The organism is Cupriavidus sp. SHE (assembly GCF_000812445.1).
In the GTDB taxonomy this organism is placed as follows: Bacteria; Pseudomonadota; Gammaproteobacteria; order Burkholderiales; family Burkholderiaceae; genus Cupriavidus; species Cupriavidus metallidurans.
The window spans coordinates 1-106,854 of record NZ_JWMB01000002.1; the positions used below are offsets into that span (position 1 = coordinate 1).

General features: G+C 64.4%; 94 protein-coding genes and 2 pseudogenes. 46 read left to right on the plus strand and 50 right to left on the minus strand.

The window, feature by feature from the left end; translation table 11 throughout:
* Nucleotides 1–488 (plus strand): helix-turn-helix transcriptional regulator (locus tag RN01_RS00450; RefSeq protein ID WP_039016590.1); only part of this gene is annotated, 488 nt, incomplete at its 5' end.
* A 42-nt stretch (nt 489–530) separates the two neighbouring features.
* On the opposite strand, the gene RN01_RS00455 is transcribed toward RN01_RS00450, so the two are convergent.
* The 4 genes from RN01_RS00455 to RN01_RS00470 form a co-directional block, all read right to left on the minus strand.
* A complete protein-coding gene (locus RN01_RS00455) occupies nt 531–2,069 on the minus strand; it encodes a SpoVR family protein (RefSeq protein ID WP_017514447.1) in 1,539 nt (512 codons plus the stop codon).
* Nucleotides 2,070–2,106: 37 nt separating this feature from the next.
* The gene (locus tag RN01_RS00460; protein WP_017514448.1) at nt 2,107–3,378 is read right to left on the minus strand and encodes a YeaH/YhbH family protein; all 1,272 of its coding nucleotides are present in this window, start codon (nt 3,376–3,378) and stop codon (nt 2,107–2,109) included.
* 96 nt (nt 3,379–3,474) lie between these two features.
* The gene (locus tag RN01_RS00465) at nt 3,475–5,397 is read right to left on the minus strand and encodes a PrkA family serine protein kinase (protein WP_008647020.1); all 1,923 of its coding nucleotides are present in this window, start codon (nt 5,395–5,397) and stop codon (nt 3,475–3,477) included.
* A gap of 869 nt (nt 5,398–6,266) precedes the next feature.
* Nucleotides 6,267–7,181 (minus strand): SDR family NAD(P)-dependent oxidoreductase, encoded by a 915-nt coding sequence (locus RN01_RS00470; RefSeq protein ID WP_024568962.1) that lies wholly within the window; start codon nt 7,179–7,181, stop codon nt 6,267–6,269.
* Nucleotides 7,182–7,317: 136 nt separating this feature from the next.
* Here RN01_RS00470 and RN01_RS00475 point away from each other — a divergent pair, with 136 nt between their 5' ends.
* The gene (locus RN01_RS00475) at nt 7,318–8,220 is read left to right on the plus strand and encodes a LysR family transcriptional regulator (RefSeq protein WP_008647015.1); all 903 of its coding nucleotides are present in this window, start codon (nt 7,318–7,320) and stop codon (nt 8,218–8,220) included.
* A gap of 78 nt (nt 8,221–8,298) precedes the next feature.
* Here the strand turns inward: RN01_RS00475 and RN01_RS00480 are convergent, their stop codons facing one another.
* On the minus strand, nt 8,299–9,324 hold the full coding sequence (locus RN01_RS00480; RefSeq protein WP_017511606.1) for a tripartite tricarboxylate transporter substrate-binding protein: 1,026 nt from the start codon (nt 9,322–9,324) through the stop codon (nt 8,299–8,301).
* Between the two features lie 282 nt (nt 9,325–9,606).
* Between RN01_RS00480 and RN01_RS00485 the strand changes: the two genes are divergently transcribed.
* Genes RN01_RS00485 through RN01_RS00495 form a run of 3 tightly spaced genes read left to right on the plus strand, consistent with a single transcriptional unit; the run spans nt 9,607 to nt 13,051 of the window.
* Nucleotides 9,607–10,776, plus strand: coding sequence for an acyl-CoA dehydrogenase family protein (locus RN01_RS00485; protein WP_011518414.1), 1,170 nt, complete (start codon nt 9,607–9,609; stop codon nt 10,774–10,776).
* 8 nt (nt 10,777–10,784) lie between these two features.
* A complete protein-coding gene (locus RN01_RS00490) occupies nt 10,785–12,164 on the plus strand; it encodes an MmgE/PrpD family protein (RefSeq protein ID WP_039016591.1) in 1,380 nt (459 codons plus the stop codon).
* Between the two features lie 26 nt (nt 12,165–12,190).
* Entirely contained in the window at nt 12,191–13,051 is an 861-nt protein-coding gene (locus RN01_RS00495) for a MaoC family dehydratase N-terminal domain-containing protein (protein ID WP_017511604.1), read from the plus strand.
* Between the two features lie 66 nt (nt 13,052–13,117).
* Here the strand turns inward: RN01_RS00495 and RN01_RS00500 are convergent, their stop codons facing one another.
* From RN01_RS00500 to RN01_RS00515, 4 genes are all read right to left on the minus strand, one after another.
* On the minus strand, nt 13,118–14,659 hold the full coding sequence (locus RN01_RS00500) for an acetolactate synthase large subunit (RefSeq protein WP_017511603.1): 1,542 nt from the start codon (nt 14,657–14,659) through the stop codon (nt 13,118–13,120).
* 45 nt (nt 14,660–14,704) lie between these two features.
* Nucleotides 14,705–15,454 carry a GntR family transcriptional regulator gene (locus RN01_RS00505; protein ID WP_011518410.1) on the minus strand — a complete coding sequence of 250 codons (750 nt, stop codon included), beginning with the start codon at nt 15,452–15,454 and terminating at the stop codon, nt 14,705–14,707.
* 110 nt (nt 15,455–15,564) lie between these two features.
* Nucleotides 15,565–16,590 carry a VirK/YbjX family protein gene (locus tag RN01_RS00510; protein WP_029699503.1) on the minus strand — a complete coding sequence of 342 codons (1,026 nt, stop codon included), beginning with the start codon at nt 16,588–16,590 and terminating at the stop codon, nt 15,565–15,567.
* Nucleotides 16,591–16,890: 300 nt separating this feature from the next.
* Nucleotides 16,891–17,844 carry a LysR family transcriptional regulator gene (locus tag RN01_RS00515; RefSeq protein WP_024568963.1) on the minus strand — a complete coding sequence of 318 codons (954 nt, stop codon included), beginning with the start codon at nt 17,842–17,844 and terminating at the stop codon, nt 16,891–16,893.
* Between the two features lie 137 nt (nt 17,845–17,981).
* Between RN01_RS00515 and RN01_RS00520 the strand changes: the two genes are divergently transcribed.
* Together RN01_RS00520 and RN01_RS00525 are read left to right on the plus strand one after the other, a co-directional pair.
* The gene (locus RN01_RS00520; protein WP_017511600.1) at nt 17,982–18,716 is read left to right on the plus strand and encodes an SDR family NAD(P)-dependent oxidoreductase; all 735 of its coding nucleotides are present in this window, start codon (nt 17,982–17,984) and stop codon (nt 18,714–18,716) included.
* Nucleotides 18,717–18,809: 93 nt separating this feature from the next.
* Nucleotides 18,810–19,298: a RidA family protein gene (locus RN01_RS00525; RefSeq protein ID WP_017511599.1), complete on the plus strand. Its 489-nt coding sequence runs from the start codon at nt 18,810–18,812 to the stop codon at nt 19,296–19,298.
* A 52-nt stretch (nt 19,299–19,350) separates the two neighbouring features.
* Here the strand turns inward: RN01_RS00525 and RN01_RS00530 are convergent, their stop codons facing one another.
* Complete coding sequence (locus RN01_RS00530; RefSeq protein ID WP_017511598.1) at nt 19,351–20,121, minus strand: substrate-binding domain-containing protein; 771 nt, start codon at nt 20,119–20,121, stop codon at nt 19,351–19,353.
* Nucleotides 20,122–20,302: 181 nt separating this feature from the next.
* Nucleotides 20,303–21,025 (minus strand): GntR family transcriptional regulator, encoded by a 723-nt coding sequence (locus RN01_RS00535; RefSeq protein ID WP_017511597.1) that lies wholly within the window; start codon nt 21,023–21,025, stop codon nt 20,303–20,305.
* 187 nt (nt 21,026–21,212) lie between these two features.
* Between RN01_RS00535 and RN01_RS00540 the strand changes: the two genes are divergently transcribed.
* The 4 genes from RN01_RS00540 (at nt 21,213) to RN01_RS00555 (ending at nt 25,528) form a co-directional block, all read left to right on the plus strand.
* Nucleotides 21,213–22,514, plus strand: coding sequence for an MFS transporter (locus tag RN01_RS00540; RefSeq protein ID WP_017511596.1), 1,302 nt, complete (start codon nt 21,213–21,215; stop codon nt 22,512–22,514).
* Between the two features lie 97 nt (nt 22,515–22,611).
* On the plus strand, nt 22,612–23,340 hold the full coding sequence (locus RN01_RS00545) for an aspartate/glutamate racemase family protein (protein WP_017511595.1): 729 nt from the start codon (nt 22,612–22,614) through the stop codon (nt 23,338–23,340).
* A 25-nt stretch (nt 23,341–23,365) separates the two neighbouring features.
* Nucleotides 23,366–24,784, plus strand: a complete 1,419-nt coding sequence (gene hydA, locus RN01_RS00550; protein WP_024568965.1) for a dihydropyrimidinase — start codon at nt 23,366–23,368, stop codon at nt 24,782–24,784.
* 6 nt (nt 24,785–24,790) lie between these two features.
* The gene (locus RN01_RS00555; protein ID WP_024568966.1) at nt 24,791–25,528 is read left to right on the plus strand and encodes an aspartate/glutamate racemase family protein; all 738 of its coding nucleotides are present in this window, start codon (nt 24,791–24,793) and stop codon (nt 25,526–25,528) included.
* A 71-nt stretch (nt 25,529–25,599) separates the two neighbouring features.
* Here RN01_RS00555 and RN01_RS00560 read toward each other — a convergent pair whose 3' ends face one another.
* The 6 genes from RN01_RS00560 to RN01_RS00585 form a co-directional block, all read right to left on the minus strand.
* Complete coding sequence (locus RN01_RS00560; protein ID WP_024568967.1) at nt 25,600–26,040, minus strand: MarR family winged helix-turn-helix transcriptional regulator; 441 nt, start codon at nt 26,038–26,040, stop codon at nt 25,600–25,602.
* A 212-nt stretch (nt 26,041–26,252) separates the two neighbouring features.
* The gene (locus RN01_RS00565; protein WP_017512591.1) at nt 26,253–27,008 is read right to left on the minus strand and encodes a DUF4410 domain-containing protein; all 756 of its coding nucleotides are present in this window, start codon (nt 27,006–27,008) and stop codon (nt 26,253–26,255) included.
* A 123-nt stretch (nt 27,009–27,131) separates the two neighbouring features.
* Nucleotides 27,132–28,445 (minus strand): ATP-binding protein, encoded by a 1,314-nt coding sequence (locus tag RN01_RS00570; protein ID WP_017512592.1) that lies wholly within the window; start codon nt 28,443–28,445, stop codon nt 27,132–27,134.
* Entirely contained in the window at nt 28,445–29,158 is a 714-nt protein-coding gene (locus tag RN01_RS00575) for a response regulator (RefSeq protein WP_024568968.1), read from the minus strand. The genes RN01_RS00570 and RN01_RS00575 overlap by 1 nt, the downstream gene beginning before the upstream one ends.
* A gap of 18 nt (nt 29,159–29,176) precedes the next feature.
* Entirely contained in the window at nt 29,177–29,479 is a 303-nt protein-coding gene (locus RN01_RS00580; protein WP_111733786.1) for a hypothetical protein, read from the minus strand.
* 70 nt (nt 29,480–29,549) lie between these two features.
* Nucleotides 29,550–30,413 carry a hypothetical protein gene (locus tag RN01_RS00585; protein WP_017512594.1) on the minus strand — a complete coding sequence of 288 codons (864 nt, stop codon included), beginning with the start codon at nt 30,411–30,413 and terminating at the stop codon, nt 29,550–29,552.
* A gap of 251 nt (nt 30,414–30,664) precedes the next feature.
* Here RN01_RS00585 and RN01_RS00590 point away from each other — a divergent pair, with 251 nt between their 5' ends.
* Nucleotides 30,665–31,588, plus strand: a complete 924-nt coding sequence (locus tag RN01_RS00590; protein ID WP_017512595.1) for a sterol desaturase family protein — start codon at nt 30,665–30,667, stop codon at nt 31,586–31,588.
* A 105-nt stretch (nt 31,589–31,693) separates the two neighbouring features.
* Nucleotides 31,694–32,482 (plus strand): annotated as a pseudogene (locus tag RN01_RS00595) (YoaK family protein); the annotation flags it as partial.
* A gap of 42 nt (nt 32,483–32,524) precedes the next feature.
* Here RN01_RS00595 and RN01_RS00600 read toward each other — a convergent pair.
* Together RN01_RS00600 and RN01_RS00605 are read right to left on the minus strand one after the other, a co-directional pair.
* The gene (locus RN01_RS00600) at nt 32,525–35,446 is read right to left on the minus strand and encodes an HD domain-containing phosphohydrolase (protein WP_024568969.1); all 2,922 of its coding nucleotides are present in this window, start codon (nt 35,444–35,446) and stop codon (nt 32,525–32,527) included.
* Between the two features lie 38 nt (nt 35,447–35,484).
* Nucleotides 35,485–36,408, minus strand: a complete 924-nt coding sequence (locus tag RN01_RS00605) for a LysR family transcriptional regulator (RefSeq protein ID WP_017512849.1) — start codon at nt 36,406–36,408, stop codon at nt 35,485–35,487.
* A gap of 112 nt (nt 36,409–36,520) precedes the next feature.
* On the opposite strand from RN01_RS00605, the gene RN01_RS00610 reads away from it, so the two are divergent.
* From RN01_RS00610 to RN01_RS00625, 4 genes are all read left to right on the plus strand, one after another.
* Nucleotides 36,521–37,285 carry an SDR family oxidoreductase gene (locus RN01_RS00610; protein WP_017512848.1) on the plus strand — a complete coding sequence of 255 codons (765 nt, stop codon included), beginning with the start codon at nt 36,521–36,523 and terminating at the stop codon, nt 37,283–37,285.
* A gap of 143 nt (nt 37,286–37,428) precedes the next feature.
* Nucleotides 37,429–37,947, plus strand: a complete 519-nt coding sequence (locus tag RN01_RS00615; RefSeq protein ID WP_017512847.1) for a MarR family winged helix-turn-helix transcriptional regulator — start codon at nt 37,429–37,431, stop codon at nt 37,945–37,947.
* A 264-nt stretch (nt 37,948–38,211) separates the two neighbouring features.
* Nucleotides 38,212–39,198 carry a YeiH family protein gene (locus RN01_RS00620; protein ID WP_024568970.1) on the plus strand — a complete coding sequence of 329 codons (987 nt, stop codon included), beginning with the start codon at nt 38,212–38,214 and terminating at the stop codon, nt 39,196–39,198.
* Between the two features lie 139 nt (nt 39,199–39,337).
* A complete protein-coding gene (locus RN01_RS00625) occupies nt 39,338–39,760 on the plus strand; it encodes a hypothetical protein (protein WP_017512845.1) in 423 nt (140 codons plus the stop codon).
* Between the two features lie 97 nt (nt 39,761–39,857).
* Here RN01_RS00625 and RN01_RS00630 read toward each other — a convergent pair whose 3' ends face one another.
* Nucleotides 39,858–40,727, minus strand: coding sequence for a LysR family transcriptional regulator (locus RN01_RS00630; RefSeq protein ID WP_017512844.1), 870 nt, complete (start codon nt 40,725–40,727; stop codon nt 39,858–39,860).
* A gap of 173 nt (nt 40,728–40,900) precedes the next feature.
* Here RN01_RS00630 and RN01_RS00635 point away from each other — a divergent pair, with 173 nt between their 5' ends.
* Entirely contained in the window at nt 40,901–41,986 is a 1,086-nt protein-coding gene (locus RN01_RS00635; RefSeq protein WP_024568972.1) for an alkene reductase, read from the plus strand.
* Between the two features lie 88 nt (nt 41,987–42,074).
* On the opposite strand, the gene RN01_RS00640 is transcribed toward RN01_RS00635, so the two are convergent.
* Entirely contained in the window at nt 42,075–43,496 is a 1,422-nt protein-coding gene (locus tag RN01_RS00640) for a cytochrome P450 (protein WP_017512842.1), read from the minus strand.
* An 86-nt stretch (nt 43,497–43,582) separates the two neighbouring features.
* On the opposite strand from RN01_RS00640, the gene RN01_RS00645 reads away from it, so the two are divergent.
* From RN01_RS00645 to RN01_RS00660, 4 genes are all read left to right on the plus strand, one after another.
* Nucleotides 43,583–44,521, plus strand: a complete 939-nt coding sequence (locus tag RN01_RS00645) for an AraC family transcriptional regulator (protein WP_024568974.1) — start codon at nt 43,583–43,585, stop codon at nt 44,519–44,521.
* A 99-nt stretch (nt 44,522–44,620) separates the two neighbouring features.
* Nucleotides 44,621–45,628, plus strand: a complete 1,008-nt coding sequence (locus RN01_RS00650; RefSeq protein WP_017514275.1) for a chromate resistance protein ChrB domain-containing protein — start codon at nt 44,621–44,623, stop codon at nt 45,626–45,628.
* Nucleotides 45,629–45,647: 19 nt separating this feature from the next.
* The gene (locus tag RN01_RS00655) at nt 45,648–46,820 is read left to right on the plus strand and encodes a chromate transporter (protein ID WP_017514276.1); all 1,173 of its coding nucleotides are present in this window, start codon (nt 45,648–45,650) and stop codon (nt 46,818–46,820) included.
* A gap of 13 nt (nt 46,821–46,833) precedes the next feature.
* Entirely contained in the window at nt 46,834–47,292 is a 459-nt protein-coding gene (locus tag RN01_RS00660) for a chromate resistance protein ChrB domain-containing protein (protein WP_017514277.1), read from the plus strand.
* A gap of 142 nt (nt 47,293–47,434) precedes the next feature.
* Here the strand turns inward: RN01_RS00660 and RN01_RS00665 are convergent, their stop codons facing one another.
* Entirely contained in the window at nt 47,435–48,331 is an 897-nt protein-coding gene (locus RN01_RS00665) for a LysR family transcriptional regulator ArgP (RefSeq protein WP_017514278.1), read from the minus strand.
* Nucleotides 48,332–48,405: 74 nt separating this feature from the next.
* Between RN01_RS00665 and RN01_RS00670 the strand changes: the two genes are divergently transcribed.
* The 5 genes from RN01_RS00670 (at nt 48,406) to RN01_RS00690 (ending at nt 54,546) form a co-directional block, all read left to right on the plus strand.
* Nucleotides 48,406–49,056, plus strand: a complete 651-nt coding sequence (locus RN01_RS00670; RefSeq protein WP_017514279.1) for a LysE/ArgO family amino acid transporter — start codon at nt 48,406–48,408, stop codon at nt 49,054–49,056.
* A 188-nt stretch (nt 49,057–49,244) separates the two neighbouring features.
* Nucleotides 49,245–50,909, plus strand: a complete 1,665-nt coding sequence (locus tag RN01_RS00675; RefSeq protein ID WP_024568975.1) for a rhomboid family intramembrane serine protease — start codon at nt 49,245–49,247, stop codon at nt 50,907–50,909.
* 108 nt (nt 50,910–51,017) lie between these two features.
* Nucleotides 51,018–52,091, plus strand: coding sequence for a selenide, water dikinase SelD (selD, locus tag RN01_RS00680; RefSeq protein ID WP_017513697.1), 1,074 nt, complete (start codon nt 51,018–51,020; stop codon nt 52,089–52,091).
* Nucleotides 52,088–53,149 (plus strand): tRNA 2-selenouridine(34) synthase MnmH, encoded by a 1,062-nt coding sequence (gene mnmH / locus RN01_RS00685; protein WP_017513696.1) that lies wholly within the window; start codon nt 52,088–52,090, stop codon nt 53,147–53,149. Before selD ends, mnmH begins: the two co-directional genes overlap by 4 nt.
* 131 nt (nt 53,150–53,280) lie before the next feature.
* Nucleotides 53,281–54,546, plus strand: coding sequence for an acyl-CoA dehydrogenase family protein (locus RN01_RS00690; RefSeq protein WP_017513695.1), 1,266 nt, complete (start codon nt 53,281–53,283; stop codon nt 54,544–54,546).
* A gap of 58 nt (nt 54,547–54,604) precedes the next feature.
* Here RN01_RS00690 and RN01_RS00695 read toward each other — a convergent pair whose 3' ends face one another.
* From RN01_RS00695 to RN01_RS00710, 4 genes and pseudogenes are all read right to left on the minus strand, one after another.
* Nucleotides 54,605–55,249, minus strand: coding sequence for a methionine ABC transporter permease MetI (locus RN01_RS00695; protein WP_017513694.1), 645 nt, complete (start codon nt 55,247–55,249; stop codon nt 54,605–54,607).
* A 37-nt stretch (nt 55,250–55,286) separates the two neighbouring features.
* Nucleotides 55,287–56,066, minus strand: a pseudogene (locus RN01_RS00700) (methionine ABC transporter ATP-binding protein); the annotation flags it as partial.
* A gap of 15 nt (nt 56,067–56,081) precedes the next feature.
* A complete protein-coding gene (locus RN01_RS00705) occupies nt 56,082–56,903 on the minus strand; it encodes a MetQ/NlpA family ABC transporter substrate-binding protein (RefSeq protein ID WP_017513692.1) in 822 nt (273 codons plus the stop codon).
* 119 nt (nt 56,904–57,022) lie between these two features.
* Nucleotides 57,023–58,363, minus strand: coding sequence for an LLM class flavin-dependent oxidoreductase (locus tag RN01_RS00710; RefSeq protein WP_024568977.1), 1,341 nt, complete (start codon nt 58,361–58,363; stop codon nt 57,023–57,025).
* Nucleotides 58,364–58,577: 214 nt separating this feature from the next.
* Between RN01_RS00710 and RN01_RS00715 the strand changes: the two genes are divergently transcribed.
* From RN01_RS00715 to RN01_RS00735, 5 genes are all read left to right on the plus strand, one after another.
* Nucleotides 58,578–59,105, plus strand: a complete 528-nt coding sequence (locus RN01_RS00715; RefSeq protein WP_024568978.1) for a GbsR/MarR family transcriptional regulator — start codon at nt 58,578–58,580, stop codon at nt 59,103–59,105.
* A gap of 73 nt (nt 59,106–59,178) precedes the next feature.
* Complete coding sequence (locus tag RN01_RS00720; protein WP_017513623.1) at nt 59,179–60,501, plus strand: SDR family oxidoreductase; 1,323 nt, start codon at nt 59,179–59,181, stop codon at nt 60,499–60,501.
* On the plus strand, nt 60,474–60,941 hold the full coding sequence (locus RN01_RS00725; protein ID WP_111733777.1) for a DUF2269 domain-containing protein: 468 nt from the start codon (nt 60,474–60,476) through the stop codon (nt 60,939–60,941). The genes RN01_RS00720 and RN01_RS00725 overlap by 28 nt, the downstream gene beginning before the upstream one ends.
* 48 nt (nt 60,942–60,989) lie before the next feature.
* On the plus strand, nt 60,990–61,871 hold the full coding sequence (locus RN01_RS00730; RefSeq protein WP_024568979.1) for a thiol-disulfide oxidoreductase DCC family protein: 882 nt from the start codon (nt 60,990–60,992) through the stop codon (nt 61,869–61,871).
* Complete coding sequence (locus RN01_RS00735; protein ID WP_017513620.1) at nt 61,868–63,319, plus strand: TIGR01777 family oxidoreductase; 1,452 nt, start codon at nt 61,868–61,870, stop codon at nt 63,317–63,319. Before RN01_RS00730 ends, RN01_RS00735 begins: the two co-directional genes overlap by 4 nt.
* A 26-nt stretch (nt 63,320–63,345) precedes the next feature.
* On the opposite strand, the gene RN01_RS00740 is transcribed toward RN01_RS00735, so the two are convergent.
* On the minus strand, nt 63,346–63,831 hold the full coding sequence (locus RN01_RS00740) for a VOC family protein (protein ID WP_017513619.1): 486 nt from the start codon (nt 63,829–63,831) through the stop codon (nt 63,346–63,348).
* Nucleotides 63,832–64,036: 205 nt separating this feature from the next.
* Between RN01_RS00740 and RN01_RS00745 the strand changes: the two genes are divergently transcribed.
* Complete coding sequence (locus RN01_RS00745; RefSeq protein ID WP_017513618.1) at nt 64,037–64,276, plus strand: DUF2789 domain-containing protein; 240 nt, start codon at nt 64,037–64,039, stop codon at nt 64,274–64,276.
* Nucleotides 64,277–64,346: 70 nt separating this feature from the next.
* The gene (locus RN01_RS00750; RefSeq protein ID WP_024568980.1) at nt 64,347–65,165 is read left to right on the plus strand and encodes a class I SAM-dependent methyltransferase; all 819 of its coding nucleotides are present in this window, start codon (nt 64,347–64,349) and stop codon (nt 65,163–65,165) included.
* Nucleotides 65,166–65,191: 26 nt separating this feature from the next.
* Here the strand turns inward: RN01_RS00750 and RN01_RS00755 are convergent, their stop codons facing one another.
* Nucleotides 65,192–66,052: a sigma-70 family RNA polymerase sigma factor gene (locus tag RN01_RS00755; RefSeq protein WP_029699506.1), complete on the minus strand. Its 861-nt coding sequence runs from the start codon at nt 66,050–66,052 to the stop codon at nt 65,192–65,194.
* Complete coding sequence (locus RN01_RS00760) at nt 66,052–66,522, minus strand: carboxymuconolactone decarboxylase family protein (RefSeq protein ID WP_017516021.1); 471 nt, start codon at nt 66,520–66,522, stop codon at nt 66,052–66,054. Before RN01_RS00760 ends, RN01_RS00755 begins: the two co-directional genes overlap by 1 nt.
* A gap of 147 nt (nt 66,523–66,669) precedes the next feature.
* Between RN01_RS00760 and RN01_RS00765 the strand changes: the two genes are divergently transcribed.
* Nucleotides 66,670–67,200: an AAA family ATPase gene (locus RN01_RS00765; protein ID WP_024568982.1), complete on the plus strand. Its 531-nt coding sequence runs from the start codon at nt 66,670–66,672 to the stop codon at nt 67,198–67,200.
* Nucleotides 67,201–67,221: 21 nt separating this feature from the next.
* On the opposite strand, the gene RN01_RS00770 is transcribed toward RN01_RS00765, so the two are convergent.
* From RN01_RS00770 to RN01_RS00800, 7 genes are all read right to left on the minus strand, one after another.
* Nucleotides 67,222–69,036 carry a tannase/feruloyl esterase family alpha/beta hydrolase gene (locus RN01_RS00770; protein WP_024568983.1) on the minus strand — a complete coding sequence of 605 codons (1,815 nt, stop codon included), beginning with the start codon at nt 69,034–69,036 and terminating at the stop codon, nt 67,222–67,224.
* Nucleotides 69,037–69,332: 296 nt separating this feature from the next.
* Nucleotides 69,333–70,349 (minus strand): diguanylate cyclase, encoded by a 1,017-nt coding sequence (locus RN01_RS00775; protein WP_017511497.1) that lies wholly within the window; start codon nt 70,347–70,349, stop codon nt 69,333–69,335.
* A 217-nt stretch (nt 70,350–70,566) separates the two neighbouring features.
* On the minus strand, nt 70,567–73,692 hold the full coding sequence (locus RN01_RS00780; protein WP_024568984.1) for an efflux RND transporter permease subunit: 3,126 nt from the start codon (nt 73,690–73,692) through the stop codon (nt 70,567–70,569).
* A gap of 13 nt (nt 73,693–73,705) precedes the next feature.
* Nucleotides 73,706–74,905: an efflux RND transporter periplasmic adaptor subunit gene (locus RN01_RS00785; RefSeq protein ID WP_051068949.1), complete on the minus strand. Its 1,200-nt coding sequence runs from the start codon at nt 74,903–74,905 to the stop codon at nt 73,706–73,708.
* A 1-nt stretch (nt 74,906) separates the two neighbouring features.
* Nucleotides 74,907–76,244: a TolC family protein gene (locus RN01_RS00790; protein WP_051068950.1), complete on the minus strand. Its 1,338-nt coding sequence runs from the start codon at nt 76,242–76,244 to the stop codon at nt 74,907–74,909.
* A 330-nt stretch (nt 76,245–76,574) separates the two neighbouring features.
* On the minus strand, nt 76,575–77,405 hold the full coding sequence (locus RN01_RS00795) for a CoA ester lyase (protein ID WP_024568986.1): 831 nt from the start codon (nt 77,403–77,405) through the stop codon (nt 76,575–76,577).
* Between the two features lie 12 nt (nt 77,406–77,417).
* Nucleotides 77,418–78,590 carry a CaiB/BaiF CoA-transferase family protein gene (locus tag RN01_RS00800; RefSeq protein ID WP_017511501.1) on the minus strand — a complete coding sequence of 391 codons (1,173 nt, stop codon included), beginning with the start codon at nt 78,588–78,590 and terminating at the stop codon, nt 77,418–77,420.
* Nucleotides 78,591–78,733: 143 nt separating this feature from the next.
* Here RN01_RS00800 and RN01_RS00805 point away from each other — a divergent pair, with 143 nt between their 5' ends.
* The 3 genes from RN01_RS00805 to RN01_RS00815 all read left to right on the plus strand — a co-directional run bounded on the left by RN01_RS00805 (nt 78,734) and on the right by RN01_RS00815 (nt 81,739).
* Complete coding sequence (locus RN01_RS00805; protein ID WP_017511502.1) at nt 78,734–79,672, plus strand: LysR substrate-binding domain-containing protein; 939 nt, start codon at nt 78,734–78,736, stop codon at nt 79,670–79,672.
* Nucleotides 79,673–79,856: 184 nt separating this feature from the next.
* Nucleotides 79,857–80,825: a tripartite tricarboxylate transporter substrate binding protein gene (locus RN01_RS00810; RefSeq protein ID WP_017511503.1), complete on the plus strand. Its 969-nt coding sequence runs from the start codon at nt 79,857–79,859 to the stop codon at nt 80,823–80,825.
* A gap of 149 nt (nt 80,826–80,974) precedes the next feature.
* A complete protein-coding gene (locus RN01_RS00815; protein WP_017511504.1) occupies nt 80,975–81,739 on the plus strand; it encodes a sulfite exporter TauE/SafE family protein in 765 nt (254 codons plus the stop codon).
* A 123-nt stretch (nt 81,740–81,862) separates the two neighbouring features.
* Here RN01_RS00815 and RN01_RS00820 read toward each other — a convergent pair whose 3' ends face one another.
* From RN01_RS00820 to RN01_RS00840, 5 genes are all read right to left on the minus strand, one after another.
* Nucleotides 81,863–82,549, minus strand: coding sequence for an RES family NAD+ phosphorylase (locus tag RN01_RS00820; protein WP_223277409.1), 687 nt, complete (start codon nt 82,547–82,549; stop codon nt 81,863–81,865).
* 20 nt (nt 82,550–82,569) lie between these two features.
* Entirely contained in the window at nt 82,570–83,127 is a 558-nt protein-coding gene (locus RN01_RS00825; RefSeq protein WP_017511506.1) for a hypothetical protein, read from the minus strand.
* 171 nt (nt 83,128–83,298) lie between these two features.
* Nucleotides 83,299–83,889: an HD family hydrolase gene (locus RN01_RS00830; protein ID WP_017511507.1), complete on the minus strand. Its 591-nt coding sequence runs from the start codon at nt 83,887–83,889 to the stop codon at nt 83,299–83,301.
* A gap of 80 nt (nt 83,890–83,969) precedes the next feature.
* The gene (locus RN01_RS00835; RefSeq protein WP_017511508.1) at nt 83,970–84,584 is read right to left on the minus strand and encodes a DUF938 domain-containing protein; all 615 of its coding nucleotides are present in this window, start codon (nt 84,582–84,584) and stop codon (nt 83,970–83,972) included.
* 81 nt (nt 84,585–84,665) lie between these two features.
* Nucleotides 84,666–86,654, minus strand: a complete 1,989-nt coding sequence (locus RN01_RS00840; protein WP_024568987.1) for a PhoX family phosphatase — start codon at nt 86,652–86,654, stop codon at nt 84,666–84,668.
* Between the two features lie 198 nt (nt 86,655–86,852).
* Between RN01_RS00840 and RN01_RS00845 the strand changes: the two genes are divergently transcribed.
* Together RN01_RS00845 and RN01_RS00850 are read left to right on the plus strand one after the other, a co-directional pair.
* Nucleotides 86,853–87,464 carry a YigZ family protein gene (locus tag RN01_RS00845; protein ID WP_008651505.1) on the plus strand — a complete coding sequence of 204 codons (612 nt, stop codon included), beginning with the start codon at nt 86,853–86,855 and terminating at the stop codon, nt 87,462–87,464.
* Entirely contained in the window at nt 87,461–87,769 is a 309-nt protein-coding gene (locus tag RN01_RS00850) for a 2Fe-2S iron-sulfur cluster-binding protein (protein ID WP_017515311.1), read from the plus strand. The genes RN01_RS00845 and RN01_RS00850 overlap by 4 nt, the downstream gene beginning before the upstream one ends.
* A gap of 281 nt (nt 87,770–88,050) precedes the next feature.
* Here the strand turns inward: RN01_RS00850 and RN01_RS00855 are convergent, their stop codons facing one another.
* From RN01_RS00855 to RN01_RS00875, 5 genes are all read right to left on the minus strand, one after another.
* Nucleotides 88,051–90,531, minus strand: a complete 2,481-nt coding sequence (locus tag RN01_RS00855; protein WP_024568988.1) for a hypothetical protein — start codon at nt 90,529–90,531, stop codon at nt 88,051–88,053.
* Between the two features lie 9 nt (nt 90,532–90,540).
* Nucleotides 90,541–91,350 (minus strand): hypothetical protein, encoded by an 810-nt coding sequence (locus RN01_RS00860; protein ID WP_017514266.1) that lies wholly within the window; start codon nt 91,348–91,350, stop codon nt 90,541–90,543.
* A gap of 13 nt (nt 91,351–91,363) precedes the next feature.
* On the minus strand, nt 91,364–92,890 hold the full coding sequence (locus tag RN01_RS00865; RefSeq protein ID WP_017514265.1) for a hypothetical protein: 1,527 nt from the start codon (nt 92,888–92,890) through the stop codon (nt 91,364–91,366).
* A gap of 33 nt (nt 92,891–92,923) precedes the next feature.
* Nucleotides 92,924–94,198, minus strand: coding sequence for a hypothetical protein (locus RN01_RS00870; RefSeq protein WP_024568989.1), 1,275 nt, complete (start codon nt 94,196–94,198; stop codon nt 92,924–92,926).
* A gap of 1,471 nt (nt 94,199–95,669) precedes the next feature.
* Nucleotides 95,670–97,691, minus strand: a complete 2,022-nt coding sequence (locus tag RN01_RS00875) for a phage integrase family protein (protein ID WP_223277408.1) — start codon at nt 97,689–97,691, stop codon at nt 95,670–95,672.
* Nucleotides 97,692–98,281: 590 nt separating this feature from the next.
* Between RN01_RS00875 and RN01_RS33685 the strand changes: the two genes are divergently transcribed.
* The 6 genes from RN01_RS33685 (at nt 98,282) to RN01_RS00900 (ending at nt 103,622) form a co-directional block, all read left to right on the plus strand.
* Nucleotides 98,282–98,434, plus strand: a complete 153-nt coding sequence (locus tag RN01_RS33685; RefSeq protein WP_156149767.1) for a hypothetical protein — start codon at nt 98,282–98,284, stop codon at nt 98,432–98,434.
* 364 nt (nt 98,435–98,798) lie between these two features.
* Nucleotides 98,799–98,942, plus strand: coding sequence for a hypothetical protein (locus tag RN01_RS33690; RefSeq protein WP_156149768.1), 144 nt, complete (start codon nt 98,799–98,801; stop codon nt 98,940–98,942).
* A gap of 351 nt (nt 98,943–99,293) precedes the next feature.
* Nucleotides 99,294–99,752 carry a hypothetical protein gene (locus tag RN01_RS00880; RefSeq protein WP_017514340.1) on the plus strand — a complete coding sequence of 153 codons (459 nt, stop codon included), beginning with the start codon at nt 99,294–99,296 and terminating at the stop codon, nt 99,750–99,752.
* 797 nt (nt 99,753–100,549) lie between these two features.
* Entirely contained in the window at nt 100,550–101,410 is an 861-nt protein-coding gene (locus RN01_RS00890) for an SDR family oxidoreductase (protein WP_017514342.1), read from the plus strand.
* 65 nt (nt 101,411–101,475) lie between these two features.
* Nucleotides 101,476–102,198, plus strand: a complete 723-nt coding sequence (locus RN01_RS00895; protein WP_017514343.1) for an SDR family oxidoreductase — start codon at nt 101,476–101,478, stop codon at nt 102,196–102,198.
* Between the two features lie 32 nt (nt 102,199–102,230).
* Nucleotides 102,231–103,622 (plus strand): MFS transporter, encoded by a 1,392-nt coding sequence (locus tag RN01_RS00900; RefSeq protein ID WP_024568991.1) that lies wholly within the window; start codon nt 102,231–102,233, stop codon nt 103,620–103,622.
* 38 nt (nt 103,623–103,660) lie between these two features.
* Here the strand turns inward: RN01_RS00900 and RN01_RS00905 are convergent, their stop codons facing one another.
* Genes RN01_RS00905 through RN01_RS00920 form a run of 4 tightly spaced genes read right to left on the minus strand, consistent with a single transcriptional unit; the run spans nt 103,661 to nt 106,563 of the window.
* Entirely contained in the window at nt 103,661–104,545 is an 885-nt protein-coding gene (locus RN01_RS00905; protein WP_024568992.1) for a fumarylacetoacetate hydrolase family protein, read from the minus strand.
* A 3-nt stretch (nt 104,546–104,548) separates the two neighbouring features.
* On the minus strand, nt 104,549–105,517 hold the full coding sequence (locus RN01_RS00910) for a VOC family protein (RefSeq protein ID WP_017513396.1): 969 nt from the start codon (nt 105,515–105,517) through the stop codon (nt 104,549–104,551).
* A gap of 54 nt (nt 105,518–105,571) precedes the next feature.
* Nucleotides 105,572–106,333: an SDR family NAD(P)-dependent oxidoreductase gene (locus RN01_RS00915; RefSeq protein ID WP_017513395.1), complete on the minus strand. Its 762-nt coding sequence runs from the start codon at nt 106,331–106,333 to the stop codon at nt 105,572–105,574.
* The gene (locus tag RN01_RS00920) at nt 106,333–106,563 is read right to left on the minus strand and encodes a ferredoxin (RefSeq protein WP_017513394.1); all 231 of its coding nucleotides are present in this window, start codon (nt 106,561–106,563) and stop codon (nt 106,333–106,335) included. The genes RN01_RS00915 and RN01_RS00920 overlap by 1 nt, the downstream gene beginning before the upstream one ends.
* Nucleotides 106,564–106,854 lie beyond the last annotated feature (291 nt).

A 106,854-nucleotide genomic window follows, 5' to 3' on the forward strand; every position in this document is an offset into this window, starting at 1 on the left:
CGATGCAATCAGTGCTGGCGGGGCTGCTTGATTCCGCGGTGCATGGCGGGCGCAATGGCACCGCCGCTGGCTCTTGGATGCACATCACCTCGGGCGGGCAACCGGTGCCCATCATCGTCATGCCGCTGGTATCGCGCCAACCGGTGGAAGGCCCGTGGCAACTGCCGATGGCGATGATGTTGCTGGGCAACTCTGAGTCCCGATCCGTGCTCGACGCGGGCGTGCTGACCTCGTTGTTCGGTCTGTCGCGCAAGGAAAGCATCATCGCCATTCGCCTGGCCGCGGGCGAAACGCTCACGGAGATCGCCGAACGCGAGTTCCTTTCGCCGCACACCGTGCGGGTGCATATCCGGGATACGCTGCGCAAGACCGGCACGCATCGCCAGTCCGAACTGGTGCGATTGCTGCACCTGCTGCCGGGTGTCGATCTGGAACGCGCAGGAGTGTCCTCGACGGCCCGGCCGCGCGATACGCGCCGGAGGCGCTAAGCCTCCGGGCGCATTCGTCTTTCATCCGGGCGTTTTCGTCGTTCAGGCAGCGCGACGCTGGGGTTGATGGCGGCGTTCAGGCTTGCACTCGTACTTGAGTTCGCGCCGTCCATCCTCGTAGGCCACTTCGAGCCTCACCGTGAAGCCCCATAGCCGCGTCACGTGTCGCACCACCTCGTCGAAATTCTGCGCCAGCGGCCTGCGGTCGTTCTGCAGGTGACGCAGCGTGAGCGAGCGATCTCCACCGATATCCACATTCGTCACCTGGATGTTCGGCTCCATGTTCGACAGGTCGTACTGATTGGCCAGCAGATGGCGAATCTCGCGATAGCCTTCGTCGTCGTGGATGGCCGTCACGCGCAACTTCCCTTCGCGGTCGTCGTCAAGCACCGAGAACAGCTTGAGTTCGCGGATCACGCGCGGCGACAGGAACTGCAGCAGGAAGCTCTCGTCCTTGAAGTTACGCATGGCGAAGTCAAGCGTCTGGCGCCAGTCGCTGCCCGCGATCTCGGGCGCCCAGCGCCGGTCTTCCTCGGTCGGGTTCTCGCACATCCGACGAATATCCTGGAACATCAGGAAACCGAGGGTGTACGGGTTCAGGCCGCTGTAATACTGGCTGTGGTACGGCGGCTGATAGATGACGTTGGTATGCGCCTGCAACAGCTCGAGCATGAACGCGTCATTGACGAGCTTTTCCTCATAGAGCTGATGGATGATGGTGTAGTGCCAGAACGTGGCCCAGCCTTCGTTCATGACCTTGGTCTGGCGCTGAGGATAGAAATACTGCGCGATCTTGCGCACGATGCGCACGATTTCACGCTGCCACGGCTGTAGCTTTGGCGCGTTCTTCTCGATGAAGTAAAGCAGGTTCTCCTGCGGCTCCGGCGGGAAGGTCACCTCCAGCTCGAGTGCCTCTTCTTCCTGCCGCAGCGCGTGCGGACGATGCTTGGGCAGCGTGCGCCACAAGTCGTTGACCTGCATTTGCAGGTAGCTCTCGCGTTCGGCCTGACGGGCCTGCTCCTCGGTGATCGACAGCTTTTTGGGCCGCTTGTAGCGGTCCACGCCGTAGTTCTGCAGCGCGTGGCAGGAATCCAGCAGCAACTCCACTTCCTGCTCGCCATAACGCTGCTCGCATTCCGCCACGTAGTTCTTGGCGAACAGCAGGTAGTCGATGATGGCGTCCGCGTTGGTCCAGGTGCGGAACAGGTAGTTGCCCTTGAAGAACGAATTATGGCCATAGCAGGCGTGCGCGATGGTCAGCGCCTGCATCGGCATCGTGTTCTCCTCCATCAGGTACGCGATGCATGGATTGGAGTTGATCACGATTTCGTAGGCCAGCCCCATGTACCCGCGCTGGTATCCGCGTTCCGAGGCCAGGAAGTGCTTGCCGTACGACCAATGGTTGTAGCCGACCGGCAGACCTGACGACGCATAGGCATCCAGCATCTGCTCGGCGGTGATGATTTCGATCTGGTTCGGGTAAGTGTCGAGGCCGAAATCTCCGGCAATGCGGGCGATCTCGCGGTCGTAGCGCTGGATGAGCTCGAAAGTCCACTCCGAGCCCGTCGATAGATAGGCCATAGGCTTCCCCAGTATTCCCGGCGACGTTACCGGTCAGCTACCTGCCGGGCCACGCGGCCCGCTTCTGAAAGAGGTCGTGCAACACGGGATAGATCTCGTCAGCACCGATGATCCGCTGCATCGCGAAGTGCTCGAACTCGCCCTTCACCGTGAGGTACTCCTCCCAGAGATTCTGCGGTTCTTCCGAAGCCACCTCCACGTAGGCGTAATACTGCACAAGCGGCAGGATCGACTCGCGCAACAGGCGCCCGCAAAGCTCCGAATCGCCGGCCCAGTTGTCACCATCGGACGCCTGGGCGCAGTAGATGTTCCATTGGCTCGGCGGATAGCGATCGTGAATCACCTCGACCATCAGCTTGAGCGCGCTCGAAACCACGGTACCACCGGACTCGCGCGAATGGAAGAAGTCCTCCTCGTCGACTTCCTTGGCCACCGTGTGATGGCGGATGAACACCACGTCGATGCGCTCGTAGTTCCGCTTCAGGAACAGGTAGAGCAGCATGAAGAAGCGCTTGGCCAGATCCTTGCGGCTTTCATCCATCGAACCCGACACGTCCATCAGACAGAACATCACCGCCTGCGCCTGCGGACGCTTCTTGAGCACGCGATTGTTGTAGCGTAGATCCAGCTTCTCGATGAACGGCACCCGATCCACCTGGGCGCGCAGATGGCGCATCTTCTCCATCAGCGCCTCCGCCTTCTCGGAGTACGGATCCTTCTCGACTTCGTCGTTGTATTCGAGCTCGAGTTCGCGCAGGCGCTTGAGATAGGGGCTCGACAAGGCAATGCGCCGCCCGAGCGAACTGCGCATCGTGCGCAGGATCGAAAGATTCGATGGTGTGCCGTCGATCGAGAAGCCGGCGCGCACCTTGCGCACTTCGGCGATCTTGGCGAGGTGACGCTTGGCCAGGTCTGGCAGCGCCATGTCCTCGAAGAAGAAGTTCAGAAAATCCTCGCGCGACAGCGTGAAGACGAAGTCGTCCTCGCCCTCGCCACTATCGCTGGCGCGAGACCCGCCGCCGCCACCACCCTGTTGCTGGCGGTCGAAGCTGTCGCCCCTGACGAACTTCTTGTTGCCCGGGTGAATCCACTCGCGCCGGCCGCCCTGGCCGTGATGAAAAATCGGCTCGGAGATGTCCTTGACCGGAATGGACACCTGCCCGCTCTGTTCGATGTCCATGATCTTCCGACCGGACACCGCCTTCGCCACCGCTTGCCTGATCTGCTCGCGGTAGCGTTTGATGAAGCGTTGCTGATTGACGGCGCTCTTGTTGCCGCCGTTCTCCCGCCGATCGATGACCGTAGCCATAAGCCGCTCGCCCGTCTTGTTGAGACGCCAAACCAGAGCGTCAGGATCGGGAGCCGCCCAGGTGTCTCGGCGGCTCCGGGGACCGCGTCCGGTGGACTACGACGACTTCCTGACGCGCAGATACCACTCCACCAAAAGTCGAACCTGCTTGGGTGTGTATCCTTTCTCGACCATGCGGTTGATGAAATTTTCGTGCTTGTCCTGATCTTCCCGCGACGATTTCGCATTGAACGAGATCACCGGCAGCAGATCCTCGGTCGTGGAGAACATGCGCTTTTCGATCACCATCCGCAGCTTTTCGTAGCTGGTCCAGACTGGGTTCTTGCCACCATTGTTGGCACGCGCCCGCAGCACGAAGTTGACGATCTCGTTACGGAAGTCCTTCGGGTTCGAGATACCCGCCGGTTTTTCCACCTTCTCGAGTTCGTCGTTCAGCGCGTTGCGATCCAGGATCTCACCGGTATTGGGGTCGCGATACTCCTGGTCCTGTATCCACAGATCGGCGAACACCACGTAGCGATCGAAGATGTTCTGCCCGTACTCGGAATACGACTCCAGGTAAGCGGTCTGGATCTCCTTGCCGATGAACTCCACGTACGGCGTGGTCAGATACTCCTTGATATACGACATCAACTTGGCTTCCTGCTCCGGCGGGAACTGCTCGCGCTCGATCTGCTGTTCGAGCACATAGAGCAGATGCACCGGATTGGCGGCCACTTCGGTGTTGTCGAAGTTGAACACCTTGGAAAGCACCTTGAACGCGAAACGCGTGGATAACCCGTTCATGCCTTCGTCGATGCCGGCATAGTCGCGATACTCCTGGTACGACTTGGCCTTCGGATCCACGTCCTTGAGGCTTTCGCCGTCGTAGACGCGCATCTTCGAGAAGATGTTCGAGTTCTCCGGCTCCTTGATCCGCGTGAGCACCGCGAACTGCGCCATCATCTTCAGCGTGTTCGGCGAGCACGGCGCGGCCGAGAGTGAACTGCTGCGCAGCAGCTTGTCGTAGATCTTTACCTCGTCGGAGACACGCAGGCAGTACGGCACCTTGACGATATAGATCCGGTCCAGGAAGGCCTCGTTGTTCTTGTCGGCCTTGAAGGTGGTCCATTCCGCTTCGTTCGAGTGCGCGAGGATGACGCCATCGAACGGAATCGCGCCGAAGCCCTCGGTACCCTTGTAGTTGCCTTCCTGCGTGGCGGTCAGCAACGGGTGCAGCACCTTGATCGGCGCCTTGAACATTTCCACGAACTCGAGCAGACCGCGGTTGGCCAGGCAAAGGCCACCGGAATACGAGTAGGCATCCGGGTCATCCTGCGGAAAATCCTCGAGCTTGCGGATATCGACCTTGCCCACCAGCGACGAGATGTCCTGGTTGTTTTCATCGCCCGGCTCGGTCTTGGAAATCGCGATCTGCGCCAGCACCGACGGGCGCAGTTTCACCACCCGGAACTTGGTGATGTCGCCATTGAATTCGTTTAGTCGTTTGACAGCCCACGGCGACGGAATGGTATTCAGGTAGCGGACCGGAATGCCATAGTCTTCCTCCATGATCTTGCCGTCCTCATCGGCCGAAAACAGCCCGAGCGGCGATTCATGGATCGGTGAGCCCTTGAGCGCGTAGATGGGGATCTCCTCCATCAGCGCCTTGAGTTTCTCGGCGAGAGACGACTTGCCGCCTCCGGGTGGCCCGAGCAGATACAGGATCTGCTTGCGCTCTTCCAGCCCCTGCGCTGCGTGCTTGAAGAACGAGACGATCTGTTCGATCGTGTCCTCCATGCCATAGAAGTCGCGGAACGCCGGGTAGACCCGTATGACCTTGTTGAAGAAAAGCCGGGACAGACGCGGATCGTGGTGGGTGTCCACCAGCTCGGGCTGTCCGATTGCGGAGAGCATTCGCTCGGCAGCGGTCGCGTAGGCAGTAGGATCCTTCTTGCAGATCTCCAGGTATTCCTGGATGCTGTATTCCTCTTCCTTGCGTGCCTCGAAGCGTGTGGCGTAGTGGCCAAAAATGTCCATACCTCACTCCCGTCTGAGAAACACTCCGAGGCGAAGGCAGTGCTGCTCCCCCCGAAAGACTTCGCGGCAATCTTGCCTTCCACCACCCCGGCATGGCGGAGCTGCCATGTTGCGAAATCTTTACTTCATCATAGTCAAATAACGGCGAACGTGGACCGTGAGTTGACGATAGATATCGTCTGTCCGGTGATGGCGTTGCACGTCATCGTCATGCTCACTATTACCGGACACCTCGTCGTCCTATTCCGCAGCGACGGGCCATTGACCATGCTTGTGACACACCTTACACCTTTCCCGCACTATGTGCACGACGCGGTGTGTAACTCGCCCACCCAATATCGTTACGACCAATACCTTCGCGCAACGCGTTCGGCATCGACACAACAACGCCTTCGCACGCCTTCGCGCAACGCGCCCATCGCGCGCGTCAGACACATCGCGAGCAATGATTGCGTGCACAGCAAGGTCATGTCCACGCGGCCAGCAGGGTCACGATCATCGCCGCCTCACAACGCGTTGACGACTATCGCTGCGACATACCGTCGCGTCTTTCGTTCAACGTTTTCCGCATTAGCACTTTCGAATGACGAGTGCTAACCGGCGCCGGCAAGAGACGTGTCGACATATCGACGTATCGCGCGTATGCACCTGTTCAGTGTTTTCGCTATCACCAGCAGCAGTCGTCACGCACTTCCCAAGTGCGCGCGCCCTGACGCCGGTACTAACGATGAAGGAGTGAGCAGAATGCGTGCCACATCGGGCACGCATGTATGGACGCGTCGCGCTGCAATGCAGCATCAACGGAAAGCGGAAGGCGGGCCGGCCTCTGGATCAGCCTGAATTCGATCCAGGCCGGCCTAGGGACTCGGTCAGATCGGGTCCCAGTTGATGACGTCGGGCGAGCGGTCGAGCTTGAAGAAGCTGCCACGCATTGCGGGCATGGCGATCTCCGCGACGGTCTCCGGCGTCCAGCCTTCGCCGGTATGGACCGAGCGCACCGGGCGCGACTGGCTCATCAGCATGATCTCGTTGGCACGCACCGCGAAGATCTGGGCATTCACGTCCTTGGCCGCGTCGCTGGCCAGGAACACGGCCACCGGCGCGATCTTGCCAGCTTCCATCTTCTGCAGGCGGGCCACGCGCTCCTTCTCCGCAGGCGTCTCGGCCGGGATCGAGCTGGTCATGCGGCTCCAGGCGAACGGCGCGATGCAGTTCGAGCGCACATTGAAACGGGCCATGTCCAGCGCGATCGATTTGGACAGCGCGGCGATGCCCAGCTTGGCCGCGGAGTAGTTAGCCTGACCCAGGTTGCCGATCAGCCCCGACGTCGACGTCATGTTGACGTAGGCGCCGCTCTCCTGATCCTTGAAATAGTTGGCCGCCGCACGGCTGACGAAGAAGGTGCCGTGCAGGTGCACGTCGATCACCGAGCGCCATTCTTCCTCGTTCATCTTGAAGAACATGCGATCGCGCAGGTTGCCGGCGTTGTTGACCACGGCGTCGATGCGACCGAAGGTGTCGAGCGCGCATTGCACGATGGCGTTGCCGCCAGCCCAGGTCGAAACGGAATCGGTATTGGCCACGGCCTGGCCGCCGGCCGCGCGGATTTCCTCGACCACGCGCTGCGCGGGGCCGGCATCGCCGCCTTCGCCGCTCATCGACACGCCCAGGTCATTGACCACCACACGAGCGCCAGCCGCCGCCATGCCCAGGGCAATGCCTCGTCCGATGCCGCCACCGGCGCCCGTTACCACCACTACCTTGCCTTCCATCATTCCGCTCATCGTATCCTCCATTGGCTTGCTGTCTGCACGGACAGGGAAGCCTGCCCGTTTTATTGCAGAGCTGGATACGATAAATTGGCGGCCGAAACTTTGGAATTCATGAATCACAAAAGTGGGCTTCGTGCCCGCCGAAGCCATGCACTACGACCTGACCGATTTGCGGCTGTTTCTGAACGTGGGAGAAACAGAGAACATCACACGCGCGGCCGAGCGCAGCTTTCTCTCGCTGCCCGCGGCCAGCGCCCGCATCAAGCAGCTTGAAGAGGCGTTCCAGACCCAGTTGCTGATCCGCCAGGTGAAAGGCGTGCGCCTCACTCCGGCTGGCGACGCCCTGCTGCGCCACGCGCGCGAGGTGTTCCGGGAGCTCGAATGCCTGCATTCGGACCTGCGCCCCTATGCCAAGGGCGTCAAGGGCCGCGTGCGCCTCCTGGCCAACACCACGGCCACCAACTCGTTCCTGGCCCACGCGCTATCGCGCTTCCTGTCGGAGAACCCGGACGTCGACATCGAGCTGGAGGAACATCTCTCGGCCGACATCGTCTCGGCCATCGGCAACGGGGCGGCAGACCTCGGCATCGTGGCGGGAGAAGTCGCCACCGCCGACCTGGACACGATGCAGCTTTGCAGCGACGAGTTGATCGTTATCGCCCCTGTCAACCATCCGCTGCCAGCCTTCAAGACACTGCGGTTCGCCGAGCTGCTCGATAGTTGCCGCTTTGTGGGGCTGAATCAGTCGTCGGCGATCCAGTCCTTCCTGGACCGCATCGCCAGCGGCATGGGCAAACGAATCAGCCTGCGCATCCAGGTGGGCAGCTTCGACGCGGTGTGTCGCATGGTGGAAGCCGGCGCCGGCATCGCTATCGTGCCGAACAGTTGCGCGCGGCGCTACGCCAGCCGCAAGGTACTGCGTTTCATCCGGCTGGAAGACGACTGGGCGCGACGCGAGTTGCAACTCGTGCGCCGGCCGGGACGGGAACTGCCCCAGTTCGCGGAAACGCTGATCCAGTATCTGGTGGATGCGGCCCGGGAGCCAGTGTAGGTGTTTCCCCCTCTCCCGCCATGCGGGCGAGGGGACAAAACAATTGGCGCTACCCGCCTCAGTCCGCCTCAATCCGCCTCAGTCAGCCTTCACGCCAGCCGCCTTGATGATCGGCGACCACTTGTCGATCTCCGAGGCCAGCCACGTGCGCAGCCCTTCCGGCGTCTGCTTGTCCTCGGGCACGATCACCGCGCCCAGATCCTGCATACGCGCCGCAACGGCCGGGTCCTTCAGCGCCGCGCGCAACGCGCCGTTGAGCTTGTTGATCACGGCAGGCGGCGTGCCCTTGGGCGCGTAGATCCCGTGCCAGACCTTGACCTCGAAGCCCTTCAGGCCGCCTTCGCGCAGCGTCGGCGCGTTCGGTAGCGAGGGAATGCGCTCAGCCGTGGTCACGCCGTACAGCTTGACCTTATCAGCCTTGATATGGGTAAGCGTCTGCGTGGTCTGGTCGCACAGCACATCCACCTGACCGCCCAGCAGCGCAGTCATCGCCGGCGCGGTGCCCTGGTATGGGATCGTCTGCACATCCACGCCGATCGCCTTCTGGAACAGCATCCCGCACAGCTGCGACACCGCGCCAAGGCCCGCATTGGCCAGGTTCACCTTGTTCTGGTTCTTCTGGATGTAGGTCACCAACTCGGGCAAGTTGTTGGGCGGCAGGTCGTGGCGTCCCAGCAGCGTCATCGGCACATCCGCCACCTGGCCCACGAAACTGAAGTCGGTCAGCGGCTTGTACGGCAGCTTCGAGTAGAGCGCTGGCGCGGTGGCCATGCCGTTATGGTGAATCAGAATCGTGTAGCCGTCCGGCGCGGCCTTGGCCACGTACGCGGCGGACACCGTGCCGCCGGCGCCCAGACGGTTCTCCACCACCACGCTCTGGCCCAGCGTCTTGGACATCGCCGCCGCCACCGAGCGCGCCACGACGTCAGTCGGGCCACCCGCCGCGAATGGCACGACCATCACGATGGGCTTTGACGGGTAGGCATCGTTCGCGCGGCCCTGGCCGGGAACAGCCACCGCCACGGCTGCTAGCGCGAGTGCCGCCCACGTCATGCCTCGCCACTTGCTGGTACCGATGGCTGGCAACTGCGGGAATGAGGTCATACGCTGTCTCCTGAATGCGCGCGTCATACGCGTCTAGTTTCTGGGGTTCGAGTAGCGCGCAGCGTGAATCCACTGACCCGGCGGCACAATTCGGCATTGCCGAAGGGGGGGCGAGGGCATGAAAAAGTCGCGGGATAACCCGCATCCGCGCCAGTCCGCGCCCCCCGTCACACCCCTGGGACATCCCTAAGCCGGAACCGAAGTCGCGCTTCCGCAAATGCGAATGTCACTGCTCCGACCGGTCGGGAATAATGCGCCTACTCGATACTGACGGACATTGCCATGCATGCTGCACAGGACCAAGACCTGATTTACCCGGAAATCCGCGAGGCCGTACGTGACCTCTGCAAGCAATTCGATTCGGCCTATTGGCAACGCATCGAGGAACACAGCGCATTTCCGGAGGAGTTCGTCCAGGCGCTGACCCACGCCGGCTGGCTGTCCGCGCTGATTCCCGAGGCATACGGTGGCTCCGGCCTGCCGCTGACCGCAGCCTCCGTGATCATGGAGGAGATCAACCGCAACGGCGGCAACTCGGGGGCGTGCCACGGTCAGATGTACGTGATGGGCTGCCTGCTGCGCCACGGCTCAGAGGCGCAGAAGCAGCGCTGGCTGCCCGGCATCGCCTCGGGCGAGTTGCGCATGCAGTCGATGGCCGTGACCGAACCGACCACCGGCACCGATACCACCAAGCTCAAGACCACGGCCGTGCGGCGCGGCGACAAGTACGTGATCAACGGCCAGAAGGTCTGGATCTCGCGCGTCCAGCATTCCGACCTGATGCTGCTGCTGGCACGCACCACGCCGCTGGACCAGGTGAAGAAGAAGTCCGAAGGTCTGTCGGTGTTCGTCGTCGACCTGCGCGAAGCGATTGGCAACGGCCTGACGGTCCAGCCGATTCGCAACATGGTCAACCACGAAACCAATGAGCTGTTCTTCGATAACCTCGAAATCCCGGCCGAAAACCTGATTGGCGAGGAAGGCAAGGGACTCAAGTACATCCTCGACGGCCTGAACGCCGAACGTATCCTGATCGCTGCCGAGTGCATCGGCGATGGCTACTGGTTCGTCGAACGCGCCAGCAGCTACGCCCGCGAGCGGATCGTGTTCGATCGCCCGATCGGCCAGAACCAGGGCGTGCAGTTCCCGATCGCGCGTTCGTTCGTCAATGTGGAAGCCGCCAGCCTGATGCGTTACAAGGCCGCCCAGTTGTTCGACGCAGGCAAGCCCTGCGGCAAGGAAGCCAACATGGCGAAGCTGCTGGCCGCCGATGCTTCATGGGAAGCGGCCAACGTCTGCCTGCAGACGCACGGTGGATTCGGCTTTGCCGCCGAGTACGACATCGAACGCAAGTTCCGTGAAACGCGCCTGTACCAGGTGGCGCCGATCTCGACCAACCTGATCCTGTCGTTCGTCGCCGAACACGTTCTCGAACTGCCCCGCTCGTTCTGATACCTGCCATGCCCGACATCGATACCCGCTATCCGACCCGCCAGCTCTGCGAGTTTCTCGCGCGGTTCACGCTCGCCGATGTGCCGTCGCCCGTCGTCGAACGCACCAAGGATCTGTTCCTCGACTGGATCGCATCGGCCATCGCCGGCAAGGACGCACCCGCTGTGCGGCGCATCCAGGAGTTCGCCGTCGCGATGGGCCCGGCCACCGGCCAGGCCGAGGTCTTCGTCGACCGCCGTCGCACATCGCCCTATTTCGCCGCGCTGATCAACGGCGCCTCGTCACACGTGGTCGAGCAGGATGACGTCCACAACGGCTCGGTGCTCCACCCCGCCGCGGTGGTGTTCCCGGCCGTAGTTGCCGCCGCGCAGGCGGAAGGCAAAACCGGCGCGGAAGTGCTGCTGGCCTCGATCGCCGGCTACGAAGCAGGCATCCGCATCGGCGAGTTCATGGGCCGCTCGCACTATCGCGTGTTCCACACCACCGGCACCGTCGGCACGCTGGCCGCTGCTGCGGCAGTAGCCAAGCTGTACGGACTCGATGCCGAAGGTATCAACCAGGCTCTGGGTTCCGCCGGCACGCAGGCCGCCGGCCTGTGGGAATTCCTGCGCGACGCCGCGGATTCGAAGCAACTGCACACGGCCAAGGCCGCCGCCGATGGCCTGCAGTCTGCCTGGCTGGCACGCGCGGGCTTCACCGGCGCGCGCCAGATCCTGGAAGGCGCGCAGGGCATGGCAGCGGGGATGTCCAGCGACGCCAATCCGGCGGCGCTGACCGATGGCCTCGGTACGCGCTGGGCCACGGCGGAAACGTCGTTCAAGTTCTTCGCCTCGTGCCGCCACACGCATCCGGCCGCGGACGCGCTGAAGGCGTTGATGCTGCGCGAAGGACTGCAAGCCGACCAGATCGCCGCCGTCACGGCGCACGTCCATCAGGGCGCGATCGACGTGCTTGGCCCGGTGGTCAACCCGGCAACGATCCATCAGGCCAAGTTCTCGATGGGCACGGTGCTCGGCCTGGTCGCCGTGCACGCCCATGCGGGCCTGGGCGAGTTCGAGCAGCATTCGCTGAAGGATGCGCAGGTCTCGGCGTTCCGCGACAAGGTCACGATGGAACTCGACGAGGAAATCAACGCCGCCTATCCGCGCCAGTGGATCGGCCGCGTGACGGTGCGCACCACCGACGGCCGTACGCTCCAGGCGCGTGTCGACGTGCCCAAGGGTGACCCCGACAACACGCTGTCGCGTCCCGAACTCGAGGCAAAGGCCATCCAGCTTGGCGCGTTCCGCCACGGCGCGACCGAAGCCGAGATGCGCGCGATCATCGCGCGCGTCTGGCAGCTCGACCGCGAAGCCAACGTCAACGACTGGCTGCCCGCCGCCCGCTGATTACCACGAGAGCCTGCGAGATCGACATGACCACCCCTACCCTCGAACAACTGCGCGAGTGGATCGGCCGCTCCGAATCCCGCACCGAAACACTCGCCGCGGAACCGGTGCAAGGGCTGGCGGCCACCTTCGACCTCGATGGTGACGCGCTCGTCAGCCAGCCGCTGCCACCGCTGTGGCACTGGCTCTATTTCCTGCCGCGCGCGCCGCAGCGCGAAATCGGCGTGGACGGACATCCCGCGCTTGGCGGCTTCCTCCCCCCGGTACCGTTGCCGCGCCGCATGTGGGCCGGTAGCGAAGTGACGTTCAAACGCGGCCTGCGCGTGGGCGAAACCGTGACGAAGACATCGACCATCACCGATGTCCAGCACAAGTCTGGCCGCACCGGCGAACTCTGGTTCGTGACCGTCGATCACGAACTCAGCGTCAACGGCGAAACCGCGCTGAACGAGCGTCATGACATCGTCTATCGCGCCATGCCCGAGCGCGGCCAGCCGCAACCGCCGCGTCCGCGACTGGCGCACACCGCCCAGTTCGGCCGGTCACTGAAGGCCGATCCGGTGCTGCTGTTCCGCTATTCGGCGCTCACGTTCAACGGCCACCGCATTCACTACGATCTCGACTACGTGCGTGACGTGGAGGGCTACCCGGGCCTGATCGTGCATGGACCGATGCAGGCGATGCTGATGCTTGAACTGCTGCGGCACGAGCGCCCCGACGCGCACGTGAAGCGCTTCGGCTTCCGCGGGCTTGCGCCGCTGTTCCATCTGGATACGGTCACCGTCGGTGGCATGGACGATGCGGAGACACCCGGGAAGGTGATTCTGTGGACCGGCGACGATGCCGACGGCCAGGCAATGGCTGGCTGGGCGGAAGTGGAAGGTTGAAGGAAGGTTCGCGCCCCTCTCCCGCCAAGCGGGTGAGGGGCGCAGTCAATCTGAGAGGAATTCCCCTCAGATCACCAGCTCGATCAGGAACGGGCCCTTGCGCTGGTTGGCCATGCGGAACAAGTCGGCGAACGTCTCCATGTTCTCCGCACGCGCAGCTTCCACGCCCATACCGTTCGCCATCTTGACCCAGTCCAGATCCGGATTGCCGAGGTCGAGCATATCCAGCGCGGTCTTGCCAGGATTGGCACCCACACCAGCCAGCTCGCCCAGCAGGATCGCGTACTTGCGATTGGCCAGCAGCACGATGGTCACGTCAAGCTTTTCACGCGCCATGGTCCACAGCGACTGCAGCGTGTACATGCCCGATCCATCGGCCTGCAACGCCACCACGCGGCGGTCCGGTGCCGCGATTGCAGCGCCCGTGGCCAGCGGCAGGCCCGCGCCAATGGCGCCGCCGGTCAGTTGCAGCCAGTCGTGTGGCGCGGCGTGGACCGTGCCGGGATAGAACGCGCGGCCGAAGCTCACACTCTCTTCCACCACGACGGCCTGGTCGGGCAACAGCGCGGTCAGCGTCTGCGCCACCGCCTCGGATGTCACCACACCCTTTGCCGGCTCCGCAGTGATATGGGCCGAGGCCGGCAGCGGAGCATTACGCGCACCCAGTTCGTCCGACAGGCGGGCCAATGCCTCGCCCAGATCTTCTTCGGGCCGGGCCAGCACGTGGATGACAGCATCCTCGGGGTACGGACGCGGCGACTTGCCCGGATAGGCGAAGAACGTCACCGGTGCGGGCGCGCCGACCAGGATCACATTGCGGATACCCGCCAGCTTCTGGCGTGCCACGTCACCGGAGTACGGAATACGGTCGACGGCCAGATGGCCGCGTCCACGCGTCACGCGCGAATTCGACATCGGCGTGATCAGCCGCGCATCGGTGGCGGCGGCGATCCGGTGCGCATCGGCCAGGGCGCCGGCGCGCAAGGCGTTGCCCGCCAGCACGATCAGCGTGGGCTGGCCGCTGCGCAGCACGCGCGCGGCGTTCTGCACGGCATCGGGCGACACCTTCGGCACGGCCAGCGCCGGCAGCGGCGCGGCCACCTTGCCGCCCGCATCCCAGCAAACATCCGACGGCAAGATCAGGCTTGCCACGCCACCCGGCGCGGAAGTCGCGGCCTGCACCGCCGCGGCGGCATCGGCACCAACCGACGCCGCATGGGTAGCGGTACGCGTCCAGACCGAAACCGGGCGCGCCCAACCTTCGGTATCGGCGGTCAGCGGCGCGTCGAGCGGGCGGTGATACGTGGCCTGATCGCCGATGATATTGATGACCGGCGTCTGCGCGCGGCGCGCGTTGTGCAGGTTGGCCAGGCCGTTGGCCAGCCCCGGGCCGCAGTGCAGCAGCGTGGCGGCCGGCTTGTCGGCCATGCGCGCGTAGCCATCGGCCGCGCCAGTGACCACGCCTTCGAACAGGCCCAGCACGCATTTCATGCCGGGAATCCGGTCCAGCGCCGCCACGAAATGCATTTCGCTGGTGCCGGGGTTGGCAAAGCAGGTATCGACGCCGCAAGCCAGCAGCGTCTTCACCAGGCTTTCCGCGCCGTTCATCGTGTCTTGAGTCTCCATTGCAGGTTCCGTATTTGGTGGGTGTTGTCAGGAATGGGGGGCGAGCAGATCGAAATCCAGGCAGACATACTCGGTCGGGAATTCGATCCGCGCGTAATAGACGATCACGTCGTCGACGCAGGCAAAACGCCGCAGTTCGGCCACGGGGGCGCCCACGGCCAGTTCGAGCGCGCTGGCGGATTCGGCACCGGCCGGAACGATCGACAGCCGCTGCCGCGCGGCATTGACCTTGAGGCCGGGAAATCGGTCGAGCACCGGCACCGACGCGCCGTGGCGGAAGGCCTCGGGGTCGCGCGCGAAGACATCGGCGGCGATATAGACCTCGCCCACGGCGAACGGTCTTCCATCGGTGCGATGAGCGCGGTGCAGGAAATGGTAGGCATCGGCGCGACGGCCGTCGCAGGGCATGCCCAGGTCATCAGGCAGCGGCACATCGGCGGTGGATTCGACGATGGCCTCCGTGGACAGCTTGTCGCCCACGGCCACGGCCTGGTTCCAGTTGATCGGCAACGCCATTCGCCGGCATTCACGGCCGCCGGCCTTGACGAACGTCCCCCGGCCACGCGAGCGCTCGACCAGCCCTTCCTCGTCCAGACGGGAAAGGGCGTTGTGCATGGTCATGCGCGCCACGCCGTACTGACGGCAGAGCGCTTCGAGGGAAGGAATCTGTTCACCCGGCCGCCACGCGCCGCTTTCGATCTGTCGTCGAAAGATCGTGGCCAGCTGTAGATAGACGGGTTCGCGGCTGCGAGAGAGGAGGTCGTTGGCGTCCGGCATACGAAACGCGCCGGCATTCAGCCGGCGCGCCAAGTCGATATCGGACTCTATTAAAAGTCTAGGTAACTAGACTACTAGGGTTTACCACGATCACACTTCTCGATACGCGATCAGGCAGCGACAGCTGCGGCAACAGGAAGTTGGGGATCGTTGCCGGCGGGGACCGCGTCGGCACGCAGCCAGTCCGCCACCGTCGCGCGCACCGCTTCGGCAAATGCCTGCTTGCGGCGCCAGGCCGACCGCTTCTTGGAAGGAATCTCCGCAATATCGCGTTGTGGCTGGCAGATCGGCACATCGACGTTGCCATCCGCAAGCGACGTGCCGTGGTACTCCGCCCAGAAGCCTTCGTAGTCAGCCAGGATTTCACGCGGCGTGTTGCGCTGCCTACTAACGTGATTGGCACGGGACACCCCCACCACACGCCGGGCGCCAACGTGTGCGGCGAACGCCAGCAACGCCTCCATCACGACATCCTTGGGCCGCAGGCCTTCGCTGGCCTTGGTGGCAAGGCGAATCCATTCACGGCTCTGCTCGCCCATCGGCCCCTGCAGGCCGCCGACATAGATTTCCGGACCGTGGTCGCCACGCCTGAGATAGAAGCTCAGCTGCGTCAGGCAAACCCCGGTCTCGATATCGGTCCAGTAGAAAGCCAGCTCGCCTTCCTTGGGATTCGGGCCGGAATCGGCCAGGCGAAGCTCGTAGCGCCCATCCTCGGACATCCACCGGAGTCCGCCGGACAGATAGATTCGATCGCAGACGCAAACGGGCAGTGCGGCTTCGGCCAGCACGTAGTGGTCCACCACCAACCTCGCCCGGTCACCAAAGCCCAGACCCAGCGCGCCAAGCGGCCGGAATGGCTTCTCCAGCATTAACGGCCGCGCCACCACCACCCGCTGCAGCAGCGGCGAGGCAGCTGCGGCGCGCAGCCACGACCGTGCCGAACCGGCCCGGACGGCCGACAGCGCAATCAGCTTGGCACGCCGCGTCAACCACTTGCGGCTGCCCGCCGGATAACAGAATGCGGATATCGACGCCACTGAGGCGAGATATCGCAAGTAGTACGCCGGATAAAGGTCAACAAGCCCCCCCGCACGGGCGTGGACGAGCCCCTGCAAGTACGACACTGGTTCATGCACGACTGACTGCTCCCCTTGTATGGCACACACCGCCCTGGCTCGGGCCTGGCGTGCGCGGATTCAACCCTGGCCCCAAGCGATACGCGCGCTGAGGCTTGCGAGCCGGCCCGTCTCATTGAAATGTGATGTGGGGAACGCAGGCCTGGCTCCGTAATATTTCGTAACGCCTTGAAATATTATCGGTTGACGCCGTTACAAGATAGAGACGATTTCCCTAAGAAAGGAGGGTGACAAGGTTCGGCCGACGCTTTCTTCACGGCCACTTGCGAAACAACCGCCGCCCGGCCATTCGCTCATTCGCTAGCCCCGGGCAGGCTTCCCCGCCCCCCGCGCGCTTGCCAGGGCCGCGGCATGCACCATCAGAAAATCCACGAAGACCCGGACCCGCGACGGCAGCAGGCGCCCGTGCGGGTACATCAGACTGACTGGCCGCGACCGGCCAGCAAATGGCTGCAGGACCTCGACCAGCGTGCCGTCGGCCAAGTCCCGTTCGACAATAAAGCGGTAGGTTTGGAACAGACCGGCGCCGGACCTGGCCAGGGTGACGCCGGCAAGCACGTCCTCGGCGCACAGATAGTGGCTTTCCGTAGCCAGCACCTCCCGTTCACGGCCGCCATCCATAAACAGCCACGCAATCGGCCGGCCACTGCTGGGCAGATCGAACTGAATGCACTCGTGCTGCTGCAAATCCTCCAGGGCCTGCGGCCGTCCGGCCCGCTTCAGATACCCAGGGCTCGCCACCACCACCAGTTCCGCATCCTCCAGATGGCGCGAGACCATCGTCGAATCCGGCTGCGCGCGGAACCGGATCGCCACATCGAAGTTCTCCTCGTGGAAATCGATATTGCGGTTGCCGATCTGGACCTCGAACCTGAGGAGAGGAAACCGCTCGCGCAAGGCGGGCAGCAAGGGCAGCAGCCGGTAGTGCCCGTAGGTCGTCGGCGCGCTGATACGCAAGGTGCCCGAAGGCTGGACCTGCTCGCCCGTGACCTTGCGCTCGGCCTCGATCAACTGGTTGAGCGCGCCACGACATTGCTCGAAGTAGCTCCTGCCGCCCTCGGTCAGCCGGATGCTGCGCGTGGACCGCACAAAGAGGCGCACGCCCAGGCGCTTCTCCAGCCGCGAGATCGAGCGGCTTACGGCCGCCGGCGTGACCCCGGCGGTGTTGGCAGCGGCGGTGAAGCTACCCGCTTCGGCCGCGAGGCAAAACAGCTCGATGCTGCCGAGCAGGACGTCGTCGAAGTGCCTGTGCATATTTATTACCTCATGTAACAGAACAAGTGTACACAACCCCGTTTTTTGCTTTCTGATGCCGGAATAGAGTGTGTTCAACCGGAGGCGGCAGTGCAAACGCTACGCCGGCCCCGTCACCCATCTCTCTGGAGAACATCATGAGCAACACGCATCCCACCGTCATCATCACTGGCGCCACCAGCGGCATCGGCCTGGGTCTGGCCGAGGCCTTTCTGAAGGAGGGGTACAACGTGGTCGGCACCGGCCGCTCGCAGGAACGCCTGCAAGCCACGGCCGTGCAGTTGGACGCCAGCGAACGCTTCGTTGGCGTGGCTGGCGACGTCGCGCTCCCGGACACCGCGCGCGAAGTCTTCGCACAGGCCATTGCGCGCTTCGGTCATGTCGACGTGCTGGTCAACAACGCCGGCATCTTCTCCGCCAAGCCTTTCGTGCAGTTCACGCCCGAGGAAATCGAGCTACAGATCGCGACAAACCTGAAGGGCACGCTGTATCCCTCCCAGGAAGCCGCGCGGCATATGAGCGAGCGCCGGCAAGGCAAGATCATCAACATCACCGCATCGATCGCGCTGCAGCCGCACGCCGGCGTGCCGGCTCTGCTGGCGGTGGCACTCAAGGGCGGCCTCAATCAGGCCACCCGGGCCCTGGCGCTGGAACTGGCGCCGTTCGGCGTCACCGTGAATGCAGTCGCGCCCGGCGTGACGGACACCCCGATGCACGCGGCGGAAACTCACGACGCGCTGGGTAGCCTGCATCCACTGGGCCGCATTGCCCGCATCGACGAGATCAACGCCGCCGTGCTCTACCTCGCCAAGGCGGACTTCGTATCCGGCACCGTGCTGGCAGTAGACGGCGGCTACAGCGCCGGCCGCTGAATGGTCTTGTGCCGCCGTCGCCGCGCCCCTTGCGAGCAACGGCGGCCCCTGCCCCAACCGTCACCGTCCCGTGATCATCACCGGAGCCACCTCGTGATCCATGCCAACTCGTTCGATACCTTCGTGCAGCAACGGCTCGCGGCGCGCGGCCTGATGCTGCCCGATCCGCCCCGGCCCTTGGGCAACTACACCGCCGTCAGCCAGGCAGGCGACCTGCTCTTTGTTTCCGGACAATTGCCGCTGGCCGACGGCAAGGTCGTCTGGCAGGGGCAGGTCGGCAGGGACCTGACCCTGGAAGAAGGCCAGCGCGCCGCCGTGCTGGCCGCGCTCAACGTACTGGCCCAGATCCGCGCGTACCTGGGTGGCTTCGACCGACTGGATCACATCGTGCGGGTGGAAGGCCATATCGCCAGCGCGGAAGGCTGGCTGCAGCAGCCGGCGGTCATTGATGGCGCCTCCGATCTGCTCGTGGATGTGCTGGGCGCAAGGGCTGGCCATGCGCGGACGATCTCCTCGCATTTCCAGCAGCCCGGCAATGCGGCGGTCATCCTCGTGGTGATCGCCCAGATCCGCGCCCAATGAAAAAGGGCCGGCAAACGCCGGCCCCGGGGCAGTACTGCAGTCTCCGAAAAACCTAGTGGGGGACGGAATCGAGGCCCGTCTCCTTCACAATCGTCTGGGCGGCCGGCGCAGCCATGTAGTCGAGCAATGCCTTTGCCAGCGCGGGGTGTGCAGCGTTGACAGGAATCCCGCCGGCGAAACGCGTGATCGACTGCACGTCCTCCGGGATCCGTCCGGCGAAACTCACACCAGACACCGGCAACAGCTCGCTCACCTGCTGGAAACCGATTTCGTACTCGCCATTGGCGACGACCGAGGCCACCGGGGTCTTCTCGATCTTCTTCGCCTTGGCGCCCAGTACCTCCGGCTCACCGAGCCGCTTGAACAGTTCACGCTGAACGTAAACGCCGCTGGCGCTATCGGAATAGGCAATCGACTTCGCCTGCATCAGCGCGCGACGCAGCGCGTCCACGGTACGGATATCGGGCACCACCTCGCCCTGCCGCACCACCATGCCGATGCGCGAATCAGCCAGTTCGACGCGCGACTTCGGATCGACCACGCCCTTCTTGATCAGATCGTCTAGCGCGTAGCCGACCATGATCACCACGTCGGCCTGCTCGCCGCGCGCCAGCCGGTTCGGAATGGCTTCCGGTGATTGCCCCATCGACGGCCCAAGCGTCGTCTCCAGCGTGTTGCCGCTCTCCCCGGCGAATTGCGGACCCAGGATCTTGTAGGCCGCCGTGAATCCGCCCGATGTCATCACGCGGATGTCCTCTGCCTGAGCGGTCGAGGCGAACAGCGTCGCAACCGCGGCGCACGCGCCGACCCATGTCCTGATCATGTTTTATGTCTCCAGTGTCGTCGCGGTTGGGGAAAGTCGCGCTGGCGTGGACTATAGGTATCGTCAGGCGGCGCAGCCAGCCACAATCCGTGAAGCCGTCTTCAGTATTCCTGAAGAGCGATGCGGATCCATCGGAAAAACGGCAGGTCCCTCAGGTTTGGAGAGAAATCGTCAACGCCTGTCAGCGCCGCCCGCCACCCGCCGCGCGCGCCGCGGGCTCGGCCAGCGTTTGCTCGACCACGCGCAACACCTCCTTCGCCGTGTTCTCCGAATGCCGTCGCAGCACGTCGGCCAGGCGCGGACGCCCCGGCTCGCGCAGCGCCGCGATGATCTCCTCGTGCTCGGTATGCGATTCCTGCCAGCGCAGCATGTCCGCGTTGGCCGCGCCACGGGCGCGGTGGACCTTGCTCATCAGCATCGCATAGATGCCGGCCAGCACGGTGTTGCCCGCACCGTCGATGATGAGCTGGTGGATTTCCTGGTTGATGCGGAAGTAGTCAGTGCGGCGTCCGGCGTCGTGCGCGTCGATCATGGCCTGATGCCGGCGTTCGATCTTGGTCACGGCTGCATCGCTGAGCCGCCGCGCCGCCAGTTCCCCGGCATGTGCCTCCAGCCCATGCAACGTCTCGAATGTGGCGCGCAGTTCGTCGAGATCGAGCGGCGCCACGCGATAGCCGATGTACTGGCGATGCAGGACCAGCCCCTCGGCCACCAGCACCTTCAGCGCTTCGCGCAACGGCGTCTTCGACACATCGAAGGCCTCGCAGAAGGCCTTCTCGTCGATCCGCACGCCCGGTGGCAGCTCGCCTTCCTGAATCATCGTGCGCAACCGCGCCGCGATCTCGGCGGACATGCCCAGCGTGCGGAGCCGGGCGGTTTTGGGAAGCGCTTGTGTCACAGACATCACCAGGTTGGGGAATTTGCACCATCAAGAGGCTACCACACACCTAATCTGTGCATTCGTCATCTATATAAATCAACGACTTACAGATGTTGTAATTACAGATTACGTATCCTATACTGCGTCCAGTTGCGCGACACACTAAACCAAACGCCTCATCGAAGGCACCAAGGACAAGGAGACACCCGTCATGCAATCCACAAGCCCCGCCGCGGCCTCGCTCGCGGTTCCCCGCAGCAGCGTGCGATGGAAGATCTTCCTGATGATGCTGCTCCTCGTGGCAATCAACTACATCGACCGCGCATCGCTGTCGGTGGCCATGCCGCTGATCGCGAAGGAATTCGACCTGAGTCCCGCCATGCAGGGGCTGATCCTGAGTTCGTTCTTCTGGACCTATGCCGTCATGCAGGTGCCGGGCGGCATGCTGGCCGACAAGTACAAGCCGCGCATCGTGATCGCTACGGCCACCGTGTTCTGGGGCGCGTTCCAGGCGCTGGCGGCGGTCTGCACCAATGCCACCTCGCTGCTGCTGACGCGGCTGGGGCTCGGCGCTGCGGAAGCGCCGATCTACCCGGCCGGCGGCAAGCTCAATGCCATCTGGATGACGAAGAACGAACGCGGTCGTGGCGCCACGCTGCTCGACGGCGGCGCGCCGCTGGGCGCGGCACTTGGCTCGCTCATCATTGCCGGGCTGATCAGCGAACTGGGCTCGTGGCGCCTGTCGTTCGTGGTGGCCGGCGTTGGCACGGTGCTGGCCGGCTTCGTGGCATGGTGGTACATCCGCAACTCGCCGCGCGAACACCTGGGCGTGAATGAACAGGAAGCCCGCCATATCGAGGACGCGCTTGCCCTGGAGCACAGCGAGGAGCCGACCAACCTGAGCGGCCGTTCGCTGGACTTCTTCAAGTACCGCTCGGTCTGGTGCATGGCCATCAGCTGGATGTGCTTCAACGCCGTGTTCTACGGCCTGCTGACCTGGATGCCCACCTACCTGAGCAAGGCCCGCGGCTTCGACCTGAAGCAGATGGGCGGTGCGAGCTTCATCATCTTCTTCGCCGGATTCGTCGGCGAGCTGCTCGGCGGCTGGATCGCCGACAAGTGGAAGGAAGCCGGCGGACGCCCGAACGTGGTGATGCGCACACTGTTCGGCATCGCCGCGGTGGTGGCTACGGTGTCGATCTTCTCGGTCGCCTACGTCACCGACCCCGTAGCGGTCGTGGTGCTGCTGTCCTCCACCCTGTTCTTCCTGCGCTGGTGCGGCCTGTTCTGGTCCGTGCCGTCGATGCTGGGCACCCGCAACAAGGTAGGTTTCCTCGGCGGCGTGATGAACCTGGGCGGCAACATCGCCGGCATCAGCGTGCCGATCATCGTCGGCCTGATCGTCCAGGCCACCGGCTCGTACTTCCTGGCACTGATGTTCTTTGCCGCCTGCGGCATCGGCCTGCTGCTGGCGTCGACCAACATCGACTACGAAAAGAAAATTCCGGTCTGACGGTACCGCCGCAGCGCTGGAACCCCAAATTCCCACACGCACACAGAGGCGCCGCCTTGCGGACGGCGCCCGTTTGAACTCCTGAGTAATACCCATCATGACCAGACAGATTCGCCTCGGCATGCTCACGCCGTCCTCCAACACCGCGCTCGAACCCATCACCAGCGCGATGGTCAGCGGCCTGCCCAATGTCAGCGCGCATTTCTCGCGCTTCACCGTGACCGAGATTTCGCTGCGCGATCAGGCGCTCGGCCAGTTCGATCTGGAGAAGATCCTTGCTGCCGCTCGCCTGCTGGCCGATGCCCGCGTGGACGTCATCGCGTGGAACGGCACGTCGTCGGGCTGGCTCGGCTTCGACAAGGATGAAGCGCTGTGCCGCCAGATCACCGAGGCCACGGGCATCCCCGCCACCACCTCCGTGCTGGCCCTGAACGAAATCCTGGAAAAGACCGGCGCACGCCGCTTCGGCCTGGCCACGCCGTACCTGCAGGATGTGCAGGAGCGCATCGTCGCCAACTACCAGCGCAGCGGTTTCGACTGTTCGGCGGAGCGCCACCTGGGATTGCATGTGAACTACAGCTTCGCCGAAGTGGACGAGGACACCGTCCGCAAGATGGTGCGCGAGCTGGCCGCCGAAAAGCCACAGGCCATCACCACGTTCTGCACCAACCTGCGTGCCGCGCATCTGGTGGAAGCGCTCGAGGCCGAGACCGGCATCCCGGTCTACGACACGATCGCCACCGTGGTGTGGAAGTCGCTGCGTCTGGCCGGTGTTGATACCCGCGCGCTGCAGGGCTGGGGCCGCCTGTTCCGCGAAGTCGAATGACCGGCAACCCCTCGGAGTGACGACCATGCCCGCAGACAACAATCTCGACCTAGTGATCCGCAATGCCGACGTGGTCACCGCCTCCGACCGCTACCGTTGCGACATTGGCGTGCGCGGCGGCCGCATCGTGGCACTTGGCCACGACCTGCCGCCGGCTGCCAGCGAAGTCGACGCCACCGGCCTGCTGGCCTTGCCCGGCGGCGTGGACGGCCACTGCCACCTGGACCAACCGATGCCCGACGGCATGCGCATGGCCGATGACTTCTTCACCGGCACGCGCGCGGCTGCGTGCGGCGGCACGACCACCGTGATCCCGTTCGCCGCGCAGGAGAAAGGCGCGTCGCTCAAGGCGGCCGTGGACGACTATCACCGCCGCGCCGATGGCCGCGCCGTGATCGACTACGCGTTCCACCTGATCGTGGCGGACCCCACCCCCGCCGTGCTGGAGGACGAACTGCCGTCACTGATCCGCCAGGGCTATAGCTCCTTCAAGGTCTACATGACCTATGACGACCTCAAGCTGTCGGACCGCGAGATGCTGTCCGTGCTCGACGTGGCGCGGCAAAACAATGCGCTGGTGATGGTGCACGCCGAGAATGCCGACTGCATCTCGTGGCTGACCGACAAGCTCGTGGGACAAGGCCGCATCGCGCCGCGCTTCCACGCGCTGGCGCGCCCCGATGCCGTCGAACGCGAGGCCACGCATCGCGCCATCACGTTCGCGGAACTGGTGGACGTGCCGATCCTGATCGTGCACGTCTCCGGCAAGGAAGCCATCGAGCAGATCCGCTGGGCGCAGGGTCGTGGCATGAAGATACTGGCGGAGACCTGCCCGCAGTACCTGTACCTGACCGCCGAGGACATGGGCATGGGCGGCGACGACGGCTACGAAGGCGCGAAGTGCGTTTGCAGCCCGCCGCCACGCGACCCGGAGAACCAGGCCGCCGTCTGGCGCGCGCTGACCAATGGTGTGTTCAGCGTGTTCTCGTCGGACCATGCGCCGTTCAACTACGACGATCCGGAAGGCAAGAAGCTGGGTGGCACGGCACAGCCGTTCGACCACATCCCCAATGGCGTGCCGGGAATCGAAACCCGCCTGCCGTTGCTGTTCGACGGCGTGGCGCGCGGCAAGCTCTCGCTGCACCAGTTCGTGGAACTCACGTCGTACCGCCCCGCCAAGATCTACGGACTCTACCCGCGCAAGGGCACGATTGCTGTCGGCGCCGATGCGGACATCGTGCTCTGGGACCCCACGCGCAAGGTGCGCATCGCCAACGCCAACCTGCACCACGCGGTGGACTACACGCCGTATGAAGGCATCGAGGTCACCGGCTGGCCGATGACTACCTTCTCGCGCGGCGAACTGATCGTGCGCAATGGCGAGTACCTGGAGCCTGCGGCCGGCCGCGGCAAGTTCCTCGAAGCTGGACAACCCGAGATCTGATTCGCCATGAACCTGCTCATCGTCAACCCGAATATCAGTGAGTCGGTCACCGACCTGATTCACGCCGAAGCCCAGCGCACTGCGTCGCCGGACACCCGCATCACGATGGCAACCGCCCCGTTCGGCGTGGCCTATATCGAAACGCGCTTTGAAGCACTGGTGGGTGGCTATGCCACCGCCTGCGCCGCCGCCGAGCACGCGGGCCAGTTCGACGGTCTGATCGTGGCCGCGTTTGGCGACCCCGGCCTGGCCGGTCTGAAGGAGTTGTTCGACGTGCCCGTGGTAGGCATGACGGAAGCCGCGCTGACCAGCGCCTGCCTGTTGGGGCAGCGTTTCTCCATCATCGCGATTTCACACCGCATTCAGGCGTGGTATCGCGAATGCGTGGCGGCCAATGGCCTGGGCGACCGGCTGGCCAGCATCCGCTCATTGCAGGAACCGCTGCGCGATATTGGCAGCGTGCAGGAAGACCACTCGGCACGTCTGGAAGAACTCGCGCTGCAAGCTGTGCGCGAGGACGGCGCTGACGTGATCATCGTGGCCGGCGCGCCGCTGGCCGGACTGGCCCGCTCGCTCAAGGGCCGTATTCCGGTACCGGTGGTGGACGGCGTCAGCAGCGCCGTGCGGCATTGCGAATCGCTGGTGGCGCTGCAAGCCGGCAGCGCGCGAGAGGGCAGCTTTGCGCGCCCACCGCGCAAACCCAACGCGGGGCTGCCGCCTGCGTTGACGCGCCTGCTCGATTAAGCCGCCGCTCGCGGGAAGGGGGAAGGGGGAAGCGGCACCCGCCGCTCACCCCAGCGAATCGCTGGTCCGGCCTAGTCGGAATCGGTGAATTTGCGCAGCAGCCGCAGGAACTCGCAGAACTCCTCCGTGGAGAAATCGCGCAGCCGGTGGTTGAGCACTTCGGGCGCGATCTCGGGAATGCGGGCCGCCACTTCCCTGCCCTTGTCCGTCAGGAGCAGATGAATCACCCGCCGGTCCTCGATGCTGCGCTGGCGCTGTAGCAGTCCCCGGCTCTCGAGCTTGTCGAGCATCCGCGTCATCAGGCCGGTATCGATCCCAAGCACCTTGCTGATCTCGAACGGCGTGGTGGCCACGCCGCGCGTCAGCGACAGCAGGATACCCATCTGCTGGCCCGTGATGTCGAGTGGCCGCAGTGCGGCATCCATCTCCATCAACAGGATGTTGCGTGCCCGGTTGAGATGGAATCCGATGCTTTGCGTGAGGTGGAAGTTTTCGGAGGAGTAGTGTTTCACGGCTTCGCGGCACCTTGACCCGTTCGTGAAACGCCAATGTATCTGATGCGCCAGGTCGAGAAAAGCCTTTTGGCGGGTACCGGCCTCATCCATTGCCTGGAAGCAGAAATCGGGCAGAGCTGGCGGGATTGCCCTGGCAGCCCTGTCTTCCCCTGTCTCTCAAGAGTCACCGCACTATCCGGCGAGCCTGCGCCCGGCAGGCCCACCGACGCTCAAACGGTCTTCGACAGCTTCTCCACCACGCCAGCCACCTGCTTCGCGACAGCGTCGCCCACGCGCCTGGCCTCCGCCGAGATGCTGTCGCGCATCATCTCCGTCGCCCCATGCACACCCGCACCAGTCGCGGCGGCGGTCGTCAGCGCGCCAGCGGCGGCTCCGATGCCTGCGGTCTCCGCAATTCCGGGCATATGGCCACTGTTGGCGCTGGTCTGGAACAACTCGACCGGCACCGGCGTGCCGTGCGCGGGTTGATAGAACACCTGCACCGACGCCGACACATCGCTCTTGCCCGCGCCAAGGCCGATCAGCATCCGGCGACGCGACTTGCCTTCGTCGATCTTGTCAAAGCGGCCCTCGACGATCAGCGCGTTGGCATCAGTCGGCACCGGGCCGTCGATACGCTCGGCATGCAAGCCCTTGGCCCGCAGATCGCTCACGATTTCGTCGGCTACCGCATTGCGTGCATCGAGCGCGGTCTGGTCCTGCGAGAGCGCGCCGGCATTGCCAGTCGCCATGGCCTTGACACGGTGCATCACGTTGTCATCGACACGTACCTGGTTCGCGTTCACGTCGAAGCCGCGCACGTAGATCACATCGGCCGACACGTGGGCCAGCGTGGCCGGCACGGATGCGTCGGAAATCATCGTGGTCGCGGAAGCGCAACCGGCCATCAGCATCGAGGTAGCCGCGAAAGCGGCGAGGGTCAGGCGGCTGGCGTTACGCTGGATGGATTGAAATACGGTCTGCATGTCGAAGTCCTGCTAGTGGGTCTGCTAATGGATCTATTTGGGGGCGGCGTGGTTTCGGCGCCGGCAGACCCAGTATCGGATGCGGCCATGCAACAGGCCAGGCAAGAACTATTTCATTCAATGTCATACGGGCAACGACACCACCACTTCCAGTCCACCGCCCTCGCGCGGACGGAACGCGAGTGATCCGCCGTGCAGTCGCGCGATTCGCTCGACAATGGCCAGCCCGAGCCCCGTGCCGCCCGAGTGCCCGCGCGCATTGTCGCCGCGGCTGAACGGCGCGCGCAGTTGTTCGAGCTCGGCCACGCTGATACCAATGCCACGATCGCAAACGGCAACATGTGCGGCGCCGCCTTCCTTCCATGTGCGCACCATCAGTCCCGTACGGCCATAGTTGATGGCGTTCTGCATCAGGTTCATCAACAGGCGCAACATGCTCGTCGGGCGATACGACACCGGCGGCAGATCGCCGAGATCGAGTTCGAATTCATGGCCGAGCCCGGCGAAGTCGGACGCAAGCTGGCGCACCAGCGCATTGAGGTCACCCGGCTGCGGCGCCTCGCGTTCGCCACTGCCCGCATAGTCCATGAACTGCTGGAGGATCGTGTCAATGCGATCGAGGTAGCCTTCGACCGATCCCACGAATGCATCATCCGTCCCGCGCGGCAATGCCATCGCCATCGCCAGACGCAACTTGGTCAGCGGCGTGCGGATGTCGTGCGAAATACCGGCCAGCATCAGCGCGCGCGTCTTTTCGGTCTGCTGCAGGGCTTCGGTCATGCGATTGAACGCACTGCTGACCTGCGATATCTCGGTCGGCCCATCGGTGGGCAGCGGCGCGGGCGTCTCTCCGGCGCTGACGTGCAACGCCGCGCGCGCCAGGTCCTGTAATGGCCGGTTGATATGCCGCTGGATCAGGTATCCGGTCAGCGCCGCCAGCAGCCCGAGCGCCGCGGAAAGCGCAATGGCGGCCGTGATGCCGCTGGCCTGCGCATCGGCGTTCATCGGCAAGGCCACCCACGTTGGCACCCCGGCTGCGCGAATGCGGATCCAGAGCCGCTCGTTGTCGCCCGCATCCTGCCATTGCACCGGCATATCGGGCGGCAGGGCCTTGTGCAGCTCGTCCATAAACACGTCGCGCTGCCAGGTGCGGAACGGATGAAGCACCCGCGCATCCATCACATCGTCCACTGCCGGCGCGTCCGTCTGACCGCCCAGACGCGCCACGGCCACTCTGGCTTCTTCGGGCGGCATGGCCGCCATCACGCCATCGAGCATCGACACATAGTGCGCGAACACCGTCGCGGCGCGCTCCACGCGCGGGCGTTGCGCGAAGTGCAGCAGCACCGCCAGCGAACACACCTGCGTGAACGCCACCAGCGCCACCAGCAGCGCGATGTTGCGAGCCAGCAGCGAGCGCGGCAGTCCGATCCGCATCACGCGTCCACGCCGGCTACCAGCATGTATCCCACGCCCCAAACCGTCTTGATGAAGCGCGGTTTGGACGGATCTTCCTCGACGATCTGGCGCAGCCTCAGAATCTGCACGTCGATGCTGCGATCGAGCGCATCATGATCGCGTCCGCGCGCGCGGGCCAACAGGTTCTCGCGACTGACCGGCCGGTTTGGCGACGCGCCCAGCGCCTGGAGCAGCAGCATCTGGGCAGAGTGCACTTCCACCGGCACCCCCGCACGCGTCAGCGTCTGCTTGCCGACATCGAAGCGGAACTCGCCAAAGCTCAGCATCTGGGAAGCCACGGTGGGATCGCCGGCGGCGATCTTCTGGCGGCGCAGCAACGCACGGATGCGGGCCACCAGTTCGTCGGGCAGGAACGGCTTGGCCAGATAGTCGTCCGCGCCGGTATCGAGCCCGATCACGCGATCGGCTGGATCGCCCTTGGCGGTCAGCATCAGGATGGGCATCGTCTGGCCCTCGGCGCGGAGCCTGCGGCAGACCGAGAGGCCATCCTCGGGCTCCATCATCAGATCGAGCACGAGCAGGTCGTACGGTTCGCGCTGCAGGTAGCGATTGAGCTGTTTGCCGTCCGCCACCGCGCGCACGTGAAAGCCATGCCCGGTCAGGAAGCGCTGCAGCATATTGCGCAACTCCGCCTCATCATCGAGCACGATTATCCGGTTCACCTGCTCCATGCCGCGTCTCCCATGCGTTCAGCGAGCCGACATCCGTTGGGCCATGAAAATCTCGATCTGCCGCAGCGTCACATAGCCGGCGCGCTGCTTGTCGATCTCGTCGAAATGCTTCGCCACCATCGGCATACCGGCAGCCGCCTGCGCGCGGGTCAGTTTGCCGTCATGCGTGGTGTTCGCGTTCGCGAAGCGGGCCTGCAATTGCTGCGCCGCCGCTTCGGCGTGCTCGATACGGTCGCCGCCCGCGGCACCGCCCATCGCCATCAACCGGCTCTGCGCATGCGCGCCTGCCGAAACAATACACAAGATAAGTACTGCCATCATCTTCTTCACGATCTACTCCGTGGATGCAAAAGTTGGGAAATCAATCTGGACCGGTGCGCACCGGTGCACGTCAGGCCCAGTGCGCGGGCACGTAGACGCGGCCGACCCAATGGGCCGGTACCCAGACAGCCACACGCGGCGGCGCCACATAGACTGGCAGCGGTGCCTTGGCCATGACCACGACGGCCGGAGGCGGCGGCGCGACATAGACGGGCGCGGCGGGCGGCGGGGGAGGCGGCGCCACCGGCACCGTTGCCACGACTGCCACCGGAGGCGGCGGCACATACGCCACTGGCGCGGCGCCGACCACGACCGTGCCACCGGTCGACACCACGCTGCCATGCACGACCGTCGCGCCACCGCCGGTGGTCACCACGCCGGACGACACGCGCGTGGCGCTGCCGGCGTGGGTGACGGTGCCGCCATAGCTGCCACTTACCGTTCCGGAGCGATCGCAGGTGCCGCCTGCACAGGCCGTCGATGCCGCGTGGTTGTAGGTGTTGCCATTGCCGGCCGTCACGGTGCCGGACGAGCTGTATTGGCCCGGCGCCTCGCGGGTGACGCTGCCGCTGGTGGTGGCGCTACGGCCGTTGGCGCCAGTCATGTCGCCGCTGTGCGAGCAGGTACCGCTCGCGCAACTGGTGCTGCCATCGTGCTGCACCGAACGGCCGTTCGGTCCCACCGCCGTGCCGGCGTTCGAGAACTGGCCGGGCGCGGTGCGGGTAACCGTGCCGGTGTTGGTGGCCAGGCCACCGTAGGGGCCAACCACGCCACCGGCGTGCGAGCAGCTTCCACCACCGCACGATCCGAAGTGGGCGCCGTTATAGGTGCCGCGTGGCGTATAGGCCGTACCGTGGCCGGTCCAGGCGGATGCGGACGTGCTGGCCAGCAGGAGCAGTACGCCGGTGGCGGCGATCCGGGTGCGTGAAATCATCTTGAAGTCCTTTCGATTCGGTGCGCTGCAACACGACCTGGCGTGTCGACGGGCCGAACTATAGGACGACGATCCACGGGCGTCGCCCCGGAAATCATGTCGGGAAATGTCAAGGCCAGCCGCGTGACATTGGGCGAAATAATTCCCTAATGGATTCCCGGATCGCCCGCCGCTAGAGTTGCCTCACCGACGCGGCACAACCGCGCCCCGCACTGAATCCACCGAACACACAGATTTCACCGAGGTTCACCATGGTCATCACTGGCAAGTTTGCGATGTACGTCACCGCGTTCGTCGTCACCGTCTCGCTGATCGAGGCATTCGTCCTGTGGCGCAAGCGTCGCGACGGCGTCAAACCGTTCTCCTGGAACGAGGTCTGGCTGTCTTTGGCCGACCTGGCCGGACGCAAGCTGTCGGTGCTGCTGCCGCTCTCGCTGGCCGCGCCGATTTTCTCGTTCGCCTGGGATCACCGCCTGTTCACGGTCACGCTGAACAGCGCGCTGGCTGTCTTCCTGCTCTTCGTCGGCCAGGAGTTCTGCTACTACTGGTACCACCGTGCCGCGCACCGCATCCGCTTCTTCTGGGCCACGCACGCCGTGCATCACTCCCCCAACCAGCTCACGCTGACGTCCGCATACCGGCTGGGCTGGACCGGCAAGCTCACCGGCAGCGCCGTGTTCTTCGCGCCGCTGGTCCTGCTCGGCGTGCGTCCCGAAGTGGTGCTGGCCACGCTTTCGCTCAACCTGCTCTACCAGTTCTGGCTGCATAACGACTGGATGCCCAAGCTCGGCTGGCTCGAATACGTGTTCAACACGCCGTCGGCCCACCGCGTCCATCACGCGTCGAACATCGACTACCTCGATGCCAACTTCGGTGGCGTGCTGATCATCTTCGACCGTATGTTCGGCACCTATGTGGAAGAGCGCGCCGACGAACCATGCCGCTATGGACTGGTCCATCCGTCCACCACGCACAACCCGATCGTCAACCAGTTCGAGCACTGGGTCAGCCTGGGCCGGGACATGGCCTCCGCCTCGAAGCTCTGGCACGCCGCCGCGTACCTGATCATGCCGCCGGGCTGGGCGCCCGATGGCAAGGGCACCACCACCGAGATCCTGCGCCGCCAGCAAGAGGAACTGCGGCAGGCCGGATGGCAGCGGCCGGGCGTTGCCTAGGTGCTTAAAACGCCGGGCCAGAGCACGGAATCCCTCGGAGGGCTCGCGGCCCGGTGAGCAGTGGTCGTATGATGAATGCCTTCGCCATACCCTGCCCTTACGACCATGCCGATCGGGTTCCTGCGCAGTCTGACCGCCCGTCACCGTAACCCGGTCTCCAATCGCCGCCTGGCGCGCGTATTGTGTTTCGTGGCCGGCGCGGCCAACGCGGGCGGTTTTCTTGCAGTGCAGCAATACACGTCCCACATGTCCGGCATCGTCTCCGCCATTGCGGACGACCTGGTGCTGCAGCGATACGGGCTGGTGGTGCACGGCATCGGCGCACTGGCGTCGTTCCTGGCCGGGGCGGGCACCACGGCGATCCTGGTCAACTGGGCGAGAAGAGCCCGCCTGCGCAGCGAATACGCGATTCCGTTACTGGTCGAAGCCACCCTGCTGCTCTGCTTCGGGCTGCTGGGCAGCCATCTCAACGACATGGACTGGCTGTTCGTGCCGGCCACCGTGATGCTGCTTTGCTTCATGATGGGCCTGCAGAACGCCCTGATCACCAAACTCTCCAACGCCGAGATCCGTACCACGCACGTGACCGGCATGGTGACTGACATCGGCATCGAACTGGGCAAGCTGTTCTACTGGAACGCCGCGGTGCGCCCCAACAGCCGGCCGGTCATGGCCGATCGCCACAAGCTGCGTCTGCTCACGGTGCTGGTCGGCATGTTCCTGGTGGGTGGCATCGTCGGCGCGCAGGCGTTCAGCACGCTCGGCTACGCCGCCACGCTGCCGCTGGCCGCGCTGCTGCTCATCGTGGCCATCATCCCGGTTGCCGACGATCTGCTGACACGATTGCTGCTGCGCGTCCACCGCGCCGATTCCGCGCGCCGCGCGCGGCGATGGGGCGCGCGGGGCAGGTAACGCCATGGGCTGGCGGTGCCCCGATCAGGCGGCATCGACGTAGTCTTCCGTATCCACCTCGTCGATCTGCGCGGGGTCCAGATAGCGCTGCGCGTACTCGCGATAGACGCCGGACGTCAGGAACAGGTCGAACAGCTCGCCATCGATGTGCTGCTGCGCTTTGAGCCGGGCCATGATGCTGATCGACTCCGAGAGCGTCTTGGCCTTCTTGTAGGGCCGATCCGCGGCGGTCAGCGCCTCGAAGATATCGGCAATCGCCATCATCCTGGCCAGCGGGCTCATCTGATTGCGCGTCAGCCCGCGTGGATAGCCGGTACCGTCCATCTTTTCGTGATGCCCGCCGGCAATCTCCGGCACATTGCGTAGATGCTTCGGGAACGGCAGGCGTGACAGCATGATCTGCGTCTGCACGATGTGGTCTTCCACCTTGTAGCGTTCTTCCTCGCTCAGCGTGCCGCGCCCGATCGTCAGATTATGTATTTCGCCGTGGTCGTAGAGATAGCGCGGCACCTTGCGCTTGAAGCCCCACGGATTGTCCGGCGGCATGACATCGCGCGCCCCGCGCTCGATGCGATGATCGTCGCGATCGGCCAGCAGTCGCTCCTGCGTCGGCAATGCGCGGGCGGGCGAACGGCACTTGCGCGCGAACTCCTCGTGCGAGACGCCGAGCCGATCGTCTAGCGTCCGCGTCCAGGTGCGGGCGGCGATCTGCCGCAGTCGGTCCTTGTCTTCCTGCGACATGGCCTCGCCGCCCTGATTGCATGCGGCGACGAAAGCAAAGTCGTTGTCGAGCCGCACGATCTCCGCATCGCGCCGCGCCTGCGCGATCGGCAACGGCTCTCCCGCGGCAATGGATTGCAGGCACTGAATCTCGGCATCGCGCTTGAGTACCTCGAAGCGCATGCGTACTTCGTGAATCCGGTCGTACAGCGTTTCCAGCTTGGTCGCCTTGTCGATCACGAATTCGGGCGTCGTCACCTTGCCGCAGTCGTGCAGCCAGGCGGCCACGTGCAGTTCCTCCCACTGCTGTTCGCTGAGCTGGAAGGACTGATAGGGGCCCTGGGTGACCTCGCACGCCGCCCGGGCCAGCATCTTGGTCAGCTCCGGCACGCGCGCGCAGTGACCACCGGTATGCGGGCTCTTGGCGTCGATCGCATCCGCCAGCAGCCGGATGAATGCATCGAACAGGTCGCGCTGGGCAGCGCTCAGTTCACGGACTTCCAGCGCGCCAGCGGACAGGCCGGCGATCGTATCGACGAAGGCAAGCTGCGCCGTCTGAAGCGGGGTGTCGCGCATCACCAGCACGACGCCCGGGCATTCGTGTCGATGATTGATCAGCGGAATTGCGGCCACGAAACAAGGCATGCCCGAAGCCAGCGGGCCAAGCTTTGCCTGAGCCGCCTCGGCAGCCGCCACGTAGCCCGTTTGCGACACACCATCACGCACCGCCGCCCCGATCAACGACAGCGCCTCCGGCAACGGCGCGGCCCCGATCTCCTGAACGATGTCACGCCCCTGCGCATCGAACGCGGCGGCGGGACGGGCGGTGTCGCCATCGATCAGATACAGCACGCCCGCCTGCCCCGCTGCGGCGTCCTGCATCTTGTGCAACAGCAGGGGCAGCAGCTTCTCGAGCTGTGATTCGGCGGTGACGGCCCGCATGATGATGAGCAACTGCTGGATGGTGTTGCGCATCTTGTCCATCGTTTCGCCCAGCCGATTGACCTCGCGCACCGGCGACCAGAAACGGAACGGCTGGTCGAAATCGAAGCGGCGGATGGCCTCGGCCTCATCGGTCAACTGACACAGCGGGCGGGCCACCGCGCGCGCGACCAGCCACATCAGCGGCAAGGACAGCAGGACGACCAGTGCGGTGGCAAATATTCCGACGCTCGCCTGCCGGGTCGCGTCCCTCAGCAATTCATCCTGCGGCGTGGCCATCACCAGGTAAAGCGTGCCAACGCCGCCGCTCATACGGCCGATACTGGTGTACCAGCCCTTGCCATCCAGCGTCGTCAGTTCGTTGCGGACGGCGGCCTCGCTGCCGCTCGCCACCTTTGCCGCAAGGCTGGACAGCACCGGCAGCCCGTAATCTTCCGGCTTGCCCAGCAGGCCCGTGCGCATGGCGTCTGGCGCCGACATCCATTCCGGGGGACTCCGGTCGATGGCGACCAGTTGCCCCTGCGCATTCAGGACGGCCAGTACCGATCCGGGTGTGGTTCTGTCTCGCGCGAGCGCCTGCCCCAGCGTGTCGAGCCGGAAGTCGCCACCGGCAACGGCACTACCGGCGCGCGTTGGCACGGCAATCGTCTCCCCGGCCTGGTAGTCGGAAAAGAACATGTACGGTTCGGTCCGAACCAGCTTGCCCGCCGCGATGGCCTCCATATACCAGGGGCGTTTCCTTGGGTCGTATCGCTTCACGAAATCTGGCGTCGGGCGCCTGGCAAGCTCGTTCAGGTCCGTGTCGAGGAAAATCAGTTGGCCAAATGCTGCCCCTGCGTCATGGTCGATGCTCTGGATCACGTAGGCCGAGCGTGCGGGCGCCTGGTATGGCCCGCGCTCGGCGTCATCGCGCACGCGGCGTACGTAGAAGAAACTGCCATCGGCATAGCCCAGGAACAGGGACTGCAGAACCGGCGATGTGCCAAGCGCATCGCGGACCAGCGCAACACGTGCCATGCGCTGCGCGAGGGTGGTGGCCTCGCCCAGTGAGCTGTGGCTGACGAGGGTGACCGCGGCCTGGGTCGGCAGCACCATGTCCTCGACTTTCTCCAGCATCTCGCGACTGATGCGCTCGTTGGCATCGGCCATCGCATGTTCCAGCGCCGACTTCGTCATCAGGTAGTTGACGCCGCAAGCCACCGCGCCAACCAGCAGCACCAGAACGGCGAACGGCGCCCAGATGTAAGCGTGGAGCGGAAAACCTCTTCGTGTTGCCGGTGGCATACAGCCCTCCGAGGGTGAGGTGCTACACGGGGTTTCGCTCAGCGCCCGTCGAATCGGTGCGCGAGCGCTTTCTTCTGGAGCGATTCCGCAATGAAGTCGATGAATACCCGCGTTTTCGGCGGCAGTAGCTTGCGGTTCGGATAGTAGAGCACGATCGGCCCATTGTCGGCATACCACCCTGGCAGGAGGCGCACCAGCGCACCGCTCTCGAGCCAGGGCGCGGCATGTGGCATCGGCAGCAGCGCAATGCCGAGGCCGCTCATGGCGGCATGGGCCATTGCCTCGGGGTCGTCGAGAATCACGCGCGTGCGCATCTCCGCCAGCGCCTGCTCGCCTATCTGATTACGCAGATTCCAATGCCGCAGACGTCCCGTCGAGGCCGACCGGCGCACGATGCCGTCGAAGCCGGCCAGATCCGACGGGTGGCGGGGCATCTCCCGGTCTTTCATGTACGCCGGCGACGCTGCCACCACCACGTAGGTCCGCGCCAGTTCCCGCGCCACCACCCCTTCTGTCAGTTCGATACCGCCGCCGATGGCCGCGTCGAAACCACCGGCAATCAGATCGACGGTGCGGTTCTCGAAATGCCAGTCCGGCACGATGCCCGGATAACGCGCCAGGAATTCGCCAAGTAACGGCACCAGGTACTCGCGGCCGAACGCCACGCCCATGCTTACGCGCAGCACCCCGGCGGGCTTGCCGTCCTCCTGCGCGGCGCTGGCAAACGCGTCGCGCAACGTCGAGAACGGATCGGATACCTGCTGCAGGAACTGCTCGCCGCCCATCGTCAGCGTCAGCCGGCGCGTGCTGCGCTGAAACAGCCGAAGCCCGAGATGGTTCTCCAGCCGCGCCACGTTCTTGCTGATTGCGGCCGGCGTCAGCCCGAGGCGACGCGCGGCAGCCGAAAAGCTGCCGGTTTCGGCACTCTGGATAAATGACTCGAGCAGGTTCAGCGCTTCCATGCGCCGAAGCTTATACCAATGGTTGAAAAAGTTGATACGGAATCATGACTACCGGTTGCAGATCGCCAAAACCATACTGCTTTCACCGTCCCAACCACACAGGAACACGATCATGAACTCCACCCCCACCTCTGCCTCCACCGCCCTCTCGAACAAGGTGGCTTTCGTCACCGGCGGATCGCGCGGCATCGGCGCCGCGGTAGTGCGCCGCCTGGCACGCGAAGGCGCCGCCGTGGCCTTCACCTACCAGAGCTCCGGCGCGGTTGCGCAAGCGTTGGCCGAATCGATCCAGGCCGCAGGCGGCCGTGCGCGTGCCTATCACGCCGACGCGGCCGATGCCGCGGCGGTCACGCGTGCGATCGACGCGGCCGCCGCCGACTTCGGCAAGATCGACATCCTCGTGAACAACGCCGGCGTGCTCTTCCTCGGTCCGGTCGACACGTTCCCGCTGGAAGACTTCGACAAGACGCTGGCCGTGAATGTACGCGCGGTATTTGTCGCCGCGAAGGCAGCGCTGGCGCACATGGGCCAGGGCGGCCGCATCATTAACATCGGCAGCACCAATGCGGATCGTATGCCGTTCCCGGGCGGCGCCGCCTACGCGATGAGCAAGTCCGCCCTGAAGGGGCTGGTGCAAGGCATGGCACGCGACCTGGGACCGAAGGGCATCACGGTCAATAACGTGCAGCCTGGCCCGGTCAACACCGACATGAACCCCGAGGACAGCGAATTCGCAGCATCGCTGCACGGCCTGATGGCGCTGCAACGTCATGCCCACCCCGACGAGATCGCCAGCATGGTGGCGTATCTGGCCGGCCCTGAGGCTGGATTCGTGACGGGTGCCAGCCTCAACGTGGATGGCGGATTCGCGGCTTGATTCCGCGCAGAAACGCCGCGTCTTGATGCGCGGCGCGCATAACGCTTATGAGGTGGGCGGCAACCCTGCATGTGAGACAATCGCGATCGGCTTCCAGCCGCGCTTTGCGGCGATTTTCCAGCACGTCTCCACAGCTCCCCGTCATGTCCAGCACAACCCGTTCCGCCTCCGTCGACACCGGAACCACCGACCCGTGGTCGAACCTCGACGAAGCCGGCACCGATCTCAACGTCAACGACTTCCTGACGACGATGCTGAGCCAGCTTGTCACGGCGCTGCGCAGCAACGTGACGGAGCCGTACGCGTCCCGCTTCGAGCTGACCGTGCCGGAGTGGCGCATTCTGGCGCTGCTGGCGCACGGCGAGACGATGTCATTCGCGGAACTGGTCAGGCAGTCCACCTCGGACAAGGCGCTGGTCAGCCGGACACTGCGGCTGCTGGAGGATCGCGGGCTGGTGACGCTTGAGTCGGAAGGCGGAACGCGCCGGCGCCTGACATGCCGGATTTCGCCAGAGGGGGCCACCCTCCATGCGCAGGTCATTCCGCTGGCGCGTCGCGGGCAGGCATCGGTCATCCGGATGTTGACGCCAGAGGAAAGGCGCGGACTTTACTCAGGGTTGCGCAAGCTGCACGGGCTCTGCACCACCCCGAACAAGCCGTAGGAAGACTGGGGGAAGACTTGGGCCACGCCAGACGGGCCCGAGCCGATAGAACGGACCGATAGAACGAACCGATAAAACCAAACCGCCGCCACGAGCACCTCGTCGCGGCGGTTTGGTTTTGTGGGGGATCGTCGGTTGCCGCGGCAGGCCCGACAGCCGTCCTTATCGACATTTTCGATAGATACAACCCGAAAATACCGTTGGCGCCCATATGCACTGAGGAAATATCGTTATGCAAAATTCATCTAAGAAGGTGTTTGCAGCATGGCGTCCCGACTCCTCTCCGCAAGGTCCACGCTCCCCGGGCTACTCCTCGTTCTCGCCCTGACCGTGCCCGCCACGCTGCTTGGCAAAGCTGTGCCGCTGCTGGGGGGTGCCGTATTCGGCATGTTGCTTGGCCTGCTCTGCCGAGCCTTCCTCAAGCCATCCGAGTCGTGCAAGCCCGGCATCCAGTTCGCTTCCAAGCAGTTGCTGCAGTATTCGATCGTCGGCCTGGGGTTCAGCCTGCCACTGCATGAGGTCGTCCATACCGGATTGACGTCCCTGCCTATCTCGCTCGTCACACTGACGGTTGCCTTCACCGTGGCCCTCGTGGCCGGGCACCTGCTGCGCATCCCTGAGAAGCTCAAGGTCCTGATCGGTGCCGGCACGGCCATTTGCGGCGGCTCGGCAATCGCCGCGATCACGCCCGTGCTGCAACCGGACGACCACGACATGACCTATGCGTTGTCCACGATCTTCATGTTCAACGTCGTGGCCGTGGTGATCTTCCCGATCCTGGGCAAGATGCTCGGCATGTCCGATGCGGGCTTCGGCCTGTGGGCTGGCACGGCGATCAACGACACCTCGTCGGTGGTGGCAGCCGGCTATGCCTGGAGTTCGGCCGCCGGCGAGTACGCGACGATCGTCAAGCTGACACGCGCGATGATGATCGTGCCCGTCACGCTGGTCATCGCCATGCTCTTCCAGCGCGGCCAGCCCGGCGGCTCGATGCGTCGCGTGATCCCCTGGTTCATCGTGCTCTTCGTGCTGGCTTCCGCAATCAACGAATTCCTCCCGGCTGGCGTGACGCACGTCATCCAGCAACTGGCCCCGTTCCTCGTCATCGGCGCACTGACCGGCGTGGGCCTGAGCACCGACTTCGACCGCCTGAAGCGCGCCGGTGCCCGCCCGCTGCTGCTGGGCCTGATCGTGTGGGTCAGCGTGGCGCTGAGCAGCCTGGTCATGCAGCACATGACCGGGATGCTGTGAGCCCAAGGCCACAGCGGCCAGCGTCGTTGTAATCCGCCGATACACCCGCAATACGCTGAAACGGGAAAGAACTAACAGATTGCGTGCTCATGTGGGGAAATGCTCCCCACAATCATCAACCGGAGCCGAGACACGCAACATGAATCATCCCGCCCCCAACAAGCCGCGCCACACCTTCCGCCGCCAGCCGCGTATTGCCACCTGGCTGGCGGCTGCCGCCGTGCTGGCCCTGCCAGGCGTCGCCTTCAGCCAGCAAACGGCCTCGCCCGCGGATGGCGGTGATAACGACGCGGCCATGCGCAATATCCAGAGTAACTTCGCGCGCATGACGCCGGCGCCACGCACGATCGACACCATCAATCAGGAATTGAAGCAGACCGCGACAAAATCCCATGGCGGCGGTGGCGGCGGCTTAGGTCAGCGCGGTGGCGGCAGGCATGGGCGGCAGGCGCAGCAGCAGGACAAATCTGACTCGGGGAACGGAAACACGTCAGGCACGGCGGGTAATGGCACCGCGCCCTCTGAATCGACCGGCTTGTCCAGCGGGCCCTCGGCCCAGTAGCAGTCTCGCGCCCCGGAACGCCACGCGGTCCACTGGCTCGCGTCAGGCGCGCCTTCGTCGGCGTTGGCACAAGGCGTGGCATTGGAAGCCTTCTCAATTACTCGAATCGTTCACGCAGGAATTCTATGAATCGCTGCGTCTTGGCCGGGAGCAGGCGCGTCTCGGTCATGGCGTAGACCGGTACCGGCGTTCCCTGCCATTCGGGCATCAGCCGGCGTAGCTGTCCGGTAGCGAGATCATCCGCCACAATTGCTTCGGCCATCAGCACGATGCCCATATCGAGCGCGGCCAGGCGGCGCGCCATCCCGACGCTGTTCAACGTAAAGCGGCTGCTCACCGGGATCGTGGTGGTGACTTCGCCGCGATGCAGTGTCCACGCACCTCCCCGCTGGATGCCCAGACATTCGTGATGATTCAGATCGGCGGGAGCGCGCGGCTCTCCCACACGTTCGATATATCCAGGCGAGGCATAGAGATAGGTCCGGAACGACGCCAGCTGACGCGCGATCAGTTGCGAGACTTCGGGCTCGCCCGCGCGGATGGCGACATCGAACGGCTCGCTCACCAGATCCACACGCCGGGGCGTGAGATCGAAGTCGAAGCTCAGTCCCGGGTAGCGGCCAGCAAACTCGGCAATCAGCGGCGCCAAATAGGTCACCGCGAAATCAACTGGAAATGACGCGCGGAGCACGCCCACAGGCTCCGCCAGCATGGTCCCGAGCTGTTCATGAGCCAGCCTGGCATCGCCCACGATGCGCTTGCATCGCTCGAAGTAGATCCGGCCGGCCTCCGTCAGCTCGATCTTGCGCGTCGTGCGGTGCAGCAGGCGCAACCCGATCGCCTTTTCCAAGGCGCTGATCCGGCGGGACAGCGTCGAACTCGGCATATCCAGAACGTCCGCGGCGGCGCGAAATCCCTTCGCCTTGACGACCTCCACGAACAAGGCCATGTCATTCAGTAGCTCCACGCCGATTGCTCCATCAGTGGATCAATGCATTGCAAATTAGCAGATTTATCTCGATCAGGAAGCAACCGATGATGGCGCCATGGAAGCCTGATCCGCGCGACGGCGCGCGGCAGCGCCTGACTGGCATGGCGAACCGATGCCGGCAACCTGCACTTTCAAAAGAGGTCATGCACATGAGCGCACTGTTCACCCCGGTCCGCGTCGGCCGATACACCCTGAAGAATCGTCTGGTCATGGCACCGATGACCCGTAGCCGCGCCAGCCTAGATGGCACGCCGGGCGAGCTGGCGGCCGAGTACTACGCGCAGCGCGCGAGTGTCGGTCTGATCGTGACCGAAGGGACCCAGCCTTCGGACGACGGGCAGGGGTACCTCGCCACGCCCGGTATCTACACCGAAGCCCATGTCGATGGATGGAAGAACGTCACCGCCGCCGTGCACGAGCGTGGCGGTCGGATCTTCATCCAGCTCATGCATGCGGGACGCATGTCCCACCCGGACAACACGCCGCATCACCGGCAGGGTGTGGCGCCATCCGCCATTGCCCCCGGTGTGCCGATGTTCACGCTGAAGGGTATGCAGGACATTCCGGCACCGCGCGCGCTGACCACTGATGAGGTGCGCCAGACCGTGGACGACTTCCGCTTCGCCGCCCGGCAAGCGATCGCCGCGGGCGCGGACGGCGTCGAGATCCACGGGGCCAATGGTTATCTGGTCCAGCAGTTCTTCGCGCCCAATGCCAATACCCGCACCGACAAATACGGCGGCTCGGTCGACAACCGCGCCCGCTTCGCCATTGAGGTGGCCACCGCAATCGCCGGGGAAATCGGCGCAGACCGGACGGCCATCCGACTGTCGCCGGGCACGCCGCTGTGGGGCATCGACGAAGGCGCCGAAGGTCCGGCGCTCTATCGCCACCTGGTAACAGAACTGGACAAGCTCGGCCTGGCGTACCTGCACGTCAGCCTCCAGGGCAACGAGCCACAGTTGGCCGACATCCGCGAACGCTGGCGCAGCACGCTGATCCTGAACCGGCCGGGCCGCACCCGTGAAGCTGTGGGTGCCGACGTGGCATCCGGGCTTGCCGATCTGGAAGCCTATGGACAAATGGTGCTGGCCAACCCGGACTTCGTCACCCGCCTGAAGCTCGGCGCGCCGATGAACGATGCCATTCCCAATGCGTTCTTTGGTGGCGACGGGCGTGGGTATATCGACTACCCGGCCCTGGCCCTGGCCCTGACCGATACCGTGACGTCCTGAGGCACTGGCACTTGCCGCCGCGCCGTCGCCGAGACTGGCGAGGCGGCAATCCCGGTCAACTCGCTATCAACTCGCTATCAACTCGCTATCAAATCGGCGTCACGGCAAGCCAAAGCGGCTGATCCGGCCGTAACGTCACGTTCAACAGCGGCCGCGGATGTGCTGCGCCTTCCGGCACCGACAGCTTGTACCGCTGCAGCAGCATCGCGGCGATGACCGTCATCTCGGCAGTTGCCAGGTGCTGCCCCTGGCAAACCCGCGGGCCAGTGCCAAATGGCATGTAGGCGCCGCGCGGGGCCTGCGGCGAACTTGTCGAGAAGCGATCGGGCTGAAAGCGCTCCGGCACCGGGAACAAGCGCGGATCGTGGTGCATCAACTGCAAGGGCAGCATGAACAGCGTGCGCGCCGGTAGGCGCCACGGGCCCAAGGTGATGGGGCGGACTGCGCGACGGCTGATGAGCAACGGGGCCACCGGGTAGAGACGCATCGACTCCGTGATCGTCTGCACCACCTGACGCAGCGCCTGGCGACTATCCGCCGTCGGCGCCTGGCCGCGCAGGACATGCGTGACCTCGGCGCGTGCGGCGTCCTGCGCGGACGGGTTCGATGCCATGCACCAGGCCCACCAAGTCAGCGTCGCCGCGGTGGTCTCGTGTCCGGCGAGAAACGTCGTCATGCATTCGTCGCGCACCGCTTGTAGCGGCCATGCCGTCGCGTCATCCCGATGCAGGCACAGCAGGCGCGAAAGCAGGTCGTCCGGCCAGGTATCCGTGCGCATCCGCAGACGCGCCCGCAGATGTCGCTCGATCAGGCCCCGCAACGTGTGGAGTGCCTGCCGACTTGCGCGCTTCCATGGCACCCAGTCGGGCAGGCTCGCCGGCCAGTAAAAATCGGCGTTGGCCGCCTCGCTGATCGCGCGCACGGCGCATTCCGCAATGCGCGCGTCCTCACCGATCTCATCCGAGAACATCATCCGGACGATCACATCCATGGTCAGCGACGTCAGCGCGCTTTCCACGGGCCAGTCCGCCACTCGCGTGGGCCATGTGGCGAGCCCCTTGTCGACGACCTCCACGATGCCCGGAACGAAACCATGCACGGCCTTCGGCATGAAGCCCGGCTGCAACGCCTGCCGCTTGCGCGACCATGCGTCACCCTCTGCGGTCAGCACGCTATGTCCATGCACGCGGGAGAACACGCGCGTGCCACGTTCCCAGCGGATCAACGAGTCGTGATGGGTCACCAGAAGTTCGCGGACGAGCTGCGGGTCGGTGACGACGACCGCATGTTCCGGCCACATCCGCAGATGCACGACGTCGCCATACGTCTGCTGCCATTCGCCGAGCGTGCCGAGCAGATCGCGCGACATTCTCCGCAGCAGGTGCCAGCCAGTCAGGCCGGCCGCAGGCCCGGGCGGCCAGGTACCGAATGGATGCAGCGGTGGCGAGCCGGGCGGCGTCGGTGACTTGGCCGTCTGGAACGGGCATTGGGCTTGGGATTCGGTGGTCATGTGCAGATTCCACACGCTCCCACGCGGACTGTCTTGAATCGAAACGACATCGACAGCCACGCCGCGCCTGCCTATACTCGCCGCTCATGTCCTCCGGGCCCCTTTCGACGCCGATCCAATGCCCAGACCCGGCCGCGCGTGCACCACTTGCATCGCACGGCGGGCGGACCCCTCATGCGCGGCTCTATCCGGCCCCGCCATCGCTGCACGGCGCCATTGCAGCGATCGTGTGCCGGGACACGCGCGGCTTTCCGCTGACCGACGCGCAGCGCCTGACCCACGTTCCCGCATCGCCGCTCGTTTGCCTGTCCTGGTTTCCCGATCTGGGCACCGGTCTGGTGGAACGGTCATCAAACGGCCCCCTGTGGCGTCCCATCGGGGCCACGGTTACCGTTTCCGGCAGCCAGTCGTCACCACTCACGAGCTGGGCGCCGACCACCGGACGCGGTGGCATGGTGTGCTTTACCGCGGATGTGGCCAAGGCATTGTTCGATCTGGATCTGACAGCAATTCACGACCGCTTTCGATGCGCGCGCGAAGTGCTTGGCGATGGCTGGCGGCCACTCATCGAATCCCTGAGCGATGCCGAGAGCGACGCGGAAACACTGGCGGCGCTCGAGCAACATCTCGCTCCGCGATGGCATGCGCTTCGGCATCGGTCGTCCCCACTCGCGTCTCTGCGCCAGACCGGGCGGCGCTGGGTGGAAAGCCTGGCCTGGCAGGCCCGCGAATGGCAGCGGACAAGCAGCCCGCGTCAGGTGGAACGTCGCATCAAGGCCTATAGCGGCCGGTCCTTGCGCGAGTGGCAAGCGATCGTCCGAACCGAGGGCGCATTCTTCACGGCCCGCGATCGTTACGAAGCCGGCCAACCCTTCGACTGGCCCGGGCTGGCGTTGGAGGAAGGCTTCGCGGACCAGGCCCATCTGGTCCGCACGACGAAACGCATTACCGGCTTTTCTCCAACCGAGTTCACGCAGCGCTTCGTCGAGGATGAGTCGTTCTGGCTGTACCGGTTGTGGGTCTGAACGGACCGCACATAAAAAGTACGCGTAGCGACACTCGAACCGGGGGGCTGGCGACGCTCACCCGCCTGCTGTAGAGGTCTCTACAGCGTTGCAACGGTCATGACGGCTACCTATGCTGCCTTCATGACACCCGCCCTCAATGCACCCAACTCCACACCCAACGCCTGGCTTCTGCTGATAGTCAGCCTTCCCACGTCCAGCGCGACGGCACGCATGCGCATCTGGCGCGCCGTCAGGACGCTGGGGTGCGCCGCATTGCGCGACGGCGCCTATCTGTTGCCGGCACACGCCGAGCAGGCCATGCAGTTGCGCATCCTCGCCGACGACGCCTTGCAGGAAGAAGGCCAGGCCTGGCTGCTTCGCGTTCAGGCTGGCGATGCGGCTGAAGACAGCGCCTACCGGGCGCTGTTCGATCGCACGCCCGACTACACCCGCTGGCTCGCCGAGTTGTCCGAGGCGCGCAAGACGCTGCCCGATCTCGTCGCTGCGGAACGGAGTCGCTTGCAGCGTCGTCACGCCCGTGCTTACGACACCATCCGCAAGATCGACTTCTTTCCGAATGAAGCAACCGTTCGCGCGGACGCGCAATGGCGCGACTTTGCCGCGGCGATCGAAGCCACGCAGTCTCCCGGCGAACCTCACGCCGCAGCCGGTGGCATTCCGCGCCGAGATCCGTCCCAGTATCAAGGCCGGCTGTGGGCGACGCGCCGGAATCTGTGGGTCGATCGCGTCGCCAGTGCCTGGCTGATCCGGCGCTTCATCGATCCGCACGCGGGGTTCCTCTGGCTCGCCAATCCGGCCGACTGCCCGGCCGATGCACTGGGATTCGACTTCGACGGCGCGACCTTTACCCACGTTGGCACGCGCGTGTCGTTCGAAGTGCTGCTGGCCAGCTTCGGGCTCGACGACAACCCCGGACTGGTCCGGCTCGGCGCAATGGTCCATGCGTTGGACGTAGGTGGATCGACCGTCCCCGAGGCCAGCGGCTTCGAAGCCATCCTGGCTGGCGCGCGCAAGAGACTGGCCGATGACGATGCGCTGTTGACGGAGGTCGGCACGGTGCTCGATTCCCTCCATGCCCATTTCTCCGGCAACCGGAAACCATAAGATTCCGCAGGTGCCCCAGATGAACGCTCCCCACGACCGCCCCGCCTATACGCTGCGGCAACTGGTGATGTATTTCGTGCGGCTCGGCACGCTTGGATTTGGCGGCCCTGTCGCACTGGCCGGCCATATGCGGCGCGATCTCGTGGAGGCCCGCCAGTGGATCACGGACGGTGACTACAAAGAGGGGCTGGCGCTCGCGCAACTGGCGCCGGGACCATTGGCGGCGCAGCTGGCGATCTACCTCGGCTACGTGCACTACCGCATCCTGGGCGCCACACTGGTCGGCATCGCCTTCGTGCTGCCGTCGTTCCTGATGGTGGTAGCACTCGGCTGGGCCTACGTCCGCTTTGGCGGGCTGACGTGGATGCAATCCGTGTTCTACGGCGTGGGCGCTGCTGTCATCGGCATCATCGCGATCAGCGCATACAAGCTCACAACCCGAAGCGTCGGCAAGGACAAGCTGCTCTGGGCCATCTACCTGTTGCTGTGTGCCGTGACGGTGATCACCGAGTCGGAGGTCGCGTGGTTGTTCCTCGCGTCGGGCGTGCTCGTCTGGCTCTGGCGCGCGCCGCCAAAGTGGCTGGGGCATGGCCGGGCCAATGCGATCGCCGCGATCCCGGCGCCTGCCGCCAGCGCCCTGCTGGGCACGATCGACTGGCCGCTGTTGTCGCAGATTGGCCTGTTTTTCGCCAAGGCCGGCGCGTTCGTATTCGGCTCGGGGCTCGCCATCGTCCCGTTCCTCTATGGCGGCGTGGTCACCGAGTACCACTGGCTCAACGAGAAGCAGTTCGTCGATGCGGTGGCCGTGGCCATGATCACGCCGGGCCCGGTCGTCATCACCGTCGGCTTCATCGGCTATCTGGTAGCGGGCCTGCCCGGCGCCTGCATGGCGGCGGCAGGCACCTTTCTGCCGTGCTACCTCTTCACCATCCTGCCTGCGCCTTACTTCAAGAAGTACGGCAAGTTGCCTGCGATCCTCGCATTTGTGGACGGCGTCACGGCCGCCGCCGTGGGCGCGATATCCGGCGCAGTCATCGTGCTGGCCAGGCGCTCGATCGTCGATGTACCGACGGTGCTGCTGGCAGTCGTCACCGTCGCGCTGCTCCTCAGGTTCAGGAAGCTGCCGGAACCAGCCATCGTGGCGGGTGCGGCGGCCCTTGGCCTGCTGATCTACCCGTTACTTCATCACTGACAAGGAGACCGCTATGCAATGGATCACGCGCGAGCACCCCAAGATCGACCGGATCGCTTGTCCCTGGCTGATTGCCCGCTTTATCGACGAGACGCCGGAGTTTCTCTATGTGCCACCCGGCGATGTCACGCGCATCGCCAATGAATCGGGCGCCATCCCGTACGACATTCCCGGCGTGGAACTCACACACGTCGGCGAGCGCTGCAGCTTCGATGCGTTCCTGGACAAGTACCACCTTGGCGATGACGCGGCCTTGCAGCAACTGGCCGGCATCGTACGTGGCGCGGACACGTCGCGGCTGGACCTCACGCCGCAATCCAGCGGGCTCTACGCCATCTCGCTGGGACTGTCGCGCATGTTCAATGACGACCTCGAGATGCTCGAACACGGCATGGTGATGTACGACGCGCTCTACGCCTGGTGCGGCCACTGCCAGACAGAGACGCACAATTGGCCCCCGAAGGTGGGTTGAAGGCACGACCGACCGAGGCTGCCAGATCTTTTTCCACGGACAAGCCCCCGCTTGCTTCACCACGTCGATATCCCCGGCTTCCAGGTCTTGTCGAAGAACGGCTGCCGCGTGCCGTGCGGAAACCCGCCGCTCCCAGCCAAGATCAGGGCGGCAGTAACGCAACCCGCGCGGCAGCCAGCACCTCGCGGCTCAACCCGTCGAGCAAGCCTGACGCCGCGCGTGCGTATTGCCAGTGAAGGGGGACATCGAGCGGCGCCCCTGGCACCAGTTCGACCAGCGTGCCATTCGCCAGATACGGCGCGACGAGCGCCTGTGGATGCAGGCCCCAACCCATGCCGGCCAAGGCCGCCGTTACAAACGCCTGCGACGACGGCAACGTATGTCGGGGCAGTTCCACATGCCGATGGCACAAGCGCCGCGCCCACCGCACCTGCAACTCGTCCTTGGTGTTGAACACGAGGCTGGGCGCCTCGGCCAGGGTGCCTGCGCCAACGCCATCGGCAAAGTAGCGTTGCATGAACGCCGGACTGGCCGCCGCCAGATAGCGCATGGCGCCGAGCGGACGGCTGTTGCATCCTGCCGCAGGGCGACCGGTGCCCGTCACGGCGGCCAGCACTGCGCCGCTGCGTAGCCACTCGGTGGTGTGGTCCTGATCGTCCACGGCCACTTCCATCAATACGGGATGCGCCGCGGCGAACGTGGCAATGGCGGGTGCTGCCCAGGTGGCCAGGCTATCGGCATTCACCGCCACGGGCAACGCTACCCGTGTCACGCCCTCGGGCGCCAGCGCCGGCAGCGCCCCCTGAAGTTCCTGCTCAAGCAAACGCACCCGGTCCACGTGCTGGCACAACCGCCGTCCGGTCTCGGTCGCCCGACAAGGCTGGTCACGCACCACCAGCGCGCAGCCCACGCGCTCTTCCAGCAAGCGGATGCGCTGTGAAATCGCCGATGGCGTCACGTTGAGCGCGCGAGCCGCACGCTCGAAGCTGCCCTCGCGAATCACAGCAGCCAGTGCGGAAAGCGCGGCGTAGTCCAGCATCGATTTAGCTCAATTTAATTAGATGAAGAAAAGATAGTTTGTCTTCATCCTGAAAGACAGGCAAGCTCCCTCGGATGATCACCGCCCTCCCCGCCCCATCTCCCGCTTTTTCCGTTTCGCTGCAAGGCATGGCCTTGAGCTTCGGACTGATCGTCGCCATCGGCGCGCAGAATGCCTTCGTCCTGCGCCAAGGGTTGCGACGCGAGCACGTGGGCAGCGTGGTGCTGTTCTGCGCATTGGCGGACGCCTTGTTAATCACGGCAGGCGTGATGGGCATGGCCCAGGCCCTTGGCGAAAGCCCCGGCCTTGCCCGCGCGTTAGCGGCAGCCGGCGCCATCTTCCTGGCGATATATGGGTGGCGGGCCCTGCGGCGCGCCCGGGAATCGCACCAGCTAAGCACCCGCACCAGCGGCCAAGGCCTCGGCCGAAGCGCCGCCCTGGCTCAGGCGGCAGCCTTCACGCTGCTCAACCCGCACGTCTATCTGGATACGGTGCTGCTGGTAGGCAGCATCGGCGCCCAGCAACCGGCGGCACTACGCGGATGGTTCGTGGCAGGCGCAAGCGCCGCAAGCGTGCTCTGGTTCGGACTGCTGGGATTCGGCGCCCGCTGGCTGGCGCCGTGGTTCGCCCGCCCCAAAGCCTGGCAGGCGCTGGATGCCCTGGTTGGGATAACGATGCTGGCGTTGTCGTTGATGCTGGTGTGGCGCGTGGTTGGCAGTTTCTGACTTTGAAGCCAATGTAAGGCTGGCTGCCCAACAGGGGGCTACCCCACACAACACAACGCAACCCCGCCAACGGGGGAGCTTGCGCCGCACAGGCAGTGCCTCTATCGTCGCATCACGCGCGCCGTGGCTCCGTCACCGGGAATGCCACTCGAGATGACGCGAAACTTGAATCCGTTTCGGGAAGAACGATGGAGCAATCGCAACGCTGGCGGCAAAGGGCCACCCATGCCCGCCCGATAGGCGCCTTCTACGTGCGCCAGTTTGGCGCCGCGCTGTTCATGCGGCTGATCTTGTGGGCGATCTTTGGTGGCCTGGCTGCGCTGCTGCTGGTCAGCATGCGCGGAAACACCGGCTCCGTTTTGATGAGCCTAGTGTTGCTAGGCATCCTGATCCTCTTTGAATGGGGATGGGGACGCCACGCACCGCTCGGCAAACCATTGCTGACCATCGATGCCAACGGCATCGGTTCCACGGCATTCCCGCGCAAGCGCCGCCATCTGCGCTGGCGAGACATCGCTGGTGCGGCGATACGCGACGTGCGGGGCGCCGGCGAGACCCTTGTCATCGAAACGGTCGAAACGAAGCCCGGCGGCCGCCGGAAGGCGCGTCGCGCCTTTCAGGTGCGACTGGCCATGCTGCGCAAGCCGGATCAGCAACTCGTTCAGGCACTGGTGGCGCACCACATGCGCGTGGCCGGCATCGCGCCGTCCGCCGACGTTGTTGCCGAGCGGGCCTTCGTGGCGCAAATGCAGGCGCTGCCCCGCACTTGGGGCCTGTACAGCGTGATCGCGGTGAACGTGCTCATCTGGCTCATCATGCTTTCGCGTGGCGCCGCGCTGGATGGCGCCGCGCCGCCGATGCTCATGGCCTGGGGCGGCAACCTTGGCGCGCTGACGCAGGACGGTCAGTGGTGGCGGCTGCTGACGGCCACCTTCCTTCACGGCAGCCTCAAGCATCTGGCCGCCAATATGGTGGTGCTCTACTTGCTCGGCACGCATGTGGAACGATTCTTTGGCACGCGCAGCTTCCTGCTGATCTACGTTGGCGCCGGCTTGCTCGGCAGCGCGTTGAGCCTTTATTTCGCGGCCCAGACATCGGTGTCCGTCGGCGCCTCGGGAGCGGTGTTCGGCATCGGCGGCGCGCTGCTTGTCGCGACACTGCTGCATCGCCGCGAACTGCCGCAGAACATTCGCAATCGACTCGTCAGCGATGCCGTGATCATGATCGGCTACTCGCTCGCACAGGGCTTCCTGTCGACGCGTGTGGATAACGCCGCGCATGTGGGTGGCTTGATCGGCGGCGTGCTGCTGGCGTTGTGCCTGCCCGTCCGGCTGTCTCCGGAGACTTACCGAAAAAAACTGCGGCGTGGCACGCTGATGGCCACCATGACGGCCATTGTTGCGGTGGTCGGTGTGGCCGCGTTCGCGCCGCCCGCACCGCTGACCCTGCGAGCCCAGTTGGCCGGTTCCCGACAATTCGAAGTGGCCGCCGATCGCTTCATGACCGCGCTTCGGGCGACGCAAGACGATGTCGAGGCCATGAAGGCCGGCAGGATGCCCGAGCGCGAGGTCGACGCGCGCACCCGAACCATCCACGCGCCCGCCTTCGAGCAGGCGCTGTCCGGTCTGGTGCGCGTCTCGCTGCCGCCCGGCGATTCGCGCGCGCCCTTGCTGCAGGACATGACCCTGCTGGCGGATGCCATGCACGAGTACCTGCGCATGGATTCCGTCTGGGACGCCAGCGCCAACAGATACGTCCCCGCCGATGCCACGCGCGGCGACGCATTGAATGCCGATATTGAGCGGCTGACGCAACGGATCAACACGCGCCTGGCGGAGAAGCACAAGAAATAGGCATTCACTAGGCAGTCATTGGGCAGTCATCGCACGACGCCGGGCGGGCCGGACTCGTACTGTAAAGTACGGCCTATCTCCGATCCGCCTGGGCCCACGCCACTCCCTATGAACACCAACACCCCCAAAGTGGAGGCCACGCCTCCGCTGCGTCTCACCAGTTTTTCCCACGGGGGCGGTTGCGGCTGCAAGATCGCGCCCGGCGTCCTGTCCCAGATCCTGCGCTCCAGCGCAGCGTTGCCGGTCCCCAAGGAACTGCTGGTCGGGATCGAAACGTCCGACGATGCCGCGGTCTATCAGCTCAACGAAACGCAGGCGCTGATCGCCACCACCGATTTTTTCATGCCGATCGTCGACGATCCGTTCGACTTCGGCCGCATTGCCGCCACCAACGCCATCAGCGACATCTATGCGATGGGCGGACGTCCGATCATGGCGCTCGCACTGGTCGCGATGCCGGTCAACCAGTTGCCGCTCGAAGTGATCGGCCGGGTGATGGAGGGCGGTCAAAGCGTTTGCCAGGCGGCTGGCATCCCCATTGCCGGTGGCCATACGATCGACTCGGTCGAACCCATCTATGGCCTGGTGGTGATGGGGCTGGCGCATCCGAAGAAGATCCGACGCAACCGCGACGCACGCGCCGGTGACGTGCTGGTGCTCGGCAAGCCGCTCGGCGTAGGCGTGATGTCCGCCGCGCTGAAGAAGGAAAAGCTCGATGATGCCGGATACGCGCGGCTGATCGACACCACCACAAAGTTGAATACGCCCGGCATCACCCTGGCCGAACTCGACGATGTCCATGCGATCACCGATGTCACCGGCTTCGGCATCGCGGGCCATACGCTGGAGCTTGCGCGCGGCGCCGGCTTGCGCGCGGTGCTGGAATGGCCTCGCATTCCCTTGCTGCCGAATGTGATGTCACTGGCGGAACAGGGCTTCATCACCGGTGCATCGCGCCGCAACTGGGAAGGCTATGGCAGCGAAGTCGAACTCGCCGCAGGCCTGCCCGAGCTTGCCCAACCGCTGGTCACCGACCCTCAGACCAGTGGCGGCCTGCTGATCAGTTGCGCGCCAGACGCTGTGGACAAGGTACTGGCCGTCTTCCGCGAGCAGGGCTTCACGGAAGCCACCGTGGTGGGCCGCATGGAAGCCGGTGAACCCGGGCTGACGGTCACCCCATGAAACCTGTCGTAAGAGTCGAAGACCGCCACGCGTTCGACACGATCATCGACGCCCGCTCACCGGCGGAGTTCGAGATCGACCATATTCCCGGCGCCATCAACTGCCCGGTTCTCGATAACGAGGAGCGCCGCATCGTCGGCACGCTGTACAAGCAGGTCGGCGCATTCGAGGCACGGCGTGTCGGCGGTGCGATGGTGGCAGCCAACCTCGCCCGCCATTTGCGCGAGCAGTTCGCCGATCGTCCGTCTGGCTGGCGGCCGCTGGTGTATTGCTGGCGCGGCGGGCTGCGCAGCGGCTCGATGACGACGTGGATGCGCATGGTGGGCTGGGATGCCCAGCAGCTTGCCGGCGGCTACAAGGCCTGGCGCCGTCACGTTATCGATGTGCTCGACACGCAGGCCGCGCGCCTTCCGCTGGTCGTGATCTGCGGCGCCACAGGCAGCGGCAAGACGCGCGTGCTCCATGCGCTGGCCGCGCAAGGCGAACAGGTGCTCGATCTCGAAGGGCTGGCCCGGCACAAGGGATCGCTGCTCGGCGCATTGCCGGACATCGCCCAGCCTTCGCAGACCGCATTCGAGACCGCGCTGGCGGATGTGATCGAGCGCGTCGATCTGGCCCGGCCGCTTTATGTGGAAGGTGAAAGCGCGCGCATTGGCAAGCTCAATCTGCCAGTGGCGCTGGTTGCCCACATGCGCGACAGCGCCTGCGTGGAGATCGACGCATCGCCAGAGACACGACTCGTGTTCCTGCTGCATGACTATGCATATCTTGGCGATCGGCCCGCCTGGCTTGCCGATCAGCTTGGGCGGCTGAAGGAACTGCACGGCAAGACCACGATCGCCGCGTGGCAGGAGATGGCGACCACAGGAAACCTGCGCCAACTGTTCGGCGAACTGGCGACCGAGCACTACGACCCTTCCTACGCGCGCTCGCAACGTAAGCATTTCCACAAATGGGAGGCACGGCGCGTGGTGCACGCGGACAGCCTCTCCGCGCAGGGCATCGAGTCGTTGGCCACGTCGATCGCGCAAACGGTCGCGGAGCAGCAACCCGCCTGAGTCCGGTCGCTACGCGTCTCATACGGACGGGTAGCGTCGACATGCGGAATTCGCGCTTAGTGACGCGGGCGGGATTGGTTACTCTGAACGGCCCAGAGCAACCCTCGCCGATAGGCGCAGAAGCCCGTACCGTGACTACAGAAGCTGCACTTCAAATCGTCGCACCTGCAGGTGCGACAAAATCAAACCACCCGCATCCCGCGCCGGCCGGCAACGCATTACCGCCGGCCGCGGATGTCGCCATCCTGCGTCAGCGCGCGCAAGCGCTACTACCCCGGATTGCCGAAGGCGCGGCAAGCCGCGAGCTCCAGCGCGATCTGCCCTACGCTTTCGCGCGAGAGGTCGCCAACGCCGGCCTGCTGACGTTCCGCATTCCCAAGGTCTACGGCGGGCCGGGTGGCACGTTGCGCGATGCCATCCGCTTCGTGATCGAACTCGCGGCCGTGGACTCCAATCTCGCACAGGCGCTGCGTCCCAACTTCGGCCTGGTGGAAGGTCTGCTGGCCGCGCACGACAACGAAGCCGATCGCAAGCGCTGGTTCGGCCGTCTACTGGCCGGGCATATCATCGGCAACGGCGGCGTGGAGCGCGGCGGCAAGCAGGGCGCCATTCAGGCCACCATCGTGCGCCATGGCGACCACTATCTCGTCAATGGCACCAAGTACTACAGCACCGGTGGGCTCTATGCGGACTGGGTCAGCTCGATCGCGCTGGACGAAGCCGGCAAGGAAACGCACTTCACCGTGCCGCGCGAACGCGCGGGCATGGAACTGGTGGACGACTTCGATACGATCGGTCAGCGGCTGACGGCCAGCGGTACCACGCGCTTCACGAACATGCGCGTGGAGACAGACGAGGTACGCGGCAGCTTTCTGCCGCGTGATCGCCGCAACCCGGTTTCGCCGGTATTCCAGCTATTCCTTGCCGCCACCGAGGCGGGCATCGCACGCAATGCGCTCAACGATGCGGTCTGGTTCGCGCGCAACAAGGCCCGTCCGATCAAGCACAGTTCGGCCGAGCGCTCGGTGGATGACCCCTACGTGCAAGAGACCATTGGCCAGATCTCTGCCGAGGTCTTTGCCGCCGAAGCCGCGACGCTACGTGCGGCCGATACCATCGACGCCGCCTGGGCCGACAACCTGAGCAATGCATCGCTGACGCAGGCATCGATCGACGTTGCCCAGGCGCAGGTCTTCACCGTTGCAGCCGCGCTCAAGGCTTCGGAGCTGGCCCTTGATGTTGGCGGGGCTTCCTCGTGCGACCGCCAGTACAACCTGGACCGTCACTGGCGCAACGCCAGGACCGTGGCGAATCACAATCCCCGCCAATGGAAGGCAGCGGCGGTGGGCGCCTGGCTGCTCAAAGATGAGCCGCCGCCCACGACCGGCCTGTTCTGATCTTCTCCGATCGCGAATGGAAGTCGCCACGTTTTCACGTGGGGACTTCCATTACCCGCTACCTGCGATGGTCGAACTGACGGGCCAGCCGCTCTCCGCTGAACTGCACCAGCGTGACCAGCGCCACCAGGATCACGATCACATTGAACATCACCGCTGTTTCATACCGTTCGTAGCCATAGCGGATGGCAAGGTCGCCCAGCCCGCCCGCACCGACTGCGCCCGCCATCGCGGATGCGCCGATCATCGCGATCACGGTCACCGTGGCACCGCCGATCAGTGCGGGTAGCGCCTCGGGCAGCAACACGTGGCGCACGATATGCCAGCGGCGGCACCCCATGGCCCGCGCGGCCTCGACCAGCCCGGAATCGGTCTCGTTGAGGGCCACTTGTGAAACGCGGGCGAAGAACGGAATCAGGTGGGCGCTCAATGGCACCACGGCGGCCCAGATGCCCATCGTGGTACCGACGATCATCCGCGTGACCGGAAGCATCGCCACCAGCAGGATGATGAACGGCACGGACCGGAACATGTTCACCAGCACCGACAGCGTGCGATGCACGCGTGGTCGTGGCGCCAGGCCCGCAGGCGCGGTGACCGTCAGAACGAGCGCCAGCGCGAGGCCGGTGACGAACACCACCGCGCACGCACTGGTCGTCATGATCAGGGTCTCGCCCAGCGCCTTCAGGTACTTCTCAGCCATTGGCAACACGATCGACAATCTCCGGAGAATGAGCCTGCGCTTGCAGGCGTTTGCGCAGCGGACGCAGCAGCGCGATAGTGGCGTCGGCCTTCGGTTCGTTGAAGACGCGCCAGACCGGGCCATGCTCCATCACATGGCCGTGATCGAGTACCAGCACGCGATCGCACGCTTCGTCGATCACCGCCATATCGTGCGTGATCAGCACAATGGTCAGTCCGAACTGCCCGTTGATGTCGCGCAGCAGCGCCAGGATCTGTTCCGTGGTTTCGGGGTCCAGCGCCGACGTGGCCTCGTCGCACAGCAGGATCTCCGGCCGGTGCACCAGCGCGCGGGCAATGCCAACGCGTTGCTTCTGTCCACCGGAGAGCATCGCCGGGTAGGCATTCGCCTTCTCCGCCAGCCCTACCAGCGCCAGCAACTCGTTGACGCGCGACGCTGTCTCCGCTCGTCCCACCCCCGCTACACGCAGCGGCAACGCGACATTCTCGAAGACGGTCTTGGCCGACATCAGATTGAAATGCTGGAAGATCATGCCGATGCGCCGGCGCAACGCGACCAGTCCATTCTCGTCTAGAGTGCCGATATCGACGCCGTCGACGCGAACATGTCCCTCGTCGGGGCGCTCAAGCATATTTATCGTGCGCAGCAGCGTCGACTTGCCCGCGCCGCTGCGCCCAATGATGCCAAAGCGCTCGCCACGCCCGATCGAGAATGACACGTCGGCCAGCGCGGGCGTCGCCGCGCCGGGATAGGTCTTGCCAACCTGCTCGAACACGATATGGGAATCGCGCGCGTGCAGCTGGGATACGGTGTGCATTGCCAGTCTCCCTCGTCAGAATGCCGGGATGATCGATCCCTGATACTTGGTCAGGATGAACTTGCGCACGGCGTCGGACTGATATGACTTCACGAGCGTTGCGACCCACGGCGCGTTCCTGTCCTTCTCGCGCACCGCGATCACATTGACGTAGGGATTGTTCTCCCGCTTTTCGACGGCAATGCCGTCGCGCGAGGAAATCAGCCCGGCCTGGTACGCGAACGTGTTGATGATGGCTGCGGCATCGAGATCCGGCAGCGCGCGCGGCAGCACCACCGACGCGCTTTCAACGAGATCGAGCTTGCGCGGGTTGGCTGTGATGTCCGCCAGCGATGCCGTGCCCGTGGACGGATCGAAACCGTCCTTGAGCTTGATGAGACCGTGATCACGCAGGATGACCAGCGCGCGGGTCTGATTGCTTGGGTCGTTCGGAATGCCGATGCGCGCGCCGTTCGGCAGCGCTTCCAGCGACTTGACCTTGCGCGAGTAGAAGGCGATCGGCGAGATCAGCGTGGTGCCGACGTTGACGATCTTGTAGCCGCGCTGGCGAATCTGGTCACGCAGGAACGGGATGTGCTGGAACGAGTTGGCATCGAGGTCACCATTGTTCAGCGCCTCGTTCGGGCTGGCGGTGCCCGTGATGATCACGGGCTCCACCTTCAGGCCGTTCTTCGCGGCCTCGCGCGTGACAACTTCCCAGATTTCTTCATCGACTCCGCCGCGCACGCCCACCTTGAGGGGCTTGCCCGTCGTTTGGGCGTGGACGGTGCCGATGGAGAATGCGGACAGCGCGATGGCCAGGGCTGCCAGGGAAGCAAGTGCGGAGCGTCGTTTCATGGAGCAAGGTGCGGAAGTATTGGGAAGCACCAGTCTATGAAGGCCGCTGCCGCGGGTCCAAGAAGGAATACGAGGTAGCAAATGCAAAGTACGGCGACGATGTACCGTGGGCCGTGCCGCTACGCCGCGGCCTGCTCGCGCGTGCGTCCAGCGGGTCGTGCCAGCCCCATGTGGTCTCGCAGGGTGCGTCCCGTGTATTCCGTACGGAACAGCCCGCGCCGTTGAAGAATCGGCACCACACCGTCGACGAAATCCTCGACGCCACCGGGCAGCACGTCGGGCATCAGGTTGAACCCGTCGGCGGCCCCATGACGGAACCAGTGCTCGATATCGTCAGCGATCTGCTCCGGCGTGCCGACGATGACGCGGTGACCACCGCCACCCGCCAGCTCGCGTATCAGCGCACGCACGGTCAAACCCTCGCGCTGGGCCAGCGCGAGGGTGGCGCGGAAGAATGTGTGATTGCCGTTTGCAGGCAATTGCAGATCGTCCGGCAATGGCGCATCAAGCGATAGACGATCCACCGCAATGCCCAGCGTGCCCGCCAGCCGGTTCAGGCTGTAGTCCCACGGGATCAGGTCGATCAGATCATCGCGCCGGCGGCGTGCCTGGGCCTCGGTAGCGCCGATGATCGTGGTCAGCCCCGGCAGGATCTTGACCGCGCCGGGCCCACGCCCCAGTGCCTCGGCACGCTGATTGATGTCTCGACGGTAGGCCAGCGATTCCTCGAACGACTGCGAGGCGGAGAACACCGCCTCGGCATGGCGCGCGGCCAGTTCGCGCCCGTCCGACGATCCGCCGGCCTGGAACAGCACCGGATACCCTTGCGGCGTGCGCGGCAGGTTCAGCGGCCCATGGACGTTGAAGTACTGGCCGTGGTGCGCGATGGGCTGCAGCTTGTCCGTATCGACGAAGCGCCCCGTCGCCCGGTCACCAACGAAAGCGTCGTCCTCCCAGCTATCCCAGAGCGCCTTGACGACGTTCGTGAACTCGTCCGCGCGACCATAGCGCTGCGCATGATCCGGCGGCGCAGCGCGGCCAAAGTTGCGGGCGGAACCGGCATCGGCCGTGGTCACCACATTCCAGCCCGCGCGCCCACCGCTGACATGGTCAAGCGTGGCAAAGCGGCGGGCGATGTTGTAGGGCTCGTTGTAGCTCGTGGATGCGGTCGCCACCAGCCCGATATGCGTCGTGGCCGCCGCAACGCAGGCCAGCAGCACGGTCGGCTCCAGCGCGGTGATTGGGCGAAAGTTGATCTGGTCCGCGATGGACGCGTTATCGGCCAGAAAGATCGCATCGAACTTGCCGGCCTCGGCCACCTGGGCAAGACGGATGTAGTGCTGGACATCGACGAATGCGCGCGGATCGCTTTCCGGTAGGCGCCACGCGGACGGCACAAAGCCGGCGTGCAGCGCGTTGAGATTCAGGTGGAGTTGGCGGGGTGCCTCGGGAGTGGTCATGGTTGCGGTCTGCTGACGGGCATTCCGGCGCCTCGCGCCAGCCCGGTGGGTGGATACCTTGGCGTGACAGCATAGGGATGCGTGCCGGAGGAAGGAACGAACGAAAGCCAATATCGTTATGCCCTCCCGCCCGGAACATCCCTGCGGCATCTTCCCGCCTCACCCTCGCTATTTCTCTCTTGACAGAAATAACTGAACGAATAGAATGCAACGCATGGAACTGAAACCGATCGCCGAACGCTTCGTGCTGCACTGGGGGGAAATGGGCTCGCGCTGGGGCGTCAATCGCACCGTCGCGCAGGTTCACGCCCTGCTCTATCTGGCCGCGCGCCCCATGGACGCCGAGGAAATCACGGATACCCTGGGCGTGGCCCGCTCCAACGTGAGCAACAGCCTCAAGGAGCTGCAGTCCTGGCACCTCGTCAAGGTGGTGCATATCAAGGGCGAGCGTCGCGACTACTTCGAGACGTCGACCGACATCTGGGAACTGTTCAAGCTCATCGTGGCCGGCCGCCGGCAGCGTGAGATCGATCCGACGGCCGTTGCGCTGCGGGAATGCCTCGACAACCCGGCAATCGGCGAAGAAGACGCCGGAACGCGCGAGCGTATCGAGGAAACCCTGAAGTTCATCGAAACCATGAGCACGCTGGCCGATGAAATGCTGCGGCTGAAACCGGAGACGCTGATGAAGACACTGGGCTTGACGGCGAAAATCAGCAACGCGGTACGCAAACGTAGCTAAGGCTCCCACGCGAAACGGGCATCGACCCGTTTCTTTTTTATCCGATTATTTCTGTCTTTACTGAAATAACTGTATGAACAGCGAAGAGAAGGGAACGACGGGGATGACGGATCACAGGCGGCTCAGGGTCCTGGTGTGCGGCGCATCGGGCCTGATCGGCGCCGTGCTGTGCAAGCGTCTGGAAGCGCAGGGGCATGAGGTGATTCGCGGTGTGCGCAGGCCGGCGTCGGCTCGTGACGTCGCCATGGATTTCGGGACCGATACCACCATTGAGCAATGGCTTCCGCGCGTGCAAGGCATGCACGTCGTCATCAATGCCGTCGGCATCATCGTCGAAACCGGCACGAATCGCTTCGAAGCCGTCCATCACCTGGCGCCGGCGGCGTTGTTCCGCGCCTGCGCGAAGGCCGGAGTAGGCCGCGTCATCCAGATCTCGGCGCTTGGCGCGGACAGTGGCGACACGCCCTACTTTCGCAGCAAGCGCGCGGCAGACGACGTGCTGCGTGCTTTGCCCGTGCAGTGGCAGATCCTCTATCCATCGCTCGTGTATGCCCAGGACGGCGACTCCGCCGCGATGTTTCGTACCCTGGCGAGTCTTCCGGTGATACCGGTACCCGAACTTGGCGATGCCAGGTTTCAACCGGTTCATATCGACGATCTCGTGGATACCGTCGTCACTGTCATCGCTCCGGCTATTCCCCCGGGCCAGTGCGTTGAGGTCGTCGGCGCAAGCCGCATGTCATATCGGGCGATGCTGGACACCTATCGCCAAGGAATGCAGCTGCCAGCGCCGAGGTGGGCGACCATTCCCGCTCCGTGCATGACGATGGCCGCGTATGTGGCGCGTTGCGTGCCGGGGTCGAAGCTGACCCCCGACACGTGGCGAATGCTCCGGCGCGGGTGTCATGGCGATGCCGCGCCGCTGACGCGCCTGCTCGGGCATCGGCCACGCGCCATTGGCACTTTCATCGCACCCGGTGAAGCCGAATGCCTGCGCCATCGCGCCGTTGGCGCATGGCGTATGCCAATGCTGCGGATCGTGATGGCCCTTGTCTGGCTGGCCACGGCACTCGTCACGCTGTTCGCCTACCCGCTTGCCGACAGCCTGGCACTGCTCGGCGCAGTCGGATTGCATGGCACGCCCGCCATCGTGACGCTATACGCCGCGGTCTTCGTAGATACGGCGATGGCCGTCGGATGCCTGCGCTATCCGTCACGCCGGCTATGGGCGCTTCAGGCTGCGCTTGTCGCAGGCTACTCGTTGATCATTGCCGTCGCATTGCCGCAGTTCCTCTGGCATCCGTTCGGGCCGGTGCTCAAGAACCTGCCGATTCTCGCCATTCTCTTCATCCTCTACGCGGAGCAGGAATCATGGAATACCTCGCCATCAAGGTGATTCACATCGTCTCGTCCGTCGTGCTGGTCGGCACGGGTTTTGGGACGGCCTTCTACCTGTTTTTCGCCAACCGCTCGGGCTCAACCGAAGCCATCGCCGTGGTCTCGCGTCTCGTGGTGCGGGCGGACTGGTGGTTCACCACGCCTGCGGTCATCGTCCAGCCCTTGTCCGGCGCCTACATGCTCCATCTGGCCGGATATCCGCTGAACTCGCTATGGATCGTGGCATCCGCCGCGCTCTATCTGTTCGCGGGCGCCTGCTGGCTTCCGGTGGTGTGGTACCAGATCCGCATGTCCCAGACGGCAATGGCCGCGCACGAACGTGGCACGCCACTGCCGGCGTCCTATTGGTGCGATGCGCGCCGCTGGGAATACCTCGGCTATCCGGCATTCACCGCGATGGTGGCCGTGTTCGCGCTGATGGTGTTCAAGCCGATGTGAGCGGTTGAAATGAGCGGATGCGTTGAACGACAAATGGAGGGCGACCAGATGAACGCGCTGGTTCTTTACTTCGATGGCAAATGCCCGTTCTGCACCGCCGAGATGCGGCGCCTGAGCGAATGGGACACACAACACCGGCTGGCTTTTGTCGACATCGCGCAAGAGGGTTTCGATTGCGCGCCGCTGAACGTGGATCTCGCCGCACTGAACCGCGAGCTGCATGGCCGCACGTCCGATGGCCGCCTGCTCGTCGGCATCGACTGCATGATCGCGGCCTACACGCTGGCTGGGCATGGCTGGCTGGTGTTGCCGTTGCGGGTACCTGGGCTGCGTCGTGTACTCGCGAGCCTGTACCGCGCATTTGCAGGCAATCGCTACACGCTTTCACGCTGGCTGGGCTACGGCACCGCAACGGCCTGTGACGGCGATACCTGTGGCACTGACAATCCGTTCATCCACGACAAAGGACCAACCGATGCGGCTGAGGACCGTCCCTCTCGGCGAGATACCCGCCAATTGGCGGTTCGCTGGATGTACGCGGCTGCCATCGCGCATCTGCTTGTCGGCGCCGCCATGCCGTGGGCGGCAGACGCAACGCTCTTTGATACGTACCACCGCATCGTCGAGCAATCGTTCTGGTCGGGCGCGGCGCCCGCGCAGGCCAGAGCGCAGCAGGTCTGGTGGATCGCGCTGTTTGGCGCCACCCTGCAATGCTCGGCGATATGGATGCTGGCGCTGGTGCATCTGGGCAACCGAACGCGACACCGGATGGCATGGGGGTGGTTGCTGGTCGGCCTGCTGGTCTGGGCGCCGCAAGACTTGTTGATCTCGCTGCAAGCGCACGTCTGGCCGCATGTGGTGGTCGACGCGGTAGCACTGCTCTCGATGCTTCCACCATTACTCTATTTGTGGCGAAAGGACGCAGCATGAACACCACCTTGCCGGCCCTGGACTGGGCCATCAATCTCCTGATCGTGCAGGCGCTGATGGGCGCCTTCGACACGCTCTACCACCACGAGCTGACACAAGGCCTGCCACACAGCCCCCGCGCGCGGCGAGAGCTGTCCATCCACGCCATCCGCGCCGTGCTGTACGGCGTGCTGTTTGCGTCGATGGCTAATCTCAAGTTCTTTGGCATCTGGACATTCGCCATCGCCGGCCTCGTGGTGGTGGAAATATGGCTGACGCTCTGGGATTTCGTCGTGGAGGATCGAAGCCGCAAGCTTCCGGCCACCGAGCGCGTGCTTCACACGCTGCTGGCCATCAATGGCGGCGCGCTGTTTGGCTTGTACGCGGTTCAGCTTGTCGAGTGGTTCCAGGCACCCACGAGACTGGCAATCGCCAGCTTCGGCTGGCGCGGCTGGCTGTTAAGCCTCGCCGCCGCAGGGGTGACGGTGTCTGGCATTCGCGATGGACTCGCCGCGAGACGCATGAGTCGTCGCGGCGCAGCCATCAATCCCTTCGCCGGGCAATCACACCTGAGCGTTCTGGTGACGGGCGGCACCGGATTCATCGGTGAGGCGCTCGTCACCCAACTGCTCGATGCCGGCCATACCGTCACGCTACTGGCACGCGACCCGCTGCGCGCGGCATATCAGTTCGCCGGCCGCGCCCGCAGCGTGACGACCCTCGATTCATTGCACGCACAGGAACGGTTTGACGCGGTAATCAATCTGGCCGGCGCACCAGTACTGGGGCCGCGCTGGAGCCAGCGGCGGCGGGCGCAGTTGCTGGCCAGCCGCGTCGGTGTCACGCAAGCGCTGACACGCTGGGCCAGTCATGCCACGCACAAGCCTGCCATCTGGATCCAGGCCTCCGCCATCGGCTTCTACGGCGCACGCGATGCCGATCAACTGCTGGACGAGCACAGCGCGCCCGGGGGCGGCTTTATGTCCGAGCTATGCCAGCGATGGGAAGAATCCGCCGAGCCACTGCGTGACTACGGCCTCCGCATGGTCGTGCTACGGCTCGGCGTGGTTTTCGGACCCGGTGGCGCCCTCCTACCCATGATGCTGCCTCACTACTTCGGCCTGGGTGGGCGACTGGGAGACGGCAGGCAGGTGATGAGCTGGATTCATCGCGAGGATCTGCTGCGTATCCTCGCGCGGGCGTTGTCGGACCCGGGCATGAGCGGCGTCTACAACGCGACGGCGCCGGGCTGCCTGACACAAGCAGAGTTCGCTCATACCGTCGGCAAGGTGCTTCGCCGGCCTGTGTGGTTCCATCTGCCCGCGGCGCCACTCCGGTGGGCAGCGGGCGAGATGAGTGAATTGCTACTTGCAGGTCAGCGGGTGATCCCGGCGCGGCTGCAACGGGAGGGCTTCGCGTTTCGCTTTCCTGCCGCCGAATCGGCACTGCGCGATCTGACCGGGGATTGAGCTTCGCCCCGGCACTAGCTCCGGAATTAGCTTCGGCCCGCCCGTGCCGCCTCGATCGCGGCGATATCGATCTTGCCCATGGTCATCATGGCATCGAATGCCCGTTTGGCCGCCGCGCGATCGGAGTCCGTGATTGCAGCCAGGAGCGCGCGCGGCGTGATCTGCCAGCACAATCCCCACCGGTCCTTGCACCAGCCACACGCGCTTTCCTGGCCACCGTCGCTGACGATTGCGTTCCAAAGCCGGTCGGTCTCAGCCTGATCGTCAGTGGCGATCTGAAACGAGAACGCCTCGCTGTGCTTGAAATGCGGGCCGCCATTGAGACCGACACAGGGAATGCCCGCCACGGTGAATTCCACCGTCAGGACATCGCCCTGCTTGCCATCGGGATAGTCGCCAGGTGCGCGGAATACGGCGCCGACGGCGCTGTCGGGGAAGGTCTTGGCATAGAAAGTCGCGGCGTCAAGCGCATCGCCGTCGTACCACAGACAGATCGTGTTCTTGCTGGACATCTCGTACCTCCTGAAACGTCAGGCACCGGCGTCCACAAGCCCGGTGCCGTTCTCGGGAAACGACAATGTCTCACAGTATGAGGACGGACGCAGGTATTGATGACACCACCGCGCACGAAAGGAGAAGTCAGCCAGTTCGCTGCTTTGGCTGCTATCTTGTAGGGAGTGCCTTGCCCAGATCCAACTGATCAACCGGAGATTCCCCATGGATGCCCCGTTTCACCAGTTCTCCGAACTCTTCGCGCAGCTCGGATTGCCATCGGACGAGAGCGATATCCGCGCATTCATTGCGAAGCATTCGCCGCTTCCGCAGAACGTCGAACTTTGGGACGCTTCATTCTGGACACCCGCCCAGGCATCCCTGCTGCGCGACGAGATCGCCGAGGATGCGGACTGGGCGGAAGCGGTGGACCAGTTGAACCTGGCGCTACGCGCCCCGGCTTAGTTCGCTTCAAAAAGCTGGATCGACCATCCCCCCGGCACGCAACGCCGGGGGCAGGGACAAGAGGCGAGCCATGACATCGCATGGAACAGACACGGTCTTCGCAGGCTCCGTTCCGGAGTTGTACGACACGCTGATGGTCCCGTTGATCTTCGAACCATACGCGGCGGACCTCGCCGCGCGTGCCGCAGCACTTGCGCCGACACACGTGCTTGAGGTTGCTGCGGGGACTGGCGCGCTGACACGGCGGCTGGCGAGTGCCCTGCCCGATGGCACGTCGATCGTGGCCACCGACCTCAACCGACCGATGCTGGATCGCGCCGCCGCCATCGGCACCTCGCGGCCGCTGACGTGGCAGCAGGCCGACGCCATGCAGCTACCCTTCTCCGACGCAAGTTTCGATCTGGTGATCTGCCAGTTCGGGGCGATGTTCTTTCCCGAGAAGCACAAGGCTTTCGCCGAAGCACGCCGTGTGATGAAGCCCGGGGGCGTGCTGCTCTTCAACGTGTGGGATCGCATCGAGGAAAACGCGTTCGCGCATACGGTAACGCAAACGCTGACCGGCATGTTTCCGGACAAGCCGCCTGTGTTTCTCCCGCGCACGCCTCATGGTTATCACGACCCGGCGGTCGTGGCGGCCGACTTGAGGCTCGGCGGCTTTTCCGAAGCCTCCACATGCGCAACCGTCGCCGCCGAAAGCCGTGCCGTGGACGCCAACACGCCTGCCATCGCCTTCTGCCAGGGAACGCCGCTACGCGGCGAACTGGAGGCATTCGGCCCCGATGCGCTGGTGAATGCCACGCTCGCCTGTGCAAAGGCGCTGACGAGGGAGTTCGGCCCCGGTCCGGTTAGCGGGAAGATTCAGGCGCACGTGTTCAGCGCCAGGGCTTGATCGTCATGCGTTGACGGCGCGGGCTGCTAGTGCAGATGCCGCAGCTTGTCCGGGTTGCGCACCACATAGATCGCCGCGATCTTGCCGTCCTCGATCTCTAGCGCCGTCGTCTGCAGTTCGCCGTCGGATTCGCGCGTAACGATGCCCGGCAACCCGTTGATGAAAGCCGCGCGGATAAAAGTCGAGCCGTTCTTCAGGAAGTATTTCGACAGTTGTTCATGCACACGCATCACCTCGTCGAAGCCGAACACCGGATGGCCAATCGCGGGGCGCTGGCCGCCGCCGTCCGCATGCAGGCTCACATCGGCCGCCAGCATCGTGCTGAGCGTGCCCATGTCTCCGCTGCGTGAGGCGTCGAAGAATGCCTTTGCGAGTGCCAGGCCCCGCTCCTTCTCGACCTGAAAACGGGGGCGGGATTCCCTCACATTGGCACGCGCCCGCGCCGCGAGCTGCCGGCACGCGGCCGGCTCGCGCTGGATCGTCGCCGCCACCTCATCGAACGCGAGGCCGAACACGTCGTGCAGCAGGAACGCCGCGCGCTCGAGAGGCGAGAGGCGTTCGAGCGCCAGCATCAGCGGCAGCGTGACGTCGTCCTGCTCCTCTTCCTCGACGACCGGGTCGGGCAGCCATGGACCGATGTAGGTTTCGCGCTGGTGACGCGCCGATTTCAGCTCGTCGAGGCACATCCGCATCACCATGCGCCGCAGGAACGCCTCGGGCACGCGCACCTCGGCGCGCTCGGCGTTCATCCAGCGGATGAACGCTTCCTGCACCACGTCCTCCGCATCCGCGACCGAACCGAGCATCCGGTACGCGACGCGGATCAGCTTGTGCCGCAGCGGCTCGAAGCTCGCCGCGGCTTCCGAAAGGCCGGCGTCCGCCACCATCACACGGTTGCCTTGGCCGCGGCCTTGGCAGCCGCCGGATCGACCCAGAGACCGAATCCGACCGCGAGCCGGTTCCAGCCGTTGATCACGTTGATCATGAGCGTAAGCTTCACCTGCTCCTCCTCGGTAAAGTATTCCCTGAGCGTCGCGCTGGCACGGTCGAACGTGTGCCCTTCGGACAAGCGGGTCATGGCTTCGGTCCAGCCCAGTGCCGCGCGCTCGCGATCGGTGTAGCAAGGCGCCTCTCGCCAGGCAGACAGCAGATAGAGGCGCTGTTCCGTCTCCCCGCGTTCGCGTGCCTGGGTCGTGTGCATGTTAATGCAGTTTGCGCATCCGTTGATCTGCGACGCGCGGACTTCAACCAGCGAGACCAGGCTCGGCTCAAGGCCCCCGGCTATGGCAATGGATGTGCCCATCCAGGACTTCATCTGGACGGGAGCGGCGGCGAATGGGTCGAGTCTTGCAGTCATGGTTTCATCTCCTTGTGTGGGTGACGATGACATGACGAACGAGCCCCCCTTGCTTGTGACATCGAAGCGAAAAATATTTGCGAGCGAGGCCGAAAAGTGCGCCTTGCTACAATCGAACGCCCACCTCCCCCCCACAGTACGACCGGCATGAAGATCCTGATTACCGGCGCAGCAGGCTCCGGCACGTCGACCCTGGCCAACGCCATCGCCGAAGCGACCCAGACGCACGCTCTCGAAACGGATGACTACTTCTGGCGCCCCACCAACCCGCCGTATCAGGTGAAATTCGAACCCGAGGAACGCTGTGCCCGGCTGCTGAAGGATCTGCGCGCGCGCCCCGAATCCGTCGTGGCGGGAGCGGTGATGGAGTGGGGGGAAGCGCTGGAACACGCCTTCGACCTGGTGGTCTTTCTGTATGTACCGACGCCGATCCGCCTGGCGCGGCTCAAGCTGCGCGAAGAACGCCGCTTCGGCAAGACCGATCCGGAATTTCTCGAGTGGGCCGCCCAATACGATGCAGGCACCGCCGAAGGCCGTAGCCTGGAGAAGCATCGGCAGTGGCTGCAGAATCTGCGTTGTCCGGTACTGTATCTGGAGGGGGATGGGACCGTCGAAGCCAGGCTGCAGAGCGTGCTGGCGGCCCGGAATGCGATCATCGAGGGCGCCGGCCCCAAATAGGTCCGGCGCCCCCCCGCACGCTCAAGGCGCCGCCACCCCCTGAACCTTCGCGGTGTAAGGTGTATAGAAGCTCGATCCCGCCCATGCCGCCGTCGCGACGTTGTACAGCGGACCGCCGCTGACGTAGTTCGCGCCGTCATGCCAGTCGCCGGAACCCTTGTACATGGCTACCGCCGGATACGGATAGACCGGGCGCGACGCCGTGACATTGCTGGACGCGTCCGTCTGGTACGTCATGACGCTGCTGGGCCCCGTGCCCTGCTCCACCCAGGCCGTGATCCGCGATACCAGGTCGATGTTCGGATTGCCCTCCCCACCGCCGCAATGGCCCACGCCAGGCACCAGGTACAGCCGCGCGAATGCATCCACGGCCGACGTGCCCATCGTGTTCTGCATGGCTTCGTAGTAAGCGATCGTGAACAGCGGCGAGATGTGCTGGTCCGCCCAGCCATGCCACAGGATCAGCTTGCCGCCGGCATTCTGGAAGGCCGACAGATCAGGATTGGTGGCATCGTTGAGTGGATGATTGGCGGCCAGGTAGTCGGTATAGAAGTTGCCATCGTGATAGCCGAACGTATTGATGTTCGGCATGGTCGGCGAGCCCGTGAAGATCAGGTTGTAAGCGCCCGTCACGATCATGTTGCTGAACAGGCTGGTCACCGGCGCCGGCGCATCGGTCGAGTTCGAATTCGGCACCTCCACGCCGATCCAGTTTGCCTCGGACCCGAACTGCGGCGAGCCCGCGAGCATCCGCTTGCCGGTGGTGGTGTCCGTCGGGCCGCTGTAGATCCGGCTTGCCGTGGTGACTTCGGCTGCTGTCAGACAATTGCTGGTGTCCGTCGCGCCAGCCGCGCACTGGATCGAAACCGGATTGAAGTTGCACGCACGCGGATCCGCGAGCAGGCCGTCTGGCGCGCCGCTGGTTCCACCACAGGCCGCGACCACGGCTTTGTGCAGTACCTTTGCCTTGTCCGCATACAGCACGACGTTGCCGGTGTTATCGCCGGTCGTGCTGTTCGACACTACGCTCCAGCCGTGATACAGCGAGTTCTGCGTCTGGAAATGGGCTGCCGGGGCGCCAGCGACGATCCCGTTGTAGTCGTTGGGATAACGCTGCGCGGCCATCAGCGCTTCGCGTCCACCATCCGAGCAACCCACGAAATACGAGTACTTCTGCGCCTGCCCATAGTAGGACTTGATCAGCTTCTTCGCCGCAAGCGTCGTGATGTGCTGGCCGCGATAGGCAAAGTCAGCCTGCTTCTGCGTATCCGATGACCACGTCGCATCCGAACCGGTATGTCCCATATCGGTCGCCGCCGTGACGAACCCGCCCTGCTGCACCAGCGGGCAGTTGTAGCTGAAGCTGAACGAGCTTTGCTTGGTCGGATCGCTCACGTTGCCGCACAAGCCGCCGCATCCGAGTTCGGCGAACCGTTGCGTCCAGGTACTGACCGGAAGCGCCACTGCGAAAGTGTTCGACGGCGCCAGCGTTCCCTTCACCGTGCAGAGCTGAACAGTGGCGCCGTTGATGGTCGCGGTGGTGATCGTCGCCGAGGCGATCTTGCTGCCGGCGCCGCCGATATCCGTGATGTCGACCGAGGCCAGTTGCGAGCAGTCGACGACCGGCGCCACAACCTGCAACGTGGTGGCCGTGGTGGTGGAGCCGGTGCTCGTCGAGGAGGAGCCCGAAGACGTGCTGGTGGTGGTACTGGAACTGCCATCGCCACCACAACCGGCGAGACTGACAGCCGCCACGCAAATGGTGAACGACGTAAGGAATGAAGTGGCGCCCAAATAGGCGTGCGCAAACAGCCCGGAACGATGCCGAGAGCTCATGGATATCTCCTGGAACGGTCTTCTCTAGTGGATTGGAATGGAAGAGCCTTTGCGCCTCCTCAACGTCAGAGGGGGAGCAGGTTCGCTGGCAGGCGCAGCGTGCTTCATCGCTCCATACGCGCGGCGATGTCGTGGGGCGCAACTACATGCCAACGGCACGAAGCTTGCGCCGACGACGCGCGCGCGGGGTTCCAAACTGGCTGGCAGCCCGTTGCTGTCTGCTTATTGGATGCTCCGGGCGTTGCGCCCGGAGCATCGGGCCGGACGCGTGTCAGCGCCGGTCATCGCTGAAGCGGTCACCCACCGTTTGAGCCGGATTGCTTGCGTTGCCGCTTCTCGCGGTACATGGCGGCGTCCGCCAGTTCCAGCGCCTGTTCGACGGAGACGGGCCTGACGGCCACCACACCGGCGCTCACGCCAGCGTAGTCGATCGTGACGTCGGCAAGCGTGTAGACACCGCGAGTTGCCGCCAACGCACGCTTCTGCAATTGGTCGGCCAGGCTATGCGCCTGCGTTGCAGACGCCGGACCGGGCGCCACCAGTGCAAACTCGTCGCCACCCACGCGGGCCAGCATGTCGGTGTCTCGCACAATGCCGGAAAGGCGCTTTGAACATTCGCTCAGGAACTGGTCTCCGACCACATGTCCATATGAGTCGTTGATGCGCTTGAAGTCATCGAGATCGAGGATGCCGACGATGACGTGGGATTCGTCCCCGGTTGCGCGCGCCAGCAGCCTGCCAAGCTCGCCGTGGAGCGCCCGTCTGTTGGGCAGACCCGTCAGGGCGTCGGTCAGCGCGAAGTTCGCGAGGTATTCGTTCGACTGTCTTAGCTCCTCGAGCAATCGTTCTCGTTCGATATGGTGTCCGATCAGCTTCGAGAAGATGTTCAAGGCGCTGAACGCCTGCGGCCCCAGCGGTTGGCTGCGCTTGCTCGCCCCGCACAACGTACCAATGATCTCCCCATCGCTCGCGCGAATGGGGGCACTGGCGTATGTCTCGATGCCAAGCGCCCTCGCGGCCTGTGAATCCCCCCAGATCTCGCTCGCGTTCGACGTGAAGCGGCGACCTTCCTCCAGGCAACGCTTGCAGAGGGTGTCGGACCATGGCACGGACAGCCCCTCGGGGATCACAAGTTCGCCCGCGTTCCTGACAAAGTCGACGGACTGCAAACCCGCCTCTTCATCGATCGACGTCAGGTACAGGGACTCAAGGCCGGTGATCAGTTCCAGCATCTCCAGCAGCGGTCTCGTGAGTTGCTCCAGACTCTCGGCCGTGGCAACGGACGCCGAAAGCCGTTCAAGGATCAACTCCATGGGTTTTGTCTCCTCTTCCATGCTGTGCTTTCGCTCCATAACATACCGAACAGGCGCTTGCCAGCCAACTCGGCTGAGTGAGGAATCATATCGTTTTACTGGACGATTTCCTCGTTGCTATCGACAGGCGGGAAGCCAAATCGTCCTTCCGCCGAGTCAAGCTATGGCCCATAAAAAAACCGGGGCCAGAGCCCCGGTTTTTTCTACGTCCCGACTGTCAGCTTGCTACATGCTCAGGCAACCGGCCGTCATCCCTGCCGCTCGTGTCCGGCTCGTCCGGCCATGAGCGGCCAACCATCCATTCGTAGAGCGTGGGCAGCACGATCAGCGTCAGCAGCGTGGCCGTAATCAGGCCACCGATGATCACGATCGCCAGCGGCCGCTGCGTTTCCGAGCCAATGGCGCGCGAGATCGCCATCGGGAACAAGCCCAGCATGGCCAGCATCGCGGTCATCAACACGGTGCGCAGACGATCCATCGAGCCGGTCAGCACGGCCTGGCGTACTGGCATGCCTTCGTCGCGCAACTGGTTGAAGTAGGTCACCATCACCACGCCGTTCAGCACGGCCTGCCCGAACAGCGCGATGAAGCCGATTGCCGCCGAGACCGACAGCGGAATGCCGGTCAGGAACAGCGCGAACACACCACCAATCAGCGCGAACGGAATGTTCGAGATGATCAGCGCCGCGCTCTTGAACGACTGGAACGCGTTGAACAGCAGCAGGAAGATCAGCAGCACCGACAGCGGCACCACGATCGACAGGCGCGCCATCGCGCGTTCCTGGTTCTCGAACTCGCCCGACCAACTGATCTTGACGTCCTCGGCATTGACGTTCTTCTTCACCAGCTCCTGCATGTCCTTCACCACGCTACCCATGTCGCGGTCGTGGATGAAGATACCGATCGACGTGGTGCGCTGGCCGTTCTCGCGGCTGATGTTCATCGCACCCGAAGCGGCGCGGAACGTCACCAGCTGCGACAACGGCACCTGCGCGCCATCGGCGGTCTGCATGAAGATGTTCGGCAGGTTCGGCAGTTCGCGCTCGCCCGGCTTCAGGCGCACTACCACGCTGAAGTGCTTCTCGCCTTCCCACAGCTCCGTCGCGGCCTTGCCGCCGAGCGCGCTTTCCATCAGGTCCTGCACGTCAGCCACGTTGATGCCGTAGCGGGCAGCCTGGGCGCGATCGAAATCAAGCACGTACTGCGGCAGCTCGCCGTCACGGTCGATAAACGCGCGCATCACGCCGCGTACCGACTGCACGTTGGCCAGGATCTGATCCGCCACCTTCTTGTTGTGCTCGAGGCTGTCGCTCTGCACCTTGATCACGATCTGGCCCTTGATCTGCGAGATGCTTTCCAGGATGTTGTCGCGCACCGGCTGCGAGAAGTTAGGCTCGATGCCCGGCATCTTGCGCAGGTTGCGGTTGATTTCCTCGATGATCTTGCGCTTGTCGAAGCCAGCGCGCCATGCCTTGTCGCTCTTCAGGTCGACGAGGATTTCCACGGTGTTGATCAACTTCGGATCGGTACCGTCGTCGGGACGGCCCACCTTGGAGATCGTCGTGTTGACCTCAGGCGTGGTGCGAATCACGTTGCGCAGCAGACGCGCCTGATCGCGTGCCTCGTCCAGCGACACCGAGGCCGGCAAGTCGAAGCTGACCCACATCGAGCCTTCGTCGAGTTCGGGCAGGAATTCGCTGCCCAGGAACTTGCCCACGCCGACGGTGGCCACCAGCAGGCCCACGGCGATGGCCACGACCTTCTTCTTGTTCTCGAGCGCCCACGCCAGCATCGGCTCATAGAGGCGCTTGCACTGGCGCACCACGAAGTTGTCCTCGTGCGCGATGTTCTTCCTGAGCAGCAGGTGGCACAGCAGTGGCACCACGGTCAGCGAGACGATCAGCGAGCCGACCAGCGCGCCCGTCACCGTGTACGCCATCGGCGCGAAGATCTTTCCTTCGTGGCGTTGCAGCGTGAAGATCGGGATGTGCGCGGCGATGATGATGATCATCGAGAACACGGTCGGACGCCCCACCTCGGTGGTGGCCTGAAGGATCGCGTGCATCCGCGCCTTGTTGTCCTTGATCTGCTGTTCCTTGAGTTCGCCCAGCCGCTTGAAGATGTTCTCGACGACGATCACTGCGCCGTCGACGATGATGCCGAAGTCCATCGCCCCCAGCGACAGCAGGTTAGCCGGAATGCCCACCCAGGTCAGGCCGATGAACGTCGACAGCAGCGCCAGCGGGATCACCAGCGCCACGATCGCCGCCGCGCGCACGTTGGCCAGGAACAGGTACAGCACGGCCATCACCAGCAGCGCGCCCTCGACCAGGTTGCCGAACACCGTGTGCAGCGTCTTGTCGATCAGCGTAGAGCGGTCGTAGTACGGCACCAGCTTCACGCCCTTCGGCAGAATCTGGTCGTCGAGCAGTTCGATCTTCTTCTTCAGCGCCTCGAGCACGATCGACGGGTTCTCGCCCTTGCGCATCACCACGATGCCCGAGACGATGTCGTCCTCGTCGTCCTGGCCCATCAGGCCCTGCGGCGGCGCGGCGCCGATCTTGACCTCGGCGATGTCCTTGACCAGGATCGGCGTGCCGTTGTTCTCAGCCACCACCACGTTGGCGATGTCGGCCGAGCTACGGAAGCTGCCCAGCGAACGCAGCAGGTACTGCTGGCGTCCATGCGCCACCGAGCCGCCGCCGGCGTTCGAATTGCCTCGCTGAAGCGCCGTGAACAGTTGCGACAGCGAGATCTTGCTGTCGCGCATGCGGCCCAGATTCGGGTTCACCTCGTACTGCTTGATCGAGCCGCCGATCGTGACCACGTCGGCCACGCCCGGCACCTGACGCAGGTTCTTCTCCACCACCCAGTCCTGCAGCGTGCGCAGTTCCTGCGGCGTGTAGCCCTTGCCGCTCAGGCGGAAGCGATAGATCTCACCGATGGCGGTGGACAGCGGCGCCAGTTCCGGCTGCACGCCGTCGGGCAGGTCAACGCTACGCAGCCGTTCGATGATCTGCTGGCGCGCGATGATGTCGGTGGCCTTGTCATTGAAGGTCACCATCATGAACGACAGGCCGAACTGCGTGTGCGAGAACACACGCACCGAATTCGGCGTACCCGCCAGCGCGGTTTCGATCGGAATCGTGACCTGGCGCTCCACTTCCTCGGCGGCCCGGCCCGGGTACAGCGTGATCACATTGACCTGGATGTCCGAGACGTCTGGGAACGCTTCGATCGGCAGGTTCTTGAAGGCGGCCAGGCCGCCCGCAATGAAAATGATCAGGCCAAGCCAGACGAACAGCTTCTGGTGCAGCGCGAAATTGACGATACGTGAAATCATGTGGCTGCCGTCCTTAATGCTTGGCAGCCGCACGCGCGGCATTCACCGCGGTGGCGTCGCGCAGGATGTCCTGCAGATAGAGATTGCCGTCGGTGATCACCACGTCGCCCTCTTTCAGGCCTTCCACCACCTCGGTCGTGCCCGGAATCGTCACGCCGAGCTTGACCTCGCGGCGCTCGAACCTGTTGGGCGTAGTGCGCACGAACACATAGTTCTTGTTGTCGGCCAGGAACACGGCCTTCGACGGCACCGAGATCCCCTGGAACGACGCGGCCTGCATCTTCGCCGTAACGAACATCTCGGCCTTCAGGCGGCGGTCGGCGTTCGGCACGGACAGACGCACCTTGACGCTGCGCGACGACGGATCAACATAATCCGCGATCTTGACCACGGTGCCCGTGAACGTCTCGCCGGGGTAAGCGGCGCTGGCAAGCTGCACGGTCACGCCGGGCCTGAAGTGGCCAAGGTCCGCCTCGGTGGCATCGATCTGTGCCCACAGCGTGGTGGGATCGGTGATCAGGTACAGCGGCGCGGTGGGCGGCTGGTCGGGACGCAGTTCCATCCCCGGATTGATATTGCGCTCGACCACCAGGCCGTCGATCGGGCTGCGCAGCGCAAAACGCTGGTTTACGCCGTCACTACCGGAAGCGCCGTACATGCGCAGCGCTGCCTGCGTGCGCTGCTGGTCAGCCGCGGCGCGCGCGTTGTCCGCCTGGGCCTGCTCCAGATCCTTCTGGGCGATGACCCCGGCCTCGTACAGCTCGCGCTGGCGCGCCAGCGCCTTCGACGCCACGGCGCTATCCGCGGACGCCTTGCGGGCATCGGCTTGTGCCGAGCCAAAATCGGGCGACGTCAGCATCGCCAGCGGCTGGCCGGCCTTCACGGTGGCGCCGGGCTGCACCAGAATCTCCATCACGCGGCCGGCGAACGGCGAAGCCACGCGCACCGTCTTGTCCTCGTTCCAGACCAGACGGCCGGGCATGCTCAGCATGCGATCGCCACCGCTCTTGACCGGCTGGCCGACGACGCCGGGCAGCGACCTGACGCTCGCCGGGTACTCGATGACCTGACCAGCCACCTTCGGCTCGTCGTCGTTCTCAGGCGCTTCCTTCTTGCCGCAGGCGCCCAGCGTCAGGACGCACAGTGACAGCACGGCCGCCAGACGCGCGGCGCCGGCACGGGTGAAGCGGGAATCGCGGGAGATGAGCGGCATATCAGGGATGCGATGCATCGGTTCGAACCTGGGGAAGCTTGTTGATATCGGAAGTGGTGGCCTGCAGGGCGGCGCGGTACGCGGCCATGGCCTTGGCGAAGTTGCCCTGCACGTCGACGGCGTCCAGGCGCGTCTGACGCAGCGCGCGGCGCGCGTCGAGCAGGTCGAGCACGCCGGTGGCACCCTTCGTATAGGCGAATTCGGCGCTCTGCGCGACGGTTTCCGCGGCCGGCAGCACGGCGGTCTGCATCTGCTGCAGCGACGCGCGCGCCAATTCGAGCTGGCTGCGCAGCCGTTCGATGTCGTTCTGCGCGGCCAGCAGGATACGGTTGCGGTCGTCGAGCGCGGCGTAGTAGTCCACCTCGGCGCGGCGCGCTTCACCGCCGAAGCTGTGGCGCACGAACAGCGGAATCGAAATGAACACGCCGTAGCTGTTGCCGCTGCCGGTGGTATTGGCCTCGGAAACCGGATAGTGCTCGTACTGGGCGCCGACGGTCACGTCGGGCACACGGCCGGCACGCGCCAGGTCACGCGCCGAGGCGGCGGCGGCCAGCCGGGCTTCGGCGGCCGTCACATCCGGGCGGCGCTGCAGCACCTCGGGATCGACTGGCGGCACCGGGGCATCGAGCGCAGGCCAGTCCGGCACGAGCCGGTTGTCCAACAGCGTGCCCGGAAGACCGATCGTGCCAGCCAGTGCTGCCTTGCTGGTGGCATAGTCCGACTGGGCGGAGCGCAGGTCACTCTGGGCCCGCAGCGTTTCGAGCTGGAGCTTGGTCACATCGGCGCGTGCCACGTCACCAGCCTTGAGCCGGGCCTCGTTCGCTTGCTGAGTCTTGCCATAGAGACCGACGGTTTCGGTCAGCACCTCTACCCGGCTCTGACTGGCTACCGCGTCGTACCACGCCTGTTCCACGGCGCTGACCTGCTGGGCCACCACGGCCTGCGTCTGCTCGCCGGCGGCGGCGCTGGCCTTGCGGGCCGCGTCGGTACGCAGGTTGCCCTTGTTGGCGGTCTCGATGACCTGGTCGACGCGCACGGTCGAGTCCACGGTCTTGCTGCGCCAGTTGCCGGCGCCCACGCCAAGATGCGGGTTGATATTGGCCACCCCCAGGCTCAGGACCGGGTTCGGGCGTTGGGAGGCAATCTGGATGTCGGCCTGGCTGGCTTCCTCGCCGCGACGGGCCGAGATGATGTCGCGGTTGCAGCGCAGCGCGTCAAGACGTGCCTGCGCCAGGGTCAGCGCGGCCTTTGCCGGAGGCGGCATGCAGGGGCCATCCGGAGGCATGGGTCCGCTGGCGGCTTGCCCGGCCGAGGCGGCAATGGAGCCCACGGAGGCCATGGCCAGCAACGTCGCCACGGCGACTCGGGAAACATAAGAATGCACGGTCAGTCTGGCTCGTTTCGACTTGATCGGAAGTTAACGATCATGTCCGCCAAACGGTGCACCGGGAAGACAGCTTTATTGTCTTAAGCCCAGGACATTCATCTTCGTGTTCTCCCGCAAAGCGTGCATGATCTCGCGCGCCTATTCAGCCTGAACTTCATTACAAATACCTTTCATGCCGATGGCAAACCGGCAGGTTTTGCAGTAATCCCACGCTCAGGGAAAACACGCATTGGCGCCCCATTGGCGCCCCAGCAGCGCCAATTCGGAGGGCCGGAAGCGTCGTCAGGCGGCACCCGCCGCGACGATACGTTGTGCGCGTTCAAGCACTGGACGATCGACCATCTTCCCGTCGACAGCAATCGCGGCACCCTGCGCGGCGGCCGCCTGCTCGACCACGCGACGCGCCCAGGCCAGTTCTTCGGCCGATGGCGCCAGGGCGGCATGGACACCCCCCACCTGATTCGGATGAATCAGCAGTTTGGCCCCGAACCCGAAACGCCGTGCCCGCGCGGTGTCGGCGGCCAGCGCGTCGGCATCGCCGATGGCCGTGCAGACACCGTCGACCGGCGCCGGCAGTCCGGCCGCCCGGGAATGCATGACCAGTTCGCTACGGAAATGGTGGAGCGGCGCGTCGTCGTCACCCACGTCAAGGTCGAACATCAGGTCGATGCTGCCGAACAGCAGTCGCGATACGCCTGGCGCGCGCGCCACATGGGCCAGATCGGCAAACCCTGCCGCGCTCTCCAGCAAGGCGCAGCACGGCGTCTCGGGCAGTTCGGCGCGCAGCGCAGCCAGCGCCGCCTTGTCGGCCTTGGGCAGCACGATCTCGCGAACGCCGCCCGCGCGGCAAAAGCTCACATCTTCGGCAAAGTACGAGGTGTCAGCGCCATTGATGCGGAGCAGCAATGCTACGCCGGCGGCATCCGCCTGGGCCTGCAAGTCGCGCCAGGGCTCGGCCAGGCCCGCGCGCGCGGCTGCCTTGGCATCGGGCGCCACCGCGTCCTCAAGATCGACGATCACGGCGTCGGCGCCAGCCGCGATGGCCTTGCCGATGCGCTCCGGACGCGATGCCGGAACGAACAGATAACTGCGCGGCACTCGGGTGCTTGTCATCGCCCGCCTCCGTCAGACCACGCCGTCGGCATGAAGCCGGGCGATCTGTTCGGCGGTGCATCCGGTCTCGGCAAGGATGGCGTCCGTGTGCTCGCCCACCGCCGGAACCGGGTCCATGCGCGCGTCGGTCATGCCGGGCGGCAGCAGGGCCGGGATCTGCCCCGCCGGGGTATCGACGGTGCGCCAGCGCTTGCGGGCCGCCAGTTGCGGGTGCGCCCAGACGTCGGCCATCGTGTTGACGTTGGCGTTGGCGATCTTTGCTTCCTCCAGCCGCTCCACCACCTGCGCGGCGGTCAGCCGCCCGAACGCCTCGACGATGCGGGCACGCAGTTGCGCGCGATTGACGCTGCGCAGGCTGTTGGTGGCAAACGCAGCGTGGGTGGCCAGATCCGGCTCCTGGAGCACCACCTTGCAGAACGCCGCCCATTCGCGTTCGTTCTGCAAACCAAGCATCACGGTCTTGCCGTCGCCGGTCGGGAACGGTCCGTACGGGTAGATCGTGGCATGCGACGCCCCGGCGCGCGGCGGCGGTTCGGCGCCATCGAACGCGTAGTACATCGGGAAATTCATCCACTCGACCATCGATTCGAGCATCGACACGTCGATATGCTTGCCACGGCCGGTCTGGCCCCGCTCGATCAGCGCGGCCAACACGTTGCTGTATGCGTACATGCCGGCGGCGATGTCCGCCACCGAGGCGCCGGCCTTCACGCCCTCTTCCGGCGTGCCGGTGACCGACACGAAGCCCGATTCACTCTGCACCAGCAGGTCATAGGCTTTCTTGTCGCGATAGGGACCATCGCCGCCGTAGCCGGAGATATCGCAGACGATCAGGCGCGGAAAGCGCTTCGACAGCGTCTCGTAGTCCAGCCCGAGGCGGGTCGACGCGCCCGGCGCCAGGTTCTGAATCAACACATCGGTCTTGGCCAGCAGGGAATCCAGCACCGGGGCGGCGGCAGGCGCCTTGACGTCGAGCGTCAGGCTTTCCTTCGAACGGTTGGTCCAGACGAAGTGGGACGACAGCCCGCGCACGCGGCCATCATAGGCACGCGCGAAATCGCCCGGGCCAGGCCGCTCGATCTTGATGACGCGCGCGCCGAGATCGGCCAGTTGACGGGTGCAGAACGGCGCGGCGATGGCCTGCTCGAGCGAAACGACGGTGATGCCTTCAAGGGGTCGGGACATGACAGTGTCTTGGGTAGGTAGCGCAATGCCGCCAATCTACCCGCCTGTCTCCGACCTGTGAAATAGGGATTGCAGAAGGCTCCATAAGTAGAATCAATAGCCTGCACCCCCGGTGCGTCCCCCATGCACCCTCTGGAGAACCCATGGACATCCGTGCCATGCGCTATTTTGTGGCCATCGTCGACCAAGGCAGCCTGACCCGCGCCGCCGAGGTCGTCTGCGTGGCGCAGCCCGCGCTGTCGCAGCAGCTTGCCACGCTGGAAGACGAATTCGGCGTGCCATTGGTGCACCGCAGCGCGAAAGGCGTGCGGCCCACCGAAGCCGGAAAGACGCTTTATCGTCACGTGCGCAACATCCTTCGACAGGTGGAAATCGCGGGCGCCGACGTGCGCGTGGCCGGCGCGGAGGTCTCGGGCACCGTGGCCATCGGCCTGCCCACCACGGCGGCAGCGGCCTTCGGCATGGCGCTGATACGCACCGTGCGCCAGCGCTACCCGCAGGTCCGGCTGCAGCTCTTTGAAAGCATGAGCGGATATATCTCCGAACTGCTGAACCAGAACCGGCTCGACTTCGCCATCCTGTTTCGCGACACGCCATCGCGCGCGGTGGAGCCAGAGCCGCTGGCCAGCGAACCGCTCTACCTGATCGGCACGCCACCCGTGACCGCGCCGCGCCCGGGCAAACGGGGCAGCGCCACCGCGGATACGGTCCCGCTCAAGGCGCTCGACGGTATCCCGCTGGTGCTGCCAAGCGGCTCGCAGGGGTTGCGCGAGGTGGTCGAGCGCACGTTTGCCAAAGCCGGCATGAACCTGAATGTGGTGGCCGATCTCGATTCCCTGCCTTTCCTGCTGGCGTCCGCCCGGGAAGGATTGGCCTGCACGATACTGCCTGCGTCGTCGCTTGGCGATGGCGATGCGGCCGTGCCTCGGCGGCTGATCGTTCCGGAACTCCGACGCACGCTGTCCCTGTGCTGGCCGCGCGCGCTGCCGCGCTCGAATGCGGCCGAGGCGGTGGCCGATGTGTTGCGAGAGATAGTCGGAGAACGGATTGCGCTGGGCGGGTCGCTGGCGCCAGCGGGTTGATGGGAGCGGCGACTCCTGGTGTCGGCGTATGGATGGCCGGCCCGCCGCGCCCGGTCCGATAAGAAAACCTTATGCCCATAGTCACCGATTGAATTTCTCCTTAGCGGATGGCTCCGCTAGAGTGGGCGCCACATCAGCGGGCCTCCAAGTGCATGGGCCCGCCAGAAGCCACCGAGGAGACATCATGCTTCGTACAATCCGCGCCATCGCCGGTATCGCCATGGCCCTGTCCGTTGTCGGCCACGCTCAAGCCGACACCTATCCGTCCAAGCCGATCCAGATGATCGTGCCGCAGGCGCCGGGCGGCACCAACGACATCGTCGCCCGACTGGTGGCGGCCGATCTGTCGCAACGCCTTGGCCAGCAGGTAGTGGTGGAAAACCGCCCGGGCGCTGGCGGCAACATTGGCACCCAGACGGCGGCCCGCTCCGCGCCGGATGGCTACACGCTGCTGATGACCATCAGCAGCACGCAGGCCATCAACCCGTCGCTCTACCGCTCGATTCCGTTCGACCCGATCAAGGACTTCGAGCCGATCGCCCCGGTAGCTACCGTGCCGAACGTGCTGGTGGTCAACCCCGCCTTCCCGGCCAAGTCGATGTCGGAACTGATCGCGATGGCCAAGGCCAAGCCCGACTACTACCGCTTTGCCTCCGCCGGCAACGGCACGCTGAACCATCTGCTGGGTGAGATGCTGAACAGCATGGCGGCCATCAAGCTCGAACACGTGCCGTACAAGGGCGTCGCCCCGGCGCTCAATGACGTGCTCGGCAACCAGGTGCCGATGGCCTTTGCCAGCCTGCCCTCCGTGCTGGCGCATATCAAGGCCGGCAAGGTCCGCGCCCTGGGCGTGAGCTCGGCCAAGCGCTCGCCGTTCGCCCCGGACATCCCCGCCATCAGCGAGACCGTGCCCGGCTATAGCGGCGACCTCTGGGTCGGCCTGTTCGCAGTGCGCGGCACGCCGAAGGATGTCACCCAGAAGCTTGCCGCCACGATGCAGACCGCGCTGGCCGACAAGACGCTCCGCGACAAGCTTGCTGCCCAGGGCGCCGAAGTGCTGACGGGCACGCCGCAACAGTTCTCCACCATGCTGCGCGGCGACATCGACAAGTGGGCGAAGATCGTCAAGCAGTCTGGCGCGCAGGTCGACTGACCGCGTCGATCAGGAATCGGCACCTGCGGGTGCCGGTCTTCCGCCCGATCCGCCCGACGCACCACAGCCATGTATTACCCATGTCCGCGTATGATCGCGGACTTGCCTTTTCTGAAGGCCGCTTATCGTAACCCCGCCCCCGATTCACCATGCCCGACCATTCGCTGCTGTCCGCCCTGCTCATCTTTGGACTCGGGGGGCTCCTCGGCGGCGTGGGCGGCCTGTTTGGCATCGGCGGCGGCCTGATCGCCATCCCGGCCCTCGGCCTGCTCTATGGCATGGACCAGCAGCTCGCACAGGGCACCTCGCTGGTGATGATCGCGCCGAACGTGCTGATCGGATTCTGGCAATACCGCAAGCGGGCCGATATCGAGCTGAAGACAGCCATCGTGCTTGGCTTGTCCGCGGTGCTTGCCACCTACGCTTCCGCAAAGTTCGCCACGTCGATCGACGCGGCACTGCTACGCCGCATCTTCGCCGTTTTCATGATTGGCCTGGCGCTGTACTTCCTGTGGCGACTCCTGCCGGGCCGCGCCACCACACAACCGCAGGCACGCCTGTCTCCCTCGTGGATTCCCGCCGTGGGCGTGGTCGGCGGCGCGTTCTCCGGATTCTTCAGCGTCGGCGGTGGCGTGGTAGCCGCCCCCGCGCTGGTGGGGCTGTTCGGAATGCGCCAGGCCGCCGCGCAGGGCCTGGCACTGGCACTGGTCACCCCGGGCGCCGTTGTCGCGCTGTTCACCTATGCCAACGCCGGCCACGTCGACTGGTACAGCGGCATCCCGCTCTCGCTGGGCGGCATGCTGACGATCTCGTGGGGCGTGGCCCTTGCCCACCGTATGCCAGAACGCAAACTGCGCGCGGCGTTCGCGCTGTGCTTGATCGCAACGGCGGTAGTGATGCTGGTGCGGGGGTGAGTCGCATTGGTGCAGTCTAGCGCGCCTTAGAGGCGCCATCAAAATGATTCTGGCGTCGTTGCACGGCCTCGCCGTACTACTTGTACTGTCTGCGGCCGCGCGTCTAGCCAGCACCGCTTCGCTTCATTTTGATAGCGCCTCAGTCAGTCGACACGGATCGTCGAGAAGCTCACCGTATATGGGCAAGTCGCCGAAACGTGCCGCATCGATCGTTACCGATTCTCTCCACCTGCCAAGATGACGGGAATGAACTGCGAGTGCGGCATGGTTGCGAAGGCGCCTTGATGGATAGCGAATGCCAATCGCACCTGTTCGATTGAAAAGCGCTTCGAGAACATGGTGCATCTCCAGACCGAAATGCCTGCACCATTGGTAGTCTGGTTCTGACAACCGATCATAGATCCCGAGTCTGGCGGCTGTCGTCCCACCAATCTCGAGGAAATTCAGATCCGACTTCAGCCGCATGGTAACCAGGAGGCCGTCACTGGCAGCCTCGTTGAGTCTGAACGCGCCCGGATATCTCTCGACCTTCTCGCAAAATCGGCCCTCCCATATCGCGGTGTAGGCATCTTCCGCGACATACAGCCAATGGAAAGGAAAGCGGCCTGCTGCCTGCCTGCAACTGACCGGCGGCCCCCATCGGTGGGTATGCGTCACGAAATCAGGCAGCGCCGTCGCCGCGTTCCAGGCGGCTCTGGTCAGCAACGTCCCACGGCTCAGCGTGCAAACGCTCGAGGCCATCGCATCCATGACCAATCCACGCGGCGGCATCTGTGCCGCGACGTCTGCCGGCATATCGGTGGCGCCCAAGGACAACTCCAGATCGCACCTCACGGGCCGGCTCGCAGCAACCGGGACGGGAGCAGCTCTAGTGCCGCCATGACCGTTGCCTGACGTTCGGCATCGGACCGTCGCAAATGATGCACCTGCCCAATCGACACCGACCCTCGGGTACAAAGCAGCCTTCCGCATAGCACTTCAGCCGGAGTGAGATCATTCAACTCTTCGTAGGCGATCATCCAGAAAAAGGGATCTTCACCTGACGGCTCGTTGCGGAGCGCCATGATGATCGGAATGATCAGGCTCGGCGCAGGCGGCACGAACTGCCAGGCCGGAAGTATTGTGGGCATTCCGGCGGGATCGTAGCCCTCGGCGTAGAAGTGGCCCGCCTCGATGGCGCGATGCAGTTCGCAAGGAGTCAGGTTCACGAGGCCCTGCGCCGAAACCTCCGCAACCGTCAGATGACCAATCGGCAGCCGGCTGGACCCGAGCACAGCACACGGGGAATCCGAAAATGGCTGATGGCCGGGACGGCTGCCTTGGCGCAACCCGCTGGGTGTACAGGCTGTTGGCAGCGGCTGCAAGCCTGCCATGGGATCGAGATACATGCTGAACCTCCGGTGCAGTGACGTGACGAGGACAGCTTATGGAATGGCTCGACACGGCTCAATCACTGCAACGGCGAAAGCGCAATCCGACACGAATTCACAGCATTGTGTGGCTATCGCCCCTCACCCTGCGTAGGTACACCTGGCGCCCGCGGTGTACACCCACCCACGTCACCCTTCCCGAGGCTTCTGAAAATGCTCGCGCACAAGCCTCGCCGCTTCTTCCCAAAGCGCTGGCGAGCCGCGCTCGATCGGCGGGCCGTAACGTGCCATGGCCTGTTCTTCCGTGACGTCGCACTCCACCCAGCTACCGCCTCCGGTCGCTGCGTTGTGGAGTAACGGCTGCAGACGGTCCAGCGATTTCGCGAACCGTGCGTCGTCGCTTTCTCCCGCTTCGAACTCGGACCACAGGCTCCGGAACTCCGCTGCCTGCGCGGCCGGCAGCAGCGAGAAAATCCGTTCTGCCGCCTGTTCCTCCAGCGCCGCCTGACCGGCTCTTGCCGCCGGGTCGTGAAACGGCACATCGCCTGCGTCGATTTCCACGATGTCGTGGATGAGCAGCATCTTCACCACGCGCAGGGCGTCGACAGGCGCCGCCGCATGTTCCGACAGGACGAGGGCATACATGGCCAGGTGCCACGAATGCTCCGCGCTGTTCTCACGGCGTGACTGATTGATAAGCGGCGTCATCCGGACGACGCTCTTCAGCAGGTCGATTTCCCGGAGGAAGGAAAGCTGGCGTTCCAGGTTGGACAGATTCACGTTGAATGCAGATGGACAGTGTTTCGCAGTGAAGTTTAGCAGCCCGCCCCGGCCGCGCGGGGCAGTGCGCCGGCCGTCGCTCACGCCTGCTTGCGAAACACCAGGCTGAAGTTGTTGGCCGGCATCTGAATCGGGGCATCGCACGTCAGGCGGTGCGTCGTGCCGAGTGCGATCACGGCTTCCATGTCGCGCACGCCCCAGTCCGAATCGGCCGAGTGCAACTGACGGTCGAACGCCTCGTTGCTTGGCGCCGTATGCGCGCCTTCGCGGCGGTAGGGGCCATAGAGGTACAGCACGCCTCCCGGCGCCAGTCGTCTGCCCGCACCCTCGAACAGCGCCTGGGCCGCGGCCCAGGGCGCGATGTGGATCATGTTGATGCAGACGATGGCGTCCACGGCATCGATGCCCCACGGCTCCTGGCGGACGTCAATGGCAAGGGGTGGGAGAACGTTCTGGACCTGCGTATGTTCGGTCCAGGCGGCAATCGACTCGCGGTGCGTCGCATCCAGATCGCTCGGCTGCCACGTCAAACCCGGAAGCGCCGCCGCAAAATGCACGGCGTGCTGCCCAGTACCGCTGGCGATTTCCAGTACCGTGCCCGATCGCGGCAGTACGTTGCGCAGCACGGCCAGGATCGGCTCGCGATTGCGGTCGGTGGCGGGCGCCATGCGGCGCGCGGTCGGATCAGCGGTCATGGGGTTTCTCGTGGGGCTGCCACCCGGTCCGGATGCCGGGCGCGCAGCCCACAGGGTAGCAGGACCGGGCGGAGCGCGGCGTCAGGCCCGCTTGCCGAGGCGGATCGCTGCCGGAGTCGCCGTCAGGTAGCCCACCGCCGCGCCGAACCGGTCCTTGTAGTTGGCGCGGACCAGCGGATCGAGCTGTGCCTTGACCTTGTCGTGCAGCCCCGCTTCCCAGTCGCCAGGATGCTGGAAGTTGCTCATGATGTACGTCCAGCCATTGATCTCGTCCACCGCGTGCAGTCCGGTCGATTCCGCGCCGGCCGGGCACGACAGCAAGCGCGACAGCTGCTTCGTGTCGACGTTGTACGCCCACAGGAAGTTGTTGACGTGCGTGTTGCTGTCTTCGCCAACGAACAGCGTGCGCAGCGACTCCGAGAACTTGAGGTTGTCCGGCGTGGCCACCTTGTCCGGGTTGGCGAAGTTGCCGAGCGCATCCTGCGCCTTCTTGGGTCCGCCGCCGAGGTCTTCGGACACCAGTGCCGGCACCGGCGCCATGTCGAAGGGCACCCATTCGCTGTCGATGCGCGCGCCAGCATGGTCGGTCTGCGCGCCACGCAGGTTCAGTTCGTACACGGCGCCCGAGTAGGGACCTTCCACGCGGATATCGCCCGCATTTGCCGCGTTGCCGGCCAACATGCTCGATTCGATACGCGAGATCGCCGAGTACGCCTTGCGGTCCGCGATATTGACCGTCGTGCCTTCCATCTTGGTAAAGCCCAAGCTGCCACCCACGAGCGCCGCGTAGCGATGGGTCTCCAGGAACGCCGCCGCCTTTTCCTGGCCCGGCGTGACCTTCACCCAGTTCGGCTTGCCATCGATCAGGATGCGCGTGTAAGCGCTATCAGCCGGGTCTTTGGTCTTGACGTCCATGATGTCGGAGACCTTGATGCCGCCATCCGCCAGCTTGCGGATCTCGTCGCTCGTCGCGCTGCCCAGCGCGATCCACGACAACGTGGCCGCGCCCGGCCCCGTGCCGGAAGTCTGGTGCCACTTGGCCACATAGAGCTTGCCCGACGACAGATCGCGCGGACGATCGGCGATGAACATGAACAGGCCGCCGTTGGTGGCATCGTCGCCCATCAGTACGGTGCGTTCGTCCGGCATCACCTGCACGAGTTCGTGCGAGATGCGGCCCAGGCAGTAATGCTTGCGGATCGAACCCGTGCCGTCGGCGTGCACGGTGACTTCGGGCAGATGGCCGTAGTGGTAGGGATTGGCGCGGTCTGCGTCGCCATACAGGTTCTGGCTGAAGCCACGCAGGCGCTTGTCGGTGGCGGCCTTGACCGCGTCCGGCTCGTACTCCTCGCTCGACAGGTGCGTGTTCCACGGCGACAGGCTCGCGCCACAGGTGATCCACAGGCCGTTCACCGCCGACGTATCCACGTTGTGATAGCGCACCGGAGTGAGCTTGCCGGTCTTCGGGTCCTGGTCGAGCGTGATGACGGCGATCGGCGACGGCAGCATGCCGTACATGTCACCGTTGGCCTGGTCGCGCGTGGTGTATTCGAATTGCACTACCGCGAACACCGTGTTGCCCTTCACGCCGGGCACGCGCGCACCGCGCACGGTCAGCAGCGAGCTGCCGTCCGGGCAGTCCGAGAAGAACTGGCGCGTCTTGCCGGGCACCGAAGTGTCCATGATCGCGCGGTTATGGATGTCGTAGTAACCGCCTGCCAGCACCTTGCCGCCCTTGCCATCGGGCAGCATGTCGCCGGTGACGAAGAAGGGCTGGTATGCCAGCGCATATTCCTGCGCGCTGTCGTCGCTGTAAGACACCTTGATCGACGAGCCGACCGTCGTCGTGGCCATCGCCGCCGGATTGTCGAGCGACGGCGCGGCCATGCCCGTGAACGTTGCCGAGGTAAATGCCGCGCCAGCCTTGCGCCGGGGTGCGGCGGCGAACGCGGCCTCCATCGCGGTCATCCCACTCGCAAGACTCGCGGCGGCCGCGCCGATCGGGAGCATCGGGGCTCCACCAAGGATTTTCAGGGCACGGCGACGGGCAACGAGGGGTTGGTCGGACATGATGGTTCTATGTGGGTGGATAGGTATGCGAATCGGGCGCCGGGGCAATGTGGACGGAACGCCCCGTGGCGGGGGATAAGCATCCAGCATGACATTTTTTTGACGGTCAGCAAGCTGTCACGCGGCCCGGTTTCCGTGGCCACCCATCGGCCTGCGCTACACTCGCCTCCTGCCCAGCGACCACTGCATTTCCCCGTCTTGCCTACCTACACGCTTGCCGCCCCAGTTCACGCCGACATCGAGATCCGCAAGAGCCGCTTTATCGCGCTGGCCGTGCCGGTGGCCGACCGTGACGCGGCGATGGCCGTGATTCAGGATCTGCGGGCGCAGCATCCCACCGCCACCCATGTGTGCTGGGCGCTGCTGGCGGGCGGACAGTCTGGCATGTCGGACGATGGCGAGCCTTCTGGCACGGCAGGCCGGCCGATCCTCGAAGTTCTCCGCCATCACGACCTCGACGGCGTGCTGGCGGCCGTGGTGCGGTACTACGGCGGCGTCAAGCTGGGCGCGGGCGGCCTCGTGCGGGCCTATACCGACGCCATCGCCAGCGCGCTCAAGGACGCCGAGCGTATCGAACGCATTGCGTACACCACGTTTGCCATCGAGATCGACTATGCCGACGAATCGCGCGTGCGACGCTGGCTGGAGTTGTCGGCCGCCGAAGGCTGCACGCTGGTCGACACCCGATATGACGCGTTGGCGACGCTGCTGATCCGCCTGCCCGCCACGCTGCGCGATGGCGCGATTGCCACGCTGCGCGACGCCACGCACGGCCGAGCCCGATTCCCGGATACCGAAGAGCAGGCATGACTGGCGACGGGAACACCTTCGACGACACCGAATACACGGCGTGCGTCCTGCCCGCAAATACACGCTTTGCCGCGCCGGCTTCGCTGAGTCTGCTTGAGGCGGCGCTGCTCGATGGCGTGTCGCTGCCCAGTTCGTGCCGCAATGGCACCTGCCGCGCCTGCATCAGCAAACTTCACGCGGGCAGCGTGCGTCACCGCGTGGAATGGCCAGGCCTGAGCCTCGACGAAAAGGAGGATGGCTACATCCTGCCCTGCGTGGCGTGTCCGACCAGCGACGTCGTGTTCGAACCCGTTGGCGCGGCCTGATCGCGCCATCATCTACGGGCCAAGCCCTGCCCAGGCTCTATCTGCGCTCGATCCGCGCGCTTGTCGGGAAACAATAAACCTGCAAGATTCAAACAATAAAGGCAAAGAAAATCTTCAAATCCTTTGCTGGATTGGCTCCCTAACGTGCGCCAGACGCGTGGAAACCGCACATGGAGCCCGGGAGCCCTTTTCTTGCGTAATCGCCGCTTGGACAATAAAGGCAGGAAAGCAGCCTGGCGATTGCCTCCTCACGGAGGAGGCTGCGGCCAGACTCCATCGCGCTATGGCGCATCGGGATCCGACGTGGCGCTATCGGTTGAGCTCGCTGGAGCGGGCTCCGTTGCCGACGCCGCGAGCATGTCGGCAACCGCGCGCGTATGACACTTTCTTTTCGGGTGGGCCGGTGGCAAGTGCTGCGACAACGCCGTCGGTTCGGTCGGTACCACTCCAATCTCCGGAAGCCCACTTCCCGCTGCGGCTTGCTGGAAGCGCGCCACTTTTTCTTCCTGTCTCGCTTTGGCTTGGGCAGGCCGATCGATGTCCTTGACGCCAGTCCACAAGTCACCCTCCTGCGCCATCCTAGCCAGAATCTGTTCCGCTTTGGCAACCGCCTTGGCCGACAACGCAGCGTTCACCCGCGCGACCACTTTTTTCGTACGTGCAGTCTCATTATCCATACACCACTTATCCTGGACCGCACGCGTATCCGAGAGGTCCCGTGTCACGCCGTACGCAGCGCCCGATTTCGTATCCGGGGAAAGTAACAGCCATTCCCCCGTATCCAGGAGGCACCAGACAAGGTTCTTGCCCGGTATGCGCGTGGCGCGAACCATTACTTCATGGCCGGCCTTCGGATCGAGAGCCTTGTCCTCGACGTGTGCGACCAGACGTTCAGCCCCCTCGCGGCCGATCTCATGGCAGGCCGGGCTGCCGTACCAGCAGGGACATCCTGCCAAATGAATCCTGCCTCGAACAACAGGACAATCCTCAAGGAATAGCAACGATTCGCGCAAGTCGACGGCACGTCGGGGATAGTTTGCCGTCCCCCGACGCAATCCTTGGTAGTAGTTGAAGATGGAAGCAGCGGTCGGCTCCGGAGGATGGGGGCTAAACAGCATGTCTTCCGTCAGGCGCCGTGGATCCTTCTTCCTCATGAGGTTGACCTCGTTCATCGCTTCGATGACAGCGCGCAGGAATGCCGACTTCGACACAATGGTGACGCGTCGCTTCTTGGCTTCATTGCGCTGCCTGTGATGATCCATGATGTACTGCTGATTCTGAAACGTCAGGGGAAGCGCCCTGAGCTTTCGCAGGGTCCTCCGAACGATCAATTTGCGCATCGCGCGCCGTTGCTTGCGAAACCAACTCTTGATCTGGCCGATCCCACGTTCCCCCGTGCCTTTGTCCATCGGCGCACCGGAGCGGGTGAGTCGTATGTCCATCTTCTGTGCGACGGTCCACTGCATAACTTTCTGCGAAGCCGCCGGCCCCCGGTCCGCCACAATGACATCAAAACCGCCGGACACTATGCCCGGCAGCCTAGCGGGATCCAGACCGAGTTCACGAAGTTTCTCCGCCTTGTCCTCCATGGCAAGCATCATGTCGTACATGCAGTACCGGTAAGGGTCGCCGTACTCCGGATTGCAATCGACCTCACAACCAACCGCGGCCCCGCTGTCTCGACTGAACCCCAAGAACAAGGTGGGGCTACCAATCTGAATACAATTATCCTTGCTGAAGGGAAGCGTCTCGTCCTTGGCGACTCCGAGCACATAGTCTACAAATGGCGTGGCGTCGATGTCCCCAATGCTCAGGACATCATAAGTCAGATCGGTGGCATATCCCCCATGCAGATGGGATAGCGTCTTCCACTCTGGAAGCAATTCCGGCCGCTTCAACAAGATGCGGTCGCGGTGATACAGAATCTGCCGATAGGTCGGGTAGCACGATGAATCGATCGCATGCAGTTGGCCGTCTGCGTCGGTCTCGAAGCAGCAATTGTCGAAAAACACGCCGAGAAACAGGTCGTCATTCTGTAGGGTTGACCAGGCTCCTTCCTTGTCGCGCTCAATGATCACGTCGAATGCGTCGGTAATGCGTTTCACCCAAAAAGGGCCAACACCGTTGCGTCCGTTCCACGCCGCGCGCCCCCGTCGCTGCGTAGTCGTCTTGCGACCGAATTTTTTCTTGTGGTCCCACTCGCTCTTTGGCTGACCAGGTGCTCCGCAGTGGCCCAGCGTCTGCGGTATCAGCGCCTCTTTAGTCCCACCAAAACGCAAAAACGTCCCAAGATGCCGTCGCAACGACACCATCGAGATCTTGCGCTTCGTGGCGTGCCGCTCGATCACGCTTTCGCGCCATCTGGCGTTCAGAAATAACTCCGTGACGGGATGACCTTCGAGAAGATCCATGTCTGCCTCGTCCTGGGCGACGATGCCTTTGACGGCATCCCATCGACCGTCCCAGCAGGTTTCCAGGTAGCCCTTCTCGCCGTCCTGCTCTCTTTGCGGGCGATTCAGCTCCGCGGGAGGCCAGACGTCCCTCGCTTCCTCGATGTCGTCGTCCATTGTGGCGAGCAGCGACAGCGGCTGGACGATGAACATCTTGTCCATGTTAACGCCGCGGTAGTCGAGGTCAAAGAACGCCGCGACCCCTTTGCATTCGTCACTGAGCAGGTAGCGGTAGTGATGAAAGTCGGTGGTGCCAAACTTGGCCCGCACCACGCTTCGGAAATCGACAAGCGCAGAGAGATCAACCGCCATGACATCGTCCTAGATCAAGTAGAGCGGCTCCATGACCGCCAGACGTTTGCGCGGGTCAGGCCGGGCAAAGCCAAATTTGACGGCCGCCCCCAGCAATGTATAAGCATCGTCAAGCCCAACGCCAAGTGACTCCGCAATGCCGGCCAGTTCGTCATCGAGTCGCATCAGCATTGCTTTGCTCGACGGCGGAGCCTTTGCCTTGCGCGCGCCTCGCACCGCGACGAGGCGTCGGCTTAGCTCCCACGCCGCGGCCCGTAACGGCCGGAGATCGCCAAATCTCTGGGTCCATTGGTAGCACTGCGCGGCGTTGGACAGGGCCAGGGGCGCAAACGCTTCGGGATGCACTCGTTCGTACGTGACACCGTGACATGCGAGGAAGGCGCCCGCCTTCTCCATGCGTTTGTCGTCGAGGAATAGCGCATGGAGGTGGAGCTGGCCTGGCGCTTCGCGCAACACAACCGACAGCATCTGATCGACCAGCACGACATCGAACCGCGGGGAGGAGCCGCGCTGCGATCGGCGCGCCGTCTCGAGCAAACGGATGACAAGCGGATAATTGGGGCGCGCAGCGACGACCCCCGGCGAGAACTTCAGCACTAGGTCGAGGTCCACAGCCTTCTTACCGATGATGGCATTGCGGCGGCCGCCATCCAGGTTCTGCGTCAGGCCGACACTCTGTATGCGACGCTTGCTTAGCCGGACAAACAGGTTAGAATCGTAGGCAAACCCTGTATCTACGCCGAGCTTGTCAACACGGGGCATCTCGAAATCGGGATCGAGCACGCAGTCCTGCTCAATCGTGGCGAGGATGAGTGTCATGTCTTTCCGCCTTTTAAGTCTTACGGCCTGCTGGCTTTGAGGAGACCCGTAAACTCTGGCGTTGAAGGAGGGCCTTGATCGCGCAGTCCAGGGAAGGGGATGCGCGGCACAAGGCAGCAAGTTGGCGCCAGGGAATCCCTGACACCCTGCCCAGATGCGTCACCTCACGGGGATACCTGACCCTGGCCCGATCCCGTGTCCCGATCAACGTCTTGGCTAGATGCGGCAAGGCCATTTCGATATCGTTGGCCTTCAGCTTGCGGTGTGGCGCGCTGACCTTCCGGGCGACCGTCGGTGAAAGGCGACCAAACTGATGGGCGTTGAGCCACTCTTGATCGTGCCGCATCAACCAAGAATAGGCCGCGGCTTCCGATTGATGCAGCGTGCCGCAGGGCTGTGCCCGTACGGTTTCATGCAAGCGCAGAAAGACCTGACGCGCGCTGTGCCGTAGCACTGCCTGACGCGCTTGGCGCCATTGCTCCGCCAACCCCTCCACGTTCTGCAGCCGCCGTTCCGCCTGCCCCTTGGTCAGGCCGCAATGCGCGGCGGCTCCGTTGCGGGAAAACCCGGCCTGCAGCAGGCCGACGAAGTTCCTGTCGGCCGGTTTTGAAGGCAGGGGCGGTTGATAGGTTCTGGCCCCCCAGGTTCCTTGCAGCGCCGCGATCGTATGATCTGCCGGCACGAAGGTGACCGGTTGCGTGTCGCGCAACAGCGCGTAGAGCACCACCACATAATGCGGCGGTGCGGTGTATTCCGGCCGCCTCAAGAATTCGTAGAGCGGATTGCACGCGTTTTCGACATCGAACACCTGCTCAAGCGCGGAGCCCCGGTAGTGCTTGATGACGTAACTGGCCAACATCCTTGCCAGCAGCATGCGGTTGAGCCGGCCGCTCCGGTTTATCAGGTCGAGCTCATGCAGCTTATGCCGAAGCCCGTCGACAAACCCATCGAGGTCGGCTGCCGCCTCACACACGGCCATGACGTCACGCGCGAAGGCGATCTTGCCTTGCGAGGACTGACGTCCGTGGCCGCGATGCTTGGGCGGCCGACCGCCCGGCACCCATGGCTCGAGCCCGTAGCCGTCGAGGACGCAAGCCTCGACAAATGGCGGCTGATGGACCACCAGTTGCGCACGCGTGCCATAGTCCTTCCAGATCATTGCCTCACATCGCGGGCATGCTTGGGTGAACGGGGGTGGATCGCAGGCGTCCCGGCTATTGTCCCGGCGAAGGGAAGTGTCGCTGCTCGTCCGGACGGCCTTCAGGAAGTTGGTACGCTCTATGCCGCCCATGGACAGCGCGGCGTAGTAGGTGACACTTCGCTTGCGGGTGAGCGTCTCGACGGTCCCCAGCAGGCCTCCCCCCAATTGGGCGACCGTTTCCAGTGGCCACGAGACCGTGCCGTAGGCAAGCTCGACCACAAATACCTTGGAGTACTTCCTGTGACGGGTAAGCGGACGACCGAGCAACGCGCGGTTGGCAATGCTCGCGGCCGACTCGACGTCGGAGCATGCATAGACGGGACCAATGTCATCGAACATGGTGAAACCTCCAAATATATGGCGACAGTGAGATCACCCTCCGGATCTCGGGGGCCGCAACTCCTCGATCACGGTGTCGAACGGAAGCCAATCCCGGTATGCCTGGCCATCCGTATAGGGCACGATTTCCATCTCCCATAGCTCGTTCTGCCGCTTGCGCGCAGCGCAAGCATCCGCTTCGATGTTTGCCGTGGCTTTTTCCATCGACAGACGCTCCACGTCCAGTCGGTGATGCAGTTCCCGGAAGATCATGAAGATGGCCTCGCGCTGAGCATGGACCGCGCCGATGGCCTCCACGAGGCCTGGGGGTTGTGGCTCGTCGCGCTCGAGCAACGCGTACCAATGCAGTGCGAGGTTCGCGAGGTCCCGATCGTCATAGCTGTCGATAAAGGTTGCCGCTTCCGTTGCGCAGCACAGGGGGGACAGATCGCCGCGCTTCTGGGCAAGCATGCCCGGGGCCGTACAAATGACGACACCGATCCCCGACGCCTTCAGCCATTCCAAGGCCAAGTAGAACTGCGGCAGATGTGTCGCCTGCAGATGCGCCTTGCGCATGCCGACAATGGCTATGACCCCGACATGCAAGGCCAGCAATCCCCGTACCAGCGTCGGCACATACGATTCCATCTTGCGCCGGCTCAGGCCTTCCTTGTGCAGCAAATCATTCGTAACGAAGGGGCTTAGCGCCTCCAGCACCGCGAAGTACAGGCCGGCTTCGGTCACTCGCACGGGCATCTTGACGACGAGCAGCGGAATCTGCACGAGATCCGAAGGCATGACCACCACGCCGCCTTGGCCGTCCGGATGGACCACGTCATGGTGGCGATGGATGGGGCCCAAAATGGAGCGCAGCGCATACATCAGCTTTTCCAGCCACATGCTGAGCGGACCACAGATGACCATGCAGAATCGGGCGGGGCTGTGCTTAAGTGCCTCTGCCAGCGAATAGGTTTGCGTCAGCGCGTTGAAGGACGCCAGCGCGGCGTGCTGGTTGACCTCGACAAAGTCGTTGCCACGGGCTTGCGTGAGCATCTCGGTCGCGGCCAGAATCCGCAGCCCAGCAACCAGTTCAATGCCCGTCGGGAAGAACGCGTCCTGCATGGCCATCTCAATCCGCATATTGCGTGAGCGCGCCACCGGGGAAGCGGTCAGATGCTCGCCACAATAAGCCGTCGCAATCGCCTTGCAGACCGCGCCGAAGTCTGGATAGGTGCCCAGTCGCTCGACCAGAAAGCTCGCCGGATTCGCTTCGGGCACGACGATTGAAGCGCGCCCTGCGTGTTGGGGTACCAGATGGCTTTTACTCATGATGGATATCTCCTGTCAGTGTTTGGGCCGCCCGTGTGGCCTCGACCCCGGCCGAGACCCACCCTGCCCGCATGGGACCGCAGCAGTACGAGATATCTGCCATGCGAACCTGACGAATGCGCACTGGTATAGGCAAGCGGGACAGCATCTCGACAAGCAAGAATGGAACTTGATAAATGTGGGCGGGCACTCCACGGTGCTGGTGTGTTCAATGTAGGGTCGGGCATAGGCACGCAGCGCAAACAGCAGCTTGTGGATCTCAGCCGTTATCGGTGCACACAAGAAGGCGCTCATACGCGGCAGATTCACGCTTGACGCCACGGCAAGGTCCAGCGCATGGACGCCGCGTAAACGCATGGCGAGCGCTTGCACGCGAAGGATCTCCGCCAGCGTGCGGCCGCCGCCGGCGGTGACGACCCGCTGTATGGCGAGGAGGCGCTGGGCGATGGACACTCCTGCCGCGAGGCGACGTAACTAGTCCGAACCTCATATTCCACGCAATCGGCTCGCGTCAGCCCCCAAGCAATGCGGGCCCTGACCGCTGTCGCGGCCGCTGCGGCGTTGCGCGCGTTGTGCAGGGCATCGTCGGACGCGGCTGCCGGCAATGCGCGCATCAGAAAATTTTCCCCAAGCGGAGGCAGGATGTCCCTGCCATCGGCGAAGAGACGCACGTTGGCCGGGGTGAGATGGCGGCCCGTCATCGCTGGCCACCGTTTTCCCCGCGGCGCAGGAACGCGCACGCCGGGGGCCAGCGCAGTCGATGATGCACCCGGATGCAGTCTGGGACACTCATGCAAGCCTCCTTCAGCCTGGAAAGCCGGACATAAGAATCCCTTGACCTTGGCCACTCCGTCACCAATACTCCGATTGCCGCATCGTAGTATCGACGGAGGGTACAGGCAGATGGTTTGCCGGTTCCCGATGACCCAACTGGGTCGCTGGTCGCTCGACTGGTTGCAGCCAGACGAGTCAAGCCGAGTTCGATGGTAGAACCGCAAGCACTGAAATCAAAGGTCCGAACGCCATGCCTGACAGCATGGCGTTTTTATTTTCCGCATTGCGGAAACAGCATCTTTCTGGAAATTCATGAAAGGATTGATGATTTAAATCAACTGATTTATTGCTAATTGTTGTGCCGCGATTTTATGTATGTGAACACCAATGTCATTTGTCGATCGATAGTCGATGGGACTGAACGACGAGGATAGAAGACTCAACATCGCCACTGCTCGCTATTTTTTAAAGTATCCGACGATCCAAACCATCAACGTATTGATCCTTGTGATGCCATCATTTTCGCCATGTCCTCGGTGGGATTGGCAAAGCGTCGTCGTTCCCACATTCACCTGTTGAGCTTGAGCGCGTGGCATCGCGCACATGACGCGCGCAGGGAAACGCCCGACTGTGGCACCGCAATCAAGGGTAAACACGCATACCTGCCCGGGCCATGCCTGATAGCGCGCTGCCCGTCTCAAGCCGACTGCGCTGCCCAAAAATGCGCCATGGCCGCTCGGCGCGCCGCCGCCTCGGTGCGCACATAGCGCGTGGTGGTGGCCAGCGATCGATGCCCGAGGTTCTGCTGCACGACCTCGACCGGCACCCCGGCGGCAAGCGCATGCGAGGCGTGGGTATGCCGCAGCCAGTGGGTACTGGCGCGCTCCAGGCATCGGGCGGCCGGTGGATCCGCGACCGCGAGGGATTGCGCGCAGCCCCGAAAGAACGCCTTGATCTGTCGATGAAAGGTGCTCGCCGCAATCGGCGCGGCCGGATCGACGGTCCGCCGATTGGCCCACGGCACACGGAGGGCCAGATCGGTTGCCCCGCCCAGCAACGCGGCGCCACCGGCCTGCCGCGGGTCACCGGGCAGGCACCGTGTCATCAGGTACTCGGCCAACTGCCGCATCAGGGTCGCCGGCAGCGGCACCTCGCGCAGGCGGCCGCCCTTGCCCACCACCTGCAGCCACCAGCCGTCCCACCCCAGGGTTCCCCCCTGCCCCGCCAGCCCTTCCTGCCGCAGATCGTCGGTGGTCGCGGCCACGAGTTCAGACAGGCGCAGGCCGGTGTCGTACAGCAAGGGCAGTGCGAACTGCAGTCGCTGGTTGACCGAGGTGGGCGGCAGCGCCGCCAACACGCGCACCAGGAGGGACCACTGGTCTGCCGTGAAGCCGCGCCCGGGATCGAGCCCCGTGACCACGGTACGTGGGGCGCGCACCGCGCGCCACGGATTGCCGCTCAGATAGCCCTGCGCGCCCAGAAACGCAAACAGGTTACCCAGCACGCCCAACGCATAGGCGCACGAGGCGGCAGACAGGGGCCCGGCCAGCGGCCGCCAGCGCGCACTCCAGCGCGGCTCGGTGTGCGCGCTGCACCAGTCGGCCGGCGGCGCCAGCAGGAAGTCCCGGTAGGCCACCGCGTCCTCGATCGTGACGGAGGACAGCGCGCGGCCCCGGGCGAGCACCGCCCACAGCAGAAAGCGCTCGGCCTCCTTGCGGTAGGCCCGCTGCGTCGCGTTCAGAGCCCCTTCCGCCCCCTCCACGTCCACCGCACCATCGCCCTTGCTGGCGAGCCACGCGAGGATCGCATCCCGGTCGTTGTCCGCCGCCAGCCGACACTGCGTGCGCGGGCAACGGTAGGTACCGGTGCGTCCATCCAGATCAGCCGAAGGCGTAAAGCGCTCGAGCGGCAGCCAGGGGCTGACGGGCTCCGCAGGTCCCGCCCTCGCCTGGGTTGACGCACCCACCGCGTCGATCGCGTCCGGTTCGTTCGGGTCGGACGCCGGCACGGCGCCGAGCGTGTCGGCGTGGGCACGCAGGAACACGGTGATCGCGTGCGCCTTGCGCGCCCCGATGCCGCGTAAGGGACGCCACCAGTGCGGTCCGCGCGCCTGCATGAACATCACCAGATCGCCCAACGTGATCAGGCCAGCACGATGCAGGCGCGCCGCCACCGCCTCGACCAGCCAGGCCTCGCAGCCGTCCGCCGGCGACACCGGCTGGGCGACCTGCGCTTCGAGTGTGTGGATCGCGTCGAGCTGGCGGTGCAGCAACGCCTTGCGGCGGCGCTGACGGGCCAACGCCGGGCCAAAGGCGGCCTCATAGGCACTCAGTTGCTCGGCTTCCGCGAACCCATCGAGGCCTGCGGCTCGCACAAAATCGGCCAGCGACGGCAGCGGCGAGGCGCCAGGTGGCGCGAGATCGAGCCGCAGCAGCCGGGCGCGGGCGAAGTCGCCGCCACGCGCGGCCGCCGCCCCGAGTTCGGCCCGGATCCAGCCGGTCATGCGGTGCATGCGCGGGCCGTCGTCGAAGGCGCCCGCGTCGGCGAGGTAGCGCGCCCACATGGCGCGCGCGGACAGCCCCTGCGCCACCGCACGCAGGAAGGCGAAGTGGCCGCGGTGCAGGCGCGGGCGCACCACGCTATAGCGGCCGCGGGGACTATGGGGGCCATGTGGCGGCGCGGGCGCAGAGTCAGGGGAAAGGGACGAGAACATGGCCATGGCAGCTCCAGGTATCGGAGAGGGCACGGCAGAGGCGGGAGGCAGCACGCGGGCCGCAGGTGTCGGCCGATTTACGATAGCAGATAAGACGAATTATCCTGCAGTGGACACGCGCATTTTGCGGGCCGCTTTGCACGCCAACCCGTCAGGGGTCAGTTGGGAATTTCGCGGGAGCGTTTTTGAGTGCAGCAACCCCGCGCGAACTGTAGGGTGTTGCATTTATTTCGTCGCCAACGTCTTCACGCTGCACTCCGCGATACCCAGTATTTTCCGGCGTAACGACTCATGCCAGTTGGCCTGCGCAACCGACTTCCGTTGGCCGCTCTTTGGGGCCCACTCCCGCCTCAGTGCTGATATCCGCCGATGACGGCACGAAGTCGGCGCCGTGCGTAAAACTCAAATGCTGGGGGATTGGCAACGACACCTAAGTTCCCGTCGCCCTGCTGCGGGGCTGCCAATCTGTTGAATCGGCCTCCCACGGCAAAGTTCGCGGGCGCAAAGAGCTGTTACGTCACCATTTGGAATACCCGCCGTGCCCGATGGATTGCAACGACTCTGAAGATCTCGACCGATCCAGCAGGAAAATCGTCTTGATGGCGCGCCAAGGCGATAAGGGCAGTCCGCTCGTCACGCTTCGGTCCCTCGACGACAACGCGAACGTCTATGCCAGTGCTCGCCAGGCGCTGCAACGAGGCGGATCGATTACCCAAACGTTGGCGACCGGAGTGAATATCAATATCTGACGTTGCGGGAGATTTTAGTCAATCGAAGCTGCGATGGCACCGACGACAGCTATATGACATTTCTCGAAGAAACGCTCCCGATCTTACACAGCACAGAGGTGTCGAACATCGATACTTTCAGTACTAGGCACCAGATGTACGGCAAGTCGGCGCCGGTCCAATGTTTGAGTCATCAAGAGATACCTAATCCCCAGACGGGGCCCGCAATCCAGCCTCGACTGAACGGGGCCCTTTCGCGTCGGTGGCCATACACGCCAGTGCCTGCGTACTCGGCAAGGCTGGCGTCGAGCATCAGCGATGCCCTATTTCAACACCTGCCAGCACTTGATCGGCGCTCGTGCCGAATGGCTTTCACGCGCATTCGATGCCGCCATCCAGCCACCACACCGACTGCGTCAGCATGATCATCCCGGCCGGCGACGTCGCGCCAACCTCCAGCAGCAAGAAGCCGCACGCCGTAACGCTGCTCCAGAAGCACCGGCAACGCGTGCCTCCCGACGCAGACTAGCACCGGGAAGGCCTCCGAAACGGTCAGGCTTGGCCCGCCCGTGGCGTCCGGTTCTGCATGGCCCAGGGACCTGCCAGGATACGGGCCTGGTCCAGGACCTTGATGAGGCCGCGTACCCTATTCATCTCGCTGCCTCCCTTCGTTTTGGCGCAATGTTGCCAAGCGTAGTAAAGGCACCGGTAAGGCGTCCAGTATCGATTTGTATGTCACTGATAACCGTCATTAATCGGTATAGTCCGGCGCCACGATACCCCGCATTCATCTCTGGCAATGCCACACGGACGGCAAGTTGAGGAGATCCTATAGTGAATATCCATACTTCGCCCGTCGGCGACCTGAAGGAGGTTTGTGATGAATAAGACAAACTGGATTTCCTTCGCTGTGCTCCTCAGTTGCTTCTCCGGATACACGACAGCCGGAAGCCTTGACGAGAATGTGGTGCTGGTCCCCTTGCGAGCCACCTCAGCGAACACTGGCCACATCGCACAGGCCGCGTTGACGCCCAACGGTAGCGGCTACACGGGTATCAGTCTGTTCATCGGTGGCGTACCAGAGACCGTTTCCGTGCCGGTTCATCTCTATACCTACATCTATCCCGGCACCTGTGCAGCCCTGGGAGAGCGACCCGCTTATGAAATGAACCAGACGGTCATCCAGAACGGCAACCTAGGCAACGGTGTGCCGGCGTTCGAGAAGCGCGTGGCCGTGCCGCTGGATCAACTACGTGCCGGCGGGTACGCGCTGGTGGTCCGTACCGCACCCGCAGATGGATTCGTCAACATTTTCTGCGGCGACATCCGTTCAGCCTGAACGCGCCGAACTTAGCATCACCCAGTAGGCAAAAGGCTCGCACGAGGACTGGTGACGCGTCCAGGCCGCCCGGCAAGTGGCGCAGCCATACTGGCGTGTCTGCATCAGGATCTTCTGCCCCAGGCGCCGGGACTCGGGCATAGCGGTAGGGTACAGTTGATCGTGTCCCGCTTGCGTACGAGACTGAGCAATCAGGGCAATGCAAGCCCGGCAAGGCTTCGTCGTACGATGCATCCCCACTCCGGGGCTTGACGGCGGCTCGTGGCGGGCACAACCCATGACAGGCGCCCGTCCGGCACGCGGCGCCCGCGCTGATATCCGCCTCGATGCTATCCAGTACAAAACGCGCAGGTCAGCATCTTGCCCCTGCAGCGCCGCAATGGAACACATGTCCAGATGCCCGCGCTCAGCCACGCCCAGCTCGGCCGCAGCGGCGAGGCAAACGATCTGCGGAGCCCCGCTGCTCTGGCGAATCCAGTCGTCGAGCATGCCAGCCAGCATGGCGTGAAAACTAGCACTATTGGCCGGCGCTGTCTTCGCGGCAGCATCTCGCGCCTCCCTGCTTATTGCCTGTACCTGCCTGCGCAGCGCGCTCAACCGTGCCAGCATCGCTCGCTCCGGTCCGACTGCGTTGCAGGCCGGCGTGGCCAACGACTGACCGGTACCGACCCTCGAGCCTTCTTCATTTCATCTCCTCGCATTCATTTTGTGCACATTTTATGCGTTTGTGTTTAAATTGAGAAAAATTCAAGCAGATCCGGACAGGCAACCCCGGACAACCGCATCCAGGAGACAACATGTATATCAATCTGAAGGACAAGCGAGTCATCGTCACGGGCGCATCGCGCGGCATCGGCCGCGCCATTGCTAGGGCGTTCGCCGCCGAAGGTGCGCGCGTCGCAATCTGTGCGCGCACGCAGGCGGATGTCAGTACCGCCGCAGAAGAATTGAAGGCGCGCGGCGCCGGCGACGTGATCGGACGCGCGGTCGACGTGACCGATACCGCCGGCGTCAAATCTTTCGTCGAGGAGATCGCAGCGGCCTGGGGCGGCGTCGACGTATTGGTCAACAATGCCGGCCAGGGCCGCGGTGGCAATCTGGACAGTCTGACGCCCGAACAGATCCTGGACCATGCAAACGTCCTGCAGATGGGACATTTCCGTTTCGTCCAGGCCGTGGTGCCCCATATGCGCAAGCAACGCTGGGGCCGGATCATCGAGGTCAACGCATTGGCCGGCGTGGTACCGACCCCCGACGGCATTCCATCGGTCATCAATCGGGCCGCCTGCGTGGCAATGTCCAAGTCACTGGGCATGTCGCTGGCCAAGGACAACATCCTGGTCAACACGCTCAACATGGGCTGGATCGATACCGGCCAATGGGACCGTCACTACCGCGAGATGCCGCCGGGATGCACGCGCGAGGAGTTCGACGCGATGGTGCTGAAAGTAGTGCCGATCGGGCGCTTCGGCAAGCCGGAAGATGTTGCCGGCATGGCCCTGTTCCTGTCTAGCGAGTATGCAAGCTTTATCAGCGCAGCATCGATAGATATCGCCGGTGGCATGGGTGGGCAAATCGCTTACTACCCCACCCTCAAGCGCGATTTCCATGACGCCGTGCGGGCGCGCGGCGAAGCCCAGGCCGCACAGACAGCTTGACCAACACCAGCCAGAATCCGCCACAGCCGTGGGGAGCACATCGCGCCCCACAGCGGGAGAACGCCATGGATCTGCAAGACAAGGTGGTGGTCGTCACCGGCGCATCCTCGGGGATCGGGGAAGCCATTGCACGCGACCTCAGCACAGCGGGTGCCAAGCTGGTGCTGACGGCGCGCCGCGCCGACCGCCTGCGTGCCCTTTCCTCCAGCTTGCCGGGACCCAGCACGCACCTGGCTGCCGCCATCGAAGACGCGGGCACACCGCAGACTCTGCACGACCTCGCTCTGTCGGAATTCGGACGCGCCGATGTACTGATCAACAATGCCGGCATGTTTGTCGCCGGATCGCTGGAAACCATCGATCTCGACGCGCTGGCACAGATGACCCGTGTCAACTTTGACGCCGTGGTGCGTGCGTCCTACCTGTTCGCAAGAACCTTCCGGCAGCAAGGCGCAGGCGCCATCGTCAATGTCTCGAGCATCGGCGCCTACCTCAGTTCATCTTCGGTTGGCGTCTATAGTGGGCTCAAGCACGCGTTAGAGATCTTCACGTCGGCAATGCGCGTCGAGTTGAAGAGCTCCGGTGTGCGGGTCGGTACGATCGCCCCCGGCACCACCGAGACTGAGATCTTCGATCACCTACGCGCGCGCAACGAACCAGTTCGTGCCGATGCCACCCCGCCCCTTGATCCTGCCGACATCGCCCGCGCGGTACGCTTCATGCTGACGCAGCCGGAACGCGCCAATGTGGCGCGGCTGCTGCTAGTGTCGTCTTCCGAGTCGGTCTGAACACCTCGCTTAAGCCACACGAGGCACACATCATGTCCCTGTCGTCCATGCCCAAGTCCGTCCTGCCGGAGAAGGACCCTACTCCTGCGGTCACCACGTCAGGACATTCTCCCGCCTATCCACCGGCTATATATGCCTGGTACGTGATTGCTGTGCTGTTCGCGGTAACGCTGCTCTCCCAGCTGGACCGCCAGCTGCCGTCGCTACTGGTGCGCCCGCTGCGCAAGGAGTTCGGCATTTCCGACACTGCCTTCAGCCTGCTGCAGGGCTATGCGTTCGCCATCTTCTACACGTTGGCGGGCCTGCCACTCGGCCGGATGGTCGACCGTGGCAACCGCCGCAACCTGATCCTCGCTGGCCTGCTGTTCTGGAGCGCCGCCACAGTCCTGTTTGCATTCGGCCAGACCTACGCCCACCTGATACTGGCGCGCATCGGCGTGGGCATCGGCGAGGCAGTACTAGCACCAGCGGCCTATTCGATGATTGCCGATTACATGGAGCCTGCACGGCGCGGGCGGGCACTGGCGGTCTACTACATCTCGATCGCCATCGGCTCGGGCGCCTCGCTACTGCTCGGTGGCTGGCTACTGGCGGCCATCCCGCCACAGGGTATGACGATCGGCATGCTGGGCGAATGGCCGGCCTGGCGAATCGCGTTCCTGGCCGCTGCCGCACCGGTGGTACCGCTCGCTTTGTTGCTGCTGTCCGTACGCGAGCCGGCGCGCCGCGAAGTCACAATGGACGGCGAAATTTCGGATAGCCAGTCCAGCTTCGCGGATTTCGCGGCACACCTGCGCGCGCACGCCGCCACCTTTGCACGCGTGCTCACGTATCCTACCTTGCTCTCCATCATTGGGTATGGTGCCCTCGCCTGGGCGCCCGCCTTGTTCGATCGCAGCTTTGGCATACCGGTCTCCCGCTCCGGACCCGTGCTCGGCATGATCATTGCGGCAGCGGGCGCGGCGGGCACGTTGGCTGGCGGGTTCCTCAGTGATCGCTGGATTGCGCGCGCCGTGCCTGCTGCACGCTTTCGCGTGGCCCTGGCCGGTGTGGCCATCTTTGCCGTGCCCTCGGTGCTTTGGCCGCTGATGCCCGGCCCAACACCAGCATTCGTCCTGCTGTTTATCACGGTGCTCGGGCTAGGCCTTTCGCAGTCGGCTGCGCCCGCTTCCATCCAGGCGGTGGTGCCAAACCGCATGCGCGGCCGCGCGATCGCGCTTTACCTGCTGCTGGCCGGCCTGCTGGGGCTTGGCTTGGGGCCGACTGCGGTGGCGCTGGTCACAGATTATGTGTTCGGGAACGACGCCAGCCTGCGCTATTCACTAGCGCTGACGGCCGGGCCGTCCGCGCTATTCGGCTTGTGGCTGATCGGCTCAGGCCTGCGGCCGTACGCGCAAAGCGTGGCGTCCATGCAGCCAGGCTGAGTCTGGCGTCGCCGCGCCCACCCCCGTACCATGCGCCTTCAGCCCGGGCCGCCGAGGCGCCCTATCGTGCGTTGCGGCGCAAGTATGCGCTTAGGCCCGATGGTATTGCGCAGCACGCCGATCTTCTCGATCTCAGCCTCGACCACATCGCCGGGTTGCAAGAAGCGGCCGTCTTCGAGCCCCACTCCGGAGGTCGAACCCGTGAACACTAGGTCGCCCGGCTGCAGCTCGATGCGTGCATCCACGTAGTTAAGTAACTCATCGACTGGAAAGATCATCCTGTCGGTGCAGTCATGCTGGCGCAGCTCGCCATTGATGCTCAGGCGTAGCGCCACGCGCGGCTGGCCAGCACCGCCGAACTCGTCGAGCGTGGTGACCCATGGTCCCACCGGCGCCGTACGGTCCAATGCCTTTTGTGTGAACAGATCCAGCGAACCTAGCTGCTTGCCGGCATCCCGCGCGCTGATGTCGTTCCCAACCGTGTACCCGAGCAGGCAGGCACTGGCCTGCGGCTCGTCCTTGAGCGCGCGCGCCACAACGGCAACCAGCTCTACTTCATAGTCGAGTTGTGCCGTGATTGCGGGATACTGGATCTCGCCGCCGGTTGGCACCAGCGCGGACGATGGCTTAATATAGGCAATGGTGTGCGGAGGCGCTTGCTTGCGGCCCAGGCGCGTCAGGTGCGTCAGGTAATTCATGCCTACACCGAACACGCGGGCGCCGGGCTGCACTGGTGGGCAGAACTGCAAGGCTGCTAGAGGCAGGCACCCCGCCTGCAGGTCGAGCGCTGCCTCGCCATGCTGGACCACCGCGGGAGCCCACAACGAGAACGGCGCACGTACGCGCCGCGCATTCTGCGCGGCCTCGTCGATGCGTACCCAGAAGCCGTCCCCGTCCGCATTCTGCACACGCGCTAGTTTCACGGCCTATGCCGCCGCTCGCTTGCGGGCCAGTGCCGCGAGGACATCCAGGCCTTCGGCATCCTGCACCTCTTCGGGCGCCCTGACACTGGGGCCCAGAATCGGCCCGACCAGTTCGTGCCCCCATGTACTGAGCTGCTCCGGGTTCAACTCGAAGCCGTCCGGATGCCACGGCTCAAGCTCGGTGATAACTTCGATAGCGAAACCGCCCGGAGAAAAGTGGTAGAAGGACACGTGAGGGTCCTGCGTATGCTGGCCCAGCGTCATCATCATCGGCAGCTTTCGTTGCCTGACGATGTCATATGTCTCGCCCACGTCCCGCAAGGTCTTCACGAACAGACCGACATGCTGGATGCCCATCTTGCCAGGGCCGTGGCCATATGCGATGTCGTGGCTGGTACTCTCGTTCAGCCGAGAGCGGTAGAACGCTGTTTTACCCTTGCCAGCGCCGGCCCCGTAGTAGTGGAAGCCCATCACCTCCGTCAGAAAGTGCTCCAGTTCAGGAGGAAATTCCGGCGTAATCACCACCAAGTGGCCGAGCCCGCGCTCGCCAGCTACGAATCCGCCATGCGGACGACCGGGGATGAATGAACGCGGCATCCACTTCTGCCCGTAGAACAGTTCATGCTGGTATCCGATCGGATCGCGAAAGCGGAACACGTCGCGCACGCCCCGCAGTTCGCGCAGGGCTGCGTCGCCCATCGTGATCTCGATGCCCGCTTCGCGCAAGCGCCGGGCGGCTGCCTCGAACTCGAGCTTGCCGCGCGCTTCCCAACCGATATAGGCCAGGCGGTCGACCTTGCCCGGGTGAAAGGCAAAACGGTGACGACGGTCGTCGATACGGAAGTACAGCGACTCCGCGTCAGCCTCCGGCGACCTCCCGATCTGAAAGCCGAGCACTTCAGGACCGTAGCTGCGCCACTCGTCCAGTTGCGTCGACTCGAAGCCGAGATAGCCGATGCCGATGATGTCCATGATGTCTCCTTGTCTTGTGGGGCGCGCGTGCGCGCCCTGCTTCCCATGCAGCGCTCAGAGCGCCAGCATGCCGCCGTCCACGACGATGTCGGTGCCTGTGAGATATGACGCCTCGTCCGAGGCAACGAACAACGCCGTGGCAACAATCTCCTCAGATTCGCCGGGCCGGTCCATTGGTATGCCATCAAGTAGCAGCGCACGCGTCGCGGGATTGTTCAGGAACGGCGTGGTGCCCGGTGTCGCAACTACGCCAGGGCTGATGCTGACCGCCCGGATGCGCTGCTTCGCGCCTTCCACCGCGAGCTGGCGCGTGAGCGCCACCACGCCTGCCTTGGCCGCCGAGTGCGCCCCGATGCCGGTCACCGCCGACGCGCCCCAGGCCGCTACCGACGAGATGTTGATGATCACGCCGCCACTTTTCGCCAGATGCGGCCACGCATACCGACTGCACAGAAACACGAGGTCCAGTTCGTTGCGCAGCGTGTAATGCCAGTCTTCAACCGCCATCGTGGCAATTGGACCAAAGCGCGCTGCCGAGGCATTGTTGTAGAGGATGTCGATCTGACCGTACTGCGCAACTGCGGCTTCGATCCATCCGCTGGCCTGCGCCGGATCGCTAAGATCAAAGCCAGCGCTGCCCGCCACGGCCAAGCCCTCAGCGCGAGCCAGCGCCAAGGTTTCCTGCTGCGCCTGTTCGTCTATGTCGCAGCCGAACACGCGCGCGCCGTCGCGCGCAAAGCGAAGCGCCGCCGCCCGGCCCTGCCCGCCGCCAGTGCCGCTGATCAGCGCCACCTTGCCATCGAGTCGGCCGCGCATCAGGCAGCCACGATTTCGATGGTGATGGCCTCGGCCGGGCAAGCCGACGCGCCCTCACGCGCCTGCTCCTCCAGTTCCGGCGGCACGGTCCCGTCTTCCACGTAGACCAGTCCATTCTCGTCCAGTTTGTAGATCTCCGGGCAGAGTTGCGCGCACAGTCCATATCCACAGCAGCGGGTGCGGTCTGCGTGAACCTGCAGCACGACTCCATTTCCCTTGGGGGCTTGCATAGGTGTCTCCATCTTTTGTCCGGCGCTTTAGCGTCCTTGGGAAGGAATTATATGCACACTTTATTTAAAAGTGTCACTTTTTGACGCGCACGACGATTGCGGGTTGACCCTAGGTCTTTGGCGGCAAGCTTTCGGCACCGGCTCGTCCAATGTACTGGAAAGTACTCGCTTCTCTGAGAGACTATTCTCGACTGAGAATATAATTGCTGATCTCAGAACGAATCCTGCCCAACGCGGAGTTGCTCGGCCAGCGACCGGGCAACAAGAAGCGGCTCGCCGCATTACGGCGGG

Excerpts from the sequence above, each read along its gene's own strand:
- RN01_RS00605 (WP_017512849.1), bottom strand. The coding sequence starts at position 36,408 with ATGGAAGCGCTGAACCTGCTCGAGTCATTTATCCAGAGTGCCGAAACC.
- RN01_RS00650 (WP_017514275.1), top strand. The coding sequence starts at position 44,621 with ATGACGGCTACCTATGCTGCCTTCATGACACCCGCCCTCAATGCACCC.
- RN01_RS00505 (WP_011518410.1), bottom strand. The coding sequence starts at position 15,454 with ATGCCGGACGCCAACGACCTCCTCTCTCGCAGCCGCGAACCCGTCTAT.
- RN01_RS00840 (WP_024568987.1), bottom strand. The coding sequence starts at position 86,654 with ATGTCCGACCAACCCCTCGTTGCCCGTCGCCGTGCCCTGAAAATCCTT.
- RN01_RS00740 (WP_017513619.1), bottom strand. The coding sequence starts at position 63,831 with ATGTCCAGCAAGAACACGATCTGTCTGTGGTACGACGGCGATGCGCTT.
- RN01_RS00495 (WP_017511604.1), top strand. The coding sequence starts at position 12,191 with ATGACCACCCCTACCCTCGAACAACTGCGCGAGTGGATCGGCCGCTCC.
- RN01_RS00600 (WP_024568969.1), bottom strand. The coding sequence starts at position 35,446 with ATGCCACCGGCAACACGAAGAGGTTTTCCGCTCCACGCTTACATCTGG.
- RN01_RS00635 (WP_024568972.1), top strand. The coding sequence starts at position 40,901 with ATGAGCGCACTGTTCACCCCGGTCCGCGTCGGCCGATACACCCTGAAG.
- RN01_RS00480 (WP_017511606.1), bottom strand. The coding sequence starts at position 9,324 with ATGACCTCATTCCCGCAGTTGCCAGCCATCGGTACCAGCAAGTGGCGA.
- RN01_RS00585 (WP_017512594.1), bottom strand. The coding sequence starts at position 30,413 with ATGATTTCACGCACCCGGATCGCCGCCACCGGCGTACTGCTCCTGCTG.
- RN01_RS00850 (WP_017515311.1), top strand. The coding sequence starts at position 87,461 with ATGACTGGCGACGGGAACACCTTCGACGACACCGAATACACGGCGTGC.
- RN01_RS00720 (WP_017513623.1), top strand. The coding sequence starts at position 59,179 with ATGAACAGCGAAGAGAAGGGAACGACGGGGATGACGGATCACAGGCGG.
- RN01_RS00465 (WP_008647020.1), bottom strand. The coding sequence starts at position 5,397 with ATGGACATTTTTGGCCACTACGCCACACGCTTCGAGGCACGCAAGGAA.
- RN01_RS00715 (WP_024568978.1), top strand. The coding sequence starts at position 58,578 with ATGGAACTGAAACCGATCGCCGAACGCTTCGTGCTGCACTGGGGGGAA.
- RN01_RS00530 (WP_017511598.1), bottom strand. The coding sequence starts at position 20,121 with ATGATCAGGACATGGGTCGGCGCGTGCGCCGCGGTTGCGACGCTGTTC.
- RN01_RS00765 (WP_024568982.1), top strand. The coding sequence starts at position 66,670 with ATGAAGATCCTGATTACCGGCGCAGCAGGCTCCGGCACGTCGACCCTG.
- RN01_RS00515 (WP_024568963.1), bottom strand. The coding sequence starts at position 17,844 with ATGCACAGGCACTTCGACGACGTCCTGCTCGGCAGCATCGAGCTGTTT.
- RN01_RS00780 (WP_024568984.1), bottom strand. The coding sequence starts at position 73,692 with ATGATTTCACGTATCGTCAATTTCGCGCTGCACCAGAAGCTGTTCGTC.
- RN01_RS00890 (WP_017514342.1), top strand. The coding sequence starts at position 100,550 with ATGTATATCAATCTGAAGGACAAGCGAGTCATCGTCACGGGCGCATCG.
- RN01_RS00645 (WP_024568974.1), top strand. The coding sequence starts at position 43,583 with ATGTCCTCCGGGCCCCTTTCGACGCCGATCCAATGCCCAGACCCGGCC.
- RN01_RS00625 (WP_017512845.1), top strand. The coding sequence starts at position 39,338 with ATGAATCATCCCGCCCCCAACAAGCCGCGCCACACCTTCCGCCGCCAG.
- RN01_RS00570 (WP_017512592.1), bottom strand. The coding sequence starts at position 28,445 with ATGCGGATCGGACTGCCGCGCTCGCTGCTGGCTCGCAACATCGCGCTG.
- RN01_RS00710 (WP_024568977.1), bottom strand. The coding sequence starts at position 58,363 with ATGACCACTCCCGAGGCACCCCGCCAACTCCACCTGAATCTCAACGCG.
- RN01_RS00855 (WP_024568988.1), bottom strand. The coding sequence starts at position 90,531 with ATGGCGGTTGATCTCTCTGCGCTTGTCGATTTCCGAAGCGTGGTGCGG.
- RN01_RS00705 (WP_017513692.1), bottom strand. The coding sequence starts at position 56,903 with ATGAAACGACGCTCCGCACTTGCTTCCCTGGCAGCCCTGGCCATCGCG.
- RN01_RS00880 (WP_017514340.1), top strand. The coding sequence starts at position 99,294 with ATGAATAAGACAAACTGGATTTCCTTCGCTGTGCTCCTCAGTTGCTTC.
- RN01_RS00745 (WP_017513618.1), top strand. The coding sequence starts at position 64,037 with ATGGATGCCCCGTTTCACCAGTTCTCCGAACTCTTCGCGCAGCTCGGA.
- RN01_RS00755 (WP_029699506.1), bottom strand. The coding sequence starts at position 66,052 with ATGGTGGCGGACGCCGGCCTTTCGGAAGCCGCGGCGAGCTTCGAGCCG.
- RN01_RS00825 (WP_017511506.1), bottom strand. The coding sequence starts at position 83,127 with ATGTATCTCGATCCCATGGCAGGCTTGCAGCCGCTGCCAACAGCCTGT.
- RN01_RS00670 (WP_017514279.1), top strand. The coding sequence starts at position 48,406 with ATGATCACCGCCCTCCCCGCCCCATCTCCCGCTTTTTCCGTTTCGCTG.
- selD (WP_017513697.1), top strand. The coding sequence starts at position 51,018 with ATGAACACCAACACCCCCAAAGTGGAGGCCACGCCTCCGCTGCGTCTC.
- RN01_RS00760 (WP_017516021.1), bottom strand. The coding sequence starts at position 66,522 with ATGACTGCAAGACTCGACCCATTCGCCGCCGCTCCCGTCCAGATGAAG.
- RN01_RS00535 (WP_017511597.1), bottom strand. The coding sequence starts at position 21,025 with ATGTCTGTGACACAAGCGCTTCCCAAAACCGCCCGGCTCCGCACGCTG.
- RN01_RS00800 (WP_017511501.1), bottom strand. The coding sequence starts at position 78,590 with ATGTCCCGACCCCTTGAAGGCATCACCGTCGTTTCGCTCGAGCAGGCC.
- RN01_RS00475 (WP_008647015.1), top strand. The coding sequence starts at position 7,318 with ATGCACTACGACCTGACCGATTTGCGGCTGTTTCTGAACGTGGGAGAA.
- RN01_RS00900 (WP_024568991.1), top strand. The coding sequence starts at position 102,231 with ATGTCCCTGTCGTCCATGCCCAAGTCCGTCCTGCCGGAGAAGGACCCT.
- RN01_RS00610 (WP_017512848.1), top strand. The coding sequence starts at position 36,521 with ATGAACTCCACCCCCACCTCTGCCTCCACCGCCCTCTCGAACAAGGTG.
- RN01_RS00865 (WP_017514265.1), bottom strand. The coding sequence starts at position 92,890 with ATGTTCGATGACATTGGTCCCGTCTATGCATGCTCCGACGTCGAGTCG.
- RN01_RS00920 (WP_017513394.1), bottom strand. The coding sequence starts at position 106,563 with ATGCAAGCCCCCAAGGGAAATGGAGTCGTGCTGCAGGTTCACGCAGAC.
- RN01_RS33690 (WP_156149768.1), top strand. The coding sequence starts at position 98,799 with ATGCCGCCATCCAGCCACCACACCGACTGCGTCAGCATGATCATCCCG.
- RN01_RS00665 (WP_017514278.1), bottom strand. The coding sequence starts at position 48,331 with ATGCTGGACTACGCCGCGCTTTCCGCACTGGCTGCTGTGATTCGCGAG.
- RN01_RS00810 (WP_017511503.1), top strand. The coding sequence starts at position 79,857 with ATGCTTCGTACAATCCGCGCCATCGCCGGTATCGCCATGGCCCTGTCC.
- RN01_RS00575 (WP_024568968.1), bottom strand. The coding sequence starts at position 29,158 with ATGGAGCAGGTGAACCGGATAATCGTGCTCGATGATGAGGCGGAGTTG.
- RN01_RS00545 (WP_017511595.1), top strand. The coding sequence starts at position 22,612 with ATGACCAGACAGATTCGCCTCGGCATGCTCACGCCGTCCTCCAACACC.
- RN01_RS00775 (WP_017511497.1), bottom strand. The coding sequence starts at position 70,349 with ATGGAGTTGATCCTTGAACGGCTTTCGGCGTCCGTTGCCACGGCCGAG.
- RN01_RS00790 (WP_051068950.1), bottom strand. The coding sequence starts at position 76,244 with ATGGCCTCCGTGGGCTCCATTGCCGCCTCGGCCGGGCAAGCCGCCAGC.
- RN01_RS00895 (WP_017514343.1), top strand. The coding sequence starts at position 101,476 with ATGGATCTGCAAGACAAGGTGGTGGTCGTCACCGGCGCATCCTCGGGG.
- RN01_RS00555 (WP_024568966.1), top strand. The coding sequence starts at position 24,791 with ATGAACCTGCTCATCGTCAACCCGAATATCAGTGAGTCGGTCACCGAC.
- RN01_RS00860 (WP_017514266.1), bottom strand. The coding sequence starts at position 91,350 with ATGACACTCATCCTCGCCACGATTGAGCAGGACTGCGTGCTCGATCCC.
- RN01_RS00785 (WP_051068949.1), bottom strand. The coding sequence starts at position 74,905 with ATGCCGCTCATCTCCCGCGATTCCCGCTTCACCCGTGCCGGCGCCGCG.
- RN01_RS00485 (WP_011518414.1), top strand. The coding sequence starts at position 9,607 with ATGCATGCTGCACAGGACCAAGACCTGATTTACCCGGAAATCCGCGAG.
- RN01_RS00750 (WP_024568980.1), top strand. The coding sequence starts at position 64,347 with ATGACATCGCATGGAACAGACACGGTCTTCGCAGGCTCCGTTCCGGAG.
- RN01_RS00520 (WP_017511600.1), top strand. The coding sequence starts at position 17,982 with ATGAGCAACACGCATCCCACCGTCATCATCACTGGCGCCACCAGCGGC.
- RN01_RS00835 (WP_017511508.1), bottom strand. The coding sequence starts at position 84,584 with ATGACCGCTGATCCGACCGCGCGCCGCATGGCGCCCGCCACCGACCGC.
- RN01_RS00655 (WP_017514276.1), top strand. The coding sequence starts at position 45,648 with ATGAACGCTCCCCACGACCGCCCCGCCTATACGCTGCGGCAACTGGTG.
- RN01_RS00910 (WP_017513396.1), bottom strand. The coding sequence starts at position 105,517 with ATGGACATCATCGGCATCGGCTATCTCGGCTTCGAGTCGACGCAACTG.
- RN01_RS00795 (WP_024568986.1), bottom strand. The coding sequence starts at position 77,405 with ATGACAAGCACCCGAGTGCCGCGCAGTTATCTGTTCGTTCCGGCATCG.
- RN01_RS00640 (WP_017512842.1), bottom strand. The coding sequence starts at position 43,496 with ATGACCACCGAATCCCAAGCCCAATGCCCGTTCCAGACGGCCAAGTCA.
- RN01_RS00770 (WP_024568983.1), bottom strand. The coding sequence starts at position 69,036 with ATGAGCTCTCGGCATCGTTCCGGGCTGTTTGCGCACGCCTATTTGGGC.
- RN01_RS00590 (WP_017512595.1), top strand. The coding sequence starts at position 30,665 with ATGGTCATCACTGGCAAGTTTGCGATGTACGTCACCGCGTTCGTCGTC.
- RN01_RS00460 (WP_017514448.1), bottom strand. The coding sequence starts at position 3,378 with ATGGCTACGGTCATCGATCGGCGGGAGAACGGCGGCAACAAGAGCGCC.
- hydA (WP_024568965.1), top strand. The coding sequence starts at position 23,366 with ATGCCCGCAGACAACAATCTCGACCTAGTGATCCGCAATGCCGACGTG.
- RN01_RS00470 (WP_024568962.1), bottom strand. The coding sequence starts at position 7,181 with ATGAGCGGAATGATGGAAGGCAAGGTAGTGGTGGTAACGGGCGCCGGT.
- RN01_RS00735 (WP_017513620.1), top strand. The coding sequence starts at position 61,868 with ATGAACACCACCTTGCCGGCCCTGGACTGGGCCATCAATCTCCTGATC.
- RN01_RS00540 (WP_017511596.1), top strand. The coding sequence starts at position 21,213 with ATGCAATCCACAAGCCCCGCCGCGGCCTCGCTCGCGGTTCCCCGCAGC.
- RN01_RS00815 (WP_017511504.1), top strand. The coding sequence starts at position 80,975 with ATGCCCGACCATTCGCTGCTGTCCGCCCTGCTCATCTTTGGACTCGGG.
- RN01_RS00490 (WP_039016591.1), top strand. The coding sequence starts at position 10,785 with ATGCCCGACATCGATACCCGCTATCCGACCCGCCAGCTCTGCGAGTTT.
- RN01_RS00580 (WP_111733786.1), bottom strand. The coding sequence starts at position 29,479 with ATGATGGCAGTACTTATCTTGTGTATTGTTTCGGCAGGCGCGCATGCG.
- RN01_RS00500 (WP_017511603.1), bottom strand. The coding sequence starts at position 14,659 with ATGAACGGCGCGGAAAGCCTGGTGAAGACGCTGCTGGCTTGCGGCGTC.
- RN01_RS00870 (WP_024568989.1), bottom strand. The coding sequence starts at position 94,198 with ATGAGTAAAAGCCATCTGGTACCCCAACACGCAGGGCGCGCTTCAATC.
- mnmH (WP_017513696.1), top strand. The coding sequence starts at position 52,088 with ATGAAACCTGTCGTAAGAGTCGAAGACCGCCACGCGTTCGACACGATC.
- RN01_RS00730 (WP_024568979.1), top strand. The coding sequence starts at position 60,990 with ATGAACGCGCTGGTTCTTTACTTCGATGGCAAATGCCCGTTCTGCACC.
- RN01_RS00565 (WP_017512591.1), bottom strand. The coding sequence starts at position 27,008 with ATGCAGACCGTATTTCAATCCATCCAGCGTAACGCCAGCCGCCTGACC.
- RN01_RS00675 (WP_024568975.1), top strand. The coding sequence starts at position 49,245 with ATGGAGCAATCGCAACGCTGGCGGCAAAGGGCCACCCATGCCCGCCCG.
- RN01_RS00695 (WP_017513694.1), bottom strand. The coding sequence starts at position 55,249 with ATGGCTGAGAAGTACCTGAAGGCGCTGGGCGAGACCCTGATCATGACG.
- RN01_RS00620 (WP_024568970.1), top strand. The coding sequence starts at position 38,212 with ATGGCGTCCCGACTCCTCTCCGCAAGGTCCACGCTCCCCGGGCTACTC.
- RN01_RS00455 (WP_017514447.1), bottom strand. The coding sequence starts at position 2,069 with ATGGCCTATCTATCGACGGGCTCGGAGTGGACTTTCGAGCTCATCCAG.
- RN01_RS00660 (WP_017514277.1), top strand. The coding sequence starts at position 46,834 with ATGCAATGGATCACGCGCGAGCACCCCAAGATCGACCGGATCGCTTGT.
- RN01_RS00875 (WP_223277408.1), bottom strand. The coding sequence starts at position 97,691 with ATGGCCATGTTCTCGTCCCTTTCCCCTGACTCTGCGCCCGCGCCGCCA.
- RN01_RS00805 (WP_017511502.1), top strand. The coding sequence starts at position 78,734 with ATGGACATCCGTGCCATGCGCTATTTTGTGGCCATCGTCGACCAAGGC.
- RN01_RS00915 (WP_017513395.1), bottom strand. The coding sequence starts at position 106,333 with ATGCGCGGCCGACTCGATGGCAAGGTGGCGCTGATCAGCGGCACTGGC.
- RN01_RS00615 (WP_017512847.1), top strand. The coding sequence starts at position 37,429 with ATGTCCAGCACAACCCGTTCCGCCTCCGTCGACACCGGAACCACCGAC.